General features: G+C 60.2%; 100 protein-coding genes, 1 tRNA gene and 2 pseudogenes (2 of these 103 cut by a window edge). 49 read left to right on the forward strand and 54 right to left on the reverse strand.

The window, feature by feature from the left end; translation table 11 throughout:
• Positions 1-506 carry the 5' portion of a TetR/AcrR family transcriptional regulator gene (locus EJ576_RS20060; protein WP_178083559.1) on the reverse strand. It extends 82 nt beyond the left edge of the window, so the window shows 506 of its 588 coding nt (coding positions 1-506); the start codon lies at positions 504-506; the stop codon falls past the left edge of the window.
• Between the two features lie 149 nt (positions 507-655).
• Between EJ576_RS20060 and EJ576_RS20065 the strand changes: the two genes are divergently transcribed.
• The 4 genes from EJ576_RS20065 to EJ576_RS20080 all read left to right on the forward strand — a co-directional run bounded on the left by EJ576_RS20065 (position 656) and on the right by EJ576_RS20080 (position 4,581).
• Positions 656-1,756, forward strand: coding sequence for an alkene reductase (locus EJ576_RS20065; RefSeq protein ID WP_126570948.1), 1,101 nt, complete (start codon positions 656-658; stop codon positions 1,754-1,756).
• Between the two features lie 39 nt (positions 1,757-1,795).
• Positions 1,796-2,584: an SDR family oxidoreductase gene (locus EJ576_RS20070; RefSeq protein WP_122725937.1), complete on the forward strand. Its 789-nt coding sequence runs from the start codon at positions 1,796-1,798 to the stop codon at positions 2,582-2,584.
• A gap of 82 nt (positions 2,585-2,666) precedes the next feature.
• Positions 2,667-3,536, forward strand: a complete 870-nt coding sequence (locus tag EJ576_RS20075) for an alpha/beta fold hydrolase (RefSeq protein WP_122725935.1) — start codon at positions 2,667-2,669, stop codon at positions 3,534-3,536.
• Positions 3,537-3,582: 46 nt separating this feature from the next.
• A complete protein-coding gene (locus tag EJ576_RS20080; protein ID WP_123474363.1) occupies positions 3,583-4,581 on the forward strand; it encodes an NADP-dependent oxidoreductase in 999 nt (332 codons plus the stop codon).
• Positions 4,582-5,128: 547 nt separating this feature from the next.
• Here the strand turns inward: EJ576_RS20080 and EJ576_RS20090 are convergent.
• Complete coding sequence (locus EJ576_RS20090) at positions 5,129-5,647, reverse strand: GNAT family N-acetyltransferase (RefSeq protein ID WP_126570949.1); 519 nt, start codon at positions 5,645-5,647, stop codon at positions 5,129-5,131.
• Between the two features lie 70 nt (positions 5,648-5,717).
• Entirely contained in the window at positions 5,718-5,960 is a 243-nt protein-coding gene (locus EJ576_RS20095) for a hypothetical protein (protein ID WP_256656627.1), read from the reverse strand.
• 288 nt (positions 5,961-6,248) lie between these two features.
• Here EJ576_RS20095 and EJ576_RS20100 point away from each other — a divergent pair, with 288 nt between their 5' ends.
• On the forward strand, positions 6,249-6,548 hold the full coding sequence (locus EJ576_RS20100; protein ID WP_068932124.1) for a hypothetical protein: 300 nt from the start codon (positions 6,249-6,251) through the stop codon (positions 6,546-6,548).
• Between the two features lie 17 nt (positions 6,549-6,565).
• Here EJ576_RS20100 and EJ576_RS20105 read toward each other — a convergent pair whose 3' ends face one another.
• Positions 6,566-7,174 carry a LysE family translocator gene (locus tag EJ576_RS20105; protein ID WP_122726095.1) on the reverse strand — a complete coding sequence of 203 codons (609 nt, stop codon included), beginning with the start codon at positions 7,172-7,174 and terminating at the stop codon, positions 6,566-6,568.
• A gap of 112 nt (positions 7,175-7,286) precedes the next feature.
• Between EJ576_RS20105 and EJ576_RS20110 the strand changes: the two genes are divergently transcribed.
• From EJ576_RS20110 to EJ576_RS20120, 3 genes are all read left to right on the forward strand, one after another.
• Positions 7,287-8,150 carry a LysR family transcriptional regulator gene (locus EJ576_RS20110; protein ID WP_028617169.1) on the forward strand — a complete coding sequence of 288 codons (864 nt, stop codon included), beginning with the start codon at positions 7,287-7,289 and terminating at the stop codon, positions 8,148-8,150.
• A 47-nt stretch (positions 8,151-8,197) separates the two neighbouring features.
• Complete coding sequence (locus EJ576_RS20115; RefSeq protein ID WP_126570950.1) at positions 8,198-8,560, forward strand: hypothetical protein; 363 nt, start codon at positions 8,198-8,200, stop codon at positions 8,558-8,560.
• 70 nt (positions 8,561-8,630) lie between these two features.
• Positions 8,631-9,878: a hypothetical protein gene (locus EJ576_RS20120; protein ID WP_122725923.1), complete on the forward strand. Its 1,248-nt coding sequence runs from the start codon at positions 8,631-8,633 to the stop codon at positions 9,876-9,878.
• A 38-nt stretch (positions 9,879-9,916) separates the two neighbouring features.
• On the opposite strand, the gene EJ576_RS20125 is transcribed toward EJ576_RS20120, so the two are convergent.
• Entirely contained in the window at positions 9,917-10,639 is a 723-nt protein-coding gene (locus EJ576_RS20125; protein ID WP_122725921.1) for a BPL-N domain-containing protein, read from the reverse strand.
• Positions 10,640-10,769: 130 nt separating this feature from the next.
• On the reverse strand, positions 10,770-11,396 hold the full coding sequence (locus tag EJ576_RS20130) for a glutathione S-transferase family protein (RefSeq protein WP_122725920.1): 627 nt from the start codon (positions 11,394-11,396) through the stop codon (positions 10,770-10,772).
• 130 nt (positions 11,397-11,526) lie between these two features.
• On the opposite strand from EJ576_RS20130, the gene EJ576_RS20135 reads away from it, so the two are divergent.
• Positions 11,527-11,982 (forward strand): VOC family protein, encoded by a 456-nt coding sequence (locus tag EJ576_RS20135; RefSeq protein ID WP_123474369.1) that lies wholly within the window; start codon positions 11,527-11,529, stop codon positions 11,980-11,982.
• On the opposite strand, the gene EJ576_RS20140 is transcribed toward EJ576_RS20135, so the two are convergent.
• Entirely contained in the window at positions 11,960-12,586 is a 627-nt protein-coding gene (locus EJ576_RS20140) for a TetR/AcrR family transcriptional regulator (protein ID WP_126570951.1), read from the reverse strand. The two genes, EJ576_RS20135 and EJ576_RS20140, sit on opposite strands and share 23 nt — an antisense overlap.
• Positions 12,587-12,721: 135 nt before the next feature.
• On the opposite strand from EJ576_RS20140, the gene EJ576_RS20145 reads away from it, so the two are divergent.
• Positions 12,722-13,162, forward strand: a complete 441-nt coding sequence (locus tag EJ576_RS20145; RefSeq protein WP_122725916.1) for a hotdog fold domain-containing protein — start codon at positions 12,722-12,724, stop codon at positions 13,160-13,162.
• A gap of 38 nt (positions 13,163-13,200) precedes the next feature.
• On the opposite strand, the gene EJ576_RS20150 is transcribed toward EJ576_RS20145, so the two are convergent.
• Positions 13,201-14,937 carry an OPT family oligopeptide transporter gene (locus EJ576_RS20150; RefSeq protein ID WP_126570952.1) on the reverse strand — a complete coding sequence of 579 codons (1,737 nt, stop codon included), beginning with the start codon at positions 14,935-14,937 and terminating at the stop codon, positions 13,201-13,203.
• A 319-nt stretch (positions 14,938-15,256) separates the two neighbouring features.
• Positions 15,257-17,314 carry a methyl-accepting chemotaxis protein gene (locus tag EJ576_RS20155; RefSeq protein ID WP_126570953.1) on the reverse strand — a complete coding sequence of 686 codons (2,058 nt, stop codon included), beginning with the start codon at positions 17,312-17,314 and terminating at the stop codon, positions 15,257-15,259.
• Positions 17,315-17,630: 316 nt separating this feature from the next.
• Between EJ576_RS20155 and EJ576_RS20160 the strand changes: the two genes are divergently transcribed.
• Entirely contained in the window at positions 17,631-18,143 is a 513-nt protein-coding gene (locus tag EJ576_RS20160) for a M35 family metallo-endopeptidase (RefSeq protein WP_126570954.1), read from the forward strand.
• Between the two features lie 74 nt (positions 18,144-18,217).
• Positions 18,218-18,682, forward strand: coding sequence for a hypothetical protein (locus EJ576_RS20165; protein ID WP_122725907.1), 465 nt, complete (start codon positions 18,218-18,220; stop codon positions 18,680-18,682).
• A 46-nt stretch (positions 18,683-18,728) separates the two neighbouring features.
• On the opposite strand, the gene EJ576_RS20170 is transcribed toward EJ576_RS20165, so the two are convergent.
• On the reverse strand, positions 18,729-19,268 hold the full coding sequence (locus EJ576_RS20170) for a pesticin C-terminus-like muramidase (protein ID WP_126570955.1): 540 nt from the start codon (positions 19,266-19,268) through the stop codon (positions 18,729-18,731).
• Between the two features lie 164 nt (positions 19,269-19,432).
• On the opposite strand from EJ576_RS20170, the gene EJ576_RS20175 reads away from it, so the two are divergent.
• From EJ576_RS20175 to EJ576_RS20185, 3 genes are all read left to right on the forward strand, one after another.
• A complete protein-coding gene (locus tag EJ576_RS20175) occupies positions 19,433-19,816 on the forward strand; it encodes a Mor transcription activator family protein (protein ID WP_122725903.1) in 384 nt (127 codons plus the stop codon).
• A gap of 82 nt (positions 19,817-19,898) precedes the next feature.
• Entirely contained in the window at positions 19,899-20,549 is a 651-nt protein-coding gene (locus EJ576_RS20180) for a DUF2589 domain-containing protein (RefSeq protein ID WP_122725901.1), read from the forward strand.
• A gap of 59 nt (positions 20,550-20,608) precedes the next feature.
• Positions 20,609-21,184, forward strand: coding sequence for a DUF2589 domain-containing protein (locus EJ576_RS20185; RefSeq protein ID WP_122725899.1), 576 nt, complete (start codon positions 20,609-20,611; stop codon positions 21,182-21,184).
• A 15-nt stretch (positions 21,185-21,199) separates the two neighbouring features.
• Here the strand turns inward: EJ576_RS20185 and EJ576_RS20190 are convergent, their stop codons facing one another.
• Genes EJ576_RS20190 through EJ576_RS20200 form a run of 3 tightly spaced genes read right to left on the reverse strand, consistent with a single transcriptional unit; the run spans position 21,200 to position 22,940 of the window.
• On the reverse strand, positions 21,200-21,490 hold the full coding sequence (locus EJ576_RS20190) for a DUF3144 domain-containing protein (RefSeq protein WP_123474373.1): 291 nt from the start codon (positions 21,488-21,490) through the stop codon (positions 21,200-21,202).
• 38 nt (positions 21,491-21,528) lie between these two features.
• Positions 21,529-22,224, reverse strand: a complete 696-nt coding sequence (locus tag EJ576_RS20195; RefSeq protein ID WP_126570956.1) for a tRNA (adenine(22)-N(1))-methyltransferase TrmK — start codon at positions 22,222-22,224, stop codon at positions 21,529-21,531.
• Positions 22,221-22,940 carry a FadR/GntR family transcriptional regulator gene (locus EJ576_RS20200; protein ID WP_123474375.1) on the reverse strand — a complete coding sequence of 240 codons (720 nt, stop codon included), beginning with the start codon at positions 22,938-22,940 and terminating at the stop codon, positions 22,221-22,223. The genes EJ576_RS20195 and EJ576_RS20200 overlap by 4 nt, the downstream gene beginning before the upstream one ends.
• A 339-nt stretch (positions 22,941-23,279) precedes the next feature.
• On the opposite strand from EJ576_RS20200, the gene EJ576_RS20205 reads away from it, so the two are divergent.
• Positions 23,280-24,641, forward strand: coding sequence for an MFS transporter (locus tag EJ576_RS20205; RefSeq protein ID WP_122725891.1), 1,362 nt, complete (start codon positions 23,280-23,282; stop codon positions 24,639-24,641).
• Positions 24,642-24,660: 19 nt separating this feature from the next.
• The gene (gene gudD / locus EJ576_RS20210) at positions 24,661-25,986 is read left to right on the forward strand and encodes a glucarate dehydratase (RefSeq protein WP_016976454.1); all 1,326 of its coding nucleotides are present in this window, start codon (positions 24,661-24,663) and stop codon (positions 25,984-25,986) included.
• A 112-nt stretch (positions 25,987-26,098) separates the two neighbouring features.
• Here gudD and EJ576_RS20215 read toward each other — a convergent pair whose 3' ends face one another.
• The gene (locus EJ576_RS20215) at positions 26,099-27,022 is read right to left on the reverse strand and encodes an ABC transporter substrate-binding protein (RefSeq protein WP_126570957.1); all 924 of its coding nucleotides are present in this window, start codon (positions 27,020-27,022) and stop codon (positions 26,099-26,101) included.
• Positions 27,023-27,263: 241 nt separating this feature from the next.
• Here EJ576_RS20215 and EJ576_RS20220 point away from each other — a divergent pair, with 241 nt between their 5' ends.
• Entirely contained in the window at positions 27,264-28,505 is a 1,242-nt protein-coding gene (locus tag EJ576_RS20220) for an acyl-CoA dehydrogenase family protein (protein WP_126570958.1), read from the forward strand.
• A gap of 258 nt (positions 28,506-28,763) precedes the next feature.
• Here the strand turns inward: EJ576_RS20220 and EJ576_RS20225 are convergent.
• From EJ576_RS20225 to EJ576_RS20265, 8 genes and pseudogenes are all read right to left on the reverse strand, one after another.
• Positions 28,764-28,871, reverse strand: a pseudogene (locus EJ576_RS20225) (MBL fold metallo-hydrolase); the annotation flags it as partial.
• Positions 28,872-29,067: 196 nt separating this feature from the next.
• The gene (gene argE / locus EJ576_RS20235) at positions 29,068-30,225 is read right to left on the reverse strand and encodes an acetylornithine deacetylase (RefSeq protein WP_126570959.1); all 1,158 of its coding nucleotides are present in this window, start codon (positions 30,223-30,225) and stop codon (positions 29,068-29,070) included.
• Complete coding sequence (locus EJ576_RS20240; RefSeq protein WP_122725882.1) at positions 30,222-30,896, reverse strand: DUF1028 domain-containing protein; 675 nt, start codon at positions 30,894-30,896, stop codon at positions 30,222-30,224. Before EJ576_RS20240 ends, argE begins: the two co-directional genes overlap by 4 nt.
• Positions 30,897-30,905: 9 nt before the next feature.
• Positions 30,906-31,637 (reverse strand): class II aldolase and adducin N-terminal domain-containing protein, encoded by a 732-nt coding sequence (locus EJ576_RS20245; RefSeq protein ID WP_016976447.1) that lies wholly within the window; start codon positions 31,635-31,637, stop codon positions 30,906-30,908.
• Positions 31,638-31,691: 54 nt separating this feature from the next.
• Positions 31,692-32,522, reverse strand: a complete 831-nt coding sequence (locus EJ576_RS20250; protein WP_068932082.1) for an ABC transporter substrate-binding protein — start codon at positions 32,520-32,522, stop codon at positions 31,692-31,694.
• Positions 32,523-32,564: 42 nt separating this feature from the next.
• Positions 32,565-33,437, reverse strand: coding sequence for a phytanoyl-CoA dioxygenase family protein (locus EJ576_RS20255; protein WP_126570960.1), 873 nt, complete (start codon positions 33,435-33,437; stop codon positions 32,565-32,567).
• A gap of 25 nt (positions 33,438-33,462) precedes the next feature.
• Positions 33,463-34,980: an amino acid ABC transporter permease/ATP-binding protein gene (locus EJ576_RS20260; RefSeq protein ID WP_126570961.1), complete on the reverse strand. Its 1,518-nt coding sequence runs from the start codon at positions 34,978-34,980 to the stop codon at positions 33,463-33,465.
• Positions 34,981-35,260: 280 nt separating this feature from the next.
• Complete coding sequence (locus EJ576_RS20265; protein WP_122725874.1) at positions 35,261-36,229, reverse strand: LysR family transcriptional regulator; 969 nt, start codon at positions 36,227-36,229, stop codon at positions 35,261-35,263.
• Positions 36,230-36,411: 182 nt separating this feature from the next.
• Here EJ576_RS20265 and EJ576_RS20270 point away from each other — a divergent pair, with 182 nt between their 5' ends.
• From EJ576_RS20270 to EJ576_RS20285, 4 genes are all read left to right on the forward strand, one after another.
• A complete protein-coding gene (locus tag EJ576_RS20270; protein WP_028617195.1) occupies positions 36,412-36,834 on the forward strand; it encodes a RidA family protein in 423 nt (140 codons plus the stop codon).
• 17 nt (positions 36,835-36,851) lie between these two features.
• Positions 36,852-37,292 (forward strand): type II 3-dehydroquinate dehydratase, encoded by a 441-nt coding sequence (locus EJ576_RS20275; RefSeq protein WP_028617196.1) that lies wholly within the window; start codon positions 36,852-36,854, stop codon positions 37,290-37,292.
• Between the two features lie 184 nt (positions 37,293-37,476).
• A complete protein-coding gene (locus tag EJ576_RS20280; RefSeq protein ID WP_028617197.1) occupies positions 37,477-38,727 on the forward strand; it encodes an NAD(P)/FAD-dependent oxidoreductase in 1,251 nt (416 codons plus the stop codon).
• A 125-nt stretch (positions 38,728-38,852) separates the two neighbouring features.
• On the forward strand, positions 38,853-39,299 hold the full coding sequence (locus EJ576_RS20285; protein ID WP_126570962.1) for a hypothetical protein: 447 nt from the start codon (positions 38,853-38,855) through the stop codon (positions 39,297-39,299).
• Between the two features lie 54 nt (positions 39,300-39,353).
• On the opposite strand, the gene msrA is transcribed toward EJ576_RS20285, so the two are convergent.
• The gene (gene msrA, locus EJ576_RS20290; RefSeq protein WP_028617199.1) at positions 39,354-39,860 is read right to left on the reverse strand and encodes a peptide-methionine (S)-S-oxide reductase MsrA; all 507 of its coding nucleotides are present in this window, start codon (positions 39,858-39,860) and stop codon (positions 39,354-39,356) included.
• A 132-nt stretch (positions 39,861-39,992) separates the two neighbouring features.
• On the opposite strand from msrA, the gene EJ576_RS20295 reads away from it, so the two are divergent.
• The 3 genes from EJ576_RS20295 to EJ576_RS20305 are packed head-to-tail and all read left to right on the forward strand — an operon-like array spanning position 39,993 to position 42,983.
• Complete coding sequence (locus tag EJ576_RS20295; protein ID WP_126570963.1) at positions 39,993-41,036, forward strand: alpha/beta fold hydrolase; 1,044 nt, start codon at positions 39,993-39,995, stop codon at positions 41,034-41,036.
• Between the two features lie 27 nt (positions 41,037-41,063).
• Entirely contained in the window at positions 41,064-41,582 is a 519-nt protein-coding gene (locus EJ576_RS20300) for a DUF2569 domain-containing protein (RefSeq protein WP_122725853.1), read from the forward strand.
• Between the two features lie 6 nt (positions 41,583-41,588).
• Positions 41,589-42,983 (forward strand): PLP-dependent aminotransferase family protein, encoded by a 1,395-nt coding sequence (locus EJ576_RS20305; protein ID WP_123474387.1) that lies wholly within the window; start codon positions 41,589-41,591, stop codon positions 42,981-42,983.
• On the opposite strand, the gene panB is transcribed toward EJ576_RS20305, so the two are convergent.
• Positions 42,971-43,786 carry a 3-methyl-2-oxobutanoate hydroxymethyltransferase gene (gene panB, locus EJ576_RS20310; RefSeq protein ID WP_123474388.1) on the reverse strand — a complete coding sequence of 272 codons (816 nt, stop codon included), beginning with the start codon at positions 43,784-43,786 and terminating at the stop codon, positions 42,971-42,973. The two genes, EJ576_RS20305 and panB, sit on opposite strands and share 13 nt — an antisense overlap.
• A 139-nt stretch (positions 43,787-43,925) precedes the next feature.
• Here panB and EJ576_RS20315 point away from each other — a divergent pair, with 139 nt between their 5' ends.
• Entirely contained in the window at positions 43,926-44,087 is a 162-nt protein-coding gene (locus EJ576_RS20315; RefSeq protein ID WP_095016070.1) for a DUF2986 domain-containing protein, read from the forward strand.
• Position 44,088: 1 nt separating this feature from the next.
• Here EJ576_RS20315 and EJ576_RS20320 read toward each other — a convergent pair whose 3' ends face one another.
• The 6 genes from EJ576_RS20320 to EJ576_RS20345 form a co-directional block, all read right to left on the reverse strand.
• Complete coding sequence (locus EJ576_RS20320; RefSeq protein ID WP_126570964.1) at positions 44,089-45,300, reverse strand: YeeE/YedE family protein; 1,212 nt, start codon at positions 45,298-45,300, stop codon at positions 44,089-44,091.
• A 237-nt stretch (positions 45,301-45,537) separates the two neighbouring features.
• Positions 45,538-46,335 carry a DNA/RNA non-specific endonuclease gene (locus EJ576_RS20325; protein WP_126570965.1) on the reverse strand — a complete coding sequence of 266 codons (798 nt, stop codon included), beginning with the start codon at positions 46,333-46,335 and terminating at the stop codon, positions 45,538-45,540.
• Between the two features lie 133 nt (positions 46,336-46,468).
• Positions 46,469-47,488, reverse strand: coding sequence for a HAMP domain-containing sensor histidine kinase (locus EJ576_RS20330; protein ID WP_126570966.1), 1,020 nt, complete (start codon positions 47,486-47,488; stop codon positions 46,469-46,471).
• An 8-nt stretch (positions 47,489-47,496) separates the two neighbouring features.
• Positions 47,497-48,957, reverse strand: a complete 1,461-nt coding sequence (locus EJ576_RS20335; protein WP_122725838.1) for an ATPase domain-containing protein — start codon at positions 48,955-48,957, stop codon at positions 47,497-47,499.
• Positions 48,954-49,388, reverse strand: a complete 435-nt coding sequence (locus EJ576_RS20340; protein WP_122725836.1) for a hypothetical protein — start codon at positions 49,386-49,388, stop codon at positions 48,954-48,956. The genes EJ576_RS20335 and EJ576_RS20340 overlap by 4 nt, the downstream gene beginning before the upstream one ends.
• A 61-nt stretch (positions 49,389-49,449) precedes the next feature.
• On the reverse strand, positions 49,450-50,661 hold the full coding sequence (locus EJ576_RS20345; RefSeq protein ID WP_122725834.1) for an MFS transporter: 1,212 nt from the start codon (positions 50,659-50,661) through the stop codon (positions 49,450-49,452).
• 121 nt (positions 50,662-50,782) lie between these two features.
• On the opposite strand from EJ576_RS20345, the gene EJ576_RS20350 reads away from it, so the two are divergent.
• Positions 50,783-51,487 carry a TetR/AcrR family transcriptional regulator gene (locus EJ576_RS20350; RefSeq protein ID WP_122725832.1) on the forward strand — a complete coding sequence of 235 codons (705 nt, stop codon included), beginning with the start codon at positions 50,783-50,785 and terminating at the stop codon, positions 51,485-51,487.
• Here EJ576_RS20350 and EJ576_RS20355 read toward each other — a convergent pair.
• The 3 genes from EJ576_RS20355 to EJ576_RS20365 form a co-directional block, all read right to left on the reverse strand.
• Positions 51,390-52,313 (reverse strand): LysR family transcriptional regulator, encoded by a 924-nt coding sequence (locus tag EJ576_RS20355; protein WP_122725830.1) that lies wholly within the window; start codon positions 52,311-52,313, stop codon positions 51,390-51,392. The genes EJ576_RS20350 and EJ576_RS20355 overlap by 98 nt on opposite strands.
• A gap of 66 nt (positions 52,314-52,379) precedes the next feature.
• A complete protein-coding gene (locus tag EJ576_RS20360) occupies positions 52,380-53,705 on the reverse strand; it encodes an MFS transporter (protein ID WP_126570967.1) in 1,326 nt (441 codons plus the stop codon).
• A 187-nt stretch (positions 53,706-53,892) separates the two neighbouring features.
• Positions 53,893-54,546, reverse strand: a complete 654-nt coding sequence (locus tag EJ576_RS20365; protein WP_038844318.1) for a GntR family transcriptional regulator — start codon at positions 54,544-54,546, stop codon at positions 53,893-53,895.
• 172 nt (positions 54,547-54,718) lie between these two features.
• Here EJ576_RS20365 and EJ576_RS20370 point away from each other — a divergent pair, with 172 nt between their 5' ends.
• The 8 genes from EJ576_RS20370 to EJ576_RS20400 all read left to right on the forward strand — a co-directional run bounded on the left by EJ576_RS20370 (position 54,719) and on the right by EJ576_RS20400 (position 61,235).
• Positions 54,719-55,588, forward strand: a complete 870-nt coding sequence (locus EJ576_RS20370; RefSeq protein WP_122725826.1) for an NAD(P)-dependent oxidoreductase — start codon at positions 54,719-54,721, stop codon at positions 55,586-55,588.
• Positions 55,589-55,616: 28 nt separating this feature from the next.
• A complete protein-coding gene (locus EJ576_RS20375) occupies positions 55,617-56,258 on the forward strand; it encodes a 4-carboxy-4-hydroxy-2-oxoadipate aldolase/oxaloacetate decarboxylase (protein ID WP_123474395.1) in 642 nt (213 codons plus the stop codon).
• Between the two features lie 143 nt (positions 56,259-56,401).
• Complete coding sequence (locus tag EJ576_RS30065) at positions 56,402-56,536, forward strand: hypothetical protein (protein ID WP_256656628.1); 135 nt, start codon at positions 56,402-56,404, stop codon at positions 56,534-56,536.
• Positions 56,537-56,665: 129 nt separating this feature from the next.
• On the forward strand, positions 56,666-57,703 hold the full coding sequence (locus tag EJ576_RS20380) for a YafY family protein (protein WP_122725821.1): 1,038 nt from the start codon (positions 56,666-56,668) through the stop codon (positions 57,701-57,703).
• Positions 57,700-59,232, forward strand: a complete 1,533-nt coding sequence (locus EJ576_RS20385) for a hypothetical protein (protein ID WP_126570968.1) — start codon at positions 57,700-57,702, stop codon at positions 59,230-59,232. The genes EJ576_RS20380 and EJ576_RS20385 overlap by 4 nt, the downstream gene beginning before the upstream one ends.
• Positions 59,233-59,267: 35 nt before the next feature.
• Positions 59,268-59,846, forward strand: coding sequence for a hypothetical protein (locus tag EJ576_RS20390; RefSeq protein WP_122725817.1), 579 nt, complete (start codon positions 59,268-59,270; stop codon positions 59,844-59,846).
• A gap of 11 nt (positions 59,847-59,857) precedes the next feature.
• A complete protein-coding gene (locus EJ576_RS20395) occupies positions 59,858-60,886 on the forward strand; it encodes a hypothetical protein (RefSeq protein ID WP_122725814.1) in 1,029 nt (342 codons plus the stop codon).
• A gap of 61 nt (positions 60,887-60,947) precedes the next feature.
• The gene (locus tag EJ576_RS20400; protein WP_178083560.1) at positions 60,948-61,235 is read left to right on the forward strand and encodes a YkgJ family cysteine cluster protein; all 288 of its coding nucleotides are present in this window, start codon (positions 60,948-60,950) and stop codon (positions 61,233-61,235) included.
• Positions 61,236-61,257: 22 nt separating this feature from the next.
• Here the strand turns inward: EJ576_RS20400 and EJ576_RS20405 are convergent, their stop codons facing one another.
• Together EJ576_RS20405 and EJ576_RS20410 are read right to left on the reverse strand one after the other, a co-directional pair.
• The gene (locus EJ576_RS20405) at positions 61,258-62,721 is read right to left on the reverse strand and encodes an amino acid racemase (protein WP_122725811.1); all 1,464 of its coding nucleotides are present in this window, start codon (positions 62,719-62,721) and stop codon (positions 61,258-61,260) included.
• On the reverse strand, positions 62,718-63,980 hold the full coding sequence (locus tag EJ576_RS20410; protein ID WP_122725809.1) for a dicarboxylate/amino acid:cation symporter: 1,263 nt from the start codon (positions 63,978-63,980) through the stop codon (positions 62,718-62,720). The genes EJ576_RS20405 and EJ576_RS20410 overlap by 4 nt, the downstream gene beginning before the upstream one ends.
• A gap of 173 nt (positions 63,981-64,153) precedes the next feature.
• On the opposite strand from EJ576_RS20410, the gene EJ576_RS20415 reads away from it, so the two are divergent.
• From EJ576_RS20415 to EJ576_RS20450, 8 genes and pseudogenes are all read left to right on the forward strand, one after another.
• A complete protein-coding gene (locus tag EJ576_RS20415) occupies positions 64,154-65,065 on the forward strand; it encodes a LysR substrate-binding domain-containing protein (RefSeq protein WP_122725807.1) in 912 nt (303 codons plus the stop codon).
• 65 nt (positions 65,066-65,130) lie between these two features.
• Positions 65,131-65,433: a helix-turn-helix transcriptional regulator gene (locus EJ576_RS20420; protein WP_122725805.1), complete on the forward strand. Its 303-nt coding sequence runs from the start codon at positions 65,131-65,133 to the stop codon at positions 65,431-65,433.
• A gap of 61 nt (positions 65,434-65,494) precedes the next feature.
• Positions 65,495-66,475, forward strand: coding sequence for a zinc-dependent alcohol dehydrogenase family protein (locus EJ576_RS20425; protein WP_122725803.1), 981 nt, complete (start codon positions 65,495-65,497; stop codon positions 66,473-66,475).
• A complete protein-coding gene (locus EJ576_RS20430) occupies positions 66,472-66,768 on the forward strand; it encodes an antibiotic biosynthesis monooxygenase (RefSeq protein ID WP_122725801.1) in 297 nt (98 codons plus the stop codon). The genes EJ576_RS20425 and EJ576_RS20430 overlap by 4 nt, the downstream gene beginning before the upstream one ends.
• A 217-nt stretch (positions 66,769-66,985) precedes the next feature.
• Positions 66,986-67,969 (forward strand): DUF1852 domain-containing protein, encoded by a 984-nt coding sequence (locus tag EJ576_RS20435; RefSeq protein ID WP_126570969.1) that lies wholly within the window; start codon positions 66,986-66,988, stop codon positions 67,967-67,969.
• Between the two features lie 26 nt (positions 67,970-67,995).
• Positions 67,996-69,024, forward strand: coding sequence for a methionine synthase (locus EJ576_RS20440; protein ID WP_178083561.1), 1,029 nt, complete (start codon positions 67,996-67,998; stop codon positions 69,022-69,024).
• Positions 69,025-69,124: 100 nt separating this feature from the next.
• Complete coding sequence (locus EJ576_RS20445) at positions 69,125-69,637, forward strand: flavin reductase family protein (RefSeq protein WP_028617215.1); 513 nt, start codon at positions 69,125-69,127, stop codon at positions 69,635-69,637.
• Positions 69,638-69,789: 152 nt separating this feature from the next.
• Positions 69,790-69,939 (forward strand): annotated as a pseudogene (locus EJ576_RS20450) (IS4 family transposase); the annotation flags it as partial.
• A 128-nt stretch (positions 69,940-70,067) separates the two neighbouring features.
• On the opposite strand, the gene EJ576_RS20455 reads toward EJ576_RS20450, so the two are convergent.
• The 5 genes from EJ576_RS20455 to EJ576_RS20475 form a co-directional block, all read right to left on the reverse strand.
• Positions 70,068-70,700 (reverse strand): hypothetical protein, encoded by a 633-nt coding sequence (locus EJ576_RS20455; RefSeq protein ID WP_122725797.1) that lies wholly within the window; start codon positions 70,698-70,700, stop codon positions 70,068-70,070.
• Complete coding sequence (locus EJ576_RS20460; RefSeq protein WP_126570970.1) at positions 70,700-87,550, reverse strand: hemagglutinin repeat-containing protein; 16,851 nt, start codon at positions 87,548-87,550, stop codon at positions 70,700-70,702. Before EJ576_RS20460 ends, EJ576_RS20455 begins: the two co-directional genes overlap by 1 nt.
• Before the next feature lie 33 nt (positions 87,551-87,583).
• A complete protein-coding gene (locus EJ576_RS20465) occupies positions 87,584-89,305 on the reverse strand; it encodes a ShlB/FhaC/HecB family hemolysin secretion/activation protein (RefSeq protein ID WP_126570971.1) in 1,722 nt (573 codons plus the stop codon).
• A 206-nt stretch (positions 89,306-89,511) separates the two neighbouring features.
• Positions 89,512-89,587 (reverse strand) — tRNA-Asn (locus EJ576_RS20470).
• Between the two features lie 60 nt (positions 89,588-89,647).
• A complete protein-coding gene (locus EJ576_RS20475; RefSeq protein ID WP_126570972.1) occupies positions 89,648-90,544 on the reverse strand; it encodes a LysR family transcriptional regulator in 897 nt (298 codons plus the stop codon).
• 102 nt (positions 90,545-90,646) lie between these two features.
• On the opposite strand from EJ576_RS20475, the gene lldD reads away from it, so the two are divergent.
• The gene (gene lldD, locus EJ576_RS20480) at positions 90,647-91,777 is read left to right on the forward strand and encodes an FMN-dependent L-lactate dehydrogenase LldD (protein WP_010208917.1); all 1,131 of its coding nucleotides are present in this window, start codon (positions 90,647-90,649) and stop codon (positions 91,775-91,777) included.
• On the opposite strand, the gene EJ576_RS20485 is transcribed toward lldD, so the two are convergent.
• Genes EJ576_RS20485 through EJ576_RS20495 form a run of 3 tightly spaced genes read right to left on the reverse strand, consistent with a single transcriptional unit; the run spans position 91,774 to position 95,350 of the window.
• The gene (locus EJ576_RS20485) at positions 91,774-93,006 is read right to left on the reverse strand and encodes a CaiB/BaiF CoA-transferase family protein (RefSeq protein WP_126570973.1); all 1,233 of its coding nucleotides are present in this window, start codon (positions 93,004-93,006) and stop codon (positions 91,774-91,776) included. The two genes, lldD and EJ576_RS20485, sit on opposite strands and share 4 nt — an antisense overlap.
• Before the next feature lie 26 nt (positions 93,007-93,032).
• Positions 93,033-94,562, reverse strand: coding sequence for a 3-hydroxyacyl-CoA dehydrogenase (locus tag EJ576_RS20490; protein WP_126570974.1), 1,530 nt, complete (start codon positions 94,560-94,562; stop codon positions 93,033-93,035).
• A 2-nt stretch (positions 94,563-94,564) separates the two neighbouring features.
• The gene (locus EJ576_RS20495) at positions 94,565-95,350 is read right to left on the reverse strand and encodes an enoyl-CoA hydratase (RefSeq protein ID WP_016976408.1); all 786 of its coding nucleotides are present in this window, start codon (positions 95,348-95,350) and stop codon (positions 94,565-94,567) included.
• Positions 95,351-95,612: 262 nt separating this feature from the next.
• Here EJ576_RS20495 and EJ576_RS20500 point away from each other — a divergent pair, with 262 nt between their 5' ends.
• The 4 genes from EJ576_RS20500 to EJ576_RS20515 all read left to right on the forward strand — a co-directional run bounded on the left by EJ576_RS20500 (position 95,613) and on the right by EJ576_RS20515 (position 100,245).
• On the forward strand, positions 95,613-96,458 hold the full coding sequence (locus tag EJ576_RS20500; RefSeq protein ID WP_122555173.1) for an IclR family transcriptional regulator: 846 nt from the start codon (positions 95,613-95,615) through the stop codon (positions 96,456-96,458).
• A gap of 69 nt (positions 96,459-96,527) precedes the next feature.
• Positions 96,528-97,682 carry an acyl-CoA dehydrogenase family protein gene (locus tag EJ576_RS20505; RefSeq protein WP_028617230.1) on the forward strand — a complete coding sequence of 385 codons (1,155 nt, stop codon included), beginning with the start codon at positions 96,528-96,530 and terminating at the stop codon, positions 97,680-97,682.
• Between the two features lie 54 nt (positions 97,683-97,736).
• The gene (locus tag EJ576_RS20510; RefSeq protein ID WP_028617231.1) at positions 97,737-99,011 is read left to right on the forward strand and encodes an MFS transporter; all 1,275 of its coding nucleotides are present in this window, start codon (positions 97,737-97,739) and stop codon (positions 99,009-99,011) included.
• A 307-nt stretch (positions 99,012-99,318) separates the two neighbouring features.
• Positions 99,319-100,245 (forward strand): GGDEF domain-containing protein, encoded by a 927-nt coding sequence (locus EJ576_RS20515; protein ID WP_028617232.1) that lies wholly within the window; start codon positions 99,319-99,321, stop codon positions 100,243-100,245.
• 21 nt (positions 100,246-100,266) lie between these two features.
• Here the strand turns inward: EJ576_RS20515 and EJ576_RS20520 are convergent, their stop codons facing one another.
• From EJ576_RS20520 to EJ576_RS20550, 7 genes are all read right to left on the reverse strand, one after another.
• The gene (locus EJ576_RS20520) at positions 100,267-101,067 is read right to left on the reverse strand and encodes a TenA family transcriptional regulator (RefSeq protein WP_122725784.1); all 801 of its coding nucleotides are present in this window, start codon (positions 101,065-101,067) and stop codon (positions 100,267-100,269) included.
• Positions 101,068-101,113: 46 nt separating this feature from the next.
• The gene (locus tag EJ576_RS20525; protein WP_126570975.1) at positions 101,114-103,576 is read right to left on the reverse strand and encodes an EAL domain-containing protein; all 2,463 of its coding nucleotides are present in this window, start codon (positions 103,574-103,576) and stop codon (positions 101,114-101,116) included.
• A 71-nt stretch (positions 103,577-103,647) separates the two neighbouring features.
• Complete coding sequence (locus EJ576_RS20530; protein ID WP_123474409.1) at positions 103,648-105,450, reverse strand: ABC transporter ATP-binding protein; 1,803 nt, start codon at positions 105,448-105,450, stop codon at positions 103,648-103,650.
• Positions 105,443-106,045 (reverse strand): DsbA family protein, encoded by a 603-nt coding sequence (locus EJ576_RS20535; protein ID WP_174890965.1) that lies wholly within the window; start codon positions 106,043-106,045, stop codon positions 105,443-105,445. Before EJ576_RS20535 ends, EJ576_RS20530 begins: the two co-directional genes overlap by 8 nt.
• A gap of 36 nt (positions 106,046-106,081) precedes the next feature.
• Complete coding sequence (locus EJ576_RS20540; protein ID WP_122725778.1) at positions 106,082-107,023, reverse strand: rhodanese-related sulfurtransferase; 942 nt, start codon at positions 107,021-107,023, stop codon at positions 106,082-106,084.
• Between the two features lie 118 nt (positions 107,024-107,141).
• A complete protein-coding gene (locus EJ576_RS20545) occupies positions 107,142-107,438 on the reverse strand; it encodes a BolA family transcriptional regulator (protein ID WP_122725775.1) in 297 nt (98 codons plus the stop codon).
• 6 nt (positions 107,439-107,444) lie between these two features.
• The gene (locus EJ576_RS20550) at positions 107,445-107,963 is read right to left on the reverse strand and encodes a DUF2059 domain-containing protein (RefSeq protein ID WP_016976397.1); all 519 of its coding nucleotides are present in this window, start codon (positions 107,961-107,963) and stop codon (positions 107,445-107,447) included.
• A 181-nt stretch (positions 107,964-108,144) separates the two neighbouring features.
• Here EJ576_RS20550 and EJ576_RS20555 point away from each other — a divergent pair, with 181 nt between their 5' ends.
• On the forward strand, positions 108,145-109,527 hold the full coding sequence (locus EJ576_RS20555) for a class II fumarate hydratase (RefSeq protein WP_122725772.1): 1,383 nt from the start codon (positions 108,145-108,147) through the stop codon (positions 109,525-109,527).
• Here the strand turns inward: EJ576_RS20555 and EJ576_RS20560 are convergent.
• From EJ576_RS20560 to EJ576_RS20575, 4 genes are all read right to left on the reverse strand, one after another.
• Complete coding sequence (locus tag EJ576_RS20560; protein WP_126570976.1) at positions 109,524-110,480, reverse strand: DMT family transporter; 957 nt, start codon at positions 110,478-110,480, stop codon at positions 109,524-109,526. The two genes, EJ576_RS20555 and EJ576_RS20560, sit on opposite strands and share 4 nt — an antisense overlap.
• 192 nt (positions 110,481-110,672) lie before the next feature.
• The gene (locus EJ576_RS20565) at positions 110,673-111,857 is read right to left on the reverse strand and encodes a thiolase family protein (protein ID WP_122687124.1); all 1,185 of its coding nucleotides are present in this window, start codon (positions 111,855-111,857) and stop codon (positions 110,673-110,675) included.
• A 91-nt stretch (positions 111,858-111,948) separates the two neighbouring features.
• Positions 111,949-113,466: a polyphosphate:AMP phosphotransferase gene (gene pap / locus EJ576_RS20570; protein ID WP_126570977.1), complete on the reverse strand. Its 1,518-nt coding sequence runs from the start codon at positions 113,464-113,466 to the stop codon at positions 111,949-111,951.
• Positions 113,467-113,566: 100 nt separating this feature from the next.
• Positions 113,567-114,733 carry the final stretch of an NEL-type E3 ubiquitin ligase domain-containing protein gene (locus EJ576_RS20575; protein WP_126570978.1) on the reverse strand. Its footprint extends 3,666 nt past the window's final position, so 1,167 of the gene's 4,833 nt are visible here — the last part of the coding sequence; the start codon falls outside the window, past its right edge; it ends in the stop codon at positions 113,567-113,569.

The following is a 114,733-nucleotide window of genomic DNA, read 5'->3' on the forward strand; positions in this document are numbered from 1 at the left end:
GAGTCATCCGGGCAAGCGCGCGACAAAATAATCGCGCCGACGGCACGTGAAAGCAGGTCGATCATTTTCTTTCTGCCCTCACCCGGCTCAGGATCCGCTCCCGTCGGGTATTTCTCTTCTAGCGTCTGCAGGGTGTGTTCTATGCCTTCGGCAAACGTCGCTTTCACATCGTCCGCCTGACGCGCCGCGTCGCCACACAGCGCGGCCATCGTGCAACCACTGCCGCGTCCGTCGCGATGTTCTCTATTCACGTAAACGTTGATGAAGCCCGGAACATCCAGAGCTTGGGCGGCTGTCAGCGATTTGGCCAGACTGCACGCCGAGGCTTCGGCCATCAGGTCGGCCTTCGACCCGAAATGTTTGTAGAAACCACCATGAGTGAAACCGGCGGCCGCCATGAGATCAGCAATGCCAACGCCGTCAAAGCCCCGCTCACGGAACAGCTCTGAGGCGGTTTCAACGATGCGCTCTCGATTTGCCTGCGCCTGGGCCTTGGTTACTCTCACTTGCAATACCTCGTGTTTCCCGGGAAATCCTAAGTCCGATGATACATAGATGTCACCTATAATCAAAATTGTTGACAGTTTAGATTTCGATCATCATCCTAATTGCAAGCACCACTGATCTTCATCAACGGGCACGGAAGATTCATCAGATGACCAAGCAGACTCTGTTCACTCCTTACATACTAGGCAGCCTCACGCTATCAAACCGCGTCGTTCTCGCGCCGCTGACACGCAACCGCGCCGGTCAAGGCTTCGTCCCTAGCGAATTCGCGGCGACCTATTACAGCCAGCGCGCCAGCGCCGGCTTGCTAATCAGCGAAGCCACGCAGATTTCCCGGCAGGGACAGGGTTATCAAGACACCCCGGGAATCTACACGCCGGCACAGATCGATGGCTGGCGCGCCGTGACTGATGCCGTGCATGCCAAGGGAGGAAAAATCTTTCTGCAACTGTGGCATGTCGGCCGCGTCTCGCACGTCGACCTGCAGGAAAACGGCGCTGCCCCCGTGGCCCCTTCTGCGCTGCGCGCCGCCACCAAAGTGTTCGTCAACAACCGCTTCGAAGACGTCTCCGAGCCTCGCGCACTGGACATCAGCGAACTGCCGGGAGTCGTCAGCGACTTCCGTCAGGCGGCGGCCAATGCGATCGCCGCTGGCTTCGATGGCGTGGAAATTCACGGTGCCAACGGCTACCTGCTCGATCAATTCCTCAAGGACAACGCCAATCTGCGCACCGATGCTTACGGCGGCTCGATTGAAAATCGTGCTCGTCTGTTGCTCGAAGTGACGGAGGCTGTGGTTAGTGAGATCGGTGCCGACCGCACCGGTGTACGCCTGTCACCAGTGTCGCCGGCCAATGGCGTATCCAGCAGCGATCCGCAGGCACAATTCGATTACGTCGTAGAACAACTCGACGCCCTCGGCGTGGTTTACCTACACGTGGTCGAAGGCGCGACCGGCGGCCCGCGTGACGTGGCGCCCTTCGATTTCGCCGCCCTGTGCCAGCGCTTCAAAAACACCTACATCGCCAACAACGGCTATGACCTCGATCTGGCCACCTCGCGGCTCGCTGAAGACCAGGCAGACCTGATCGCCTTCGGTCGCCCCTTCATCGGCAACCCGGACCTGGTGGAACGCCTGAAACGTGGCGCGCCGTTGTCCGCGTTCAATCCCGCCACCCTCTATGGCGGCGGCGCGGCAGGCTACATCGATTACCCGACACTGGCTGAATCGAGCATCAGCGCAAGCTGAGCTCGTTCTGTTTCTCATATCCTGAAAGAGAGATACCCCATGAGCACTCGCCCAACTGTTTTGATCACTGGCGCCTCCACCGGGATTGGCGCCGTCTACGCCGAACGCTTTGCACAACGCGGCCACGATCTGGTGGTAGTTGCCCGCGATCAGGCGCGCCTGGATGTACTGGCCGCGCGCTTGCGCAGCGAACACAACGTCAACGTCGATGTGATCCCGGCGGACCTGACTCAACCCGGCGATCTGAGCAACGTTGAAAACCGTCTGCGCGACGACGCCCACATCGGGATCCTCGTCAATAACGCCGGCGCTGCACTGTCCGGTCATTTCGTCGAGCAAAGCACCGATAAAGTGGCGCAACTGGTCGCCCTCAATACCACGGCGCTGGTTCGGCTCGCCAGCGCCATCGCTCCACGCCTGGCCAAGGCCGGTGAAGGTTCGATCATCAACATCGGTTCGGTTGTAGGCCTCGCACCGGAATTCGGCATGACGGTCTACGGTGCGACCAAGGCCTTTGTGCTTTTCCTGTCCCAAGGTTTGAGCCTGGAACTGTCGCCTCAAGGCGTCTACGTGCAGGCCGTGCTGCCGGCCGCCACGCGTACGGAAATATGGGATCGCTCCGGCGTCGACATCAACACCCTGAGTGAAATCATGGAAGTGGGCGATCTGGTGGATGCCGCTCTCGTCGGCTTCGATCGTCGCGAACCCGTGACCATTCCGCCGCTGCACGAAGCGGAGCGTTGGGATGTCCTGCAGGGCGCACGACTGGGCCTGATCGGGCAAATACGTCAGTCCGCGGTTGCTCAGCGTTACCAGACTCCAGAGTGATCTTCAGGTAGTGAGCATTTGGGGCGGATTCGATGCAAGCGCAAGGCGCTGCATCGAATCCGTCCAGAAATCGGGAGTGGCAATGAATTCAGCCCAGACAAATCCCCCTTCGGGTTCGCCAACGTCGTTCATCAACGCTGCGAACCAATCGATCACGGTCAACGGTATTCCATTCGCCTACCGCGATATCGGCCCCACTACCGGTGTGCCCCTTGTAATGTTCAACCATTGGGGCGCGGTGCTCGATAACTTCGATCCCGCAATCATCGATGGCCTGGCGCAAACCCGACGCGTCATTACCACCGACTATCGTGGCATCGGCGGCTCGGGTGGAACCGCGCCACTGACCGTTGGCGAGATGGCCGACGATGCGATTCAGTTGATCCGTGCGCTGGGGCTGGAAACCGTTGATGTGCTCGGATTCTCCCTCGGCGGCTTCGTCGCTCAGGACATCGCTCTGAAGGCGCCTGATCGGGTGCGGAGGTTGATTCTGACCGGCACCGGGCCGGCCGGCGGCAGCGGTATCGGCAAAGTTGGCGCGGTGTCGTGGCCATTGATTCTCAAAGGCCTGCTGACCCTGCGCGATCCGAAATTCTATCTGTTCTTCACTTCTACGGCCAACGGCCGTCGATCTGCCGCGCAGTATTTGCAGCGCCTGCAAGCCCGCAAGAACAATCGTGACCAAGGCCCGACGCCCCGTGCTTTCCTGCGCCAGTTGAAAGCGATCACTGCGTGGGGCAAACAGCCGCCGCAAGACCTCGAACGCTTGCAGGCACCAGCGCTGGTCGTCAACGGCGACACCGATATCATGGTGCCCAGCATCAATTCGTTTGAACTGGCCAAGCGTATCCCCAACGCAGAGCTGGTGATTTATCAGGATGCCGGTCACGGCGGGATTTTCCAGCACCACGTTGATTTTGTGGCCAAGGCGCAGGCGTTCCTCGATGCCTGACCACGCACCGGCTACCCTCCCTACAACCGACAAGAGCCGCACCTCGATGAAAGCATTTCTTATTGATCGCTACGGCAAGCAACCCGGACGCCTCGGCGAAGCGTCAGCCCCTGAAGTGGGTGCCCACGACGTCTTGATCGAGGTCCATGCCAGCAGTGTCAACGTGCTGGACTCGAAGATCAGCACAGGCGAGTTCAAGCTGATCCTGGCCTACTCGTTTCCGCTGATTCTGGGCAACGACCTGGCGGGGGTAGTGGTGACGGTCGGCTCGCATGTGACACGCTTCAAACCAGGTGACGAAGTGTACGCTCGCCCGCCGCAAAGACGGATCGGCACGTTCGCCGAAAGAATTGCCGTGGACGAGAACGCGATCGCCCTGAAACCAGCCAATACCAGCATGGCGCAAGCCGCGTCCCTGCCCTTGGTGGCACTGACTGCCTGGCAAGTGCTGGTCGACACCGCCCGGCTACAAAAGGGCCAGAAGGTGTTGATTCACGCAGGCTCCGGCGGCGTCGGCACCATTGCCATCCAGCTTGCCAAACACCTGGGTGCCTTTGTCGCCACAACCACCAGCACCGCGAATGTCGAATGGGTCAAGGGGCTGGGGGCTGACGTGGTCATCGACTACAAAAAGCAGAATTTCGAAAATGTCTTACACGGCTACGACGTGGTGTTGAACAGCCTCGGCACCGATGTCTTGGACAAGTCACTCAAGGTCCTCAAACCCGGCGGCCAACTGATTTCCATCTCAGGGCCGCCCACTGCGCTGTTCGCACAGGAGCAAGGGTTATCCTGGCCATTGCAGCAGGTTATGCGGCTGCTGAGCCTCGGCATTCGGCGCAGGGCACGCAAGCAGGACATCAAGTACACGTTCGTGTTCATGCGCGCCAACGGTACCCAACTGCAACAAATCAGCGCACTGGTTGAGGCGGGCATCATCAATCCGGTGATTGATCGAACGTTTTCCTTTGAATCAACGGCAGAGGCTCTGAAATACGTCGAACAGGGACGAGCCAAAGGCAAGGTCGTCGTTACGATCAAATGACTACCCGCCTATCAATGCCGACTGCGCCCGAGCAATTTGAAACACACCAGCACTCGTCATCCGAGCTGAGCGAGTCGGCTGCAAAAAAGTTGCCGAAACAGATAGCGCCGCAAACAGACCTCTTACCTGTTGCACCGACAGTGATCTTATGGCGCAGTTTGGTGCGTCAGCAGTAGAAATCTGGTTGTATGAAAGGCGTGCAAGTATGGCTAGCGCCGAATATCGCTGACGCCAACTCCCTATCCGAGATGGGAAAGTATCGGGTGAATGATTCTGGGCGAAAGCGAGCAGGCGTGAACGGCAGCTTCTGGCCGATAGCGGGCAGTCATTCTCCCCCTCCTCCGGAGTACACAACTATCCCCCTACCTCCCCAACAACTCCCGAACCCTCCCCCCACCACCTCCACCGCAAACGGCTTCAACGCACCTATCCCGCCCAGCAACCCCACATCCATCACTAGCAGATCAATGTGCACATCCGACCTCAACAAACGTCCGGCAGACTCACCTTCCTTTCCTAGAGGCTTGGAGGCCTGACAGTTTTGTAATTACGCCACTGGCCATGCCATGGCACACCGACTGTCCGGAGCGAATCCATGCTTGTATTCCTCACTCAATATCCCCGCCAGCCTCTCATCTAGATCTGCGGTAGCTTTAGCCTGAAAGCCTATGCGGGAGTAAAAGGGTGCATTCCATGGCACGTTTGTGAATGTTGTAAGCGTTACAAAACCAAGTCTGATTGAGCGTGCATAATCCTTCGCGGCCTCAACCAGTCGCCGCCCTGTACCTTGTCCTTGCATCGATTGCATCACTGATAATTCATAGATGTGAAGATCACTGCCATGGCGCTCGGCGCTGAGAAATCCTTGTGGCCGATTCTCGGCATCCACTGCAACCCAACATGTCGATAGCGCAATGAGTTGGATGTGACGTTCGATGGACATCGGAGGCGATTCAGCCAGCCAACTCAACTCATCAATCAAGCGAAATGCTTGAGCAGCGGAGGTTTCAATGGCAGGCAGGCGTTGTGCATCTTCCGGTACAGCAAGGCGGATAGTTACAGGCATATGTTGCCTTTGGTGAGGTGAGTGAGGCAGCGGTCAAACTGGAAAAGCCAGCTTTGGATAGTCGAAGATATCATGCACTCAGACGACCGGACGCGCGCCCTTCGGGGCACAGCAACTGCAGGGTGCCGAACGGCGAGCCGGTGATGGACAAGCCGGCGTCGACAATCTTGCCGGAGAGGGCTTTGAGGTGTTGCTCGCCGATCAGGTCAAGGCTGATACGGTGCAGGAATTCGATGTCCGACAGGGCGGTTTCCGAATCACGGGAAACGCCAAGGGGGAAAGCGGCCGGGAAGGCGGTGCGTAGGGTTTTCATGGGGCTACCAAGGGAACGGCATTGAGCTACTAGCCGCGTATCAGCAAAGCTGTGCCCACGCGCTATGGGTAGACGTTCGGTGGGGGTCGCTGCTTGGGCTTTAGCTAGGCTGGGAAAGCGGCCTGTCAACCGGCTTATTCTTGTCTGACACTTCGCTTTCGCAGGCAAGCCAGCTCCCACAGTTGATCTTTGTTGTTGCTGAAGTTGGGGTCGCAGGTGCAACAGCTAAGACAGCCTGGCATTGTTGTAGACTTCCCGGCCTTCAACCCCCTCCTTGAGAACATGGACGTGAAAAAACTCCTGCTGCTCGGATGCATCTCCTCGGCCTTGACCGGCTGCACCTTTACCGGCGCCAATGAAGTCGCACCGGGCGAATACATGATCACCAGCCATGGCAGCATCTTCAATTCGCGTGAGGGCCTGCTGGAAAACATCAACCAGAAAGCCGCGAAAGTCTGCGACGGCAAACCGTATCACCTGGAAGGCGACAGTGGCGCGAACATGGTGGTGAGCACTACCACGCATATCGGCCAGACGCCCACTACCGTGCTGGGCTTGAAAGCGGTGTGTGAAGGTCGCAAGGACTGACGCCCGTGCCATTGCCATCAGCTGTGAATGGGTAACGCCAAACCAAACAGCACAAAGAACCCGCCGCAGACTTTGTTGAACCGTCGCCCGGTTCGCGCCAGCCAAGGCCGAACGCGGTGCGCGGCGCTGGCCACGGTGTATTCAACGACAAACTCGACGACCGCGTAGGTCAACGCGATGGCAGCCGTCTGCGCGATGAGGCTTCTGTGTGGGTCGAGGAACGGTGGAATAAACGCGGTAAACAGCAACAAGGCCTTGGGGTTTGACAGGGCCGATACCAGCCCCTGACGGAACAACGACCAACCCTGTAGCGTCGGGGTACCGGCCGCCTCCAGGCTGACCGGGGCGGACCGCCACAACCCGAAGCCCAACCAGATCAGGTACAGCCCACCGGCCACTTTCAAGGCGGTGAACCAGGTGGCCGAAGCCTGGATCAGTGCCCCCAGGCCCAACGCGCACAGCGTCAGCACCATGGCAAAGCCGAGCACGCCGCCGCTGATGGTGAACAGGGTTTTGCGGCTGCCGTGGATCGCGCCATGGGTCAGCACCAGCAATGCATTCGGGCCTGGCACCACGGCGATGCCGCAGCAGGTGAAGAAGTAGAGCAACCAAGTCTCGAAGGGCATGATCAGGTCCGGCAACGGTGGATTCAAACCCGCATCCTGCGAGCGAACGGCTATCATGAAAAGCGCATAATTCACGCCACAGCCATTCGATTAACGAATAGAGGTCACCCGCATGCCTTCCAGTGATTTGCAGATCGATTGGCTCAAGTGCTTTGTCGCGGTGGTGGACGCAGGTTCGCTGTCGGGCGCGGCCCATGAGGTCAACCGGTCGCAGTCCGCCGTCAGCATGCAAATGAAGAAACTGGAGGCCGCGCTGGGACGGCCCTTGTTGAACCGTGGCCCGAGGCATCTGCAGTTGACCGATGACGGCCAGACGCTGCTGGGTTATGCGCGCCGTATGCTCGCGCTGCACGCGGAGACCCAGGCGGCGTTTCATGGCGAAACCCTGACCGGGCGCATCCGCCTTGGGGTCGCGGAAGACTATGCAGCAAAGTACCTCACGCCGGTGCTCAAGCGTTTTGCGCCGCGCTACGCCGGTGTGGACATTGAACTGACCTGTGAACAGTCCACCGCCCTGATCCCACGGGTGCGTAGCGGTGATCTTGATCTGGCGCTGGTGTCCAGGGACTCGCCGCACAGTGGCACCTTCCTGTTCAAGGAACCGATGGTGTGGGTAGGCTCGCCTCAGTTCGAACTGTGGCGCCGGGACCCGGTGCCCATCGCCGTCTACGAAAGCGCCAGCCTGGCGCGGCGGTATGCGGTGAATTCACTGGCCCAGCAGGGGCGTCAGTTCAAGGTCGTGTACAACAGCTCCAGCCTCGCCGGCCAAGTGGCTGCGGTCGAGGGCGGGCTCGCGATTGCCGCGATCACTCAGTGCACCGTGCAGCCGTCACTGCAGGTCTTGGGCAGCGAACAAGGGTTGGGGAGTATTGAACCGATGGAGGTGTCGATTCTGCGCAGTCGAGACTCTCGCGGGTCCAAGGCGGTCAACAGTCTGCATGCGTTTATCATCCGTGCGCTTAGGGTTCAGGCGTAGCGCGCGCCCTGTTAATCTGCGGCACCTGCCTTCTTACGGAGCTCTCTGTGAGTTCATCAAAACGCGACAGCACCCGCATCGAACGCCGCCTTGTCGCCGCGCTCACCGACGCCTGCGAAACCGCCAAAGCCGAAATCCCCGGGTTTGAATGGCTGACCCACACGGTCAATTACGCCGACTTCCCCGGCAGCCTGCGTATCACCTGGGTCTTTGACACCCGCGCCAGCCAGGCGCAGGCCGTGGCGACAGGGCTGGACGCGCGTATCCGCGAGTTGACCGCCACTGCGCTGGACGACGCCGAGATCCCGCCCGTACCGTTGGCGCGTTGCGTTCACTTGGATTCTGAAGAAGCCTGCCATGCCCAGCACGGCGGAAACTGGCGTTTGCGCCTGATGCGCTCAGCCAACTAGAGACTGACACCCAACTGCTGGATAATGTCCCCGCCCTGTTCCTCGCTTGTCGATAAGGAAGTCCTGTCCCATGAAGTTGCCGTTTTCCGCTGCCCTGCTCGCGTCAGCCCTGCTGTCGCCTTCCTTTGCCCAGGCCGACGACGCCGCGTTGGTCGACACGCTCAAGGCCTTCACCCGTTGTGACGAGACGTTCTTCAGCCGCCTGAACACGCACCGTGATGCGTGGCAGGCCTATGCCCCACTCAAGCAGGAAAAGAACTTCACCTGGATCGCGGTGCGCGACCGCACCGAACCCAAGGCCTCGGCAGTGCCAGTGACCGCGCCGGCCATCGCGGGGTTGAAGCTGCTGTCCTATAACGATGAGGTCAGCGATCTCGGCCCGTTGGGCCTGTATTACTTCTGGGGCTTCACGGTGGACGGCACGATTGATGAAGTCGCCCCGCGCGTCGCGGCGTTGCTGGACCAACCCGGTGCGCTGCAAAAAGGCGAGGGGCAATACACGCGCAGCGAGTTGAAGGTGGGCAACAGTTGGCAGGCGATCAAGCCCATGCCGGGCAAGGCACCGGGGCTGCGCAATGTGGAGCGGGTGCTGATCGTGGAGCCGGAGGGCAAGCATTCCCGTGTGAGCTGTTCGGTGCAGGGTGGCGTGAATGCCGGGTTGCTGGCGTTGTTGCGGCCGGACATCGCGCCGGTGGATTACCCGCGCACCGTGGCCGACACCCATCTGGCCGATGTGCCGGTGCCGCCCAACGTGCTCCAGGGCCTCGACGCGCCGCTGTTGCAGCCCAAGTTCAAGACGTTGAGCTACAGCTACCTGTCGAAGAACGGCGCGGGCAAGGACGCGCCGATCACCATCCGGTTCAAGGCCGAGGGCGGTTTGCTGGTGAAGAATGAAGCCTACGGCGGCGCCTTCAATGTGGACCGCCTGATGCTGGCGGACCTGATCCAGCTGAAATCGAAAATGAACGGCGTGGGCGAAGGCCAGGTGCTGCAGACCCGCGAGGCCGAGGTGAAACTGCCGACGAGCTGGGTGCCGGGCCAAACCCTGAGTGCGCACCTGAAGATGGCCAACGTGCCGGTCAAGCCTACCGACAAACCGGTCGAAACCACCTTGACCTGCAAGGTGGGCGAGCGCTTCCCGGCACGCCAGGTGTTTGCGTCGTTGACGGGCGATGCCATTCGGTTGACCTGCGAGCAGGACGGTTATTCGTCCAATCGCGCGTTTATCGAAGACCTGGGCGTGGCGTTGACGCTGGAGTCGACGTCGAGCCAGACCCACTATGTGAATGAAATCCAGACGCTGGACGTGGTGCGCTGACACAGGGTGGTCTAACCACTACAAAGGATAGGTGGGTCTCAAAAGCTGCGTATCAGCGAGCCGAAAAGATCCCCCTCAGGCATCTTGCTCAACGGAATGTCGGCATTCTCAAACCACTGCTGGCTGGCCTCAGGGTGCGGGCCGCTCAGGACCACCACGCCCTTCTCATAGGTATACCGCGCTGCCGCTACGTCGCCATTACGATAGGTCGCGATAGTCTTGTATGAGCCTTTGGGAAAGTAGGGGCCGTCCTGGAAGAAGACATGATCAGCCTTGCCCGCCCACGTGACCTGCACCGCGGCGTCGGCGATGCCGGGCACTTCAAAACCGGGGCGTCCTGCCTCGCCGTCGAGGTCCTGGGGGATCAGGCCGAGGTTGTTGTCGTCCGCCAGGTAGGCGCCCATGCACAAGCCCAGGTAGCGGCCGCCGTTGGCGACGTAGCTGCGGATGGCTTCGCTGCGTGCTTCACCCAGGCTACGCAGCGCGCCAGGAATGTCCTGACCGCCGCCCGGCTGCACGTAGAGGTCGTAGCGCGCCAGGGTTTGTGGCGTGATGTCGATCGACTCATCCGCGCCCACAAAATCGATGTGATAGTTGGGGTTGAGTCGTTGCAGGGCCTTCGCCACGTTTTCGGAACAGTCGTCACAACCCGCCGGGCCCCGGTAGATGGCGACGTGGGTGATAGGCGTCGCGGCCTCGGCAGGTGACGGCAGCAACAGGACAAAGGCAAACAACGTGGCAGTGACGGCTCGCAGGTTCATGGCGATGGGCTCCAAGGCGGACACCCCAAAGCCTATAGCGATTGCGCCGTTCAATCCGTTAACAGTTGTAAACACTGCGCGCGGGGTGAACGGCGCCTTGCTACCGCCTTAAGACGTCACGCCAATGGCTTCACTTGGCAAACGCATACGCCCCGCCCTGCTCCACCGCCTTGCGATACGCAGGTCGCGCCTGGAATTTCTCCACCCACGCTGCCAGGTTCGGGTAGGCCTGCAACTTGCCCTGGGCCCTGGCGATTTCACCGATAAAACTCATCTGGATATCCGCACCGCTCAGCTCATCGCCAAGCAGGTAGGCTTTGCCCGCGAGCACGTCGTTCAGGTAACCGAGGTAGTTGGCGACTTCCGATTCGATACGCGGATGCAACGGCGCGCCTGCCTCGCCCAGGCGGCCGACGTAGAGGTTGAGCATCAACGGCAACATGGCCGAGCCTTCGGCAAAATGCAGCCATTGCACGTAGTGGTCGTAGGTGGCGCTGGCGGGGTCCGGTTGCAGGCGGCCCTGGCCGTGGCGGCGGATCAGGTAGTCGATGATGGCGGCGGACTCGATCAGCACCAGGCCGCCGTCTTCGATCACCGGGGATTTGCCCAACGGGTTGATCGCCTTGAGCTCCGGCGGGGCGAGGTTGGTTTTCGGGTCGCGTTGGTAGCGCTTGATCTCGTAGGGCAGGCCGAGTTCTTCGAGCAGCCACAGGATGCGTTGCGAGCGTGAATTGTTGAGGTGGTGGACGATGATCATTGAAGGCTCCGCAGGGCGAGAGGAATGTCTTGGAAACAGACTACGCCAGCCTTCGGGAGTGCCGACAAATAATTTTCTGCGTGACAAACGCCGTGGTTACCATGGGGATCGGTTCGAGAGGAGGCACAACATGGATCTGAAATTCAGCCACGTCGACATACTGGTCGAAAATCTTGAGCAAGCCTGCGCCTATTACGCACGCATTCTCAAGGCACGCATCTCCAAGACGTTCGTGTGGGAACGCGGCGGCCTGCATGTGCGCTATGCCGTGGTGTTGATGGGGCAAGAACGCTTTATGCTGGTCCAGCCGATCGCCGGCAACCTGCGCGAACTGTTGGACGCCCACGGCGAAGGCATGATCTACCGCCATTGCTACACCACGCCAGACATCGAGATCGCTTATGACGAGCTGATCGCCGCCGGTGTGCAGCCTGAGAACGAAAACGGCGTGCCCCTGGCCCGCGAGAACCTGCAATCGCCGTCCGGGGGGCGCATTATCTGGCTGCCCAAGCGCTTCGGACATTTCTCCATGGAGATTCTGGAAGAGGCGACCCTGGAGGCGTTTATTGTGCAGGCGTTTGGCTGATCGAGGCCCACGCCGCCTGCGCCAGCAACGCGGCGTAGTGATTCGGGCTGTGCTTGACCCGGCCGGATAACCACGCACGGGCATAGCTTTCGGCCGAGCCGATGATCAGCGACAGCAGCAGTTCTGCCGGAATATGGCTGAACGCCTCGCGGCGGCCTTCGTCGCTCATCCACTCGGTCAATTGCGCATTGCGCTGCTTGTTGCGGGTGAGCAGTTCGTCCTTGTGCGGGCCGTTGGCCACGGCGAAACGGCTCTGGAACATAAAGCGCGCCCATTCGGGTTGCGCATCCACCCACTCCACATAACTGCGCACCAGCGCTTCCACACCGGCCTGGGCGGTTTGCGCCGGCTTCAGATAGTGGTCTCGCAAGGCGGCCTGATCTTCCAGCGCGGCAAAAAACAGCACGGCGACGATGCCTTCCTTGTTGCCGAAGTGATGGTAGATGGCGCCCACGCTGGTCTCGCACCGCGCGCGGATGGTTTCGATATTCGTCGCTTCAATACCCACGTCGTTAAAGCTGGCCAGGGCCTCGCGCAGGATGCTGCGCTTGAGGTCGCTGCGCCGGCCCGGGAAGGTGCGCTCGATCAGGTCAGGTGCGTGCATGAAGTGGCTCGCCAAATGTACGGAGTCTAAAGGTACAGCCTCCTGCAGAGAAGGCATGGCTTGACACCTGTGGAATTTACAGAATATCGTTCCGTTACAGAATATTATTCTGTTAACCCATTGCGAGGATAATCCATGAGCCAGTTTCTCAGCATGTTCAACAGCGTAGGCCCTGCAGCCTTCAGCCAAATGGCCTGCCAAGTGGCGCCCTACTTCAGCACCATCAACCCGGAAATCGCCGAACTGCGCCCTGGGCATGCCGTGGTCAATGTGCCGTTTCGCAAGGAAATCACCAACCACTTGGCGTCCGTGCATGCCATTGCGTTGTGCAACGCGGCGGAATTGGCGGGTGGGACGATGACGGACGTGTCGATACCGTCAGGTGCCAAATGGATCCCCAAGGGCATGACCGTGGAGTACCTGGCGAAGGCCAAGTCGAACATCCGTGCCGTAGCGGATGGCAGCGGTATTGATTGGTCCACCGCGGGGGACAAGATCGTGCCGGTGGATATTTTTGATGAGGGCGAAGTGAAGGTCTTCACCGCCAGGATCACCATGAATGTGAAGATCGCCTGAGGCCATGGCGGCTGGCTCGGCAACTGCCGAGCCACGCTTCAGTGCACCATCGACCACAGTGAAGCACCTACGCCGGTGATGCTCTCCCCCGCAATCAAGCCAGCGGCGGCGGTAATCGCAAAGCGCTCGGTGAGGCTTGGCCAGCGGCAGCTCAGCAGCCAGGTCAGTATGGCGCCCAGGGCCATCATCAGCGAGACCGAGGCCGGCAGCACAAAGGCCAGGCCCAGGGCGGCGGCACTCGGGAGGAAGCGGGCACGATGGGCAGGCAAGGTGCTGTCCAGCACACCGAGCATTACGCCAACCAGGCCGCCGATGGCAATCGCCCAGCGAATGCTGGTGGACAGTGAATCCAACCCATGGGTGAGGGTTTGCGCCACGGCTTTCCAGGTAGCGACCGCCGGGGCCGGCCACTCTTCGGTGAGCAGCATGGTTTGCGGATCCGGGATCAACGCCAAGTAGGCGAATACGCCAACGATACTGCCGATGAAAATCCCCAGGATCTGCGCGATCACCTGCTTATGCGGCGTGGCACCAATGGCCTTGCCCACCTTGAAATCATTCATCAAGTCGGTGCACTGCCCGGCCGAGCCACCGGCCGTGTTGGCGCTCATCAGGTTGATCGGCACCTGCCCCGGCGCGACGATGCCAAAGCTCAGCTGGGACAGTTGCCCAATGGCGCCGATGGGCGGAATGCCGGTGGCGCCCACCACGCGCGCGGCGACGGCGGCGAGGCAGATCGCCAATGGGATCGTGAGCAACGCCATGCCCAGATTAATGCCGAACAGCAGCGCCTGCAGGCTCACCACCAACACAATCGCCAGCACAAAACCGGCGGCCGGCCCCGGCTTGGGCACCGTCCAGGTCGATTCGCCGCCGGAGTGCGTTGATCGGTACAAGGCCCACAAACGAATCGCCAGCGAGGCCAAGGTGGAACACACCATCAGGCTCACGCCCGGCCACAACAACCACTCCACCAGCGCGGCAAACTGCGGACCGCTGCTGCCCGCAGGCAAGGTCACCAGGTGTTGCGCCAACAACCAGGGGCCCAGGCCACCCCACGCGAGCAAGGCGCCGAGCAGCAGGGTCAGGCCCACGCGAATGCCGATGATACCGCCGAAGCCCACCAGCAACAGCGAAGGGTCGGCGGTGAAGGTCAGGCGCTCCAACTGACCGCTGGGCGACCAGCGCGGGAAGGCCCACATAAAAGTATCGACCCACTTGACCAGCCCGGAGAGCAACGCGGCGCTGAGCAGCACCTTCAAGCGCGTCGCGGCTTCGCGCCCATGGTTATAGATGTGCAGCAAGGTTTCCAGGGTGGCCATGCCCTCGGGGAATTTCAGCGCCTTGTCATTCAGCAACGAGGGCCGTAGATACCAGGCGATCCAGATGCCCAGGAAACTCACCGAGAACACCCAGGCAATCATGGGGATAGCGTCTAGCTGGTTGCCCGTCAGCAAGGTATAGGCCGGGATCGGCGCTACCAGTCCGCCGGAAATGATTGAAGCGGCGGCCGAGGCGACGGTCTGGTTGATGTTGCTTTCATGCAAGGTCCACGGCAGGTGTTCGGTGGAACGCTTGGCCACTCCTTGAAAGATGGCGTAGCCGATCAACAGCGCGATGATCGACATGTTGAACGACCAACCAATCTTCAACCCGGCGTAGACATTGGACGGCGTGAGCAGGATGCCGAGGACACTGCCGGTGATGACGGCGCGCAGGCTGAGTTCGCGGGTGACGGGGCCGTGCGGGAGGGTCGTTGGCGGGGTTGAAGTCATGCGGAGTCCTTTCGGCGACGAAACAGGGCGACCTAGTAAGTGAGCCCTGTAGAAGCCGAAGGTTCCTGTGGTGGGGGAGCTTGTTGTGGTGAGCAGACTTGTTTTGGTGAGCAAGCTTCCTGTGGTGTGAGCGGGCTTCCTGTGGTGAGCGGGCTTGCCCCGCGCTGGGCTGCGAAGCGGCCCCATTCAAAACACCGCGCATCGTCAGTTAAACCGAGTCGCCAGAATTCAGGGCTGCTGCGCAGCCCAGCGCGGGGCAAGCCCGCTCACCACACCAAGCCCGATCACCACTGGAAGCCTGGTCACCACAAAAACCTGTTCAGCCCAGGCGAAACCGCGCGGTGTTGTCGCTCAATGCCTGGCTGCCTTTGCTCAAGGTATCGGCCGCTCGGTTCACAGCCCGCGCGCCGTCGAGCAAACGCCCGGCCGCCTGATCCACTTGCTGGATATTGCCGCTCACTTCATCCGCCGTCGCCGCTTGTTCTTCAACAGCAGTGGCGATCTGCGCCAGGGTGTCGGTGACGTGTTGCACCGCACCCGCAATCTCGCCCAAACGTGTGCCCAGCCCGGTGACGGATTCAGCATCCGTCAGTGCCTGTTCACACGCGGCGCCCATCAACGTGACCGCCTGGCTGACCGTGGCGCGCAGGCTGTCGACCGTGCCGGCAATCTGCGCCGTAGACGCCTGGGTGCGTTGCGACAAGCTGCGCACCTCATCGGCCACCACGGCAAACCCGCGGCCCTGCTCACCGGCACGGGCGGCTTCGATGGCGGCGTTGAGCGCCAGCAGGTTGGTCTGCTCGGCAATGCCACGGATGGTGTCGACCACCGACTGAATCTGCTGGCCCTGCTGGCTGACCTGCTCCAGCGCATCGGCGGTGTCGGTCAGGCGCAGGTTGAGTTGCTGGATGCTGGCCGTGGTGCGCTGGCTGTCGCGGCTGCTGTCTTCGGCGATGCGTCGGGTCTGCTGGGCGCTGCCCGAGGCTTGTTCGCAGCTTTTGGCGACGCCCAGGGACGTCGCGGCCAGTTGGGTGGCAGCAGCGGCAATCTGGCTGATTTGCTGTTGCTGGTCTTCGACTTCGGTGAGGGTGCTACCCGACTGGGAGTTGAGGGTCAGCACCGCCGCCCCCAGTTGCTGCGTCTCGTGATTGACCCCCAACAGGCTGGTGCGCAACTGCACCACCGCCACGTTCAGCGCGGTGCTGATGGCCGCGAGCTCGTCGCGCCCTTCCACCGCCACCTCGACGCACAGGTTGCCGTCGCGCAGGGACTCGGCCAGGGTGGTGATGCCGCTGGCGCTACGGCGGATCGAGGCTTGTAGGCAGATGAACAGGTACAACGCGGCCAGCGCCAACAGGCTGAAGGTCGCCGCTACCGGCACGAACTTCTGCAGCGAGCGATCACGGTAGTGACCCAAGCGCGCATCCAGCGATTTGAGCGATTGGTTACGCAGCGCGCCCAGGCTGCCGAGCATGCCGTCGACACTGGTTTCAAAGGCCGTCGTGTCGAGTTTGATGGTGCCGCCGAACACGCCGTCGTCGAGCACTTTGAGTTCGTTGTCCAGGCGTTGCAGGCTGCTGTCGTACTGCGCCGTCCATGGCTCCAGACCGGCATATTGCTTGGCCTTGAGCGAGGCCGCGGCCTTGACCAATTGGTCCCGCGCATCGCCGATGCGGCTGCGCAGGTCACGCATCTGCAAACGGCTCTGCAAGGTGAACTGCCCCGAGGCAATGGACGACTGGCCGACGCTGGCCATGCGGCCGATGCGCTCGATCAGGTCGGGGGTGTGCTGGGTGGAAATCTGCATCAGCAAGTAGGTTTCCAGCCACGGGTCGAGGATCAACCCGGCGTCGAGGGTGATCTGCTCGCGCAGGGTTTGCATCGCGGTCAGGGCCGATGTGAAACGGTCGTAACCGTCCGGCCACCAGCCCACGGTGCGCAGGGATTGGGAGTCCATGCCCTTGACTGTCGCCTGCAAGGTGTCGAAGCGCGCGAGGATATCAGCGCTGGCGTTCTGGGCTTTGAGTGAATCGCCCAGGGTTTGCAGGCTTTGCAGGATCACAGGGAAATTGGCGTCGACCTTGTCCATCGCCGCCTTCGCCGCCGGGGTGGGCGCGTGCAGTATGTCCGCCGCCTTCCAGCGTGCGGCCAGGTTGCGCTGGGCCGTCAACTGGCCATCCAACGCATCCAGGGCCAACAGTTGCCGGACACCGGACTGCTCGCTGGAAATCACGGTCAATTTGTCGCGATAGTCCGAGCCGATCATCCACAGGCTACCCGCCAGGGGCAGCATGAACAGGAAGAACAGGATCTGGAACTTGCGTGCAAAGCCAAAACGCCCCAACAGGCGAATACCCGGTGATAAAAGGCTGTGCATGTCCGACCACTCCCCAAAAACGACCCACGCGGTGCACCGCGGGGTGAAGCCTTGAAATGACTAACGGCAAAATGCCATGTCATTGATTAGCCTGGCTCAAGCAAGATGCGGGCCGTTGGTAGAAGGGCTGGAGACAGACGGGCGCGCCCACTGAGCGTGCACGTGCCGTGCTCGAAAATGGGGCAAAAGCACTCAGTGGCGAAGGGATAGCTGTAACTAATGGCGCAGTGCGTAGGAACAGCGGAATTACTTCCTGCTGATTAGCACTTTTCCTCCCGCTCACACTGAAATCTCCTAATACCACTGGAGATTCATCATGGCACGTGCACTTAACAGCTCCGAACGCAGAACCTTCCGTGCAGCTCGCTATGCCGCGTTGCGCTCGCTCGAATTCACCATTCATCACCTGAACGGCGGCAATGCCGATGTCGCTCGGGTGTGGATGGGCGTCCAGCAACCTGGAAACCTGCAAGCCTTGGCTCAACGCCTGTACCGGATTTTTCAGGCACTGCAAAACATTCATGAAGGGCAAGTCAACTGCGAACCCAATGCCAATTGGTATGCAGAGGTCCACCCCAGCGACGCGGGACATCACATCACGCTGGGAGGGGCATTCTTCACCGCCCCGACCTATGGCAACGACTCGCGCGCTGGTACGTTGATCCATGAAACCAGCCATTTCAACGATGTGCTGGGCACCGACGACCACGCCTACGGTCAGGAAGCCTGCCTGCGACTGGTGCAACAAGCCGAGCAAGGCGACGGCAACCTGCACACCGTCCTGACCAACGCCGACAACTGGGAATACTTGGTGGAACACACCTACTGAGTTGCGATTGCAGCACTCGAAAAAGCCTGTTTTCGGACAGGCTTTTTTATCCCGCCCACGATCAGGAGTTGAACATGGAACGTCGATTATTGATGAGCGCCTCACTGGCAGCGCTGTACATGTTGGCTGCACCAGCACAGGCGCTCAATACTGCCAATGTTGAACCTCAAGCACTAAAAGAGTTTGCCGTCACACTGAACGCCCATGCGAGTAAGTTTCAATGGCAGCAATTATGGAAAGCCACGCGTGAACACGGTTACTTCAATAAAGAGTCCGCCACGCACTTCACTGCACCGATGGCGCAAGTACCCGATCTTGTGTCTACCGTTTTGAACAAGGCAACGACCGTTACACCCTTCGCTACAACCCGCGCCACCTACCGCTATGACTTTGCAGACAAAGTAGGGTTATTCGAGCACGTGGCCGTCACGGCACTGTGTGTGGATGTGGACTGGCGCACGCTTGCTGATGGAACCGATGTTGAAGATGCCCACGCGATGCGATCGGTGACCCTGTTGCTCGCCAAACCCTGCCCATGATGCAAGCAGCCACCCAGGATTTCCCTGGGTGGCTGTATCTATAGTGTTACAACGCACTCGCCAACAAAGCGGCTTCCTTGCAACGTCGGGTGGAATAGCGATCGCCGAAATTCCTCAAGTTGTTCTCGGCCGCTTTCCAGTCCGCCGCCACAACTTGCGCCCAGAACTTCGGCGTACGGCTGGCAAGGTTGCCATATTGGAAGGCAACTGAGGCGATCACGGTTTGCATCGGCGCCGGTAATGCTTCAAACGGGCGTCCCGCAGCTTTGCCGTAATCACTGACCAGGCGCTCAATGAAAGGCGCCTTGTAGGCCTCGTCAATCCTGCGTGCATCCTGCGCACTGACATTCAGCGGCAGGCGTTCCAGGCATGCCACGGCTTGTGCACCGATCAACCCCAAGTAGGGTAAAAGCCGTTCGCTGAGATCCTTGGGCAGCATGTTCAGGTTCTTTTGCTGGCCCAAGTCAAAGCCGGTGCCGATGGTGACGCCGCTACGGCTGTTTTCCGGATCAGGCACGTAACCACGTGTGGCACTACCGCCTTCGAGCTGAGCGATGAAGGCCATATCTATTAAATTATTGGACATGGTGAGTTTCCTTTTGGTTTTAGGAAACTGCAGTCCATCACTCGCGCCATCCGCTCTTCAGAAGGTAAAGCTTCCTCATCTTCATAGGTAAAGTTTCCTACTGATTGTTCGCACGCATTACTTCCTAAGCTCTGACCAGCTCTCATCACAAGGAGGTTAGGCCGATGGAACCGAAAGACCTGGAACATATCGATGTACGACAACTCCCCCATTCCCTACAGGTGCTGGTTGCCTGTATCGGTCTGGAAAACGCGTTCCGCCTGACCTGCGTATATGGCGGCCGCCCTAAGTACATCCCCAAACACGCACAACGTACTTCGCTGGCGCTGATTTTATCGCCGGAAGCCCTGCAAGCCTTGATCAGTGATTTCGCGGGTATCTCTTTAGAGATTCCAAAGTCCGATCATTTTTTTCGGCAAATTCGTAATCAAAATATTCAAATGGGTATTTCCGATGGCGTATCACGAAGTGCACTAGCCGAGAAGTACGGACTGAGCCTTCGGCAAATCGCCAACATTCGACGCCAGGACACCTTTATTCATCGGTAATTACTTCCTACTGAATCACAAAGTTCCACACGGATAAATTGAAGTTGCGCACTTTCGCGCACTCACGATAAGGAAATTAAAAATGCCAGATATTGATAAAGGTCTCATTGGAGGCGTGATCGCCGCACTTCCACTGGACAAGATGATCACCGGGCCGCTGATGGCAATGATCCAGGCGCAAGTCGCCGCGAGCAAAGCGTATGCGGACTTTCTCATGGGTGTGTGTATCCAGGACGGCAAAGCCGTTTCGGTGCAGTTCGACTATGACGAAACCCTCGTCGACGAGCAGGGAATCTACAAGGGCACGGTCAGCAAGACCATGCGCATTCCGCTGCTGGCTGCTATCAGCCACCCCAATATCACCATTGAAGAAGGCAGCATCGAGTTCGAGCTGACCATCACCCAGATGGCCGAGGACACCAGCTCCAACGATGCTTCCGGCAGCTTCGACGCCAAGATGGGCTGGGGGCCTTTCAGCGTGTCGGTCAAAGGTGCCGCCAGCCACAAGTCGTCCCAGACTCGCAAGACAGACACCCGCGCACGCTACGAAATCAAGACCAAAATCGTTCGTCAAGACCCGCCGGAGGCCTTGATGCGCGTCATCGATTTCCTCACCGATGCCGCCACCAAGCCGGTAACACTGCCGAGCGCCACCCCAACCAGCCCGACAGAGCTGCCAAAAGCAGGGGTACTTCCACTGCCTGACGCCAAGCCTGCGGAAAAAACCAAATAGTCCCAACCCGCCCCGTCCGTCAGGGCGGGGCAACCCACTCGACTTGAAAGGAGTTCACCATGGCATTTTTTTCGCGCCCCAAGGAACCCATGTCGGCCAGCGACTTGAGCCACATCACCCGCGGGTTGCAGCAGGCCGCGGCGGCCACGCATAACCTGATCGCCCATCAATACATTGCACTGTTCGACCAGTTCTTCGATTACAACGCTGAGGACCTGGGTACGCCGATGAAGGCCAAGATGGTTGAGATCTCGCTGACCGAGGGACATACCATCAGCGTGCCGCTGATCGCGCTAGTCGCGCCGAAGGGCTTGGCGCTGCACAAGATGGATGTAGACCTATCGGTAAAGATGCATAGCACTGAAATGCAAAAAGCCAGCCATGACCTCGAGAACGGTGACCTGCACAGCGAGAAGTTTTTCGTGACCTTTGGCGCCACCAAGCGTGAGGGTCAGGAGCGCGATCCAGATGAGGTGCAGATTCGCATCGAGTTCAAGGCGTGCGAGCCACCGGAGGCGATCAATCGAATCATCGAGGAGTACACCAACTTGATCAGCCCTACCGCAATTCCGCCAGGCCCTCCCCCCATGACCGAACAGCCCACCGCACAGGCCCCTTCGGACTTCGCGCCCTAAGGGCTCTTTAAAGGCCTATGGCATCACCCTGTACCGGTCGAAATTATTGATGTGATCATCCAGATTATCCTCAAGCATCATCCGGTACTGGTCGCAGAAGTACTTCAACATCGCCTCCCGCGCCTCGGCCATTTCCGCGCCGGACTTGAAGTTGCGTGCACTGGCCCAGGCATTGAAGCGTGTGGTGCCGAACATCATCGAGGCGCTGACCTGGCCGAGGTTTTCGTGAGCCTGCAGCTGTTCGTTCGACAGTTCGATATGCGCGTCGGCGCGGTCGTAGAAGGTGGAGTCGGTGGCGTCGGCCATGGTGGGTGTCCTAGGTCATCAGTTTGAATGAAGGGGTATCAGGCCAGTAGCGCGGTAATCCATCTGGCCTGCTGCGCGATCTCTTTTCGCTTCTCTTCCGGCACCGCTTGCCGAGCGCGCTCGAAGCTGGCCAGGGTCTTGTGTTTTTGGCGCAGCATACGTTGCCACTTGGCAATGAACACCGGGCTGCGCGCCTGCAGTTGCAGCGGCCCGAAGTACAGCTGCTCAGCGGTGTAAGCCACTGGCCCGGCGCGCTCTGCGACAATGATCTCGTAGTAAAAGCGGTTTTCGCGCAGCAACTCTTCTCGAAGGATCGAGTAACCGTTATCCATCAGCCATTGGCGCAACGGTTGCTCACCGCCGTTGGGTTGCAGGATCAATCGCTCTTGGCCGCTCAGGTGCCGCTTACCGCTTTCGAGAATGTCACGGACAGTCTCGCCGCCCATGCCGCAGACGCTGATCGCGGTGATGCCGTCATCGGGCTTCATGGCCGCCAAGCCATCAGCCAGACGCACGCTGATCTGCAGCTCCAGACCGTTGTCGCGCACGGTACGTTGCGCCGCATGAAAGGGTGTGGTCGCGACCTCCCCCGCCACTGCCATCGTGATCAGGCCACGGCGCATCAATGCCACCGGCAAATAACCGTGATCGGAGCCGATATCGGCCAGGCGCGCGCCCTTCGGTACGTTGGCGGCGACGCGCTCCAGGCGCAGGGATAAGGTGTGTTCGTTCAACGCCCCTGCTCCCCCGAAAAACGATCCCGGCTGTTGGTCAGATGCAACACCATGGCGGCGCGGGCGGCGTCCGGGTCCTGGCGTTTGATCGCGTTGAAGATCGCCTCATGTTCCAGGTTCGCCAACTGGCCCAGTTGGGCAAAGTCGGCGCCGCCACGCTCATCGCCTTTCACCTGGGTGCGCGGGATCATCGCATTGCCCAGGTGCAGCATGATTTCGGTGAAGAAGGTATTGCCGGTGGCCTCGGCGATCAGTTGGTGAAAGCGTTTGTCTTCCTCCACGCAACTGTCGTTGTTGGCCAGGGAGGCCTGGTAGTCGTCGAGTGCCCGGCGCATGTGCGCCAGCTGTTCGTCGGTTCTGCGCAAGGCGGCCAGCGCGACGGCTTGCACTTCCAGGCCCAGGCGCAGCTCGAGCATGTTGCGCACGCTGGCCACCGTGTCCACATGCAGGCGCAGGCCCTGCTGGGCGTGCTGTTCCAGCACGAAGGTGCCGATGCCGTGACGAGTCTCCACCAGACCGGACGCCTGCAACTTGGAAATCGCTTCGCGCACCACGGTTCGGCTCACGCCATGTTCAGCCACGATGCTGGATTCCGAGGGCAGCTTTTCGCCGGGTTTCAACTGGCCGAGCAGGATGCGCTGGGTCAGCGCGTCGACCACGCCCTGGGCCAGGTTGGTGGAGCGTTTACGCAGGGAGATTCCACTTTCAATGGGCATTGCAACAGGTCCACGGGGTTGAGCTGTGCGGAGCTTAACACCCAGTCCGGCGTCAAACCTGGGTTGATTGAAAAAACCATTAACTTGTATGACAACCAAACTTAACGCTCACTGTCACAAATACTCCTCTCACGGTACCCACCGGGAAGAATCCCGTTAAAAAATCAGCATAACCCCCAGCAAACGCTGAGCAAATAACCAAAACCTCTGTTCCACACACCGCATTATAAGAAGAAAAACACTCACCCCTGGATTGCGATCTCAAGAAGTCTACTTGTATGATGTCTATCAACAAGACACGCAAACCCGCATAAAAATAATCAGGGGGAGTTTTGAATTGTGACCAATTCAATCCATGTATCTGCCGTACCCGAAAGTGATCCCGTCCTCGCGCGCGCCGTGAGCAAAGTGAAGCGCCATGTGCTGCCGCTGTTCGTGATCATGTTCATCCTCAACTACATCGACCGGGTCAACATCGGCTTTGTGCGCACGCACATGGAGCACGACCTGGGCATCGGCGCCGCCGCCTATGGCTTCGGCGCAGGACTGTTCTTCATCGGCTACGCCCTCTTCGAAGTGCCCTCCAACATGCTGCTGCAAAAGGTCGGTGCGCGTATCTGGCTGACCCGCATCATGTTCACCTGGGGCATCGTCGCCACGCTGATGGCGTTCATCCAGAACGAAACCCACTTCTACATCCTGCGCTTCCTGCTGGGTGTGGCCGAGGCCGGTTTCTTTCCAGGGGTGATCTACTACTTCACGCGCTGGCTGCCTGGCGTGGAACGCGGTAAAGCCATCGCTATCTTTTTGAGCGGCTCGGCGGTTGCGTCGCTGATTTCCGGCCCGCTGTCAGGCGTGCTGCTGCAGATCGAGGGCTTTGGCTTCCACGGCTGGCAATGGATGTTCGCCATTGAAGGCTTGGCTTCGGTGGTGATTGGCTTCTTTGTGTGGTTCTGGCTGGACTCCAAACCTCACGACGCAAAATGGATGAGCCGCGAAGAGCAGGACGCGCTGGTCAATGCCATCGATCAGGAACAGCGCGACCGTGAGGCCCTCACCACCGTCAAGCCGACCCTCGGCAAGCTGCTCAAGGACCGCCAGATCCTGCTGTTCTGCGCGCTGTATTTCTGCATCCAACTGACGATCTACGCCGCCACCTTCTGGCTGCCGAGCATCATCAAGAAAATGGGTGACCTCAGTGATGTGCAGGTCGGGTTCTTCAACTCGATCCCCTGGCTGATCTCGATCATCGCCATGTACGCCTTCGCCTCGTTGTCGGGCAAGTTCAAGTTCCAGCAGGCCTGGGTGGCGGCAGCGCTGTTGATTGCGGCAGCGGGCATGTTCATGTCCACCACGGGCGGGCCGGTCTTTGCCTTTGTGGCGATCTGCTTTGCGGCTATCGGTTTCAAGTCGGCGTCGTCGCTGTTCTGGCCGATTCCCCAGGGCTACCTGGATGTGCGTATCGCCGCCGCCGTGATCGCGTTGATCAACTCTATCGGCAACCTGGGCGGCTTCGTTGCGCCCACCACTTTCGGCTTCCTGGAACAGACCACCGGTTCGATCCAGGGTGGGCTCTATGGCCTGGCCGGCACGTCGGTGCTGGCCGCGATCCTGGTGTTTTTCGCCAAGACCGCGCCCTCTGCCGCGCTGGCTTCACCGAGCGCCGTGCCCACCCGCGCCGCCCTCAGCAAACCTCTTTAAGACTATTCAGGAACATGCCATGACTACGCCCGTCGTTACTCACTTCCAGGTCATCCCCGTCGCCGGCCACGACAGCATGCTGCTCAACCTCAGCGGCGCCCACGGCCCGTATTTCACACGCAATATCGTCATCCTCAAGGACAGCTCCGGTAATACCGGCGTGGGTGAAGTGCCCGGCGGCGAACGCATCCGCGAAACCCTGGAAGACGCCCGCAGCCTGGTGATCGGCCAACCCATCGGCCAGTACCAGCGCATCCTCAACCAGATGCGCAGCACTTTTGCTTCCCGCGACGCGGCGGGTCGTGGTTTGCAGACCTTTGACCTGCGCATCACCATCCATGCCGTCACCGCCATGGAAGCCGCGCTGCTCGACCTGCTGGGTCAATTTCTCGAGGTCCCGGTGGCCGCCTTGCTCGGTGAAGGGCAGCAGCGCGACGCGGTAAAAATGCTCGGCTATCTGTTTTATGTCGGCGACCGCAGTGCCACCGACCTGGCCTACCGCAACGAAGCCGACAGCGACGATGAGTGGTTCCGCCTGCGCCACGAAACCGCGCTGACGGCCGACGCCGTGGTACGCCTGGCCGAAGCCGCCAAAGCCAAATATGGTTTCAATGACTTCAAGCTCAAAGGCGGCGTGCTGAGCGGCGACGAAGAAATCGAAGCCGTCACCGCCCTGGCAGAACGCTTCCCGGATGCGCGTATCACCCTCGACCCGAACGGCGCCTGGTCATTGAAAGAAGCCATTCGCCTGTGCCGCGACCAGCACCACGTACTGGCCTACGCCGAAGACCCCTGCGGTGCCGAAAACGGCTACTCGGGCCGCGAAGTCATGGCTGAATTCCGCCGCGCCACCGGCCTGAAAACCGCCACCAACATGATCGCCACCGACTGGCGCGAAATGGGCCACGCGATCCAGCTGCAATCGGTGGACATCCCACTCGCCGACCCACACTTCTGGACGATGCAGGGCTCGGTACGCGTTGCGCAGATGTGCCATGAATGGGGCCTGACCTGGGGCTCGCACTCCAACAACCACTTCGACATTTCCCTGGCGATGTTCACCCAGGTCGCCGCCGCAGCACCGGGCGACATCACCGCCATCGACACCCACTGGATCTGGCAGGACGGCCAGCACCTGACCAAGGCGCCGCTGAAAATCGAAGGGGGTTATGTAAAAGTGCCGAGCAAGCCTGGCCTGGGGGTGGAGATCGACATGGACGCGGTCGCCAAGGCCCATGAGGTGTACAAAGGCATGGGCCTCGGCGCGCGCGATGACAGCGTGGCGATGCAGTTTTTGATTCCGGGGTGGCGCTTCAACAACAAGCAGCCGTGCCTGGTGCGGTAATAAGGCAAACACCGTCTATCCAATGTGGGAGCTGGCTTGCCCGCGATCGCGGTGGGTCAGCTGCAGGTATCTAGATTGACACTCCGCCATCGCAGGCAAGCCAGCTCCCACATTAAAGCACCCGATCAAACAACGGCGCCACGTCATACCGCTGCTTCAACATCTGCGCATCCACCAGAAAATCCGCCGTGGCCTGGGCTTCGCTGATAATCGTCGGCGAGATCGGCAGCACCTTGATCGCGTCGCGCTTGAACCACACTTTGGCGATTTCCGGCGCCGACTGGTTGGCCTTCGACCAGGCTTCGGCGTATTCATCAACGTGCGTGTTGCTCCACACCCGAGCGCGCGTCAGGCGGGCAATGAAGTCCTTGATGATCGCGCTTTTCTGCGCCAGCGCCGGCTCGTAGACGACGATGTAGGTGGGTGCGCTCATCAGGCCCTTGGCGTTGCGGATCAGGGTGCTGCCTTCTTTTTCCTGCAGCGACACGTAGGGTTCCCAGGTGCCGAAGGCGTCGATGTCGCCCTGGGTCAGCGCCAGGCTGGCCTCGGCCGGCAGCAGGTATTTGAAGTGGACGCTGCTGCGCGGCACCCCGGCTTCATCCAGCGCTTTATAGGCCAGTTGCTGGCTCCATGAGCCGTTCCAGATGGCGACGGTCTTGCCCTTGAGGTCGGCCACCGACTGAATGCCCTTGCGCGCCACGATGCCCACGCCGTCGAGGCTGGTCTGGGTGCTGGCGACGACTTTGACCGGCGCGCCATTGGCGGCCAGGCTGATCACCGGGGTGTCGCCGACGATGCCTACGTCCAGCGCGCCGCTGGCCACGGCCGAGGCCACCGGCGAGCCGGTGTTGAAGCGCTTGAAGTCGATTTTATAGGGCAAGTCTTTCAGCTCGCCCGACAGCTCCAGCACGATGCGGTTGGAGAAGAACTGGTCACCCACGGTAAGGGTCAGCGGTTCGGCGGCGCCGGCCGATGGCCCATACAAAGCAAGAGAGGCCAGGCCCAGCAAAGACAGCAGTGTTCGACGGTTGATCATGGAAAATCCCACAGGGTTGGAGGGTTGGTTCAACCATCCGTGGGCGTGCAGTCTGGTCGTTTGTCGTAGAAGCTAACGCAATAAAAGCGCGGGGTTTAATACTGTTGGGCACTATCGATAGAACCGTCGTACAGGTCGCTAGCTGCTTTTCGTATTAAAAACTTCGCCGCGCCTGAGTTAGGGTGAGCTCACCAGACCACTGGACCCCAGCATCTGAACCATTTTCTGCAAGGTCCATTGCATGTCGATTCCCGCTTTGAACATCTGGGGCGCACCGCCCACTGCCCGTTACGAACAACTGGCCGCACCGTTTCGCCCGCTCTTTGCGCAGATTCTCGCGCAGGCGGCGGTGGCGGATCAGACACGCGGCAGCCTCGCCACCGTGATCCAGCAACTGAACGCCTTGGGCCTGCCGCGCTGGCGCCTGCCAGCGAGTTATGGTGGCCAGGATGCAACGTTGGTCGAGTTGCTGGCGCTGCTCACAGAGTTGTCCGCCGCCGACTCCAACATCACCCAAGCCCTGCGCGGGCACTTCGGTTTTTGCGAAGACGTGCTCAGCGCCAAGGACTTGGATTGGCGCGACAAGTGGCTGGACCGGCTCGGCAAGGGTGCCCTGCTCTCTCCCGGCAGCACTGAAGTCGGCAACCAGGCCCGTGGCGATTTCGAAACCCGCCTGCGTCGTGACGAAGCCGGCGCCTTGCGCATCAGCGGCAGAAAGTTCTACACCACCGGCGCGCTCTACAGCGACTTGATCAACACCATCGCGACGGGCGAAGACGGCACGATCTACAGCGTAGTCGTCGACCTCAAGGCTACCGGTGTGCAGATCGTCGACGACTGGAATGGCTTCGGCCAACGCCTCACCGCCAGCGGCACCTGCATCTTCGATAACGCGCCCGTGGTGGATGACGACGTACGCCCCACCCAACAGCGCTTTGGCCACGGCCAGTCGTTCTTCCAGCTCTACCACCTCAGCACCCTCGCCGGCATCGCCCGCCGCGCCGCCCTCAGTGGTGCCGAGGAACTCAGCCAACGCGCGCGCACCTTCACCACCGGCAATGCCGACACCGCCGGCCAGGACGTACAACTGCTGCAAGTGATCGGTGAAGTCGCCAGCCAGGCCTACGCCGCGCAAGCCATCGCCCAGCAAGCGGCGCAACGGCTGGAGCACACCGCGCGGTATGTGATCGCCCATGACCAGCCGTTGCACGATGACGATCCGCAGGTTGCGCTGGCTGAATTGGAAGTGTGCCTGGCAGTGAACCCGGTGGTGGATGCGACACTGGCGGCCACCACGGCGCTGTTCGATGCACTGGGCGCCAGTGCCACCGCCAGCAACAAGGCGCTGGACCGGCTGTGGCGAAACGCGCGAACCCTGGCGAACCACAACCCGCGCGTGTACAAATCGCGGATTGTGGGGAATTACCTGGTGAATGGGATTTTGCCGCCCGCGCAGTGGCGAGTAGGCGTGGCGAAGGTATAACGGCCATAACTTGGCCCTATGCTGAGCGGGCCTCTGTATGTTGAGCGGACTTGCTGTGGTGAGCGGGCTTGCCCCGCGCTGAGCTGCGAAGCAGCCCCAAAACGGCTAACGCGTTTTTGCAGGAAAAATGCGCTGGCTTTAGGGGGGGCCGCTGCGCAGCCCAGCGCGGGGCAAGCCCGCTCACCACAAAAGGCTGTTCACCACATAAAAGCCTGCTCACCACCAAAGCCTGCTCCCCCAAAAAAACTCGGCCAACCATCAAAAGCCCCAAAACGCCGCCACCCAGCGAAACGCATCCCCATCCACCACCACCCGCCCCACGGACGGAAACGGCAGGTGGGTAGCCACGAACAACTCACCGCTCGCCGTCACTGATCACCAGCACATCAATTTCGCCGACGCGCACTGCGTAGCGCGACGGCACCAGTTCTTCGGTCGGGGCTTTCAGTAGGGTTGTCATGGTCGCTCTCCTGTTGTTTGAAGGCGAATGTCTCGCCTGCCAAACAGTGTGCGACGGGGCTACAACGCTCGGAATCCTACCTGGGTATGGGCCGTGTATACCTTAGTTTGCAGGCTGGCTCACAAACCCCAGCACCCGCGCCAGCATCCGATCACAGGCCTGCAACTGCGCCACGCTGATGAACTCGTCCGGCTTGTGCCCCTGCTCCATGCTGCCCGGCCCGCAGACCACCGTGGGAATGCCGGCTTGGTCGAACAGCCCACCTTCAGTGCCAAAAGCCACGGTGCCGAATTCACTTGAGCCGCAGAACTGCGCCACCCAGTCGGCGGCCTGACTTTCCAACGACGTGGCCAACCCTGGATAGCTGGACAACTTGCTGAGACTGATCGCCGATTGCCCACTCACCGCCCGCATCGCCGGCAGCAGGGTTTGCTCGGCGTATACCTGTAATTGCCGGGCAACCTGCCAGGGATCCTGAGTCGGCAAGGAGCGCACTTCGAAGTCGAAACTGCAGTCCTGCGGGACGATATTCAGGGCCTTGCCGCCGTTGATAAGGCCGGTCTGCACCGTGGAAAATGCCGGATCAAAACGCTGATCCAGATGCTGCGGCGCCTTGAGCGCTTCACCGAGTCGCACCAGTTCGCTGATCAAGCGCGCGGCGTATTCAATGGCATTCACGCCCGTCGGCGCATAGGCCGAATGGCACGCCGCACCGTGCACGTGGCAACGCATCGCCAGTTTGCCCTTGTGGCCGAGTACAGGCTTGAGTTCGGTGGGTTCGCCGATCACGCACAGCAGCGGTTTGACCGGTTGCCCATGGAATCGCTCGATCAGCGAACGCACACCCAGGCAACCGACTTCTTCGTCATACGACAGCGCAATGTGCACCGGCATGCGCAGTGAAGCCTTCGCCAGGGCCGGCACACACGCCAGCACACAGGCGATATAACCCTTCATGTCCGCCGTGCCACGGCCGTACAACTTGCCGTCTTTCTCGGTGAGGTCAAACGGCGCCACGCTCCAGCGCTGCCCATCCACCGGCACCACGTCGGTGTGCCCGGACAACACAATACCGGGCACTTCTGCCGGGCCGATAGTCGCGAGCAGATTGGCCTTGCTCTTGTGTTCGTTGTACACCAGCTCGCAGGCCACGCCCTGGTCCTGCAAATACGTGCGCACAAAGTCGATCAAGGCCAGGTTGGATTCGCGGCTGGTGGTGTCAAAACGCACCAGTTGCGCCAGCAGGTCGCGGCTGTTCATCGGTCGTCTCCCGGTACGGCGTAGCCGGGTGCGGTCTGTGGGTTGATGGCGCGGTCGATGTAGGCCTGCAACTGCCCGCGATAAGCCTGCCAGAGCTGGTCGAGGGCGCCGATGGGGTCTTCATCCGCCCAGTCCACGCGCAGGTTGACGATGGGCCACAAGAGGTCATCCACCACCACCAGTGCCGCAGAATGCACCGGCCCCGCTTCACCACCGCCTGCCAAACCGGCGTGCATCGCCGCCAGCAGGCGGTCGGCCAGATGTCCGGAGGCCTGTTCGAAAGCCGCCACCATGGCGTCGATCACAGCAGGTTGGGCGAGCATATTCCCCGCCGCCACACACTGCTCGCCACTCACCGCATGGTGGATGCCCAGGGTCTGCGCGCCGCTGAAATGCGCCGTGCGGCCTGCGTTATCAATCACCGTCACCTGGCGATATTCACTGTGATCCTGCCCAGCCAAGGCGGTCAGCGCCTCACTCGGCGCTACCCCCTGCTCCAACAGGTCCAGCACTTGCGGCCCCAGGCTCGGCAAGGTGATGTTCTGCGACGCCACCGCCCCCACGCCGGGCCGCAACCACGGGCAACGCGCGCCCACAGCAATGCTCGATGAGCTGATGGCGATGCCCAACTGGCCCGTCTCGGCGCAGCGGGCGACAACCGAAAAAGTCATGTGGAGTCCTCAGTCGAGCACGGAAGGGTCTGCGTCGATCATCAACTGCTTCATTTCTTCAAAGTGCTGGCGCGAGAAATCGGCAATACCTTCCCAGCCGCGCGCGGTTTTTTCCGCCACTTCATCGGACAACACCCGCAACGGCTGCCCGGTGGACCAGGCGGTGACGAGGATCTGGCAGGCGCGCTCCAGGGTCCAGATATCGTCAAACGCTTCACCGATGGAACCCGCCGTGACCATCACGCCGTGGTTGCCCATCAGCAGCCGACTCTTGCCATCCAGCAGCCCGGCCAGGCGCGCGCCTTCGGCCTCGGTGTCGGCCATGCCGCCGTACAGCTCGTCCACCGCCACGCGGTTGAAATAGCGCGCGGTGTTCTGGTCGATCGGCGGGACATGCGGCTTGGCCAGGCATGCCACGGCGGTGGTGTAGACCGGGTGCAAATGCAGCACCGCGCGGGTTTGCGGCAGCAGCCGATGAATTTGCCCATGGATTGACCAGGCGGTGGCGTCCACATTCGGGTGATCGGCACAGGATGAATCGTCGGCGTTCAGCAGCAACAGATCACTGGCGCGGATACGGGAGAAGTGCTTCCACTTCGGGTTGAGCAAAAACTGTTTGCCATCGGCCGATACGGCGGCGCTGAAGTGGTTGGCCACCGCTTCATGCATGCCCAGGTGCGCGATGATGCGAAAGGTCGCCGCCAGGTCGATGCGCGTCTGGTCTTCGTGGGATAACGCCATGAATCGGTCTCCGCAGGGCGCGGCCGCATGCGAATGCGGCACGCGCTGATAGGTTTACTTCGGCATCAGTGCCGCGATGTCCGCATCGGTAGGCGCTTCGAAGTTGTACTTCTTGAGCAAAGCGGCGTATTCCGGCGTAGCGCGGTATTTTTCCAGGCCTTCAAGCAAGGCTTTTTTCACCGTGTCATTGCCCTTCTTCACGCCGAAGCCGTTCAGCACCGGGTAGATCAGCGTGTCGGAGGAAATCACCACGCGGCTGCCGAGCTTGTCGATCACGCCACGGGCCACGGCAGCGTCGGTGATCTGCGCTTCAACCGCGTGGGCCAGCAGGGCCTGGGTGGTTTGCGGGTCGGTGCTGTATTCGCTGATCTGGATCGGCTTCAGGCCCTTGGCCACGCAGTACTCGGCCGACAGCTTGTTCATCTGCGCCAACCACGACGTGGCGCCCATCGAGCCGATCTTGTGGCCGCAGAACTCTTCCGGGGTCTTGGGCTGGAAGCTGCTGTCCTTGAGGGTGAGGATCGACTCGCCGCTCTTGAGGTAAGGGATCATGTCGATGACCTTGACCCGCTCCGCCGTGATGTACATCGACGAGTTGGTCACATCGAAACGCCCGGCTTGCAAGCCGGTGATCAGGTTGGGGAAGCGCGTGTCGAGGGTCTCGACCTTGCGGCCCATGACCTTGCCCAGGCCGTCCATGAACTCGATGTCAAAGCCCGCGGGCTTGTTGTTATCCATGTACTCATAGGGGAAGAACGTTACGTCGGAACCGGCGATGATCTTGCCGTCCTGCTGGAACGCCGAAGCCGCCAACGAAGTCATCGCAACCGCAGCGCCCAGCAGGCACACGGCAAGGGGACGAACACTTTTACGAAACGCTGTCATGGTGATTACCTGCAAGGTTTTAGTAAGTAGCAAGGAATGTGGCTAGGCAGTGGCTGAGTCTTGTCCGGCCTGTTGCACGAAGAACGAAGCGCCACGGGGCTTTTGCGGCAAGCGCATGTGGTTGTCCGTGGAACGCACCAAGCCACTTTCTTCACCGGCCACCAGCAGGCCGGCATGTGCGCTGGGCAGAGGGTTTTCGCCGAATGGCAGCGCGTCTTCAGCGGCGTACACGCTGATGAAGAGGGTGCGCGGCAGTTCGGTCTCGTTAGGGCTGGAAGCATGCAAAAGGCGGGTGTGCATGAAGCACACGGAGCCCGCGGGACCGTAGCAGGCCACCGCTTGCTGGCAGTGTTCTTCGACGACAGCGTCGTCCACCGAACCGGTAAAACGCTGGTGCTGCCAGTGTGACCACAGCGGGCCTTTGTGGCTGCCGGGGATCACGTTCAGCGGGCCGTTTTCCGGGGTCACTTCGCTGACCATCAGCAAGGCGGTGACGATATCGTCGTTGCTGTGGGGCGTGAACAGGAAGTCCTGGTGCCACTTCACCTGGGTCGCCGTATGGGGCAGTTTCGAGTTGATCTTGCTGTGGTGAAAGCGCGTGCCGTGGGCGCCGATCAACTGCGCGGAAATCGCCGCCATGCGTGAGTGCAACGCCACACGCTCATAGGCCGCTGAAATCTCGGTGGGCGAACTGACCCGGCGCAGCGACGGGTGATCGGCGCGGTGATCGCCCTCCAGATCAAAACGCTCGCGGCCATCGACGGTGGCGCCCCAGCCCTGCGCGTGGCTGCGGCTTTCTTCGACCCACTGGTCGAAATCGTGCTGCAACGCGGCCACTTCTTCCGGCGACAACACGCATTCGACCACCAAGAAACCGTCACGCTGGAATTGTTCGATTTGCGCTTGCTCGATCATTGTGTTTTTCCTGAACGTTGAAAGGTCACGCCAGCGAGACGTCCTTGAGGAACGCCTCTACGCGTGGGTTGTGGCCGCTGCGCAAGGCGCCCGGCGTGTCGTCGCAGACCACGCGGCCCTTCTCCATGAACACGATGCGGTCGGAGACCTTGAAGGCGAAGTTCATCTCGTGGGTGACAATCACCATGGTGATGCCCTCCTCGGCCAGGGCTTCGATGACTTGCAGCACTTCGTTGACTTTCTCCGGGTCGAGGGCCGAGGTGGGCTCGTCGAACAGCATGATCTGCGGGCGCATCATCAAGGCGCGGGCGATGGCCACGCGTTGTTGTTGGCCGCCGGACAGCTGGTGCGGGTATTTCCAGGCATGGTCGAGCATGCCGACCTTGTGCAGCAGTGCGTAGGCCTGTTGCTTGAGCTCGGACGTCGCGCCCAGCCGATGGTATTTCGGCGCCATCAGCAGGTTGTCGAGCACGCTCAAATGCGGGAACAGGTTGAAGCTCTGGAACACCATGCCGATGTTCAGGCGATGTTCGGCGTGCTCGATGTACTGGGGTTTCTGCGCGCCGACTTTGTTCAGGTGAATAAAGGGCTGGCCGTTGATCCTGATCTCGCCGTTATCCAGTTGTTCAAGGCCGTTGAGCAGGCGGATCAGCGTGGTTTTGCCAGAGCCGGACGGGCCGATCACCGACACCACTTCGCCGGGTTGGATCTGCAGGTTGACCGAGCCCAGCACCTCGATATCGTTGTAGGCTTTGTGCAGCCGTGCGGCTTGCAACGCGGGTTCGCCGTTGCTGGCCGGGCGCGCCAAGGCGATGCGCTGTTGGGTGGACAGAGCCAGCACCGCTGCATCGGGAACGCGGGAGACGTTGCGCTGGTTGACGTCGAGAAAGCGCTCCAGGCGTTTAAGCAGGAAGTCGAACACCGTGACGATAAACACGTAGAAGAAAGCCACCGCCGCCATGGTCTCGATCACCAGGAAGTTCTGCGAATACAGACGCTGGCCGACCATCAGGATCTCGGTCAGCGAGATCACCGACACCAACGAGGTGAGCTTGACGATGGAGATGTATTCGTTGGCCAGCGATGGCAACGCCACCCGCAATGCCTGGGGAATCACTACGCGCCATTGGGTGCCGAAGAACTTCAGGCCCAGCGCCCGCGCCGCTTCGCCCTGCCCTTTGGGGATCGAGAGCAGGCCACCGCGATGGATCTCGGCCACGTAGGCAGTCTCGCAGATCACCAGCGCCAGCAGGCCGGACCAGAACGGGTCGGCCAGGATCGCCGAGGTGCCGGGCAACGCTTGCGGCAGGTTGTAGATAAAGATCAGCAGCACCAGCAGCGGCAGGCTGCGGAACAGCCAGATATAACCACGCGCCGGCACGCTGAGCAGGCCGTGCCTGGATTGCTTGGCCAGCGCCAGCAGAAAGCCCAGGCCGATGCTCAAGACCCAGGTCAGGGTACTGAGCTTGATCACCGTCCACGTCGCGCGCCAGAACTCGGCATCGCCCAGCAAACCAAACATGTAATTCCAGTCGAATGTCATCGTCGCTGTGCCCTGAGAAGTTGATCTACATCGATGGGTTCAGAGTCGTGGGGGAGGCGGTTGGGGTCAATTCGTAAAAGCCGGGGCACTGGGTAGGCAGAACCTATGCAGCCTGAGAGCAACCAAAATCCAATGTGGGAGGGGGCTTGCCCCCGATGGCGATGGGTCAGCCAACTGATAGGTAGCTGACACACCGCTTTCGGGGGCAAGCCCCCTCCCACCTTTGGTGCAGGCTTGAATTGGCCGTATTGCGCACGCCACTTACTGGTGCAATCTCAGCTCACACCGCCATCGCCCGTACTGCATGCGGATCAAAAAAGCTCGGCGGCGCCATGCCGGGGATGTACTGGTCGGACACAAACATGCGGCAGCGCTCGGCAAACGCCGACACCACGCGCGACAGCTGAGTGTTGCTGGCCGTGGCGTAGCCCAGGCGCATCGGCCGGTGGGCGCCGGCCAGGCGCAGGCGGATCACGCGCTTGCCGTCCTGGGACAGGTTCGATTTCGGCCGCGCATTCGCGAAGGAATAACCGATGCCGTTGCCCACCATGGCACGCACCGTTTCGAGGTTGGTGGAACGCATGATGATGTTCGGCGTGGTGCCGGCCTGGATAAACAGGCTAAGGAAATAGTCGCGGCTCCACGGTGTGTCGAGCAGCACCACCGGGTAGGCCTCAAGGTCTTGCATGCTCACAGCCGGCGAGTTCGCCAGCGGGTGATACTCGCCGACCATCACATAGGGCGGCAGCTGCGCCAGGGGCTGGAAGTCGATGTCCGGGCTGGTCACTAGGTCGTAGGTCAGGGCGATATCAAGCTCACCACTGCGCAGTTTTTCCAGCAACTCTTCGTGGTTGCCTTCGGCTTGCGTCAGCCGCACGCCGGGAAACGCACGGCCGAAACCAAACACCAATTCCGGCGTGATCATCGGCGCCAGCGACGCCAGGCAGCCGACCCGCAACGGCCCGCGCACGGTGTTCAAGGACTCCGACGCGATGGTGTAAAGGTTGGTCATCTGCTCCAGGATCAGCTTGGCTTCCTGCATCACCAGGCGCCCCACCGCCGTGAGGGAAATGCCCTGGGCGTGGTGGCGGATAAACAGCTGGATGCCCAGCTCGGCCTCCATATGGGTGATCGCCGCCGAGATCGACGGCGACGACACGTGGATGCGTTCAGCGGCAGCACTGATGCTGCCCGCCTCTCCCGACGCAACGAAATACTCCAGTTGACGCTGAGTAATACGACTGAGCATCACGCCTGCCCCTCAACAATGACTGTACCGGAAGCGTTGCAGGGTTCGTGCCGGGTCAGGCGCCAGGCGATGAGTTGCACGGGCTTCGGTTTTTCCTAAGCACTACCCCGCACAAATGCTGGTTTCGTCGTAACCGGGCCAGTGTGAAGCTGGCGGCATCCCGCTTCCCATGAGTTGCCGTTATGCCGACCCACACCCGCATCCGCATGTTCAACACCCAACAGACCTACCCCAACCAGACGCTGGACAACGACCTGTGCCAAGCCGTGCGCGCCGGCAACACCATTTATGTGCGCGGCCAGATCGGCACTGATTTCGACGGCAACTTGGTTGGTCTCGGCGATCCACGCGCCCAGGCCGAACAGGCGATGAAGAACGTCAAGCAACTGCTGGAAGAGGCGGGTTCTGATCTGTCGCACATCGTGAAGACCACCACCTACCTGATCGACCCGCGCTACCGCGAGCCGGTGTACCAGGAAGTCGGCAAGTGGCTCAAAGGCGTATTCCCGATCTCGACCGGGCTGGTGATCTCGGGCTTGGGCCAGCCGGAGTGGTTGATGGAAATCGACGTGATTGCGGTTGTGCCGGATGACTGGCAGCCCTGAATAACCTGGAGTACGCCATGACCCACCCTGTGTTTTTCCTCAACGGGCCCAACGCCAACCTCTACGGCCTGGACAAAGCCGGCACCTACGGCAGCGAAAGCTTCGCCAGCATCCAAGCCCGCTGCCAAGACCTCGCCGCGACCCTGGGCCTGACCTTGGATTTTCGCCAAAGCAACCATGAAGGCGTGCTGGTGGACTGGATTCAAGAGGCACGACTGAACGCCGACGCCATCGTGATCAACGCCGCCGGGCTCAGCTACAGCTCGGTGCCGATCCTTGATGCGCTGCTGGCCTTCGACGGTCCGATCATCGAAGCGCACATGAGCAATATCTGGAAGCGCGAACGCTTCCGGCACCACTCCTACGTGTCCAAGGCCGCCACCGGTGTGATCGCCGGGTTGGGGGCGCTGGGTTACCAACTGGCACTCACGGCCGTGGCCGAGCTTTTAGAAACATAAGCTTCAGAGACAGCCGAGCTGTTGTGGTGAGCGGGCTTGCCCCGCGCTGGGGTGCGAAGCGGCCCCACACCTGACAGCGAGGTTTGCCTGAAAGAACGCCATGACTTGATCAGGGCCGCTACGCGCCCCAGCACGGGGCAAGCCCGCTCACCACAAATAGTTAACCTATCCTCGGGAACCGACCATGTCAGTAGAAACCATCAACACCCTGGTCGTCGGCGCAGGCCAGGCCGGCGTCGCCATGAGTGAACACCTGTCGCTGATGGGCGTGCCGCATATCGTGCTGGAACGCCACCGCATCGCCGAACGCTGGCGTTCAGAGCGCTGGGACTCCCTGGTCGCTAACGGGCCGGCCTGGCATGACCGGTTTCCCGGCCTCACATTCGAAGGCATTTCGCCGGAAGCCTTCCCCCCCAAAGAGCGTATGGCCGACTACTTCGAAGCCTACGTGGACAAATTGCAGGCCCCCGTGCGTACTGGCGTCGAGGTGCAGCAGGTAGAGCGTCATGTGGGACGACCGGGCTTCAAGGTGACCACATCGACCGGCGTGATCGAAGCCGCCAATGTGGTCGCCGCCACCGGCCCGTTCCAGCGCCCTTCCATCCCGAACATCGTCCCGAGCACCGCGCCGCTGCATCAACTGCACTCTTGCACCTACAAGAACCCCGGCCAACTCCCCGAGGGCGCCGTGCTGGTCGTCGGCGCTGGCGCCTCCGGCTCGCAAATCGCCGAAGAACTGCAAAAGGCCGGCAAGACCGTGTACCTCTCGGTGGGCGAACACTACCGCCCTCCCCGCGCCTATCGCGGCCGTGACTACTGCTGGTGGCTGGGTGCATTGGGCCTGTGGGATGAAGTCAAAATCCAGCCGAAGAAGAAGCACGTCGCCTTTGCGGTCAGCGGTTACGAAGGCGGCAAGACCGTCGACTTCCGCCGCCTGGCGCACCAAGGGATTCATCTGGTGGGCGTCACCGAGGATTGGAAAGACGGCGTCATGACCTTCCAACCCGGCTTGGCCGAGAACGTGGCTCAAGGGGATCGCGCCTACTTTGATGTGCTGCGCGATGCAGATGCCTATATCGAAGCGAACGGGTTGCCGTTTCCCCCGGAACCGCAGGCCTGGGAGTTGTTGCCAGATCCTGAGTGTTTGGTGAACCCAGTGTTGAGCCTGGACCTGGCAGAAGCGGGCGTGACCACAATCCTCTGGGCCACTGGCTTCACGTTCGATTTCAGCTGGTTGAAGGTCGATGCATTCGATGAGAAAGGCGAGCCGTTCCACAAGCGCGGGATCTCGGCGCAAAGCGGGATTTACTTTTTAGGCCTGCCGAATCTGGTCAACCGCGCGTCATCGTTTATCTACGGGGTGTGGCACGACGCGAAGTATGTAGCGGACCACATCGTGTTGCAGAATGAGTACATGGCGTACGGCAAATCCTGACGCCCTGACGATGGTTTGGTGTTTTCTCGATTCATCGGTGTTGTGTCAACATGGGCTCTATTACCCCATGGATTTAGCCAGGGAACAGCCGATAGTGCTGCCCTGGGACACAAGGAAACGATGACGTGGCAACAGAAAAAACCAAGAAGGTGTTTTGGTATTCGGCGTGGGGATTGCTGTTCGCAGGTTTGGCCGGCGTGCTGATAAAACAGGCCTTCGAAGAGACACCCGAGCCCAGCAAACCCAGCTACCTCAGCGACCTGATCATCCTGACCGCGCGAACGACGGCTCGTAATCGAATGGTCAACGAGGACATAAGGTTCGACCGGGCGGAAGCGGCCAACAGCCACGCGATAAGGTTCTATTACACGCTGGTCAATTACGATACCCAGCCTGATAGCTTTGACTTGGACGCGACATTCTCAGACATCACCCAGGCTATTTGCGCCGCGCAGATGCCAAAAGACTCGTCAATTCTCACACTGGGCGGCACCTTCATTTACATTTTTGGCAGTAAAAACGTAAAAGAGGTTGGGCGATTCGAAATCGACAAGCAGAGTTGTGCTGGCTGACCGTAAAGGGGACGGATTGACTCGCCCCCTTTAGTGTTATGCCGTTGCCCTGTCTTAACCGCGCTTCGGCAACTTCCAGTTCGGCCGAATAAAGTGGCAGGTATACCCGTTGGGAATCCGCTCCAGGTAATCCTGATGCTCCGGCTCTGCCTCCCAAAACGGCCCCGCCGGCTCAATCTCCGTCACCACCCGCCCTGGCCATAACTTCGATGCATCCACATCCGCAGCCGTGTCTTCGGCAATGTCACGCTGCTGCTCACTCAGGTAATAAATCGCCGACCGATAGCTCGGCCCCAAATCATTCCCCTGCCGGTTAGGCGTGCTCGGGTCATGGATCTGGAAGAAGAACTCCAGAATCTGCCGATAACTGATTACCGCCGGGTCAAACACGATCTCGATCGCCTCCGCATGGTTGCCATGGTTGCGGTAGGTGGCATTCGGCACATCGCCGCCGGTGTAGCCGACGCGGGTGTGCAGCACGCCGGGGTAGCGACGCAACAGGTCTTGCATGCCCCAGAAGCAGCCGCCGGCGAGGATGGCGGTTTCGGTTGGGTTGGTCATGGTCGGTTCTTCCGCGCAATGGATACAGGCAAGTTATGGGGTTGGGTTGGCAAATACCAAGGGTAAAGGGGGGTACCCAGACGATCGGTTTCAGGTAATGATGCGCGACCAAAATCAAGGAAGATAACAACAATGAAAACCGCCTTGCGCGCCCTGCTTGTGTTTTGCCTGACCACGCCCGCCCTCGCGGCCGAAAGCCCTGTCGGCTTCAAGACCACCACCCTGCCCGACGCGCAGACCAGCCGCCCGCTGGAAATGGTGGTCTGGTATCCCGCTGCTGCAACCACCGCAAAACCCCAGCTGATCGCCGACAACGGGGTGTTCATCGGCGCCCTCGCTGTGATAGATGCACCACCGGCTGCCGGTGAGCATCCTTTGGTCGTGCTCTCCCACGGCTACGGCGGTAATTGGGGCAAACAGGTGTGGTTGGCCAGTGCCTTGGCGCACAAAGGTTACATCGTGGCGGCAGTCAACCACCCTGGCACCACCACCAAAGATCGCAGCCCGCAGGCCGCCGCTCAACTATGGAAACGCCCGGCCGACCTGAGCCGTGCCATTGATGCGGTCCTGGCCCAGCCCAAGCAATTTGGCGCGGTGGCAAAAAATCGCATTGCCGCCGTCGGCCACTCCCTCGGCGGTTGGACCGTGCTTGAGATTGCCGGCGCGCGTTTCGATCCCGATCTGTTCACCCAAGCCTGCGACGCACACCCGAAGCTCGGCGGCTGCATGGGTTACCACGAGATGAACCCCGCCGGCACACCCGAAGGCAAAGTCCAGTTGGCCGCTGACTTGAGCGACAAACGCGTCACCGCCATTGTGTCCCTGGACCTGGGCCTCGCGCCCGGCTTCACCGACGCCAGTCTGGCCACACTTTCCGTACCGGCGCTGGTGATCGCGGGTGGCGTGCCCACGGAAGATATGGACCCTAACCTGGAGTCCGCCGCGCTGGTCAAGCGCCTGCCCAAAGCCTCGACCCAGTACGTGGAGATCGGCGACGCCACTCACTTCACGTTCATGTCGATCTGCAAGCCGGGCGGCATGGAGCTGATTGAAGAAAGTTCGCCGGGCGATGGCATGATTTGCCGGGATGGAGAAGGGGCTCGGCCAAGGGCAGAGATCCAACAACAGGTGGTAGGACTGATGACTGCGTTTCTGCAGCAATCGTTCAGCCATTGATCAACTGAGTCACCCATGGAGCGCAACATGCAAGAAAGCGAAGAGTTGAGAGGGTTACGAGGCTGGCTCGTGCTCATTGTAATAGGCCTGGTCATCTCGATTTCCCGCACGGCCTATAGCCTGCTTGCGGTGCATTACCCTGTTTTTGCGGATGGCACCTTTACCCTGCTGTCGACGCCTGGGACTGAGTTGTACAACCCGTTGTGGGCGCCGATTCTGGTGTCGGAAGCGCTGATTAATGTGTTGTTTGTCGCCACCTACGCGTACCTCATTTACCTCTTCATCACCGAGCACTATCTATTTCCCAAGGTTTATATCGCGACGGTGATTGCGTCGGCGGTGTTCATTCCGCTCGATGCCTGGGTGTGCTCATTAGTGTTCGTAGATGAACCCATCTTCGACGCCAACACGACAAAAGAGCTGGCACGGACATTGATCGCCTTGTTCATATGGGTGCCTTACATGCTGGTCTCCAGACGGGTAAAGGCAACGTTTGTCATGCATAAGCCGCAGAGCGCTGACGCGCACACGACCGTCGGCTCTTGAGTACGCATGGCTAACCCCAAGGACACCGCTTTCGCCTATCAAGCGGTGTACCGCTACCTCGTCGAGCTGATCGAGGCTGGCCCCGCGCAAAGCGAGCAAAAACTGCCGTCCCTGCGCCAATTGGCGCAGCGCCTCGGCGTGTCGGTGTCGACCACCAAATACGCCTATTCGTTGCTGGAGGATGAGGGACGGATCTACGCACGGCCCAAGCTCGGTTATTTCACGCGGTGGATACCCGCGCCTTTGTCGACTGAACGCTCATCCAACCTGCTCGACCAGGTCTTCGCCAACTCCCGCCAACCGGGCATGCTGGCCTTGAGCGCCGACGTCCCGGCCATCCTGCTGTCGCTGGAAAACCCGCTGCTGATGATCGAGCGCGAACTGGCCCGCCACTACCCGCGTGCCCTGACACCGCAGTACTTGCCCTTCGGCGAGCCCGAGTTGCGCGCGGCATTGGCTGAACGCTACACCTGTTCCACGGGCAACTACTGGCAGGCCGATCAGGTGTACATCGGTGCGGACCTGCACAGTGTGTTGGAGCTGGCGCTCAACGCCCTGGACCTGGCAGGCAGCGTGGCGCTGGTAGAGTCGCCGTGTTCGTGGGCGATCCTGCGCCAGTTGCAGGCGGCGAACATCCGTGTGATCGAACTGCACCTGGACCACAACGGTCGTTTCGACCTGCTGGCCCTGAATGAACTGCTCGAACATACGCCCGTCCGCCTGGCAGTGCTGTCATCCACCGTGAACATTCCCCACGGCAGCCGCATGCCCGCCGAGGATAAGCAGCAGGTCTGCCGGTGGCTGGCGGAGCGGGCTATCTGGTTGTTCGAAAACGACACGTACGGCGACTTGTATTTCGCGCCCCAACCGGCGCGCTATCGCGACTTTGCCGACCCACAGAAGCTGCTGGTTTTCTCGACCTTCGACAAGGTGATCGGCTCGGAAGCCCCCTATGGTTATGTGCTGTGCCGTGCGTGTGAGCCGCAGTTGCAGCGTTTGTTCCTGGAACGGGCGTTTCGCCTCTCACCGATCCGTCAGAAAGCGATCGCCAAGCTGTACACCTCCAAACGCATCGACGCGCACCTGCACAAGCTGCGGGCCTTGCTGCACGAGTGCATGATCCGCATGAAAAACCTGCTGGACGAATACGCCCAGGGCGCCTTTGAGGTCATGACTCCGCAAGGCGGCGCGTGCTTCTGGCTTGCGGCGACGCACCCGGTCGACATGCGCCAGGTGCTCGAACGCTTGCTGGCCGAGCGCATCGTCATCGCCCCCGGTGAACTGTTCAGCCAGCAAGGCAGCTGGAAACAGCACCTGCGCCTGAGCTTCACCCTCGATTGGAGCAAGGATATCGCCCAGGCCGTGGAGCAGTTGTCGCACGCGGTTCGTCAGAGCCCGTAGCAGTGCCGCGCCTCTGGGAAGCGGCCGTGGCGAACGTCTTCGGCAAACCGCTCGCAGGCGTCGCGGATCACTGCCCCCACATCCGCGTACTGTTTGACGAAGCGCGGCAGGTGTTCACCGCCCAGGCCCAGCACATCTTCGGTGACCAGCACTTGGCCGTCGCAGGCCGGTGATGCGCCGATGCCGATAGTCGGCATTTTCGAGTCGAGGGTGATCTGACGGGCCACGCCTTCAGCCACGCCTTCGAGCACCAGGCTGAACGCCCCCGCCTGCAGATTGGCCCGTGCGTCCTCGGCAATCCGTGCGCCGGCTTCAGCGGTGAGGCCCTGGGCCTTGAAGCCGCCCATCACGTTGATGAATTGCGGCATCAGTCCTATATGGGCCATCACCGGAATACCCCGCGCCACCAGGAATTCGACAGTGCCGGCCAAGGCCTGGTTGGCCTCCAGCTTCACGGCATCGCAGCCCGTGCGCGCCAGCACCTGGGCGCAATTGCGAAAGGCCTGCTCGTTGGATTCCTGATAACTGCCAAACGGCATGTCGGCAATGACACACGCCAGGCGCGTGCTGTCGACCACGGCGCGGGTGTGGCCGATGATTTCTTCAAGCTGCATGCTCAAGGTCGAAGGCCGGCCATAACCGACCATGGCCGTGGAATCGCCGATCAGGATGAAATCGACCAACGGATCGATCAGCTTGGCGATGGCACTGGAGTAGGCCGTCAGAGAGACGATTTTCTGCTGCCCTTTCATGGCAACCAATTGTGGGACGGTCAGGCGTTTAGTGCGGATGTGGAGGCTCATCTGGTGACTTCCGTTGTGCGGTGGAGCACCCGATTATTGGCGAAAGGACAGGCGATTCAATGCACAGATCGGCGCTAAAAAGCGACCCAGTGAGCGAAGCTGGTATCATCCCGAGCCTGAACAACCCGGGTAGAACGACATGAACCGCCAGAAAAAACTCCAGCAGCTCTTCAAGGAAAAAGCCAGGAAGGCCAACGCGAAATTGGCGCCGAAGAAAAAGGATAAATACATCAGCAAGGCGGATCGGGAAAAGCTGGCGGCTGAAGCGGCTCAGGCGCCAGACAGTTCCCCGGAAAGCTGATTCAGCAACCGCTCAATGCCACCTGCGGCCGCTCACCCGCAAAGAAATACGGTCGCAGACGCACACCCACGCTGTTGCCAATGAACGCCGCCACCAGCCATACCCAGCCATGCAGGCTGCCCGAGGCGATGCCGCTGAAGTACGCGCCGATGTTGCAGCCGTACGCCAAGCGCGAACCGTAGCCGAGCAGCAGGCCGCCGATCACCGCAGCCACCAGTGAGCGCGCCGGAATCTTCAGGCTGGGGGCGAAACGCCCGGCCAGGCCGGCGGCCAACAACGCGCCGAGGACGATACCGATATCCATCACGCTGGTGATGTCTTCCCACACCGGCGCAGCCAGCGCCTTGGCGTTGCCCTGCATCTGCCAGAACGCCCAGCTGGCTACGTCCACACCCAAGCCACTGGCGACTTTGGCCCCCCACAGCGCAAACGCCGAGGTAATGCCCCAAGGCCGCCCTGCCAATGCCAGGGTGGCGTAGTTGAGCAAAGCCAGGCCGATGGCGCCCCACACCAATGGCCACGGTCCGCGCAGAAAGCGGCGCAGGCCTTGGTGCTCGCTTTTCACGCTCTCCTCCAATTGACCATGACGGCGCTTCTCCAGGCGCACGGTCACCAGCGCAATGATCGCGAACACCGCCAGGCTCAGGCCCATCGCCGGCACCACGCCGAAGCTCTTGACGATGGACACCGCCGGGAAGGCCGGCAGCGCAAACCACCAGTCCACGTGGTGCGTGGCGATCAGCGAACCACAGATAAAGAAGAACAACGTCACCAGCATGCGCGCATTGCCGCCGCCCACGGTGAACAGCGTCCCCGACGCACACCCGCCGCCCAACTGCATGCCGATGCCAAAGATGAACGCCCCAAACACCACCGACACCCCGGCCGGCGCCACCAGCCCGACCACCGGCTGCCCGAACAAACTGCCCGCCCCCAACGCCGGGAAGAACAACAGCACCGCGATCGCCAGCATCACCATCTGCGCACGCAAACCGGCGCCACGGCGATCATTGATGAACACGCGCCAGGCCGAGGTAAACCCAAAGGCGGCGTGGTAGAGGGTCAAACCCAGTGCCGCGCCAACCACCAGCAACAGCACCTGGTGCGAGCCGACGCTGTTTTGCAGGAACAGGGCGCCCAGCACCAGGATGATAAAGGCCACCAACGGCGCAACGGGCTTGCGCACGGGAGCGAGAGGAACAGAGGTGTTCATGGGGTATCTCGGTAGGTTTGAATGGGCGCGAGTATAAACCCCAACCCAAGACATTGTGGTGAGCGGGCTTGTCCCGCGCTGGGCTGCGAAGCGGCCCCATTAAAAACACCGAGCATCGTCAGTTAAACCGAGTCGCCAGAATTTAGGGCCGCTTCGCAGCCCAGCGCGGGCGGTGCGACGATTCGACAAGCCCGCTCACCACAAAAAATTTATGTGCCATTGGAAAAAGAGGCTTGGTCAACCCCGCCCCACCGACCCCGACACCGGAAGATCCCCCAACAACCTGAGCCCGGTGCTCTTCACAAACGTCTCGTAATCCATCGGCCTTTGAATGCGCGTCTCCGCATTGGGCAGCACATACGCCCAGGCACGTTTGCTGGAGGCGTCGTACACCAGCTTGAACAGGCGCGTCGGCACCCAGACCTTGTTGTCGCCGATGGTGCCGTAGCCAGCATCGAACAACGGGCCGGTGAACACATACACATCGCCGCCAGCACGCTTGGCGAACTTGCGCACGTCGGCCTCGACCTTGCTCCAGATCTTGCGGTTGTTGGTCGGGTCTTGCGGCACCATGTTCGACAGCGCGAACGACTGGGCCATGGCGTGGGCGTCAGGCGCATCAGCGGCCGGAGCCTGGTGGCCGCGGTCCACCGCCGGATGCTGGCTGCGGTAGTCACTCAGCTCCGCGCGCCCCGCCTTGGGGATGCGTGGGTCGGGGTAGAACTGGTTGGTGCGTTCCTCGCCTTTGGCGTCTTTCAACTGCGCGGCGTTCAGACGTTCGACCACCACCAGCGGCGTCTTGCTGGTTTGCGAGTACAGCACCGCAAAGGTGTCGGAGCACAGCGCCAGAGGCTTCATCGATGCCGGGACGGTGGCGGTTTTGATCGGCGTGGTGGCGGGGAAAAGTTGCGCGCAACCTTCAAACGAACTGCGTTGCTGCGCGGGGGAATAGGGATTGGCCAGGCTGCGAGCGTCGACAGCGGCGCAAAGCAAAACAAGGGCCGACAGCCCGACTGCAATGTTGCGTAGGTACATGCGTTAGATCTTATGGTGAGGGTGAAACGGACGACAGGCTCCGAGGCGCTGAGCCGACAGACGCGCGACCTCAGGCGATCGGGCGGAGCTTATGGACCCTCATAAGCCAATTTGGTGCCGCGCGCTCGCCCCGTTATGCCAATAGCGGCAGCATCACCACAAACTCGCTGCCCTTGCCGTGGCCCTCACTCACGCCCGTCACCGTGCCGCCGTGGGCTTCCACCAGTTCGCGCACGACGGTCAAGCCAATACCCAGGCCTGCACTGTTGAAACCGATAGCGTGCGCGTCTTGCACGTAAGGATCAAAAATGAACGGCAAAGCCTTGGCGGTCACACCGATGCCGTTGTCACAAATGCTGATCCTCACCTGCTCGGCCTCGACGGTGACAACCATCGAGATTTTGCCACCCACTTGGGTGTACTTGGCTGCGTTACCCAGCAAGTTGTGCAGTATCTGCGCAAGCCTCACCGGGTCGCCGTTCATCAGCAGACTAGCGTCGGGAAGCGCCACATCAAATTGCTGGTTACGCGCGACCATCACTGGACTACAGGTATCGACAGCAGCATTGAGGATGCGCAGCATGTCCACCTCACGGCAGTGGATGCGCAGCTTGCCGGTGCTGGCGCGCGACACATCCAGCAGGTCGTCGACCAACTGGGATATATGCTGAACCTGGCCTTCGATCAACTCGCGCATGCGCGGCAGTTGGTCGCTGGGCAACCTGACCATGCGCTCGGCGATCATGCTGATGGGTGTCAGCGGGTTGCGCAGTTCATGGGCCACCATCGCCAGGATACTTTTCTGCTGGCCCAGCGCACGTTCGGCGGTGCCCTGAAGGTCCTGAGCGCTGAGCGCGGCGATTACCAACTGCGCATTCGCTTCGCGCAGTTCCTGGAACAGCTGCTGCTCCTCGACCTGAGGCGCCGCAGTCGCATCGGATTGCGCAAGGAGTATTGCCAGCACCAACTGCTGATTGGCTTCGATCAATTGTTCGACGTGCTGAGCGTCCTCCAGACGATTGTTCGCGTCATTCAACTGGTCCTGCAGCGCAGCCAACACGGCGCGGGCTTTAACGGTTTTGCGACCGAGCAGGAAGAGTTCGTGGGCCGCGTTGGCGACCCTGCGCTCGTCTTCTCCGGCGCCGTTATTCATACGTCAGCTCAAACATTGTCACTCCCTGTGCGCCGGGTAGTCGGGCGACCACCCAGCAGCCCCTCCTGATCAGGCAGCATCTCGCCGATCTGCAGGCCGTCGTCATTGATGTGGTATTGGCGCAACTCATCGCAGTGAGCACTGGCGCGCACCTTGACCACGGCCATGATGCGCAACAACCGGCTGCGTACTTCGATGTAGCGCTGCACGATGATCGCATCGGTCAGGAACGCCGTGCCGTAGGGACTGAAGCGCAGGTCGGTGTAGCGGTCTTCCAGTTCCGAGGTCATCAACACGCTGACGCCGGCGCGGGTCAACGCGGTGACCATGCGTGACAACGACTCACGGAAGTCCGCGCGGAACGTCGGCGCGAGAGCCAGCTCAAAGCCCGACAACGAATCGATGACCACCCGCGTGGCACTCAAGCGGGTGATTTCGCTGAGGAGCAAGTGAACAATTTCGTCAATCGACAGGTCAGGCGCCCGACTGTCCACCAAACCGACCTTCCCGCTTGCGATCAAATCGGCCAGCACCGCGTTTTGCGAGTGGTTGGGGCGTTGCTCAAACACCGCGATAACCCCGGTTTCGCCACTGCGCGCGCCCTCGGCCAGGAAGGTCGCCGCCAAAACGCTTTTACCCGACCCCGAAGGCCCTGCAACCAGCAGCGAATAACCCCGTGGCAATCCGCCGCCGAGCATCTCGTCAAGGCGTGGTACGCCCATTTTCAGGCGCTGCACAGGCAGTGTCATCGGTTTATCGACCGGGTTCAGCGCGGCCGGTGCAAAAACCTTGATGCCCGAACTGGCGATACGGAAGGTGTGCAGCCCCGGCAAAGTCGGTTGGCCGCGCATTTTCATGATTTCCAGCTTGCGCACCATCGAATTGCGTTCGACGCTCTGGCGCATCCAGATCAGCCCATCGGCCACGGTGAAAATCGGGTTGGTGTCGGTCTCGGTGAAATACTCGCCAATCAGGAAAGTGGTCGCCTGCCAGGTGGTCATTAACATGCCCAGCTGTTGAACGAACTGCGGCAGGTTGTTATTGGGGTTGTGCTGAGTCTGGCTGGCCATCACCACCGAGCGGAAGGAGTCGACAAACACCAGCGACGGCGAGTGCGCCTCCACTTCGCTGACAATGCGCCGCAGCACTTCATCCAGGTCTCCGGCCAGGGTGTCGTCGGCCAAGTTGATGTAGCGGATCGACTGGCTGATCGCTTCGTCGTCGAAAAAGTCGAACTGCTGCTGATAACGCAGCATCTTCAGCGGCGGCTCGCCCAGCACCGTGAAAAACAGCGCGGGACGTTCGGGTGTCGCCAGGGCAAACATCATCTGATGCGCCAGGGTGGTCTTGCCACAGCCGGGCGGGCCGGCGATCAGGTTGAACGAAAACTCCGGCAAACCTCCGCCCAGCACCTCGTCCAGACCTGGCACACCGGTAGCCAGGCGGTTGATAGTTACTTTGGTGCTCATGGCGAATTTTCCTGCGAAGGGGTGTCGCTCAAAGAAGGTGCCCACACGTCGCGCAATAAACGGGCGGTCAGCGAGGGTCCGATCAGCGAGGTGAGCAAGGTGTAGAAGGTGGTCAGCAGCACCTCACCGAAAAACAGCGCATCGGCTTCACTCTGCTCGAGCAATACGGCCTTGAGGCCGTCACGGTCGGGCGTTGCCTGCAAATGCTCGTAAGTACCGGCCAAGCGGGCATGGGACGAGGCACTGAGGTGCAGGCTGCGGCGCAACAGTGCGACACAGCCTTGCTGCCCGATGATGGGCGTGAGTGCTGCGTCCATGTCCTGCAATATCGAAATGATCGCGTCGGCGATGCCTGCAATATCAGCGGTGGGACCAACACGGTGCGCCAGAGAAGCTACGATCTGGCGGCTCTCTTCGCTTAGCGTGGACATGAAAGGCTAATATCCGATGAATTGAGACCCAGCCTACACCTTATGGCGCCCGACCGAGGGTTTAATGCGCCACGACTGCCGCACCCGCCCGTTGCCCGGGCTTGAAACCATGCTCGCGCGCCGCCCACGCGATCACCAGCGCCACCCCGATCAACACCAGCATTGCCCACGGAAACGACGCCACGCCCCAGGTGTCCAGCAACACCCCGCCGACCACACCGCTGCCAGCAATCGCGCTGTTCCACGCCACCACATTCAGCGACAGCGCCACGTCCGCGCCGTCCCCCGCCGCATCGGCCAAGGCGGTTTGCAGCAAGGTCGCGGCGCCGCCGAAACTCAGGCCCCACACCGCTACGCCGACGTAGATCACCTCAGGTACATTCCCCAGGAAGCCGAACACCAGGCTTATCGCCGCAAAGGTCACCAAACTCACCAGCACGGTTTTACGCAGCAGCGGCTCGACCAATTTGGCCGTAAGCCAGATCCCTGCCAACGCGGCGACCCCGAACACCAACAGCACCAAGTCGACTCGGTCCGTCAAACCTGCAGGCACCACGAACGGCGCAATGTAGGTGTAGAGCATGTTGTGCGCCAGCATCCAGCTGATCACCACCGCCAGCACCGGCCGTACGCCCGGTGTGGTCAACACCTTGCCCAAGGACAGGCGTTGATGCGCGGGTTGAGGCGCGTAGTCCGGGACTTTCACCAACACCCACGCAATCAACACCAGGCTCACCGCCGACATCAAGCCAAAGGTCGTGCGCCAGCCCACCAGCCCACCCAGCCACGTACCCAACGGCACACCCAACGACAAAGCAATCGGCGTACCGACCATCGCCAGTGCCAGTGCCCTGCCCTGTTGGTGCGGCGCAACCATGCGCCGGGCGTAACCGGCCAGCAGGCTCCAGGCCAGGCCCGCCGCCACACCGGCAAAGAACCGCGCCACCAGGGTCACGCCGTAGTGAGACGACAACGCGGTGATGGAGTTAAACAGCAAAAAGCCGACGATGGTCAGCAACAACACATTGCGCCGCCGCCAGCCACGGGTGGCGATGGTCATGGGAATCACCGCCAGCACCGAGCCCAAGGCATAGGCCGTGACCATCTGCCCAGCCATCGACGGCGAAATCGCCAGCCCCTCGCTGATCAACGGCAACAGGCCCGCCGGTAGCGTTTCGGTGACGATGCAGATGAAGCCGGTCATGGCCAGGGCAAGCAAAGCACCGATGGGCAAACGGTCGGATGACGCCGGTAACGTAAGTGAGGGGGTCACGGGAAACTCCTTGAGCGGGACTTAGATACTGATCGATATAAATGTTGCAGGCGAGCGCAGTGCGTTGTCAACGACTTATGTATCGACTAGTATTTATCTCGCTATCCACCGGAGACCAGACATGGCACAGATGGGCCGCCCCCGCACTTTCGACCGCGAACACGCCGTAGACCAGGCGTTACACCTGTTCTGGCAGCACGGCTACGACGCCACCTCCCTCGCCCAGCTCAAGGCCGGCTTGGGTGGCGGTATTTCCGCGCCGAGTTTTTACGCGGCGTTCGGTTCCAAAGAGGCGTTGTTCGATGAATGCGTGCAGCGTTACCTGGCAACCTACGCCCAGGTCACTGAGTGCCTGTGGGACGAAAGCCTATTACCGCGCAAGGCGGTTGAAACAGCACTGCGCCAGTCGGCGCGCATGCAGTGCGAAGACGGCCACCCCAAGGGCTGCATGGTAGCGCTGGGGGTGATGAGTGCACCGAGCCCGGAGAATGCGCGGGTGGCGGGCGGGTTGACGCAGTCGCGACGACGCACCAGTGCGGGGATTGTGGCGTGTGTGGAGCGGGCGATGCGCCTGGGCCAGTTGCCGAAAACGCTCAACCCAGACGTGATGGCGACGGTGTTTGACAGCTTCCTGCAGGGCATTTCGATCCTGGCGCGGGACAATGTGCCCCATGCAACCATCGACGCAGCGATCAGCCAACTGCTGTTGACCTGGGATATCGCCGCCTCTACGGCGCCGCCCATTCGTCCCGACACTGCATCAGGAAATCCACAAACGCCCGCACCCGATGCGGCACATAGCGCCCATGGGGATACAACAAGGTAAACGGCCGCGAGCGCCCGCCAAACGGTTGCAACACCTCAACCAGGCTGCCAGTGGCCAACTCCTGCTCGACAATGAACTTGTAGGTCTGGAACAACCCCGCGCCATGCTTGGCCAGGGTCACGCCGCCAAGTACATCGTCGGAGCAACTGTACCCCGCCTCCCCCGCATATTCCTGAGGCTTGCCATCCACCTGAAATAACCATGAGATGCGCCGGCCACTGCTCGGCAGTTCGTACTGGATGCATTCATGGGCGGGCAAATCTTCCAACGTCTGTGGGATGCCGGCGCGCTTCAGGTAGGACGGTGACGCCACTATCACCAATTCGCCGTCTTCCAACAGGCGTGCAATCAGCGACGAGTCCGGCTGGGCGCGCACGCGGATGGCCAGGTCATACCCTTCGGCGACAAAGTCGATATTGCGGTTGCTGATGTGGATATCCACCGTGACTTGTGGGTACAGCGCACGAAACTTCGGCAGTAGCGGCAACAAGCGGTGATGGGCGTAGGTGGTAGGAATGCTAATGCGCAGCAAGCCCGACGGCACGGCCTGTGCGCCCATCACTTCCTGCTGGGCTTCCACCAGCTGGGTCAGGGCCTGGCGGCATTGCTCGAAGAACGTCCGGCCGCTGTCGGTGAGACGGATGCTGCGGGTGGTGCGCACAAACAGGCGTGAACCCAGGCGTTCTTCCAGGCGCGAAATGCTGCGGCTCACGGCAGCCGGGGTGACACCCGCCACCTGCGCGGCGGCGGTGAAGCTGCTGGCTTCGGCGGCGAGGCAGAAGAGTTCGATACTGCCGAGCTGCAAATCTTCGAAATGGCGCTTCATAGGGGGGCACCGGGGATTTCTCTCAGGGCTGCCACGCTAGCCTCAGCGGCCCTGAACACGCAAGCGCTAGCGTAAAACCGGCACCGGCTCAGCAATGGTCAGCAGCACGACGAAACTGGCAAAGGAGCCGATCGCCATGAACAGGAATACCTGGGACCAGCCGTAACTGTCGAGCAGCAACCCCACTAGAAACGGCGCCGCCGCGCCACCCAATTGCCCGCCCATGTTCACGATGGAACTGGCAATCGGAAAGGTCTTCTTGGTGGCCAGGCCCATCGGGTAAACCATGTAGGACGAGTAACCGATGCTGATCAAGGTGCCGGTGAGGAACAGCAACGCAGCGTACAACGTCGGGTCATTCGGTGAGTTGATCAGCGCGTACATGGTGCCGACCGTGGCCAGCGCCGAGAGCATCATGCCGGGCTTGCGCCGCTTGCCCAACACGCGGTCGGACAGGATACCGCCGAGCAGGTTACCGCAGATCGCCCCCACCCACGGCGCCGCCGAAACAAAGCCCATGTTCATGATCGAGAACTGTTTGACCGTCATCAGGTAGGTGGGAATCCACGACAACAACACCATGGTGATGCCCACCTGGAAGCTGTAGCTCAGCGCACAGCCGACCACGTTCCAGGACCGAAACAACCCGCGACTGGTCGCGATAGGTTCCACCGGTTTGACGCGGATAAAGGCGTCCAGGCGCTTGAAGTGCGGTTGCGCGCCTTCGGTTTTCCGGGTGATGACGTTGTTGGTTTCATCGGTGATGTGCGCCAGCTCGCCGGCATTCACAAAGCGGCTTTGCGCCGGCTGGTTGGCCACCAGGAAGTACCACGCGATGGACAGCACAATGCCCGGCACGGCAAAGATGTAGAAGATCTCACGCCAGCCCCACATCGCCACGATCGCCACGCACAAGGGTGGCACGATCACCGGGCCGAACTTCACCGCGGCCAGGAAAATACCCGTCGCCGTGCCCTTCTCCTTAGCCGGGAACCACTGGTTGATGGTCGACGCGATGCCAATCGGCAGCGGGCCTTCGGCAATCCCCAGGGCAAAACGATAAATCTTCAAGGCCAGCACCGAATTGACCGTGCCCATCAAGGCCGTGAACACCGAGGTGGCAATCATCGAAAACGAGAAGATCTTGCGCACCCCGAAACGGCTTGAGGCAAAACCCGAGGGGATCTGCGCCAGTGCGTAGGCCAGCAGGAAGACACTGAGCAACGCACCGGCTTCGGCGTTAGTCATCGGGTATTCCTCGCGGATAAACGGCAAGGCCACGCCCACGTTGGCGCGGTCGGCCGAGGCCACGGTGTACACGAGAAAAAACAGCCCTGCGACGATCCAGCGGAAACGCGACGGTTTTTCAGCGGTGGAGACCTGAATACTCATACGGGATACCTGGTTTTATTATTGGAATGTGCCGTGTGTGTCGAATCCGGGGTGCAGGCTCCCGCTGAGGCAGGTTCAGCCACCTCAGGTCTGGCGTTTCTTCGGGTCCCTGTGAATGTCAGGCAGGAGTCATTGCCCGGTCTCGTGGCGCCGACTCTAACGCATATTGTTTTAGTTTTGTATTTTTTTATCGACGAACGGGCGACTCACTGCGCCGCGCCATGAAGCGCAGGTAGGCCATGCGGATATGGGTTTGCATGGCGCGCTGGGCCAACTCGCCATCGTTCTGCTCGATGGCATAGGTGATGTCCAGGTGCTGTTGCAGGCTGCGTTCCAGGTCGGCCGGGCGGTAGAGAAAAAACGAACGGGTGATCACCGGCATGTCGATCAAGGTCGCAAGCATCGACTTGAGCCGCTGCGAACGGGCGATCTCCAGTACCTGCGCGTGGAAGGCACGGTTGGCCTCCTGCACGCGCAGGGTCACATCGGGCCCCTTGCTGGCGATGGCATCTGCCATCAGCGCGTTGATACGGTGCAGTTCAGCCACGTCCTGCGGCGTCGCGCGCTGGGCGGCGAGCAGAGCGGCATGGGGTTCGAGCAACTCGCGCAAGCTGAACATTTCTTCCAGGTCCCACTGGGTCCAGCCGGCGACAAACACCCCACGGTTAGCCTCGATCACCGCCAGGCCGTCGTCCACCAGCTTCTTCAGCGACGCGCGCACCGGCGTGCGGCTCAGGCCGAATTCCTTGCCCAGCGGTTCTTCTTTGAGTTGCGTACCAGGCTCGTATTGGCCGGCAATGATGCGGTTTCTCAAGGTCTCGTAGATGAGATCGTTGGCCATGTTTACCTTCTGTATCGAGGTGGGTCAGGGCTCTGCCCCGGGGTGCCAGCAGCGGATTCTGAGGCTTGTCGCACACCAATGACAGTGTACCGTCCGCGGACTTTGTACAAAAATCGTTTGCAATCACCTAAATTGTATTTTAATTGTATTGTCACCTGAATCCGGAGGCGACATGAAAATAACAATCGTAGGGCTCGGCGAAGTCGGCCGTTGCTATGCCCAGGCCTTGGCGTCCAATACCACCGTGGAGCTGCTGTTCTGCGAGCAACGCATCGCACCGGCTGCACAACGGTTGGCGGACCAATTGGGTGTACAGATCCACCCTGGCATCGGCGACTGGCTGGCCGAGTCGGACTGCGTACTGTCTTGCGTGGTGGGGACGCAGTCCCTGGAAGTGATCCGTGAATGCCTGGCGCACCTCAAGCCCGGCGCGCTGTTCGCCGACCTCACCACCGCCGCCCCCGAGCGCAAGCGCCTGGCCGGTGCAGAGGCCGCGCAGCAACGGGTCGACTACGTAGACGTCGCGATCATGGGCGCCATCGCTTACCTGCGGGAAAAGACCCCGCTGCTGTGCTCCGGCGCCAAGGCGGATGCATTTGTCGAACTGTTGCTCGCCGCCGGGGCCACCGCGCGCGCCCTGCCCGCCAGCCAACCCGGCGATGCCATCACCCTGAAGATCCTGCGCAGCGTTTTCACCAAAGGCATGGAGGCACTGGCAGTGGAAGTATTGCTGGCGGCCGAACGCCAACAACTGCGCCCCGCCCTCTATGAAGTGCTCAAGGACATCGACCAGGCACCTCTGCCCGCCTTCCTGGAAATGCTCGTGTCCACCCACGTGGTGCACGCCACGCGACGCCTGCATGAAGTCGAAGAAGCCGAGCGCCAACTGGCCTCGCTCGGCATTGCCAGCAGCGTACTCGGCGGCGTGCGCCAGCGCTTCAGCCACAGCAGCGAAGGCCTGGCACTGGAACCGATCACCGAAGAAAAACCGAGCCTAGCCCAAGCATTGGATTGGCTCGGCCGTCATACCCCAGCCGCTTGAACAGCCCTTATAAAAACGGAACGCCACCATGCCTGTTACCCAAGACCAACTCGACACCCTCAAACAACTGGGCACCGCCACCATCCACGAAGCCCAGGGCCAGAAAGGCGCCCTGGACAGCGGCCTGCGCCCGGTCGACCCGAGCCTGCGCCTGGCCGGCCCGGCCCTGACCGTAGACTGCCGTCCCGACGATAACCTGGCCATCCACTACGCACTGACCAAAGCCAAACCCGGCGATGTGCTGGTGGTGGACGCCAAGGGCTTCATGGAAGCCGGCCCCTGGGGCGACCTACTGACCCTGGCCTCACAAAAGCTCGGGATTGTCGGCCTGGTCATGAACGGCGCGGTGCGCGACGCCAACGCCATCATCGAGATGGGCTTCCCGACCTTTTCCCGCGGCCTGAGCATCAAGGGCACCAACAAATGCCAACCGGGCAAAGTCAACGTGCCCATTGTGATCGGCGGCGTGAACATCAATCCGGGCGACATCATCGTCGGCGACCGCGATGGACTGGTGGTGGTGGAGCAGGATCGCGTTGAAGACGTGATCCGATTGAGCCGTAGTCGGGAAGATAAGGAAGATGGGATTCGGGCGGGGCTGGAGGCTGGGAAAAGTACGGTTGACCTGCTGGGGTTGGCGCCGACGCTGGAGAAATTTGGGATGCGCTGAACCCTCAGCACTGATGGAAGCCGCCCCCTGTGGCGGCTTCTTTCGCTTTATTCGAGCCAACTTTTTTCCACCCCCGCCACCAGACGACACTGCCTGTCGCCACCTCGATGGAGGATGCCCTCAACGAACCCAGAGGTGCCTCCATGAAAGCTCTAGCCTGTTTCGCCATCGGCGTCGTAGTCGGTGTGGTTCTGATGAAAAACAACCAGGCCTTCGACGAACTACAGAAAGAACTCGACCGTGAAAAACGCCGGAACACACCCCCCAATGCGGCGTAGCCCCACACAATGATGGCATTTTTCGCCTTGGCTAGTCCGGCGGTTAATGTTAAAAAGCCATCAATGGAATTGCTCGCAGGCTCAGTACGACCTGCAGCTCATCAAGGTCGATTCGAGCACTGTTGCCCCATGTCAGATCCCAAAGACCGTCTATTCAGGCACCTGGCCCTGCTACGCCTGATCCCTCGCGAACCGCGCAGTATTTCCACCGCCGAGCTGCTGCAAAGGCTCAGGGCCGAACAGTTCGACCTCGACTTGCGCACCCTGCAACGCGACCTTACCGGACGTCTCGGCCTGGATTTCCCATTGCTCTGCGATGAAAGCCAACGCCCTTATCGCTGGAGTTTCCCCAAGGACACGCCGCAGTTCGACTTGCCCGCCCTCGACACGCCCACGGCGTTGGCGTTTGCCTTGGCCGAGAGCCATTTGGCCAAGCTGCTACCGCCCAGCGTGTTGAACCTGCTGGCGCCACACTTCGAGTTGGCACAGCGCCAACTCCAAGGTTTGCAACACAACACGCTGGCGTATTGGGCAAAGCACGTGCGCGCGGTGCCCAATGGCAAGGCTCTACAACCGGCACCGATTGAAGATGCCGTGTGGTCCGACGTCGCCGCTGCGCTCCTCGAGGCACGGCAACTGGACATCGTGTACCAAAGCCGCAGCAAGGGCGACCAAAAGACCCTGCGTATACACCCGGCGGGAATAGTGTCGCGGCACTCGGTGAGCTACCTGCTGGGCACGGTTGCGGGTTACAACGACGTGCGCCAGTTTGCCCTGCACCGCATCCACCAGGCGACATGCCTGGAAGAAGCCGCCCATGTGCAAGCCGACTTCGAGATCGATCACTACCTGCAGGGCGGTGGTTTCAACAGCGCCGGCCCGGTCGCACACCACACGTTGATCGCCGACGTCGCCCCCTCGATTGCCTGGCTGCTCAAGGAAACACCGCTCAGCGCCGAGCAAACCCTTACTCCACTGCCTGGCAGCGATTGGCAACGCCTGCACGCCCAGGTGCCAGACGACCAGGAAACCTTCTGGTGGGTGTTCGGCCTTGGCGAAAGTATTCACCTGCATCAACCCGTCAGTTGGACCCAGGCCATCGCCGAAAAGCTGAGCAAGATGACCGCGCTGTACACCCCTGACTACGCCCGACAGGAGGCTCAATGAAGCCCTACGACCCAAACGCTCGCCAGGACCAGACCCAGGCGGACATCGCCCAGACCGCCACCGCGCTGTCCACCAGTGAAGTGGTCAACCGCTTTGGCAGCGCCAATGCCGAGTACATCAAGGGTTTCACAGGTATCGACAATGAAGTCGGCGTCACCTTGAGCAAAGGTCTCAAGGGCATCAGCACCGAAGGCACGGGAATCAAACAGCGTGCGGGCTGGGCCGGTGAGGTGGCCAGCACCAGCCGCGACAATGCAGAGGCGATCATCAGCAAGTCGACCGAACGCACGATTCGCAGTGATGACCTGAAGCACTACGGCATCCAGACCGACAGCAAGTACCGCGAAGCCGTCGACCGTGTGAAAGTGAATGCCAACGGCGACATCGTCTACGAAGCCCAGACCAAACTGGAGGCCAACGGCAACCGCGTCGCCAACCAGGTCAGCCACGAAGACCACAAGTACAAAAAGTATTTCGGCAAAAAGCTCGAGCTGCCCAGCGAACAAGTGGATGACGCCCGCGCCTACTGTCGCAATCGAGCAGCCGGCCTGCGCGAGCGTGCCGACAAACTTGAACTGAATGACCAGAAGGACCTGGCAGAAAAATTCCGCGAACGCGCCGACAAGTTCGACCAGTTGGAACGCGAAGACATCGTTGACTTGGGCATCACCACCGAGCAGGCCATCGATTACGTCAAGAATCCCAAAGGTGAAACCCTCAAGGACATTGGCAGAACCAGCCATCGTGCCGGCATCGAAGGCGCAAAAATCGGCGCCGTCGTCGGGGGCTCGATTTCGCTGATGACCAACCTGTTCAGCGTCGCCCTGGAGCAAAAACAACTGGGAACAGCGGTACAGGATTTGGCCATCGACACAGCCCAGGCCGCGGCACTTGGCTACGGTACGGCGTTCGTCGGTGCCGCCATCAAAGGTGGCCTGCAGCAATCGGGCAACCAGACACTGTGCACCCTATCAAACACCAATGCGCCGGCGATGATCGTCGATATCTGCCTGTCGCTCGGTGGCTCGATCAAGCGCTACGTCAACGACGAAATCAGCGAGGCGCAATTGCTGCATGAAGTCGGCGAAAAAGGCGCCGGCATGCTGTCCAGCGGCATGATGGCTGCACTGGGGCAAGTGGCGATCCCGATCCCGTTCGTGGGTGCCGCAATTGGCGGAATGATCGGCTACACCTTGTCCTCCATGTTCTACAAAGTTGCTCTGGAAGCCGCCGAAGGCGTAGAGCACTCCCGCATTCACTTGGCGCGTGCGCAGGCCATTGAGGCTGCTGCACGCCAGAGCATTGCCGACGAACAAACGCGGCTGGACGCGTTCGTGCGACGCGAATTGCCGCAACTGGAACAGGCGACGCAGCAGTTGTTTTCCACTGCCGGTATTGCCAGCAACCACATCGACACGATGGCCGCCGCCATCAACCAATACGCCGGTTTATTGGGCCAACAACTGCAGTTCCAAAGCATCGCCGAATTCGATGACTTCATGGACTCCGACAGCCCGCTGACCCTGTAATCCGCTCTTCGCTTGAATAAAAGGATGCCCCACTGATGCTGATCAAACTGCTGTCCGATGCGGACAAACATCACCTACTGGACCTGGCCAAGTTACTGGCGATTGCCGACAAACCTTTGCTGTGGGACGGCAAGCGCGCCGACGAGCTGACCTCCGGCACCAACCTTGACGCGCTGACAATTGAGGAAGGTGAACAGGAGCGCGAGGTGATTGCCGACCTGGAACACTCCATCGGCAAACGCCCGGGCCTGGCGGAGTTCATGGAGTACTTCGGCGACGACATCAACGTGAAGGCGCGCCTGATCGAAGCACTCAAGAAATACCCGGTGCCCAAGGCCGGCAACCCCGAAACCCGCGTACTGGCTGCGACCTCGGTGCTTAAGGAAATCATCAAGGGCAAGTCATTCGAGCTGCCGTCGGCGCCCAAAGTGATCCTGTTCGAACTGCTGCTGGTATCACTGCGCGATGGCCATATTTCCAGCATCGAGTGGGCGCTGCTCAAAGAATTCCAACAACACCATCGCTTGGAAGACTTCATTTTTGACGACCTGCTAGAGCGTGCAGAAACGCTGAACCGAGAAGTCAGTAAAACCATTTCGATCATCCTCGAGTAAGGAAACAGAGCATGCCAATTCCCCTGATCATTGGTGCCGTCGCAGCTGCTGCCGGCCTGTACGGTGCGGCCAAGGGCGTCAGCGGCGCGATTGACCACAGCAACGCCAAAGACCTCAACAACGACGCTCGAAACCTGGTGAATACCGCCAACTTGAAGGTTGAAGAGCAGCGCAAGAAAACCAACACCACCCTGGAAGATTACGGTCAACGCAAACTGCGCGCGTTCAACGGCGTGGTAGCTGAGTTTATTGAAACCTTCGAACGCCTGAAAAACGTCGAGCTGTCGCAAAGCCCCGAGTTGGACAAACTCAACGCTGGCGATTTCACGAGCAAGACCCTGACCGGTCTACGTCAGGATTATCAAGCACTCAAGGATGCTGGCCTGGGCCTTGGCGCTGGCATGGGCGGAGGTGCCGCGCTGGCCTTCGGCGCCTATAACGGCACCATGCTGCTGGCAACTGCCAGCACCGGCACCGCCATTTCATCCTTGGGTGGCGTGGCGGCAACCAACGCCACCCTCGCCTGGCTGGGCGGCGGCTCATTGGCAGCAGGCGGCTACGGCATGGCCGGCGGCATGATGGTGCTGGGAGGTATCGTCGCAGGTCCGGCATTGGCGATCTTCGGGCACGTACTGGGTAACAAGGGTGAAGAAGCCCTGAATAACGCACGCAGCAACATGGAACAAGCGCGCACCCTGCGTGACCAAGCAGACCTGCTGACCGCAAAGCTCACCGCCATTGATAAAGTCACGGCGCTGGCCAACAGCACGTTCTCCAAGATCAGCTCGCAACTACGCCGCAGCGTCAGCGAACTGAAGAAAGTGATCGAGCAGGAAGGCGTGGACTACCGCACCTTCTCCAAAGAGAGCAAGGAGGTGGTGTTTGCCTCGGTGAAATTCGCCCAGTTGATCAAGGCAATGATCGACACCGCCATCCTCGACAAGGATGGCAATCTGGTCCTTGCTACCAAGAAGCGCATCGACGATGTCGCGGCGGTGGCTAGCGGCCAAAAGGCCAGCCTGGACGCTCCCGTGGCCTGAGTAATCTGGCGCCCGCGCACCCCGCGCGGGCGCTTTGCTTTCTGCACAAGGTCTGATACCCGTGGACGCTTTTCCCTGTACCCAGTGCGGTTTGTGCTGCCAGCACGTCAACCTGGCGCCTGAAACGCAATTTCTTGATCGTGGTGACGGCACCTGCCGGCACTACGCTGCCGCGAGCAAGGGTTGCGCCATTTACCACGAACGCCCGGCCATCTGCCGCGTGGATCAGCAATTTACCGAACGTTATGCCGAGCACTTCAACTGGGCGGAGTACGTGCGTTTGAACCTTGAGGTATGCGCTATTCTTCAGGCCAACGCGCAGCTTATTCCGACTCGCACTGTGCAGTGAGTGACTTTTTAAAGAAGTCAAATCATCGTGCCGACGAAGTAAGGCACTGGCTCACGCCTGCCAGGCCGATGCACCGTCGCGCAAGAAGGGTGGTGGGGTCCACCAATACGACACGGTGCTGGTTGATCTGAAACAACTCACTGTGCGCCAACACCAACGGCAACTCCGTACACCCCAGGATCAACACCCTCGCCCCCTGCTCACACAAATGCTCTGCCGCCAGCAGCAATTGCTCGCGGCAGACGCCCTCGGTAAACCCGGCCTTGATACCCCGCTCGCCATAAATCGCTTCCATCACCAGCGCCTGGTAATCGAAACCGGGTGTGATCAGTTGCAACCCCGAACGCCGCGCCGCCTGGTGGTAGACCTGGCTTTGCAGGGTGCCGGAAGTCGCCAGCAGGCCAACCGCCTGGTCGCTGCCGTAGGTGCTCACGATCCACTCCACTGTTTCGCTGAGCATATTGACGATGGGCACGCGCAAATGCGCCTGGATGCGTTCGACAAACGCATGGGCGGTGTTGCACGGGATCGCGATGGCTTGGGCGCCAGCGTTTTCCAGGCGTTTGCAGGTGGCGTACAGCGCCAGAGTGGGGTCGGTTTCGTCGCGCAACAGGTTGGCGGTGCGGTCGGGGATCTGTGGGTTCTGCTCCACCACCATCTTGATATGGTCCTGGTCCTTGCCCGCCGGAGTGTGGGCGACCACCTTGCTCAAGAAGTCCACGGTGGCCGCAGGGCCGACGCCACCGACGATGCCCAGTTTGAATGGCGGCTGGCGCGTCGGGCCGTCGACCTGGGTGGCGAACTCGGCGTAGATCTGATTGATGTCGAGCACGCCGATGCCGCGCCGTTGCAGGTCGCTGCATACCAGCGACAGCTCGGTCATGCCCGGCACGATCACCGTGGCGCCCTGCCCTTGCAGTGACAGGCACGCCTGGTACACCGACTCCAGCGGCACGCCGTCGAGGTGGCCGTCCTTGATGCCGTTGACGCCATACATCGCCTCCATCAGCGCGGCCTGGGCGTGATCCTCCGGATATACCAGGTTGAAGTGCTGGCCGAGGTGCTTTTCGAACAAACCACAGTGACGCACGAAGTCTGACGCGATTACGCCCAAAGTGGCGCCGGGTGCGACATTGCGCAGGATGTACCGGACGAGTGCCTGCATCATGTCCAGCACGGGAATGCCAAGTTCCTGCTGAATTTCCTCGCGAAAGGTCTGGCTGGCGAAACACGGCAGCAGTACCGCATCCACGCCGCTGTCTTCGAAGGTCTTGCACACCTGGAACACATAGAACTTGCGCGCGGTCATGCTTGCGTGGCGGTCCAGGGGTAACAGCACATCCTTGAACGGGCGCTGCTCGAACAGGAAGTGATAACGGCCCTGGTCCTCACGCACAGCCTTGGACTTGACCAACTTGTAGAACAGATCGCCGCCCGCCAGCGAGCCGAGCCCGCCGACGATGCCCAATCGAGAAGTGGTGGTCATGTGCGCACCATTTGCGGTAGCTCGGCAGGCTCTTCCTCTGTCTCGGATTTCGCGACCACCGCCGTGGCGATACTGTTGCCCACCACGTTGGTGGCAGTGCGCGCCATGTCGAGGAACTGGTCGATACCGATGATCAGCAGCAACCCGGCTTCGGGCAGGTTGAACATCGGCAATGTCGCCGCTACCACCACTACCGAGGCCCGCGCCACGCCGGCCATGCCTTTGCTGGTGATCATCAGCGTCAGCAGAATCAGCAGTTGCTGGGTGAAACTCAGGTCGATGTTGTAGGCCTGGGCGATAAACATGATCGCGAACGCCTGGTACATCATCGAGCCGTCAAGATTGAAGGAATAGCCCAGCGGCAGCACGAAACTGGAGACGCGCTTGGGTGCGCCGAATTTCTCCAGGGCCTCCATGGTTTTCGGGTAGGCCGACTCGCTGCTGGCCGTGGAGAACGCCAGCAGGATCGGCTCGCGAATCAGCTTGCCAAGGGTGAACACCGAACGCCCGAGAAACAGGTAACCGGCGGCAAACAGCAACACCCAGAGCAAGGCGATGCCCACGTAGAACTCGGCGATCAGCTTGGCGTAATCCGCCAGCAGGCCCAGGCCGTTGGTGGTGATCGCCGAGGCGATCGCGGCAAACACGCCGATCGGTGCGAAGGCCATCACGTAGTCGGTAATCTTGAACATCACCTTGGCCAGTTCGTCGACGGTGTCGGTGATACGCGTGTAACCGGCACGCTTGACGCCGGCCAGCGCGAAGCCGAAGAACAGCGAAAACACCACGATCTGCAGGATCTCGTTGTTGGCCATCGCCTCGGCAATGCTGCGCGGGAACACGTGACTGATAAAGGTCTTGAGACTGAAGTCCCCGGTGTTGACCGGCACCGCCGCCGTGGCGTGCTGCACCACCTGCATGTTCAACCCGGCGCCCGGCTGGAACAGGTTGACCAGCGCCATGCCGAGCATCAGCGAGACCAGCGACGCCGTGACAAACCACAGCATCGCCCGCATCCCGATACGCCCCACCGAACGCGAACTGCCCATGCTCGCGATGCCGCCCACCAAGGTGGCGAACACCAGCGGTGCAATGATCATCTTGATCATGCGCAGGAAGATGTCGGTGACCATCGAAAAGTACCCGGCCAGCTCCTTGACGGCCTGCTCGCTGCCGGCATAGTGGTGACACGCCCAACCCACCAGCACGCCCAGGGCGATGCCGACTGCAATGCGACGGGGGAGTTTGTTCTTGTTCACAGGTGCGGCCCTCGGATGGCTTTTGTTGTATGCCGAAGATTCTAGGGACGGCCCCCAACCACCATGATGAGTAATCCGGCTAACCCCATGCGTTTTTGGAATAGTTTGCAAAAAGCCAAGCCCTGCCTGGGCGCGGCCGCTTACACTCAAGGCTCATAGCCTGGAGAACCGGCATGCAGATCAAATGGTTGGATGACCTCTTGGCCATCGCTGAGTGGAAGAACTTTTCCCGCGCCGCCGAAGTGCGCTGCGTGACTCAATCAGCCTTGTCGCGGCGCATTCGCTCACTGGAAGAATGGGTGGGTGTCGAGCTGGTCGACCGTGGCACCTACCCGGTGCAACTCACCGCCGCAGGCGTCGCCTTCTGCAGCGAAAGCCGCGACGCCCTGGCCGGTCTGATGCGCCTGCGCGCCAGTCTGCGTGAAGTGGAACGCATGCCGGGCCGCTCGATCCAGGTGACTGCCGGCCACAGCCTGTCGATGACCTTCCTGCCCAAGTGGCTGGCGCAGTTCCAGCGACAAACCGAGCAGTTCAATGCGCGCGTAGTGGCGGCGAATATTCATGATGCGGTGATTGCGCTGGAAGAAGGCAGCTGTGACCTGATGATCGTCTACCACCACCCGCTGGCGCCGATCCTGCTGGATGCGGAGCGCTTCGGCAGCCTGGCGTTGGGACATGACGCATTCATCCCGCTGTGCGCCCCGGACAAACGCGGTCGACCGCTGTATCGCCTACCGGGGAATGCAGGGAAACCCGTCCCGCACCTGGCGTACACCGCCACTACGTTCCTGGGCCGAGTTGCGGAAATAGTGATCAAGAACGGCCCTGCTCCCACTGTGCTGGAACGCTGCTACGAAGCCGACATGGCCATGCTGCTGATGCGCATGGCTATCGAAGGTTATGGCGTAGCGTGGCTGCCGCAGAGCGCGGTGGTGGATGAGTTGGAACGTGGGCTGCTGGTGCGTGCCGGGGGAGAGGAATGGAGTACGCGGTTGGAGATTCGCTCGTATTGCGCAGTTGAAAACCAGAACCCGACGATGAGGAAGTTGTGGCGCACGCTGGAAGGCTGGCGTGCAGACGTTTGATCCAGCGATCAACACCGGAGCTTTTTTCGCATTGACATATCGGTAAATCTCGATATCCTCGCACCATGGACCTACTCGAAATATTCAAAGCCCTCTCAAACCGCACTCGACTTGAAATCCTGAAAGGTTTGAAGGACCCCGAAAAGCACTTCCCAGCCCAGGATGAAGGGGACGTTCATACCGTGGGCGTTTGCGTCAGCAGCATCCAGGAAGGCGTCGGGCTGTCGCAGTCGACCGTGTCTGATTACCTGGCAACGCTGCACCGAGCCGGCCTGATCGAAACCCGGCGCATCGGCCAATGGACCTACTACAAGCGAAACGAAGCAACCATCAGTGCGCTTGCCGAGATCATTGGCAAGGATCTGTAATTTTTTACCCTAGAATATCGAGAATTCCCGATATCCCTTTTTACCGAAACGAGGTAATGCAATGAAAGCGATGAGGCTTAAATCATTTGGCGGCCCGGATTCGTTCGAACTCTGCGAGGTGCCCAAGCCGGTGCCGCACACGGGGCACGTCCTGGTGCGGGTACACGCCACCTCCATCAACCCGCTGGATTATCAGGTGCGACGCGGGGATTATGCCGACCTGGTGCCCCTACCCGCCATTACCGGTCATGACGTCTCCGGTGTTGTCGAAGCCGTCGGGCCGGGCGTGACGAATTTCGTGCCAGGCGACGAAGTCTGGTACACCCCGCAGATATTCGAAGGCCATGGCAGTTATGCCGAATACCACGTGGCGGCCGAAAGCATTATCGGGAAAAAGCCTCCCACACTGAGCCACCTCGAAGCGGCCAGCCTGAGCCTGGTGGGTGGGACGGCATGGGAAGCGCTGAGCGTACGCGCAGCGCTACGCGTCGGAGAAAGCATCCTGATCCACGGCGGCGCGGGCGGCGTCGGCCACATCGCGATCCAACTGGCAAAAGCCATCGGCGCCAGGGTGTTCACGACCGTGCGTGAAGCCAACGCAGAATTCGCACGACGCATGGGCGCCGACGTGATCATCGACTACGAAAAAGAAGACTACGTTGACGCGATTATGCGGGAAACCGATGGGCGCGGCGTCGATGTGATATTCGATACCCTCGGCGGCAACACGCTATCGCGCAGCCCTGATGCGCTGGCGCAACTGGGCCGAGTGGTCTCGATCGTCGACATTGCCCAACCACAGAACCTGGTTCAGGCCTGGGGCAAGAATGCGAGTTATCACTTCGTGTTCACTCGGCAAAACCGCGGCAAGCAGGATGAGTTGAGCACATTGGTCACCCAGGGTCTGTTGCGCCCACATGTGGGCGCCGTCTATGCGCTTGCCGATATCGCCCTCGCCCATGCCCGGCTGGAGAGCCCCAACAATGGCCTCCAAGGCAAAATCGCGATCGCCGTCGAGCCCAACACAGGAGCCAAGCCATGATCTACGAGATCGCCATGATCCCCGTCCATAAAGAACACATCGAAACGTTCAGACGGGCATTTGCCGAGGTCGCTCCACTGCTCACTCGTGCAAAAGGCTACCTGGGCCACATGCTCGCACAGGGGATCGAAACACCAGAACACTTCAATCTGATCGTGCGTTGGGAGTCGCTCGAAGACCACTCGCCAGGATTCGAAGCCAGTAACGACCACCAAGTTTTCATGCTGGGTCTGGAGGAATACTTTTCTGCGCAACCGCAGGTCTATCACATTGAGGGCACGACCTTCTTCTGAAAAAAACCAAATAAAGAAGCCCGCATCACTGCAGGCTTTTCTTTGTCCGCTGACCCGTCATGAGAAGGGCTAACGATTCAGTGAAATCAATTCATTTTCACTCAAGCAATCGCCCAGCCTAGAATGTTTGTTAATTAAAGACACTGTAAAGACCTCTGAGTGAAAACCAGATGAGACGTTCTTTCAGGTTTATCTCAGACATCAGGGTGCCAGGGTAATGAGCAAAAAATTCACGTTCAGCATTAAGCGAATTCGTTTCGACGAAAACTATCAACCGTCTGAAAATACGCGCATCACGACCAACTTCGCCAATTTGGCGAGAGGCAAAAGTCGTCAAGAGAACCTGCGCAATACGTTGAGGATGATTGACAACCGCTTTAATACCCTGGCGCATTGGGACAACCCCAAAGGTGATCGTTACACCGTCGAACTTGAAATCATTTCTGTGGAGATGGCTATCGATGCGGGCAGCAGTACCAACGCCATTCCCCTGATTGAAATATTGAAATCGAACATTATTGATCACACGACCAACGAGCGTATTGAAGGCATTGTAGGCAATAACTTCTCCTCTTACGTGCGTGATTATGACTTTAGCGTGGTGTTGTTGGGGCACAACAAGGATCAGCCACAATTCAGCACGCCGGAGAACTTTGGCGAGCTGCACGGAAAGCTATTCAAGTGCTTCGTCAACTCAGACGCCTACAAAGAAAATTTTAATAAACCACCGGTTATCTGCCTGAGCGTTTCGAACACCAAAACCTACCACCGGACCGAGAACCAGCACCCGGTCTTGGGCATTGAATACCAGCAGGATGAATACTCGTTAACCGATGAATATTTCAAGAAGATGGGGTTGAAGGTTCGCTACTTCATGCCGTCCAACAGCGTTGCGCCATTGGCATTTTATTTTTCTGGCGATTTGCTCAGTGATTACACCCCTCTTGAGCTGATCAGCACCATCAGCACCATGGACACGTTCCAAAAGATCTACCGGCCTGAGATTTACAACGCTAACTCGGCAGCCGGACAATCCTACCAACCCAGTTTGAAGCATCAGGACTATTCGTTAACCCTGATTGTTTATGACCGCGAAGAACGTAGCCGGCTGGCTATCGAGCAAGGAAAGTTTGTCGAAGAGAACTTCATCAAACCGTACCAAGCTGTTCTTGAGCAGTGGTCCGCTCATTGCGCGCTTTGACTCATCAGAATACAAGGTCACCCATCGTGAAAAAATTACTACCCACTTCAACTGCTGGCAGCTTGCCTAAACCTGTTTGGCTTGCACAACCTGAAACGCTTTGGTCACCCTGGAAACTGCAAGACGAGGCACTGGTTGAAGGCAAACACGATGCTTTGCGTTTGTCGTTGCAAGAACAACAACACGCCGGCATTGACATCGTCAGCGATGGCGAACAAACACGCCAACACTTCGTCACGACTTTCATTGAACACCTGGACGGCGTTGACTTTGAGAAACGTGAAACCGTCCGGATTCGTGATCGCTATGATGCAAGCGTCCCCACGGTCGTGGGCGCAGTGTCTCGCCAAAAGCCTGTGTTTGTTGAGGACGCCAAGTTCTTGCGCCAACAAACCAGGCAGCCGATAAAGTGGGCGCTGCCAGGCCCCATGACGATGATCGACACGCTGTATGACAACCACTATAAAAGTCGCGAAAAGCTGGCGTGGGAATTTGCCAAGATTCTCAATCAGGAAGCCAGGGAACTGGAGGCGGCGGGTGTCGACATTATCCAGTTTGACGAGCCGGCCTTTAATGTTTTCTTTGACGAGGTGAATGATTGGGGCGTGGCCACCCTGGAAAGGGCCATTGAAGGCCTCAAATGTGAAACGGCTGTGCATATTTGCTATGGCTATGGCATCAAGGCCAATACCGATTGGAAGAAGACGCTGGGTTCAGAGTGGCGACAGTACGAAGAAGCCTTTCCAAAGCTGCAAAAATCCAGCGTCGATATCATCTCGCTGGAATGCCACAACTCTCATGTCCCCATGGATTTGATCGAACTCATTCGCGGCAAAAAAGTCATGGTAGGGGCCATTGATGTGGCCAACCACGCCATTGAAACGCCCGAGGAAGTCGCCAACACCCTCCGCAAAGCGCTGCAATTTGTGGACGCCGACAAGCTCTACCCTTGCACCAACTGTGGCATGGCCCCGCTGCCTCGCCAGGTAGCCAGAGGCAAGCTGAATGCACTGAGTGCAGGTGCAGAAATCGTTCGAAGAGAGCTCTCGAACTAGTGCCGGGCGAAGGCCAGAAAGAGCGCATGGCAGATTTTAAAATGCCACGCCACTTCGGGCCTTCGCGCTTTCATACAGCACCCACTATTCAGGATTCACTATGTCACTCTCCAATACCGCTATCGAGCCATTGTGCTTTCGCGAAGCGCTCGGGCACTACGCATCCGGTATCACAGTGATTACATCCCATGTGGATGATGAGCCGATTGGCTTTACTTGCCAGTCATTCTATAGCGTGTCGATGAGCCCGCCGCTGGTGTCATTCAGCGTCATGTCCAACTCGGCCAGCTATCCCAAGATTCGCCAGGCAGGTCGATTCGCGGTGAATATCCTGTCAGTTGAGCAGGTCAGGATTTCCAACCAGTTCGCCCGTCGAGGCACGGATAAATGGCACGGCATCGAATGGCAGGAATCGCCGCTGGGTAATCCGGTCATTGCCGGCAGCCTGCATTGGCTGGATTGTGAAATCCACGCCGAGCACGTCGCGGGTGATCACCTGATCGTGATTGGTGAAGTGAAAGCGCTGGATTTATCCAAAGAAGCTGTTGCGACGCGGCCATTGCTGTATTTCAAAGGGCAATATTGCAACATAGGTGTGCATGGCATCGTTTGAGGGTTTATTTGTACGGCTCTTTTTTATGTCGCTATCTGCCTCCACGACCTGGACTCGAATCGACCCAATGATTAACAGTCATTTGCAAGCTGTTAGGTGCACTGGGGCTGTCCAGTCCTGAAATAGGTGTAAACCTATTTCAGGACTGGACACTGTGCGAACTGCAACGACGAGGCGTGGACGGGGTGTTCGAGCAATACGGTGCTCGACGGTGCAGCACCGACTTTCAACTGGGGAAATTTTTGGGAGAGGAAGATCATTTGGTTGAGTTGAAAAAGCCCAAGAAACGGCCGTCCTGGATGAGGCAGGATCGAGCCACGCGCCATAAAACGAAGACCCAAACCTTACCCCATGCCGATGAAAACACGCCACTCAGCAAGGGACGAAGTCAGGAAAAACGGGCACCCAAAGAAGGTTAAGTAAGTGCCATTCAAATCTGCCCCCTTTTTTCGTTTGTCCAACTAGAAAACATTTGATAAAAATGACGTTCTACCTCATCGTTCCTGAGCAACTGATCGTTTGCAAAATCAAAACTATCAGACTTCACTAGCACACAATGCAAAGCTTCTGGAATATCATTGACATTAGCAAATTTAGTAGGCACTAGATACCTGAAATAATCCCCCATCCCAGACTTCCCACTATAGCCAACTGGATAGTCCGCGCCTTCGTTATCGCCTTCAACACCATGATATACAAAAAAGCCTTTATTGACGGACAGATTAGCCTCAGCGTAAGACGCTGACTCTGCCAAATCAAACTCAAGGTGCTCAACCACACTGTCTTTTGATTGGAGGTGCCCATACCGCCAAGCAGAATACAAGTCGACCTTGAGTTCTCCCTGTTTATTCGGCGTATCGCTCAAAAACTCAGAAGACTCGTCCCACATAAACTCAGACATTTTATCAAGTAAAGCTTCCACATTTTCTGTGCTCAACAATATCCTTGGCAATTCTCCGTAGCAGTTATTTACCATCACTGCGATCTTACCCGCCTTATCTATTGCGAACCACGTGACTATCGTTCCAAACCCAGGCCGCCACTCTGCATTCAATAAACTCATTAGAGATCTCCTCGTGGCCAGGTTACGCTGCAGTTTGTACAGGTCGGAATTATCGCTGCGTCAGGAATACGGTCCTTTCCCCACACATCACGTGGACGGACCGCGTCAGTAAACTTTATCCCCGAGGGATCAACTCCTTGCCTGACAAGAGAATCCGCAGCCGATACTTCTGCACAGGCACCCGCCTTGTTTTTGCAAAAGTCGGTAAACTCTCCGATCTTCACACCCAACTTATCCTCAATATATTTTACTGTGTTCGGATGCAACATATCGGCCGCTATGGCGCCATTGCTACTTCCTATCGCCGTCTTGCCCGTGACAGGGTCATATGCACCCACCATCGTTGCTTGTTTACTTGCCTGTGTTTTTGAAGATATCTTGTTAATTTCATCTAATAAATCTTGTCGAGCTTGAGTGGCCGCCTTTTCAATTTGACTGGCATTAGGTAAGCCCAATGGTGCCGTACTAACCTTAGAATAAGAAGCAAGCTCACTCGTTCCATCAGCGTACACAACCTTCATCGTATCGTCACTGACCGTGACAATACTGCCCTTGGGGATCACTTTCCCACTCTTCAGCGTTACGCTCTCACTGAGCTCGACTGTAGTATTGGCCTGAATCGTGGCGCTTTTAACGTATTGGGGGCCACCCACCGGCACGTGATTGGGCACATCAATCGGATGTGGCACATCAGGATTTGGCCCAACACGTTCAAACTTGGCCAGCTTACCCTCAACACCTCCCGCAGCCTTGGTGGCGGCAGCAATCTCTTTAAAGCCATTGATAGAGACCTCGACGCCAGCTTTAGAAAGTGTTGACGCACCCTGAGCAGCTCCCACTGTTCCGCCGGTAGCAATGACTTGGGCATACAACGCCACCGCCTCGCCCATTTGCTTACCAAGCTTCTCGGCGTTTTCATCACCACCGACAACCAGCGCATCGCGAAGCTGACTGATTTGCGACTTGAAGCCAGCGGCAGCCTTACCGAAGAGCTTCTCCCCCTCGACTGACAATATGAACGCGTTCATAGCGTCAATGCTTGCAACTGGATCGCGCAACACTCCCACTGCACCGTTCAGAGTATCTATGCCTGCGCCGGCCATACTGTCTTTGAAACTATTGAAGAGCGCGCTGGCTGAAGTCATATCTTGACTACCAGAAATGGATAACCACTTGCCCGTCACCTTCATTTTTTCAGCGAACGTTTCCGCCTCTGCGACCTCCTTGACCATTTGAACTATTTGCTGGGTCGCCAGCCAATTGTTGTCGACGTTCGCAACCGCGGCGTTAGTAGCCGTCGCCGCACCGTTCGGGTTGCTCATTGCAGCAATGCCGGTCACCATCGACGCGATGATGTTGCGCTTGGCCTCTCGCTCCTCGCTCGTTTCATTAGGGCTGGTTTCGTTAAAAAGGCCTGCGAGCAAACTACTGGCCGAACCACCCAGCGCACCCGCTGAGCAACTCTGGCTGCTGGCAGCAGCACCGGCACAGCCGAGAATGGCATGCAAGCTGGCGTGCTCAGGGCTGCCTTCTTTCATCCCCTTGATGACCAGTTTGCCGATGTAGTCCGAGCCCTGCTGCTGGACGTAGTTAACGACCATATTCTGCGCAAACTGCGCACCACCACCGGTTACGTTACCGCTTGCACCCGCGACCAATGCGGTGGCGATTTGTCGGTAGGTGCCGCCTGCTCCCCAATCAGCAGCAACGGCATTGGCTTGTTTATTCAGGTCCAAGTATTTCTGTCGATGAACCGCTTGTACGTTAGGGTCGACTTCAGGGTCGCGGGATTTGGCGTATTCCTTTTCAGCGTCGCTACGCAGCGTATCCGCCTCGCGGGCGCGGGTCTCCAGATACGCAGCTACGTTCTGAACGAACTTGCCGGTAATCTCGAAACCGACCTGAATCTCCTTCGCGTCGAAAATTGGCTTTAGCTTGTTGCTGCCATCTCGATCACTGGACACATCAGTATTGATTGCAGCCACAGCTTGGTCGGCCGTCTGGCCGGTCAACGCCTGCTGCTTGGCGCTGTCAGTCACCGTCACTGCTGCGCCGCTGATACCGCTTAAGGTTTTACTGCTGGAGCTGTCACCGGCATACAGCGCAACAGGCGCGTTGACGCCAAATCCGCCTTTATCAGCCACTGGCGTACCGGTCTTGGTGGCATCAACGTTGCCGTTTGCATCCCTGCCAACCTTCCCGCCAGCACTGTAGCCACCGCTCAGATTGATACTGGTAGCGTCGTAATCGGCTTTATTCTTGATGTCCGAAGTGGTTAACGTGCCCGTTGTGAGCGTGTTCTTACCATCAGCGACTGCCTTATCAGTGCTGGCGATAATTGCGCCCTTGAGGTCGGTATTACCCTTAACCTCAATCTGGAAGCCACCGTCGCGCGCCTTGATGCCCGATTGGTCACTGACACTGGCATAGTCGCTGTGCATTTTTTGCTGGCCAATGCCACCACTGACACTGCTCATGCCCATGCAGAACGGCGGTATGCAAATGCTGACCCCGACGTTTGCACTCAGCTGTTCCGAGCGATAGGTGCTGGTGTCTTGCAGGCTCTCGATATTGAGATCGCCGCCCACTTTGGCCTGAACCTGCTGACCGGTAACGACCGCACCCTTGAGGTTGGTATCCCCAGCGCTGTCAAGGCGCACCGTCTGTCCAGCCTTAACGGTCGTGTTGGTCTGAGTGACGTCATCACCATCGGACATACCCCGGCCTTTATTGGCCGCCAGGTCCAATGTGAACCCGTTTTGCTGCCCACCAAAGCTGAAACCAATTCCAGCACTCCAACCGCTGTTGTTATTGGTGCTCTCCTGATGTGCCGTATTTTGTGCAGCGAGCAGATTGATTTTGCCGTCAGCCTTAAGGTTGGCGTCGCCTCCTGCGTCAATCCGACTGCCCACCACATTTAGATTGCTATCAGCGCCAGCTCCCTTGGCAGTGATGTTGACGTCCCCCCCTGCAACCACGCTGCTGCCGACCACATTGCGACCACTTTGCTCACTCGCACTGTGGCTGCGGCTGTCGCTCAAGTTGACGCTGATCTTCACCCCAGTGAGGTTTTGGTTCATCAACGCCTGGCCACCTTCGATGGCCGCATTGGCACTCATGGCGGCATTCACGGCAGACAGCGCAAGCATGCGGCCGTCGCTGGTTTGTTGGGCCGACTCAGCTGTTCCTTGGAGGCTTCGCAACGCGTCAACCATTGGAACGCTGACCGTCCCGCCAATTGCTGTGCGGCTGGTACTCGCCGTATTGCTGGCTTTGAGGGTGTCGAAGCCGGCCACGATGTCCACGTGCTTGGCTTTGATATCGATATCGCCTTTAGGCGCAACAACCTGGCTGGCAATTTGGGTGTATTGCTCGCCCGCTGACAGGCCGACGTCACCCCCCAGCGAGGCGATCTGGCTACCCGTTTGACGCGTGGTGTCGCTCTGCTCGGTTTTCTTGGTCTTGACGACACCCGTCGCACTTTGCCACCAGGAACCTACCTCTCCGACCTTTTTGCTATTGGCCTTGGAGCTGGCGCTTTCACTGTTTTCAGCACTGACCACTTCAAGATTGCGCCCCGTGTCGATCCGCAGATCGCGGTCCGTGACCAACGTACTTCCGCGCACGGTGGTATCGCGACCGCTGGTGATCTGCAAGCTATCAGCGCTGATGTCACTGCCGATACTTTGCGAGGCACTTTGCTGGGCCTGCTGGCCTTTCTGAGTCGCCGACATACCAACAGTCAGCGACAGCCCGACTTTGCTGGACTGCTTTGATTGGCTAGAGGTTTGCTGCACCTGCGCCGTGCCGATTTCAACGTCATTGCCAGCGTTGAGCTTTATGGCGCCCTCTGCCCGCAAAGCCGCTGCCTCTAGGGAAATATCGTGATCCGCTTGTAGTTTGATTGACTCGGCAACCAGCTCAGTACTGTTGAGCGTTGTTTGACTACTCGACTGGCTACGAGACTTACTCGAAAACATCCCTTTCTTGGAGGAAGCGCTGGCTTGGCTGGAATAGTTTTGCGCAGCCTCAAGATTGATGTCGTGCCCAGCGGAAGCCAGCAGCTCGCCACCACTGTTGATTTTCGCCCCCTCAAGATTGATATCCTGAGCTGCCGAAACAACAACCTTCTTGCCCGCATCAATGGATGAGCTGATAGCAACATCGCTTTCACTCTCACTCATTTTTGTACTCTTTTTACCCCACGATCCTTTTTTGGTTTTGGAGTAATAGGAGTAATCGCTGTCCTCGGCGGTGTTGAGACTCAAGTCATTACCGGCAAACAGATACGCTTCGTCCCCCGCAGAAACCCGACTAGCCGTAACGGCCAAGTCCTGCCCAGCACTCAACGACACATCCCTTCCGGCTTTTACCGTCGTCGACACCTGACTGACATGGTCTTCCCGAGTCTTGAGCTTCTTCGAGTTGTACGCTGAGTGTTGCTCATCCGCCGCAGAAATCAGGCTTAGATCCCCAGTAGCCGACATAGCCACATCACGCTTGGCCTCAATCTGGCTGGCAATGGCCGTCAAATCCCGACCAGCCACCGCCTTAAGGTCGCGACCCACGGTCACAGAAGAACCGTGCTGGGTCACCGTACTGTTGCTGATGCGACCTCCGGTGTAGCCGGTGACCTGCTCGGCCGATCCAAAGCTTAGGTCGCGCCCGGCCTGGATAGTGGTGTCGCGCCCGCTCTGCAACACTGCGCCCTGGTTTGAGACGTCTCGCCCCGCCTTGATACTCAGATCATTCGCCGCCTCAACCCGCGCAGCGCTATCCACATAATCGCGATGCTGCGAATACCTTGCCCCTTTGTCATCCCAACCGGTCACGCTGCGCTCGTTGATCACATCGCCATTAATGGCGGTCAGCGTCACATCGCGCCCTTTGATGATGCCTCCGGCTTTGTTGACGATGTTGTTGCCCGCCAGCAGGTCCAGGCGGTTGCCTGCTTCGATCAGCCCGCTGTTGGTCACATCATTGGCGGCTTTGGCCGACAGGTTGTTGGTGGCGCGCAAAATGCCGGAGTTGACCAGGTTTTCACCGGCGATCAGGTTCAGGTCGTTACCGGCGATCAAGGCTCCGGTGGGGGCAAGACGGTTATTGGCCTGGGCCAGGTACAGCACCGGCACCAGGACTTTTTCACCGTTCACTTCGTGCTCTTCCAGCCACACGATGTCATGCGTCAGGGCCGCGACCTGTTGCGAGGTGAGGCTGACGCCCATCGACAGGTTCAGTTGCTGCTTGCTGCTGATGGCGTTGTCCATCAAGTACTTGAACAGTTTTTCGTCGGTGGTCTGGCCGTCGATAAAACGTTGGCCGGTGCGCGCTTGCACCGCCTGCTGAACCAAACGTTGTTCGTACAGGCCATCGCCCAGGCGCTTCCAGCTTTCGTCTGGGTTGTAGCCCAGGCCTTGCAGCAGGTAGTCCGAGCTCATGAATTGCTTGAGGTCGGTGAGTACCGGGTTGGTTTCGATCAGGTACTTGTGCGGCTGCGAGACGGCACGACTGTCCGGCAGGCCCTGGACGCGGCTGATGGTTTGGCCGGCCAATGCCGTGGGCTGGCTGACGGCTGGTGGTTGTACGTGACCGCCAGCGAGTACGTCCTGGGCAGCCGGGGTAAGGCCCGGCAGTTGGGTCTCCGGCGCAGCGATCGCCGTAACGTCGGTACTGCGCGCAATGGTCGACAGGCCCGGCACACTCAGATCAGGGAGCGTCCCGTCTGGCGACGTATGCACAACCCTATCGCCTGGCGTGACGGCAGGCAGGTCGATGCCCGGCCGCGAACCATCGACCGCAGGCTGGGAAACACCCGCGGGATCGCGCGCGTCAATGCCGTCAACGCGGGTGATGTCGGCACCGTTGGTGCGTCCCGGTAGCCGGGTTTGCACATCGGCGCTTCCTACACCGCCGGTATCGATGGCACTGGCGACCGCATTAAGCAAACCCGCTTCACGGGCAGCCACGGCGACCTGCCGCGTGCTGGTGGCGACTTGCGCCGCCTCGCCGACTTGAATCACGCGTCCATGGGTGGATGGCAGCGCTTGCTGGCGCTGGCTCGGATCAAGACTGGCGCTGCCCAGCGTCCAATTCTGATTAACAGTGCCCGTCTGCCCCGTGGTGCCGCTTTGGCCACTTAAACGAAACAACCCGTTCTGCCCGCTGGGCAAACCGAAGCCTGGCAGGGTCAGGGGGTTGACCTGCTGTTGGGCAAGGTCGGGTGGCAACTGTGCATTGAGCACCACCACCTGGGTTTTATTGGCGCCTACGCCGGTGTCCAGCGAACGCCCACCCACCGCCAGCGCGGTCTTGATCACGTTGATGTTGTTGATGCTTTTACTGGCGGTGAGCGCAGCGTTGCCACCGGCCTGAATAATCGCCGGGGCCACCACTTGGGTGCCGCCTTGTACGGCGATGGGTTGGTTGATGCCGGGAAACAGCGACGGACTAAAGCGCGCCATCAAGGCCGCAAACGCCGCCTCATCTACTGGCGAGCCCTGCGGGTGCGCGCGGTTATAGGCCTGCACCGCGGCGACCATCTGGTTGTACTGGCCTTTGGAGATTTTGGTAATGCCGCTGTATTCCTGGCTCTGGGAACCGGAACCACCGGTAGCTGCCTGGTTGAGGATGTTTTCGCCAGTAATCGATAGGTCATTGGCGGCCGACACCACGCTGTAGCGGTTGGTGAAGTTCTGCCCGGTTACCACCATGTTGCGCCCGGCGCTGAGGGTGGCCGAAGGCGAGTCGAGTTCAAGCACACTCGACACGGTACGGCTCAAGGTCACCGCAGGGCGTCGGTCACTCCAACCGCCGCTGCAATGCTGGGTGCACCGAATGCCCACGCCCACGGACGTCAGTTGCTGGTTGAGCTTGAATTTCTCGCGCTCGTTGACCACGTCATTGGCCGCGATTCTGAGGTCGCCCATGCTCTCGATGCTGGCCGAAACGTTACGCACGCTCTGCGCCTGGGTTCCACCGGCTACTCCCGCTACCGTGAGGTTGCCCAGGCTGTAGATGTCCGAATAGTTGTTGGTCAGGCTGCCCAGGTTGAAGGTCGAGTCCTGGCCGCTGAACAGGAATCCGCGTGCGCCGATACCGCTTGCAGCATGATCGTTGAGCAGGCTCTGGGCCGTCAGCACCAGGTTCTGTGAAGCCCCCAACGTGCCGGTGTTAACAATACTGCCGGCGTTGATGCGCAGATCGCCGCTGGAGGTCAAACGCCCACGGTTGAGCAGTTGGCTCCCGGTGGTCAGTTGGGAAGCGCCACCGCCTGCCACGCTGGCAGTTTCATTCACGGTTATCTGCGCGGCGCTCAGGCCCAGGTTGCCCAGGCTGCTATAGCGCCCGTTACCGCCGTAGCTGCCGGCCAGCGTCAGATTGGCCGTGCCGTCACTGGCGATCAGGCCATCGTTGTTCCAGTTGCCGCCGTTGCCCGTCAGGCTGTCGGAAGCGAGTAACTGGCCGCTGGCGGTCTGGTTCAGGGTATTGACGTTGACCGTCAGGCGCCCGGCCTGGATCACGCTGCTGTTGGTCCAGCTGTCTGCTGCCAGGGTCAGGCCGCCACGGGTCACCAGGTTGCCGCCTGCATTGATCAGGTTGGCGGTGGCGATATCAAAAGTGCCGGTGCCGCCGTGCAGCAGGCTACCGCCCTGGTTCAGGAAGCCACCGGCATTCAGGGTCAGGTCAGCGTTGGAGGTTTCCAGTCGACCATTACGGTTATCGAATGCACCGCCGAGCTGGAAGTTGGTTTTGCCGCTGCGGCCTAGCGCGCGCAGTTGCCCGCCTTGGTTGTCGACGCTGCCGCCCGTCACGCTTAGGGTATTGTCGCTTTCAATCACGCCGCTGCGGTTGATCAGCGCACCACTGGCGCTCAGCTCAACCGCACGACCTGCAATTTGCCCGGTGCTGTTGTCCAGTTGCACACCACTGACTCGCATCAAGCCGGTGGCATACACCCCGCCATTGGCATTGGCGAAGTAGTTGGCGTTGACCACTGCATCGCCGGTCTGCGCAGCGATGAAGCCACTCTGGTTGTCGAGGCGGTTGGCATTCAGGTTAAGGCTATGGGCCTGGAGCGTGCCGCCTTGGTTATTGAGGTCGCCGCTGATGTTCAGGCCCAGGCCGGTCTGGCCCTGCACCTTGCCTTTGGCGTTGTTCAATGCCACCGCGGTCAACTGCACATCGGCGTCCTGACTGTAGATCAGACCGTCGCTGTTGTTCTGCACGATACCGGTGCTGGTGATCGCTACGCGGTCTTTACCAGCGAGGGTGCCGCTGCCACTGTTGTTCAGGCCACCGCTGAACAGCGTCAACAGACTTTGGCTGATGATTTTGCCCTTGGCGTCGTTGTTGACCTGCATCGCCCGTTGCAGCAGCAATGGGCCGGAACTGGCAATGCTGCCGCCGCTGTTGTTGAGGGTGCCGAGCAGGTTGAGGGTCAGGCGGCCGTTGGTGGCCAATGTGCCGCCGTTGTTGTTCAGGTCGGTGCCGGTGACGGTCATCGCTTGCTGGGCGTTGATCGTGCTTTGGTTGGTCAGCGTTGCCGCCTGCAGATCCAGCGTGGTGCCGCTTTCGATCAAACCGCCATCGACGTTGGTCAACGCACCGGCCACGGTGAGCGTTTGCCCGTCGCCACTGGACAGTACGCCTTTGCCACTGTTATCCAGGCTGGCGGCACTGACGCCCAAACGGCCTTGGCTAACCAGCGCGCCTTCGTTGTTGTTCTGCAACGCGCCGCTCAGGCGCACATCAATTGCACCGCTACGGCTGGAGAGCGTGCCGTTGTCACGGTTGTCGAGGTTGTCACCCCTGACGTTCAGACCTTGCCAGCCGGACAGCAGGCCTCTTGCGGTGTTGTTCATCGTGGACGCGTTGACGGTCAGCACTTGGCTGCTGATCAGCTTGCCGGCGCTGTTGTCCAGGTTGCGCGCCGTCAGGGCGAAGCTTTGCTGGCTGGAGATTTCGCCGCCTTGGTTATTCAGGTCACGCAGGTTTTTCAGGGTCAGCGGGCCGTTAGTCAGCAGCAGGCCGTTGCGGTTGTCCAAGTCGCTGTTGTTGAGGTCCAGAGTCATCCCCTGCTCGCCCACGACACGACCGCCCGCCAGCGCCAAAGCGTTGAGGTTTGCGGTCAACACGCCTTTGGCCGAGACTTCACCGCCGTTGCCCGTGTGGAGGCTGGCAGCGTTGAGGTTCAGGGATTGCTTGGCACTGATCAAGCCTTGGTCCTGGTTGTTCAGCAGGCCATCGCTGGTCAGTTGCAAGTCGCTGCGGCTATTGAGCGTGCCGCCACGGTTGTCGACGGAGCCTGCGTGAGCGTCGAGGCTGGCGGCGCCGATCAGGCCTTTCAAGTTCGCCAGGGCTTGATTGACGCGCAGGGTCAGGGCCTGGTTACTCAGCAGCTTGCCGTTGCTGTTATCCAGACTTTGCGCGGCCAAGGTGAAGGCTTGGGCGCTGGAGATTTCACCGTCCTGATTATTGACACTGTTGAGGTTGTTGAGCGCCAGCGGGCCAATAGCGTTGATCAATCCGCCTCTGTTGTTCAGTTGGCCGTTGTTCAAGTCCAGACTCAAACCCGCGTTGCTGAACAGCTTGCCGCCCTGCTGATCCAAACCCGTGACGCTGGCGGTCAGCGCCTTCGCGCTGCCGATGCTGCCGCCATTGTTCAACTGTGCGGTGGTCAGGGCCAGGGTGTCGCCGCTGTTGAGACGGCCGGTTTGGTTGTTCAGCTCGCCCGTGGTGATGGCGACAGGGCCTTTGCCGCTGATGATGCCTTGCCTGTTGCCAAGATTGGCGCTTTGCAGTGTCAGGCCGCCGTCGGTGACCAATTTGCCTTCGCTGTTGTTAAGGCTGTCGGTGACGGCGACGCTCAAACCATTGGCGCTGGACAGGCTGCCCTTGCTGTTGTTCAGGCTGCGGGCTTTGACGGCCAATGCATCTTCGCTGCCAAGCACGCCCTGGCTGTTATCGAAGTCGCCTGCGAGGTCCAGCTTCAGCGACTCTTGGCTGAGCAGCTTGCCGCCGTTGTTATCCAGCGATGTGCCGGTCAGGATCAAGCGTTGGCCGTTGAGTTCGCCGAGGGTGCGGTTGATGAGTTGATCAACGGCGAGGTTCAACGTACCGCCTGCGAACACCATGCCCTTGTCGCTGTTGTTGAGTTGTTGGCCGATGACGCTGACGTCGGCGTTGCTGGTCAGTTCACCGGTGCGGTTGTCGACAGTCGCCACGTCGAGTTTCAGCGCTTTTGTGGCGCCTACCAGACCGTTGCGGTTATCGAGATTTGCGCCGCTCAGGTTGAGGGCGTCGGTGCTGATCAGTTTGCCGTTCTGGTTGTCGAGTTTGCTGGCGTTGATCGTCGCAAGCGCCTTGCCCGCGATCTCGCCATTGCGGTTGTCTAGCGCTGCGCTGGTCAGCAACAAGGCACCGTCGGCGATCACGCTGCCGCGTTGGTTATCGATCAATTCGCTGGCGCTGAGGGTGACATCGCCACGCCCACTGAGCAGGCCTTCGGTGTTGTCCAGGCGAGTGCTGCGGGCATCGAGGCTGGCGGCGTTGATATGGCCTTTGAGGTTGGCCAGCAGTTGGTCGACGCGCAGGGTCAGTGCCTGGTTGCTGATCAGTTTGCCGTTGCTGTTATCCAGGTTTTTTGCGACCAAGGTGAAGGCGTTTTGGCTGGAGATTTCGCCGTGCTGGTTGTTGATAGTGGCGAGGTTGTCGAGTGTCAGCAGTGGTGCGTTGATCACCCCTGCGTTGACCAGTTCACCGTTGTGCAGGTCAAGGTTGAGTTGCGTGGTGCTGACCAGTTCGGCGCCGCCCCATTGCGTCAGGCCGGTGAGGCTGGCATTCATGGCGCCGACGCTGCCGATATGCCCGCTGTTGTTGAGCTGGGTGGCGCTGAGGTCGAGCTTGTCGGCGCTGATCACGCGGCCGTCGATGCCGTTGGTGAACAGTCCGGTGTTGACCGTTGCCAGACCTTGGCTTTTGAGCAGGCCGTTAGTGTTCTCCAGGCTGGTACTGGTCACTGTGAGGTTTTGGCCGCTTTCGACGGTGCCACCTTGGTTGATTAGCGCCGCTGCGCTCGCAAGGGTCAGCGGTCCTGCGCTGGAAATCTTGCCGCGGGTGTTGTCGATGCGCTGGCCTGCCAGCTCCATCGAGCCTTCGCTGGTGAGCTTGCCGCCTGTGTTGTCCAGGCCTGCCTTCAGTTGAAGTGCCAAAGCACGCTGAGCACCAACAGTGCCATCGGTGTTATCTACAGCAGTGCCGGTAAGCCGAGCGTCCTGGGCAAAGATCAAACCTTTGGCCTGATTGATCACCTCGGCCATCGCCAATTCCAGCCCAGTACCGGCCAACAACTTGCCGCCGCTGTTATTCAGACGCGTGCCGCTGAACTCGATGTTCTGCTGGCTGGAGATTTCCCCGCTGCGGTTGTCGGTGCTGCCGACCTTGAGTTTCAGCACTTTTGTCGCGGCGAGCAGGCCGCCGTTTTGGTTATCCAACGTGTCAGCGTTGAGGCTCAGATTGCCCTGGGCGACCCACTGACCGCCCTGCTGATTCAGCACACCAACCGTGGCGTCCAGATCATCCTGGCTGGCGATGCGCCCCTTGGCGTTTTCGACGGTATCGAGGGTCAGGCGTACCGGGCCAATCGCGCTGGTCAGGCCGTTCTGGTTGTTCAAAGACTGGCCGGCAAGTGCCAGCGCCTGCTTGCTGTTAAGCACGCCTTCGCGGTTGTCGAGTTGGCCGACGCGCAGGTTCAGGCCCTGATTGGCGCGCACCGCGCCGCCACGGTTGTCCAAGCTATTGCTGCGTAGCGTCAGCAGGTTCTGTCCGGACAGGCGACCGGTGCGGTTGTCCACACTCCCAGCCTGGATGTCCATCACGCCTTTGGCGAGCACAGCGCCTTTGGCTTGGTTATCAAGCAGGCCGTCGACCTTCACCGTCAGGCTGCCATCGGTCGCCAGGCTGCCGGACTGGCTGTTATCCAGGCTGGCCGCGGTCACGTTCAAACGCTGGCCGGCGCCCAAGGTGCCGCCTTGGTTGGACAGCGCGCCGGTGGTGGTCAGGTCGAGGCTGATGTCGCCCATCACATGACCGTCGTTGCGGTTGTTCAGGGTCATCGCGTTGACCACTGTGGCGCCGCTGCTGGAAACTTCGCCGTTGTCGTTAAGCAGGTCGGCCCCCAACGTTAACGCGAGGTCTTTGGAACTGCTGAATACGCCGCTGGTGTTATCCAGCCGTTCTGCTCGAGCAGTCAGGCCTGCCGCAGCAATGACGCCCTTGAGGTTGATCAGCGCTTGGTCGACTTTGAGGGTCAGCGCCTGATCGCTGAGCACATGGCCGTCGCTGTTATCCAGACGTTGCGCGGCCAGGACGAAGCTACGCTCGCTGGAAATCTCGCCGTGCTGGTTGGCGACGGAGGCGAGGTTTTTCAACAGCAATTGCCCCGGCGCGTGGATCAGGCCACCGGCGTTATTGAGAGCGCCGAGGTTCATGTCCAGGCTTAAATCGCTGGTGCTGTAGAGCTGGCCACCGTTGCGCTGATCCAGGCCGGTGAGGCTGGCGGTCAGTGCCTTGTTACTGGCGATATGGCCGTCAAAACGGTTATCCACCTGCCCTGCCGTCAGCTCCAGGAGATCGGCACTGGTCAGGCGCCCGCCGCTTTGGTTATTCAATGCACCGGTCGTGATGCGCACAGCGCCGTCGCCGATCATTTTGCCGCCGCCGTTGTCGATACTGGCGCTGCTCACGGTCAACGCCATCGCGCTAAGCAGTTCGCCGTTGCGGTTGCTCAGAACGCCGTTGGCGGTCAGATTCAACGCCGCGCCGCTGCTGAGGCGGCCGCCATCGTTGTTCAGTGTGGCGGTTTGCAGGGTCAGGCGCTTGTCACTGCGCACGGTGCCTTGCTGGTTGTTCAGTTGGTCGAGTTCCAGACTCAGTGCGCCGTTCGCCAGAAGGCGTCCTTTGAGGCTGTTGTCGAACTGCTTGCCGTTGAACGACAGGTCGGAGAGGCTGGAAACTTCGCCGCCTTGGTTGTTCAGGCGATCAACCTTCATCACCAGCGACTGGCGTGCATTGAGCAAGCCACCCTCGCGGTTATCCAGTTGCGTGCCGCTTACCCGCATCGGCCCGGCTGCCGTTACGCTGCCGCCACGGTTATCGAATTGACCCATCGCCAGGTCCGCCTGCTGACCGCTGACAAAACGGCCGCCACGGTTGATCGCGATACCACGGGTGGTGACGTCAAGTAACCGGTCCCCTTGCAACAGCCCCTGGCTGTTATCCAGGCTCATACTGCTCAAGGTGGTGGTAGCACCGATGATTTCACCGTGGCGATTGTCCAGGGCCGTGTCGACGGACAGCGTCAGATCATCGCGGACTTTGAGCTTGCCTTCGGCGTTAACCAGGCTGTTTGCGTGCAGGTCCAACCCCGTGGCGGCGACCAAGCCTTTGGTGTTGTCCAGCGCGTTGGCAACGCGCACCACAAGCCCCTGCTCGCTGAGCAACTTGCCGCCCCGGTTGTCGAGGCTGCCGGCGGTAAACGCCAGGGCCTGGGCACTGGAAATTTCCCCGCCCTGGTTATCGACACTGCTTAAATTGCTCAGTAGCAGTACACCCGGCGCATGAATCAAACCGCCTTGGTTATTCAGGTGACCGTGGTTCAGGTCCAGATCTACACCCGCCTGACTGTGGATATTGCCTTTGGCGCTGTTGTCCAGGCTTGCCGTGCTCACCCGCAATGGGCCGGTTGCACTGAACAGACCGGCCTGGTTCAGCAAGTGCGCGCTGATCAACGCGGTAAGGCGACCGTCGCTGGTCAGCTTCCCGCCACTGTTGTCCAAGCGCGTCGCGGTGATGTCCATCGCCTGCCCGGCGAACAGCGTGCCCTGGCGGTTGTCGATCAGGCCCACGCTGTTGAGCGAGAGCATCGCGTCGCCTTGCAGCAGGCCCTCGCGGTTATCCAGCGACGTACTGTTGACCGATACCGTGCGCGCCAACAGCTTGCCAGTGCGGTTATCCAATGCTCCGTCGATCTGCGCGATCAAGCCATCGCCGGCGCTGAGCGTGCCGCCTTGGTTAGCCAGGCTGGCGGCGCGCACATCCAGGGTTTTAGCCGAGATCAAGCCTTGCGTGTTATCGAGTGCGTGGGCGATGCGCACGGTCAAACCCTGCTCGCTGAGGAGCTTGGCGTGGTGGTTATTCAGGGTGTCCGCGGCCAGGGTGAACGCCTGGGTGCTGGAAATTTCGCCGCCCTGGTTATCGACGCTGGCGAGGTTGCTCAGCAGTAATTGGCCAGGGGCGTTGATCGTGCCACCCTGGTTATTCAAATGACCGTTATTAAGATTGAGGCGCACATCCCCCTGGCCGAAGAAACGACCATCGTTGTGCTGATCAAGACCACTGACGCCAGCATTCAGCATTTGGCCCGCGCTGATGCGGCCGCCCTCACTGTTATCCACTTGGCCGGCGTTCAAGTTGAATGCGCCATCACCGCGCAAGGTGCCACGCTGGTTATTCAGCGGGCCACTCGATTGCACAGTGAGGTTATGGGCGACAAGCGTGCCTTGTTGGTTATCAAGGCGACCCAGGTTGAGGCGTGCATCACCTTTGGCGGCAAACAGACCGGTCTGGTTGAGCAATTGCCCGGCGATCGCCGCGACCAACGCGCCGTCGCTGGTGAGCGTGCCTGCGCTGTTGTCCAGTCGGGATGCATTGAGGGTAGCGGTTGCACCTGCCGCCAATGTCCCACGCTGGTTGGACACCACACCGCTGTTGAGCACCAGGGCGCGATCACCTTGCAGGCGGCCGCGGTCGTTGTTCAGTTCACCCGTGGTGGACGCAAGGTCGGTAGCCAGAAGCTCGCCGCTGCGATTGTCCAGCAGGCCTGCGGTGTTCGCCGTCAGACGATTACGTGCGCTGAGCTTGCCGCCCTGGTTGTTCAGGTTGGCGGCGTTGATGTCGAGGTTTGACGCCGAAACCAGGCCCAACGCATTGTTCATCGCGCCGGCGATACGCAGGGTCAGATCTTGGTCGCTGAGCACTTTACCCGCGCCGTTGTCGAGGCGGTTGGCGGCCAAGAGGAATGACCGCGTGCTGGAGATTTCCCCTTGGCGGTTATCGACCGTATTGAGGTTATCAAGGGTCAATTGACCGCTGGCGTTGATCTGGCCGTTGCGGTTATCCCAGTGCCCTTGGTTGAGGTTCAGCGTCAGTGAGTCTTGGCTGGTGAGCGAGCCTTTTTGGCTGTTGTCCAGGGCGCCACTATTGATCTGTACTGTCTGACGCGCAGCAATTCGGCCGCCCTGGTTATTGATCAAACCTGATGCGTTGAGGCTCAACGACTGCCCGGCCGACACCAGGCCTGCCACGTTATCCAACGCTACCAATTGCAGCGTGACCTGCGCCTGGCTCGACAGCTCGCCGCTGCGGTTGATCAATTGCCCGATACCCGCCGTCAGGTTGCCGGTGCTGGTGACCAATCCGCGTTGGCTGTTAAGCAGTTGATCCGCGTTGATTCTGAGGTTGCCTGCGCTGAGAATGCGGCCTTGGTTTTGGTTATCGAGTTGGGTGGCGCTCAGTTGGGCTGCCCGTTGGGCACTCAGGGTGCCGCCCTGATTGGCCAGCTCGCCCGTGTTGATGGTCAAGTCACGGCTGGCGATCACCGTCTTGCCAGTGTTGTCGATGCTTTGAGCTTTTAAGCGCACATCGCCTTGGGCATTGCGGCTGTTATCGGCATTGACACCGGCTTCGATAATTCCGTTGTTGATCAACCGCCCAGCGGCGTCCAGTGTGATGCTGTCCTTGGCCGCCAGGGTTTGCTGATTGGTCAGCGCACCTTGGGTGTTCACCGACAAGTCAGTACCGGCATACACCGCGCCTTTGGTCTCTACGCTGGCCGCTTTGACCGCCACTGCCGTACCGGCGGAGGTTTGGCCCATGACCACGTTACCCGCAGCGTCAATCTGGATATCGCCACCGGCAACCATGTCCCCGGACAGCTTTACGCCGACGCCTGCTTCGGTCCCGACCAGCTTCACCGCCCCCACGTACATGCCGCCCAACGCCGACGAGTCAATCGCCAGGTCCGGCGCCTTGCTGCCGTCCGCTGCACGCGCCGTGGCGTTCAAAGTGCGCGCATCCACATCGTTGCGCCCCGCGACGATGGTGAGTTTTTTCGCCTGGATTTGTGCATTGATGGTGGTGGCGCGGGTGATGATTTCGAACTGGTCGACGTTGCTGGCATTCAGGCCGGTGCCTTCGATGGACACATTTCCCTTGTCCACTTGATAACGGCTGATCTGGCCGTTTTCGATGACCGCCTTGCCCGTGGTGAGTGTGGCTTGTGGAGTGTTGATAAAACCGCAGCCGTTGCAGCTGATGCCGTAAGGGTTGGCCACGATCACATGGGCCGACTGCCCCGCCACTTCGGTGTAGCCACGCAGTTGGCTGGGGCTACCGCCATTCACCTCATTGAGAATGACGCTGGCGGCGCTGCCATGGAAATTTGGGTTGCCGACGATAATTCCGCCGAGCTGGGTGGACTGGGTGCGGTCGGTGGTATTGTTGAGGATGACCCCGTTGGCACCGACGTTGTAGTCGTGGAATTGGTTATGCGACAGCCCATTCGCGTTCGGCGCGGCAATATTCACGATCGGTACGCCGTTGCCCGCTTGTCCGAGCGTGGTACCCGGCCCGCTCACTGCAATCCCGTCCGCCTGAGCCAGTAGCGGCTGCCAGAACATGGCGTTCGCCAATACCAACGCCAACCCGCGCTTGGGCAAGCCCAGGAAGGTGGACCGGTTTTTTACGGCTGCAGAAGGCTGGCGCGCAAGGTAGGCGAACTGGCGAACATCCATGTCATGTCTCGATGCCCAAAGGGCGGTAAAAATTTAAAGGAAGAAATCCATGCGGAAATAGATCGGCGCTTCACGTTCCGTGATCGGGTCCGGTCGTTCCAAAGAGTGTGCAAAGGTCACCGTGGCCGCGACGTTCTTGCCGCGTGCAAACAGTTCCAGGGAATTGCTGCTCATGCGCCCATGCTGCTCGGCGTTGTAGCGACCATGGCGGACCACGCCCTGGTCGTAGCCGAGGCTGGTGCCGTATTCGGTCAGCACGGGTTGCAGCCAGGCCCAGGTCACCGGGCGGCTCCAACGCAGGTCGTTGCGCCAATAGCCGCCGCTGTCGCCGGAGAGCATCTGATCCTTATAACCACGAATCGATGACTGCCCGCCCAGGCTTATGCGCTGGGGGCTGAACAGCACGTCCTCACTGCGCTGGCCGGTCATCAGGCTGCTGAAGCTCAACGACTCGCCCCACAGTTTGAACGGGTACAGGTAGCTCACGGTTGCGGTGTATTTGCGGTAGCGCGCATCAGCCTGACCCGGCCGTGGGTTGTGATTAGCCTGGGCGTCGAAGGCGCCAATGCCGTCCTGCATGCCCAGGTCGATGTTAAGGAATGACTCGCCAATGCGCCGACCGTGGTTGATGCCGAACTGCGCTTCGCTGAGACGGTTGCTGCTCAGGGCCAGCTTGCTGTCTTCGATGAAATTATTGGTACGCAGGTAAGCCACGCCAGTGCTGAGGGAGGTTTTGCTCAGCGCGTCACGGTGAATGACTCGCTCCAGGCGCAACTGGTGGCTCTGGCTGTCGCCCGACTGCTTGAAGTTGAAGTTGTTGGCCTGGGCCAGGGAGCGGTATTCGGACTCGCTGTAGCTGTAATTGAGGTTCCACCAGCCAAACGGCAGGTTGTAATTGAGCATCGAGTTACGCGAGGTTTTCTGGTGGTCGCTGACGGCATCATGACCGCCACGCAGGGAAAGCTGGTCGGCAAGGCCAAGCGGGTTATCCCAATCGAGACTGGCGCCCCATTGCTGCTCACCGGTGCTGCGCTGACCGCCGTTATGGCGTGACAGCCCAACGCGCCAGGGCTTTTGTGGGGTGTTTTTGACCAGTACATCGCTGCCGCCCACTTCTTTACCCGGCGCCAGTTCCATCTGCGCCTGATTCGACGGCAGGCGGTTCAACTGGTCGACCATCTGCTCAATTTCGCGCAGGTTAAGCAATTCACCCTGTTTACCTGGAAAGCTCATCCCGAGTTGGCGGTCGGTGATGCCGCTGCCCTGCGCGCCCTTCAACCCTTCCAGTCGGCCTTCGACTACTTGGATCTTGAGCACGCCACTGGAGAGGTCCTGCTGAAGCAAGTAGGCACGGCTGGTAACCAGCCCTTTGGCCAAGTAGCGGTCAGTGATGACCTTGAGCACCTCATTGAGTTGCGGCACGCCCAGGCACTGGCCAATGTAGGGCTGGATCAGCGCTTGGCGTTCGCGTTCAGAGAGCGCGTCGGCACCGGAAACTTCGAGGGTCTTGATGGGAAAGCAACGAGTGTCGACGGGGGCCGTTGGCGCAGTGGGCGCGACGGTTTTCCCTGGCAGGTCCTTGAGCTCTTCGAGGCGACGCTGCTGCTCTTCGAGCAAACGGTCCTGACGGTCACGAATCAGATCGGTGATGCCCGGCGTGTTCTGCGGGGCGGCGGCTTGAGCCAATCCGGCTGCGCTCAGGCAAAAAAAAGCGGACAGCAGGCCGAGCCCGGTCCGGCGTAACAAACGCCACATTAATAGATCCCTCTATATGGCACAGAGCCATCAATGAGCGGCGATCATAGGGTGGCGATATAGTGGCGTCAATTAAATGTATGAATTTGTTTCAACATCGATACAGAGACGGCTGAATGCTGGCCGCGTTGTACGTCTGATCACGCTGGAGAAATCCAGGGCAAAAAAAAGCCTGCATCTCTGCAGGCTTTTTTTATGTCGCTATCTGGCTCCACGACCTGGACTCGAACCAGGGACCCAATGATTAACAGTCATTTGCTCTACCAACTGAGCTATCGCGGAATGCGCCGTATGTTACTGATTAAAAAGGATAAGTCAAGCGCTCCCTTACATTCGGTGTGATTAAACCGGATGACCGGTTGAATCGGCGTGTTCCCTTGCCAACTCCAGCCAGGCCAAAGCCGCCGGTGGCAGATGGGCGCTCGAGCGCCAAGCCAGGGCGATGTGCCAGTCGGTGTGGGGTTCATCCAACGGGATCAGGGCGATGCCAGCGTGTTGATGTTTGTGCGCCAGCATGCGAGGCACGAAGGCCACACCCAGTCCCGCGGCGACCAGGTCGATGATGAAGTCGATCTGCCCGCTGCGTGCGGTCACCTTGGGGGTGACGCCTTTGCGCTCGCAGGCAGCGAGGATCTTGGCGTTGAGGGCAAAGCCGGCTTCGAAGAGGATGAACGGTGAATCGGCCAGGTCAGTGAAGTCGATGCGCTTGCGCTGGGCCAAAGGGTGGCTGATGGGCAGCACGGCCATCAGCGGCTCATTGCGCACAGGTTGGTAGTCGAAGTCTTCATCCACCGGCAGCAGCAGCGCCGCCAGGTCGACCTCCCCCGCTTCCAGGCATTCGCGCAGCTTTTTGCTGCCGTACTCGGTGAGTTCGATGTCGATGTCCGGGTAGCGGCTGCGGTAGGTCGCAAACATCGTCGCAAACAGCACACCGCAGCCCACCGGCGGCAGGCCGATACGCAGCACGCCACGCTTTAGACAGCGCAGGTCGTTGATCTCGGCCACCAAGTCGTTGCGCTCGGCAAGCAGCACCAAGGCTCGGCGGTAGGCGATTTCGCCGGCAGCGGTGAGTTCGTTACGGTGACCCAGGCGGTTGAGCAACGGTGTGCCCAGTTCATCTTCCAACGTCTTGACCGCCTTGCTCACGGTGGATTGGGTCAGGCACACCACCTCGGCGGCCTGGGAGAAACCACCCTGGCGCACCACTTCGACAAAGGCACGCAATGTTCTCAGGTTCATCGGTATTCCTTCGGCGACTGACCACCAGCGATAAAAGTTGTTTTTATCATGCCAGAGAATTGCCTATCCTGACTCCACCTTGCCTTGTGGAGCCCTCCAATAATGATCATCTCGTCCGCCTCCGACTACCGCGCAGCCGCCAAGCGCAAGTTGCCGCGCTTCCTGTTCGACTACATCGACGGCGGCGCCTACGCCGAACACACGCTGCGTGCGAACAGTTCGGACCTGGCCGAGATCAGCCTGCGCCAACGCATCCTGCGCAATGTGGACAACCTGAGCCTGAAGACCACGCTGTTCGGCCAGGAGCTGGACATGCCGGTGATACTCAGCCCGGTGGGCCTCACCGGCATGTACGCGCGACGTGGCGAAGTGCAGGCGGCCAAGGCGGCGGCGAACAAGGGCATTCCGTTCTGCCTGTCGACGGTGTCGGTGTGCCCGATTGAAGAGGTGGCATCGCAGAGCGCGCAGGCGATCTGGTTCCAGCTGTATGTGCTCAAGGACCGTGGTTTCATGCGCAACGCGCTGGAGCGCGCGCAAGCCGCGGGCGTCACTACATTGGTGTTTACCGTGGATATGCCCACGCCCGGCGCGCGTTATCGCGATGCCCACTCGGGCATGTCCGGACCGTTCGCAGCACAGCGGCGCATGCTGCAAGCCGTCACCAAGCCGCAATGGGCCTTCGATGTAGGACTGATGGGCCGGCCCCATGACCTGGGCAACATCTCCAAATACCTGGGCAAACCCACACACCTGGAAGACTACATCGGCTGGCTGGCGAACAATTTCGACGCCTCCATCAGTTGGAAAGACCTGGAATGGATCCGCGAATTCTGGAAAGGCCCGATGATCATCAAAGGTATTCTCGACCCTCAGGACGCCAAGGACGCAGTGAGTTTCGGTGCCGATGGCATCGTGGTCTCCAACCATGGCGGTCGCCAGTTGGATGGCGTGCTGTCCACTGCCAAGGCCCTGCCTCCGATTGCCGATGCGGTGGGCGACGATCTCACGGTTTTGGTGGACTCCGGCATCCGCTCCGGGCTGGACGTGGTGCGCATGCTGGCCTTGGGTGCCAAGGCCTGCCTGCTGGGGCGTGCCACCGCCTACGCGCTGGCCGCCGACGGCCAGCACGGCGTGGAAAACCTGCTGGACATCTTCGCCAAGGAAATGCGCGTGGCCATGACCCTCACCGGCGTCACCTCCATCGCGCAGATCGACCGCTCTACCTTGGTCTAACCCTGCTGCTCGACGATCCCTCGCGCCTTGAGTTGGGCCAGTTGCTGCGCCGACAAGCCCAACCGTTCACCGAGGATATCGTCGGTGTGCTGCCCCAACCTCGGCGCCGGCCGCACGTATTCCACGGGCGTGCCGGACATTTTGATCGGGCTGCCGACCATGGCAAAGTCCGGGTTCTGCGGGTGTGGGATGTTCACCATCAGGTTGCGCGCGATCACCTGGGGTTCTTCCAGGGATTGTGCAATCGAGTTGATCGCCCCCACCGGCACCTTCGACGCATGGATGCATGCCACCCACTCATCGGCGCTGCGCCCCAGGAAGTGCGCCGAGAGCAACGCGACGATGTCTTCGCGATGGGCCACGCGGTCGGCATTGCGACGGAAGCGCGGGTCCTCCGGCAAGTGCGGCAGGCCGATGCTCTGGCACAGGGCGATGAACTGGCTGTCATTACCGCAGGCGATGATGAAGTCACGGTCGGCGGCGCGGAACACCTGGTAAGGCACGATGTTGGCGTGGGCATTGCCATAACGCTGCGGCACCTTGCCCGACGCGAGGTAGTTCATGCTCTGGTTGGCCAACGTGGCGACTTGCACGTCCAACAACGCCATATCGATGTATTGACCAACGCCGGTGCGCTCACGGCTGAGCAATGCAGCCTGGATCGCCACGGTGGAATACAGGCCGGTCATCAAGTCGGAAAACGCCACGCCAACTTTTTGCGGACCGCCGCCCGGCAAATCATCACGCTCGCCAGTAATGCTCATCAAGCCGCCGATGCCCTGGATGATGAAGTCGTAGCCCGGCTCTTCGGCACGCGGCCCGGTCTGGCCGAAACCGGTGATGGAGCAATACACCAGGCGCGGATTGATCTCGGCCAGGGTCGCGTAATCCAGGCCATAACGGGCCAGGGAACCGGCCTTATAGTTCTCGATCAGTACATCCGAGCTGGCCGCCAAAGCGCGTACCAATTCCTGACCTTCGGGAGTGGCCATGTCGATGGCCACGGATAACTTGCCGCGATTGGTCGACTGATAATAAGAAGCTTCGCCGGACGATTCGCCGGTGTCGGTCTTCATCCAGGGCGGCCCCCAGGCACGGGTGTCGTCGCCGCTTTTCGGGCGTTCGATCTTGACCACTTCCGCGCCAAGGTCAGCCAACACTTGCCCACACCAGGGGCCGGCCAACACACGGCTTAAATCCAGTACCCGCAAACCTGTCAATGCACCCATTGTTCTTATCCTGTGAGGTTGGGAAATCAGCCGGCTGTCGGCTCTTCATGGCGCAGGGAAACACCCAGCATCGCCCGCCGCCGTAACCAGGGGCTGGGGCGGTAACGTGGGTCGTGGGTGAGTTCGCTCATGCGCTGCAAAATCGTAAGGATCCGCCGAGGCCCAAGGGCATCGCCCCAAGCCAGCGGCCCCTTGGGATAACCGAGTCCCAGTTGCACGGCCTGGTCGATATCCTCGACGCTGGCGATGCGCTGCTGGGCAATATCACAGGCCAGGTTGACCACCATCGCCAAGGTGCGCTGGACCACGAAGCCAACGCTGTCGCCAATCACCGTGACGCCCACACCGTCTGCTGCGAGCAAAGCGTGAGCCGCATCGCGCATGGCGGGCGAAGTCAGTGGGTTCTGCATCAAGGTGCGATGACGCGACAGGTCCGTCAGCAGGTCGATGCACAGGGTGCGCGCGGGGTCGGTGTCGAAGCGCACGCAGGCGCTGGTGGCGTCGCGGCCATACGGGGCCAGCAGGCACAACGCCTCAGGCGAAGGTTGCGCGGCGTGTTCCAGATGGGCGCCCAGGTTGATCACCAGGGCGCTCAAGCGCTCGTAGTCTTCACTGTTTTCCGTGGCGATCCAAACCGGCGGTCGCGGGTTTACAGTCGGTACGGGTTGAGGCTGAGGGGCATTGATGAGCTGGCCGTTTTCATACTGATAGAACCCATGCCCGGTCTTGCGCCCAAGACGTCCAGCCACCAACATCTGCCGGGTCAGGGGCGACGGTTTGTAGCGGGGCTCCTGATAGAACTGGTTGTAGATCGACTCCATCACCGGGTGCGACACGTCCAGGCCGGTGAGGTCCAGCAACTCCAGCGGCCCCATCCGGAACCCGGCGCCGTCGCGCAGGATGCGGTCGATATCACCGCGCTCGGCGATGCCCTCATCAAGCATCTTCAACGCTTCAGTACCAAAGGCACGACCGGCGTGGTTGACGATGAAACCCGGCGTGTCCTTGGCGCGCACGCCGCGATGGCCGATGCGTGCAGCCAGGGCCAACAGCGCGTCGCCAACCTTTGGCGCGGTGGCCAGGCCGTCGATCACCTCCACCACACGCATCAGCGGCACCGGGTTGAAGAAGTGCAGCCCGGCCACGCGCTCAGGGTGCTGGCAACCGGTGGCGATAGCCGTGACAGACAGCGAAGAGGTGTTGGTGGCGAGGATGCAGGTCGGGCTGACGATGCCTTCCAGCTGTTGCAGCAGACCCCGTTTGGCATCGAGGTTTTCCACGATGGCTTCGACGACCAGGTCGCAATCGCTCAGGTCATCAATCGCCTCGGCAACCCGCAGGTTGGCCAGCGCCGCCTCCATCGCGGCCTGGCTGATCTTGCCCTTGCCCACCAACTTGGCAAAGGTGCCGCTGAGATTATCCCGAGCCGATTGCGCAGCGCCTTCACGGACATCGAACAGATGCACCACCACACCGGCCTGGGCCGCGATTTGTGCGATACCGGCGCCCATGACGCCAGTGCCCACCAATCCCATCGTATTCAGGGTGTCGGTCATGCTTATTCCCCCCGGTAGTGCGGTGTGCGTTTCTCGAAGAACGCGGCGGCGCCCTCCTTCTGGTCCTTGGAATCAAACAGCAATTGGAACGCCTTGCGCTCCAGCACCAAGGCGCTTTCCAGCGGCAGGTCGGCGCCGGCCAGCATCACTTCCTTGATCTGCTCCACCGCCAACGGCGGCAATGCGGCAATCTGCGCAGCCAGTTCCAGGGCGCGGGGCAGTGTCTGGTCGTCGCTGACCATTTCGCTGAGCATGCCCATCGCCAGCGCTTCTTTCGCGCTGACCATGCAGCCCGTGAGCGCAATGCGCATGGCCTGGAATTTACCCACCGCGCGGATCAGGCGTTGAGTGCCGCCCGCACCGGGCATCAAGCCGAGCTTCACTTCCGGCTGGGCAAATCGCGCCGACTCGCCCGCTACGATCAGGTCGCAATGCATCGCCAGCTCGCAGCCACCGCCCAGGGCAAAACCGTTGACGGCGGCAATCACCGGCTTGGGGCAACGGCTGATGGCTTCCCACAGGTATTCAGTGTGGCGGCGGTACATATCGATCGCGCCCGCACTGGCGAACTCCTTGATATCCGCGCCGGCCACGAAGAACTGCTCGCCACCGGTCAGTACGATGGCGCGCACATCCTGGCGTCGGGACAGTGCGCGGAAGTGCTCGGCGAGGGCTTCACGCACCTGGGCGTTGAGGGCGTTTTTCACTTCAGGGCGGTGGATACGCACCACGGCCACGCCATTGTCATGGATGTCGAGGGTCACCACGGGTGAGTTGGCGCTGGTCACATTCACTCCTGCTGCACTGTTCTTGTTAGTTGGATTGGCGCATGTTTCGCTGTGCGAAATAACATTCCGTATTTGACAATTAGCATAAGTACCGACCCCGCTGGTGTAAACGGAAAAACGCGGACAATGCTCAAACCATCGACTAACTCGCTGTTTTAAAGGGTTTTATCTCATCTTAAAATCAAGGCGCAAAAGATTGCTTAGTTTCGCAGTGCGGAATACTATTTTGTTTTGTTGATTTTATAAAAAAATGAGGATTACCATGCGCCGTCGAAACCCCGAGCCGGACAGCACAGAAGTTTCCGCTTTCGAGCATGTGTTGATCGACCCGATGAACAACGATGAGGAGGAAGACAAGGATCGCCAATTCGTCACCGCCCTGGCCCGTGGCCTGGAACTGCTGCGCTGTTTCACGCCGAGCGAAAGCGTGCTGGGCAACCAGGAACTGGCGCGCAAGACCGGCCTGCCGAAACCGACGATCACCCGCATGACCCACACCCTGACCCGCTTGGGTTACCTCAAGCACCTGCCGCAGTCAGGCCGGTATCAGTTGGATGTGGGCGTGATGGCCTTCGGTTACGCGATGTTGTCGAACCTGTCGATCCGCGCCGTGGCTCATCCGTTGATGGAGACCATGGCCAAGTACGCCCAGGCGGCCGTTGCGATGGCCACTCGGGACCGCCTGGACGCGGTGTACCTGGACGTGGTCCAGGGCGAAGCGAACATGACCATGCGCCGCCAGGTCGGCACACGGTTGCCGTTGCACTTGAGTTCAGCAGGCCGCGCCTGCCTGGCAGCAATGCCGGAAAACGAGCGGGAGTTCATTCTCGACCATATCCGCCAGCGCCATCTGGAGGACTGGCCGAGCATCCGCAAGGGGCTGGAACGCGCCTTCCGGGACTACACCGATTTCGGCTATTGCATGTCGATCGGTGAGTGGCACCGCGATGTCAACGCCATCGCCGTGCCGCTGCGACACGCACAACACGGCTTGCTGGCGTTCAACTGTGGCGGACCGAGTTTCCACCTCTCCCGGGAGAAACTCGAAGACGACATCGGCCCACGCCTCAAGCACATGGTGAACAACATCGAGGCCGCCACCCGCTAGCTGGACCGGTGCATGGCCTCGGCAGATTGACGATAACAGGCCCGCCGAACGGGCCGCTGAGGAATGCACATGATCCGAGACGCACAAACGCTTCATATCCTGGTGGACGCCATTGCGCAGTTCGTCGACGAAGCGCTGATCCCACGGGAAAACGAAGTCGCCGAGACCGATGAAATCCCGGCGGACATCGTCAGCCAGTTCCAGGACATGGGCCTGTTCGGCCTGACCATCCCCGAAGCCTACGGCGGCCTCGGGCTGACCATGGAAGAAGAGGTGACCATCGCCTTTGAACTGGGGCGCACCTCACCGGCCTTCCGTTCCTACTTCGGCACCAACAATGGCATCGGCTCCATCGGCATCCTACTGGATGGCACCGACGCACAGAAAGAGCACTACCTGCCGCTGTTGGCCAGCGGCGAGCTGCTCAGCTCATTCTGCCTCACCGAGCCAGACTCGGGCTCCGACGCCGCCTCACTGAAAACCACCGCCGTGCGCGATGGCGACCACTATGTGATCAACGGCACCAAGCGCTTTATCACCAACGCGCCCCACGCCGGGATTTTCACCGTGATGGCGCGCACCGACCCGGCGATCCGTGGTTCGGCCGGTATCAGTGCATTCATCGTCGAACGTGACACACCCGGCCTGTCCCTGGGCAAACGCGACCACAAGATGGGCCAGCAAGGCGCCCACACCAGCGACGTGATTTTCGACAACGTACGCGTGCCGGCCAGCCAGTTGATCGGTGGCGTGGAAGGCGTGGGCTTCAAGACCGCGATGAAGGTCCTCGACAAAGGCCGCCTGCACATCGCCGCCGTCAGCGTGGGGGCTGCCGAGCGCATGTTGAACGACGCGCTGAACTACGCGATCGAGCGCAAGCAATTCGGCCAGCCGATTGCCGAGTTCCAGCTGATCCAGGCCATGCTCGCCGACAGCAAGGCCGAGATCTACGCCGCACGTTGCATGGTGCTCGACGCCGCCCGCAAGCGCGACGAAGGCCAGGACATCGGCACCGAGGCGTCGTGTTCGAAGATGTTCGCCACCGAGATGTGCGGCCGCGTCGCTGACCGTTGCGTGCAGATCCACGGCGGTGCCGGCTATATCAGCGAGTACGCCATCGAACGTTTCTACCGGGATGTGCGTCTGTTCCGCCTGTATGAAGGCACCACGCAGATCCAGCAACTGGTGATTGCCCGCAACATGATTCGCGCGGCGCAACGCTAGGACTCACCGCACCACCATACCCAATGCCCTAACAACTACAAGCAAGGTATCGCTATGGAAGTCGCCGCATCGGCGGGCGCGTTGTCGCCTGCAAAAAGCAAACTGTGGATCGTCGTTTTCATCTTCTGCTTCCTCGGCCTGTTGATCGATGGCGCGGACCTGATGTTGCTGTCCTACAGCCTCAGCAGCCTCAAGGCCGAGTTCGGCCTGACCAGCGTCGAAGCCGGCAGCCTGGGCAGCTTCACCCTGGCCGGCATGGCCATCGGTGGTATCTACGGGGGCTGGGCCTGTGACCGTTTCGGCCGGGTGAAAACCGTGGTGTGGAGCATCGTGCTGTTTTCCGTGGGCACGGCGATCCTGGGCATGACCCACAGCTATTGGCAGTTTGCAGCCACCCGGTTTTTCGCCTCCCTCGGCCTGGGCGCGCTGTATGTGGCGTGCAACACGTTGATGGCCGAATACGTGCCGACCCGCTACCGCACCACCGTGCTCGGCACCCTGCAGGCAGGTTGGTCGGTGGGCTACATCGTTGCCACCCTACTGGCCGGTTGGATTCTCCCGGAGCACGGCTGGCGCTGGCTGTTCTACGTGGCCATCATCCCGGTGATCCTCGCCGTGCTGATGCAACGCTTGGTGCCGGAGCCTCAGGCCTGGTTGACCGCGCGCGCCGAACGGGCGAAAGACAAAGCCAACGGTAGCCAGGACGTCCTGAAGAAAAAGCCCGATGGCATGTTCAAGCTGATCTTCAGCGACCCCAAGGCCAGCCGTATGTTCCTGCTCTGGGCCCTGACCGCAGGCTTCCTGCAATTCGGTTACTACGGCGTGAACAACTGGATGCCGTCGTACCTGGAAAGCGAGCTGGGGATGAACTTCAAGTCGATGACCAGCTACATGGTCGGCACTTATGCGGCGATGATCTTCGGCAAGATCCTCGCGGGCCTGGCGGCGGACCGTCTCGGTCGACGCGTGGTGTTCGCGTTCGGCGCTCTGGGCACGGCGATCTTCCTGCCGGTGATCGTGCTGTTCCAGAGCCCCGAGAATATCCTGTGGATGCTGGTGGTGTTCGGCTTCCTGTACGGCATTCCCTATGGCGTGAACGCGACCTACATGACCGAAAGCTTCGAAGCCAAGTTTCGCGGTTCGGCGGTGGGTGGTGCGTACAACATCGGCCGTATCGGCGCGGCGGTGGCGCCGGCAGCCATCGGCTTCCTGGCGTCCCATGGCTCCATCGGCATGGGCTTTTTGGTGATGGGCGGCGCGTACTTTATCTGCGGTGTCATACCGGCGTTGTTTATTCGCGATAAACAGTTCGATCCGCAGAAACAGTAAGGCCACCGCTTAGTTGCCAATTAACTGGCGTCATCACCCAGCGACTGCTTTTAGCGATAAAAGCAGTCGATTGATTTATATGACTTTTTATTAGTTTGAAGCGATTTGGCATGAATCTCGCTCTAACCTTATTCAAGCAGGTTAAGCGATGACAAGACGTGCGGCAGCGCCCAGGGGTTATAACCCTGTGCAAAGCGGTCTAAACTGTTACTCATGTTTTACGGAACTGAAGGAACAGTAAGACGCTTGGCATTCGCCACTCTCATCGAGCCTGTAAGACAGCCCAGTGCTTAGAGGCCGATCGCTTATGAAAACACCCACCCAGACCAACGCAATTGACTTTGACAGTGCCAAATTGCAACGCCTGGGGTTTGGTCAGCCATCCCTCCTCCCACGCCGCCCCACGACGCTGGAGCAACTTCGCCAGCAACTGGGCCTGCAATTACAAACCAGCCTGGAGCCGGAGCGCATCCTCGGTGTGTTCTTCCGTGAGATCCAACGCCTGGTGCCCCTGGACGCCTTGCAGTACCGCCATCAAGCCAGCGACCTGCGCCTGGAGTTCGGCCATCGCGGCCATCACTCAGTGAGCTATAGCCTGAGCCATGAAGGCGAGCACCTGGGCGAGCTGATCTTTCGTCGCAACCAGCGCCTGGCGGAAGAAGAGCTCGGCCAGCTCGAATCCCTGCTGGCCACCTTACTCTACCCAATCCGCAACGCCCTGCTCTACCGCGCCGCCACCCGCAGTGCCTTGCGCGACCCGCTGACCGAGACCGGCAACCGTATAGCCATGGACCAGACCCTGCAACGGGAAGTCGACATGGCGCGCCGGCACCTCAATCCGCTGTCCTTGCTGATGCTCGACATCGATCACTTCAAGATCATCAACGACACTTACGGCCATACCGCTGGCGATAAGGTGCTGCGCGCCGTCGCCGGGGCGATCAAGCGCCAGTTGCGTAACGTGGATATGGTGTTCCGGTTTGGCGGGGAAGAGTTTCTGATCCTGCTGTCCAACACGGGCCGGGATGCCGCTGCGATGGTCGGTGAGCGCCTACGCCAAGCGGCGCAGGCCCAGGATTATTGGGCGGATGACACGCGGATCGAATTGACGGTGAGCCTGGGCTGCTCGACTTTGCTGGCCGCAGAGTCTACCGAAAGCCTGCTGCGTCGGGCCGACAGCGCCTTGTATGTGGCCAAGCGAGAGGGTCGCAACCGCCTGGCAATGGCGGGGTAAGCCCCCGCCACTCTCATTTCATCAAGCTTCGCTGGCGACCCGCACCTGGCGCTCGCGCACCACGGCTGGGGTCTTTTCTTTCTCCAGGCGCATGCAGCTTTCCAAGAACAGGTACATGTAGTCGTAGCTCTTGCATACGGCCTGGCGCAGCTCGGTCTGCAGTTCCTTGGTCGGGTTCATCCCGGCCAGGGTGCAGATGATTTCCAGGGCTTCCCATGGGTGGGCATCATCGTACTGCGCGTGCATCTTCAGCCACTTCATCGCACGCTTGCGCTCTTCCTCTGGGAAAGCCGCCGCATAGACGCCGGTAGAACACACCACGGCGGACCATTCACCCGTGGCGCCCTCGATCGCATAGTTGGTCGCGGCAATGGCCACGATCAGCGAGTCGGCAGAACTGGTGTGCCAGCACCAATGGCTCAGCGCGTGCAGTTCCGGTGGTACGTTCTGGGCCTGCAATTCCTCCAGGCTCACGCCGTGGGCACGGGCCCAATGCACCCAATAGTCGGCGTGGTTGAGTTCCACGCGAATATTGCGCATCAGCCAGCGGCGCGCCATGTCCTCCCCAGGATGGCGGGCAAATTTGGTCTTGGTGAGGTTCTGTGCCATGTACAAGGCAAACTGTTCCACCACGGGCCATCCACCGATCAGGTAGTGGCGCATAGTCTTGGCGCTGAGCGTGTTGTCGCGCATACGCTGGTACAGTTCGTGTTCGACAACGCGGCGCTTGCTCTCGCTACAGTCCAGGATCAGTTTCTGAGCCCAGGCAGGGTAACTGGAGGCTTCCATAAGCGGGCCGGTTCTGATGAATGTGTCGATCACTGTTAAGGTTCCTTTTTAAGTGTGATTGTACAGACCAGCGAATGTTTCAGCGGAATGTGCCGGGCGCCTTGAATAACAGAGGCTGCGGCCGCACAGGTCGACACTGCAAGCTATCAAAGGTAAACAATTGCGGTCGTTCAATCAGGTAGCCCTGAGCGTAATCCACACCAATTTCGAGCAATGCCTGTTCGATTTGCGGTGTCTCGACAAATTCAGCAATTGTGCGCTTACCCATGACATGGCCGATGTGGTTTATCACTTCGACCATCGCGCGGTTAATCGGGTCGTCCAGCATATCCTTTACGAAACTTCCATCGATCTTCAGGAAGTCTACAGGTAAATGTTTGAGATAGGCGAATGAGGACATTCCGGCACAAAAGTCATCCAGCGAAAACTGACAACCTAAAGCTTTGAGTTCATTAATAAAACGGATCGCACTGCCCAAGTTTGCAATTGCACTGGTTTCGGTTATCTCAAAACAGATCATGCCCGGCGGAATATTGTATGTATGAAACTTCTCACGTAAAAACCCAAGGAAGTCTTCATCACCAATAGTGATGCCTGACAGATTGATCGCACACATGGCCATCGGGCGTCCCGGCCGCTCCTGTATGCACCGGCTGATGAGCTTGAACACATTCTCCACCACCCAGCGGTCCAGAGACGTCATCAAACCGTAACGTTCGGCCGCCGGGATAAAGCTGTCGGGCAGGATGATACGGCCGGCCTCGTCATGCAGGCGCAACAGGATCTCGATATGCCCATCGCCGCCGTCGGTAGGCCCCAGCGGTGAAATTTCCTGGGCGTACAGGCAGAACCGGTTCTCTTCCAACGCCATGTGCAGGCGCTGCACCCAGGCCATTTCGCCAAAACGCAGCGACAGTTCTGAATCGTCGGCGTGGTACACCTGCACGCGGTTGCGGCCTTTTTCCTTGGCCATGTAGCACGCCATGTCGGCGGCGCGCAGTGAGGTTTCCAGCGTGGTCGGAGTGTGGCCCAGGTGCACCAGGCCGATGCTGACGGTGGTCATGAACGGCCGGCCCTTCCACACAAAGTGCAGGCTTTGCACGGTGTGGCGCAGGCTCTCGGCGATCTTCTCTGCGACTGCCGCCGGGCAGTTTTCCAGCAGGATGCCGAACTCATCGCCCCCCAGGCGCGCCAGGGTGTCGCCCTCGCGCAGGTCCGACTGCAGCAGCGCGCAGATATGCCGCAGCAGTTCGTCGCCGGCCGCGTGGCCACAAGTGTCGTTGACCAGCTTGAACTGGTCCAAGTCGAGGAACATCAACGCATGACGCTCGCCCAGCCGCTGCGCGGTGGGATGCAGCACCTGTTCCAGGCGGAATTCGAATTCGCGACGATTGGCCAGGCCAGTCAGGGCGTCGTGGGTCGCCTGCCAGGACAGGTTGGCGATGTATTGACGCTCCTGGGTCATGTCATGCAACACCAGCACCGCACCCGTGACCTTGCCGGCACTGCGGATCGGCGCGCCCACCAGCGTCACCGAGACCGTGCTGCCGTCTAGGCGCTGGATGGTTTTGGAATGCTCGCTGCCGCCACTGAGCTGGCCCTTGACGATGTGTTCAATGAGCGTAAAGCCGTCGGGCTGGGCATTGTCGTCCAGCAGGTTGAACAGCGCGGCCAAGGGCAGGCCTTGGGCCTGGGCCGAATTCCAGTGGGTCAGCGCCTCAGCCGCCGGGTTCATGTAGGTGATGGCGCCGTCGACGTCGGTGGTGATCACCCCGTCGCCAATCGACTCCAACGTGATCTGCGCACGCTCCTTCTCTTGCTGCAAGGCAGTGGCAAACGCGTGGCGCTGGGTCAGCAGCTTATGGGTACGCAGCAGTGCCAGGACGATCAGGCCGAGGGCCGTGGCCAGGTTGGTGATCAGCAGCAACCGCAGGATCATCCGCGAGCCTTCGCCCAAGGCATCACTGAACGCTTTGGCCGCCGGTGTCACACCTTCATTGATGGCGATAATGTGTGCTTTCCACTGGCGTACGTCGTTGGCGCTGACGTGGTCGCGGGTGATTGCGCCGTGCATCTCGCGGGCCAACTCATCCAGTTGCATCAGGTAACCATCGCCCACTGTCCATAGCTCGATGGCTTTTTCCAGGTAGCTGAAATGGCGAAAGTTGAGGTACAGCCAGATCAGACTGGAGACATCGTCCGGATGGTTGCCCCCCTTGAGGATACCCAAGCGGGCAGCGCTGAGGTCTGGTGTGGATTGGTCCAGCGCAACCCGCAATTCATGCCCGCCCTGGGGCACGGCGATAGCCTGCTGGTATTTGAGGTAAGTGGCTTCGTCGCGGTTGTCGGCGTAGAGCGTCAGGTAATAGATGGCATCTTTCTGGCCCTTGGACCACAGACTTTCACCTGCCACGTAGCCGCGCACTGCCGAGAGCACGTAAAGACTGACGCAGCCTAACAATGCCTGGAACAGCACAACGGCGATGAAGGGCCAGACAATGCCCAACAGCCGTGGCGTTCCGAGAGTCCGCTTTTGCTTCATGAAGCCCCTTGCACATGCACCGCTGGATACGCACGCGAAACACCGCTTCCGATAGCTCAGCCTAGGCTAAATCAACGAACTTGCTGCAAGTGTCCGTAGAGTTTGGCGTACAACCCACCGTCAGCAATCAGCTGTTGATGGTCGCCGTCCTCTGCAATGTGACCGCCGTCGAACACTAACACTCGGTCGGCTTGCTTAACCGCCGACAGGCGGTGGGCGATAATCAGTGTAGTACGGCCGCTGAGGAACCGCGCCAGCGCCTGGTGCAGGTTGTATTCGGTGGCGGCGTCCAGGGCAGAAGTCGCCTCGTCGAGGATCACCACTTTTGGCTCGGCCAGCACCATGCGCGCAATCGCCAGGCGCTGACGCTGCCCACCGGAAAACCGCACCCCGGAACGCCCCACCACACTGTCCAGGCCCATGGGCAATGCCTTGACGGTAGCATCCAGCTGGGCGATTTCCAGTGCCTGCCAGCAGGCTTGATCACTGCGTTCGCGGCCCATGGTCAGGTTGGCGCGCACCGTGTCGTTGAACAGCGCCGGGTGTTGCAGCACCACGGCGACGTTTTCGCGAATGGTTTCCAAGCCGATTTCCTGCTGGGTAGCACCACCAAAGCGGATAGTTCCAGCCTGTGGTGTATAAAGTCCGAGCAACAGTTGCACCAAGGTACTTTTACCGCCGCCACTGGCACCGACGATTGCCACCTTCTCACCGGGTGCGATGGCCAGGTTCAACTGGTCGAGCACCAAGTCTTCGCCATAACCGAAATTGAGGCCGCGCACTTCGATGCCGACCGTCTCGCGCCCAACGAAAGGATCTTCGCCGCCGACGTATTGCGGCTCATCGGCACGCGCCAGCAGTTCGTTGATCCGCGTCAGCGCGCCGCCTGCCGCGTAATAGGCGTATTGCAGGTTCAGCAATTGCTCCACCGGGCCGATCATGAACCACAGGTAGCTGAACACCGCGAGCATCTGGCCGATCGACAGGTCAGAGAACAAAACGGTAAGCATCGCCGCTGCGCGGAAGATGTCGATACCGAACTGAAACAGCAAACCGCTGGCGCGGCTGGAGGCGTCGGTTTTCCACTGCGAATGGATCGCGTAGTCGCGCACTTCCTGGGCACGCTGGCCCAGACGCCCGAGGAAGAAGCCCTGGCGATTGCCGGCGCGGACTTCCTGGATCGCGTCCAGGGTTTCAGTCAGCGCTTGGGTAAAACGCGAAGTGCTGTCGTTTTCCAACTTCTTCAGGTGTTTGACGCGCTTGCCCAACTGCACCGTGGCGTAGATCACCAGCGGGTTGAACAACAGGATCAGCAACGCCAGCTGCCAATGCATCCACACCAGGATCGCCGAGGTACCCACCAGGGTGAGCATGGCCACCAGGAAGCGGCTGAGGGTTTCGCCGACAAATTTGTCCAGCGTGTCGAGGTCGGTGACCAGGTGAGTCGTTACCGTGCCGCTGCCCAGGCTTTCGTACTCACCCAGGGAGATACGCTTGAGCCGCTCGATCAGGCGTACACGGATGCGGTACACAATGTCCTTGGCCAGCCGCGCAAACAGCCGCGCCTGCACCACGTTGAACACCAGGGCACCACAACGCAGGAACAGGGTCACCAGCAACATCAGGCCGATATAGCCGGCCGCCTTCTGCCAGCCCAGCGGCAGCGCGTGATTCATCACCTTGAGGGCAGCGTCGCCGTGGCCCAGCAGGACCTCGTCCACCAGCAGCGGCAACAGCAAGGGAATCGGTACGCTGCACAGGGTCGCCAGCACGGCGACGCCATTGGCGATCCACAGGGATTTCTTGTGACGCAGGGCCAGGCGGCGAATTTCCGCCCAGGTCAGGCGATCGGTGCGCTGGGCGGGTTCATGCACAGGTGGCTCGCTCCAGCCATCGGCCCAGCAGAGGCGACAGCTCGGACAGCGGCTGGTAACCGTTGGTCAGCAACGCCAACTGACCATTACGCTCGGCCAGCAGCGTCGGGAAACCGGCGATGCCCAGGTCTTGCACCCAGGTGAAATCGGCCGCCGTGGCGGCATGCTGCTCAGCGCGGTCAAACTCGCCGGCAAACTCGATGCGCGGGATGCCCGCCTGCTCGGCCAATTCCACCAACACGCTGGCGAGGGTCACGTCGCGGCCTTCCACATAGAAAGCACGCTGGATCAGCCCCAGCAGTTTCCAGGCGCAGTCCGGCGCCAGGCTGCGTGCGGTGACGATGGCGCGGCACGCCGGCTCCGTGTCGTAGACAAAACCGTCGGGCAACGCGCCTTCTCGCTTGAACGGCTGGCCGGTGGCGTCAGTGACCGCCTGCCAGTGTTCCAGGATATAGCGCCGAGTGGTCGGCTCCAGCGCTGCGCCGCTGCCGGTACGCAAGCCGCCCACCACCAGATGCAGCTCGACGCCGGCCGCCTGGGCCTGCTCCACCAACGCCTCGGCCACCGGGGCAAAACCCCAGCACCAGGAACACATCGGGTCCATTACATAGAGCAGGCGCGCGGACATGGGTCAGGCCTCGGAAGGGGTTTGCTTGTAGTTGAAGCCAATCGGGTGCGGCATGTTGCGGGCCTTGGCCAGCTCGATCTGCTTCTGCCGGTCGATCGCGCTGCGGCGGGTCTTCTCCGGCAGTTTATCCCAGCAATGCGGGCAACTGATGCCAGCCACATAATGCTCGGAGGCGCGGTCTTCGACACTGACCGGTGTACGACAGGCATGACATTGATCGTAGTCGCCTTCGCTCAGGTCGTGGCGCACGGTCACGCGATTATCGAAAACAAAGCAGTCGCCCTGCCATTTGGTTTCTGCCTGCGGCACCTCTTCAAGGTACTTCAGGATGCCGCCCTTGAGGTGATAGACCTCGTCAAAGCCTTCGCTGAGCATGTAGCTCGACGCCTTCTCACAGCGAATGCCACCGGTGCAGAACATCGCGACTTTCTTGTGCTTGGCCGGGTCGAAGTTGGCTTTGATGTAGTCGGGAAATTCGCGAAAACTGGTGGTTTTCGGGTCGATCGCGCCTTCAAAGGTGCCGATGGACACTTCGTAGTCGTTACGGGTGTCGATCAACAGCACTTCCGGGTCGCTGATCAGCGCGTTCCAGTCCTGCGGGTCGACGTAGGTACCGACTTTCTTGTTCGGGTCGACGCCTTCGACGCCCAAGGTCACGATCTCTTTCTTGAGCTTGACCTTGGTGCGGTAGAACGGCTGGTCGTCGCAGTAGGATTCTTTGTGGTCAATGTCGACCATGCGCGGATCTTGCTTCAGCCAGGCCATCAGGCCATCAATGCCTTCGCGGCTACCGGAAACCGTGCCGTTGATGCCTTCTTCGGCGATCAGCAAGGTGCCTTTGATGCCGTTGTCGACCATCGCCTGCAACAGGGGCTCGCGCAGGGCGACGTAGTCTTCGAGGGTGACGAACTTATACAGTGCCGCCACGACAATCGGTTGAGTCATGGGTGTTCTCTCCAGGTGGCTACCCTCGCAAAGGGTGAACCGGATGCAAAAAAAACGCGCCGGCTGAGCGGCGCGTTGCAGATTCTAACAAATGCCCGGTGTCAGAGACACCCGATCATCAATCATGTCCGCCAGCGCAGGTCGGCGAGGCCGGGGCTGCGTCGATTTTCGCCCATTCTTCAGGCGTGTAGGTATGCAGCGCCAGCGCATGAAACTCGTTCATCAGGTCACCCAGGGTGGCGTAGACCTTCTGGTGGCGCTTGACGCGGTTGAGCCCCTCGAACTGCGGGCTGACCAGCACGGCCTTGAAGTGGGTCTGCAACCCACGGCTGTGCATATGGCTTTCGTCCAGCACGCTCAAGTGGTTGGTGCCCAAGGCGGCAAGCGCCGTTTCGATACGCTGTTGCATGGTCATTCCTGCTTACTTCTTCTTGGCCGGAGCGGCGGCTTTAGGCGACAGCTCGTTGGTCATGTCTTCCAGCAGCTTGTTGACTACCGGCACGGCGCTTTCCAGCTTGGCCTGGGTCATCTGGGCCGATTGCTGGGTCAGCTGCGGCATTTTTTCCAGGACTTTCTTGCCCAGCGGCGACTGGTAGAAGGCAACCAGGTCCTTGAGTTCGGATTCGCTGAAGTTGGTGGTGTAGAGCTTGACCATGTCAGGTTTCAGCTTTGGCCAGCCGATGGCCTGGTCCAGGGCGGCGTTGGCCTTGGCCTGGTAGCTGTCCAGTACGGACTGCTTGGCGGCAGGCGCCTTGGTCTGTTCAAAACGCTGGGCGAACATTTGCTGCACTTGCATGTACACCGGGGTACCCAGCTTGTCGGCATGGGCCAGGGTAAGGAAGGCTTCGGCACTGGCGTTGTGGCTGGCGGTATCGGCAAGAACCTGGCCGCTGGCGCAAACCAGAGCAACCGCGGTACAGATGGCACGAAGACGAGTCATCGAGTTTCCTTTTCTAGCAGGCGAGGTCAGACCCCAAGGGCGCCCATTCTGCGCCTAAAAAACCTTATGGCTCAACCCCGAGCCTTGCTGGATAAGGATTGACCGATGAAAAGCCTTTTAGGGAACCCCCCTGGCCGAACACGGCCTAAACTGCGCAAACGAACCTGAAGGAGTGTGCCCGATGAGCCGTATCGAAACCGACAGCCTGGGAGAAGTTCACGTCCCGGATGACGCTTACTGGGGCGCCCAGACCCAACGTTCGCTGGTTAACTTCGCCATTGGCGAACAGCGTATGCCGCTGGCGGTATTGCACGCCCTGGCCCTGGTCAAGAAGGCCGCAGCACGGGTCAATGACCGTAATGGCGACTTGCCCGCCGACATCGCCCGCTTGATCGAACAGGCCGCCGACGAAGTGCTCGATGGTCAACACGACGACCAATTCCCCCTGGTGGTCTGGCAGACCGGCAGCGGCACCCAGAGCAACATGAACGCCAACGAAGTGATCGCCGGCCGCGCCAACGAACTGGCGGGCAACAAACGTGGCGGCAAGAGCCCGGTGCACCCCAACGATCACGTTAACCGTTCCCAGAGTTCCAATGACTGCTTCCCCACCGCCATGAGCATCGCAGCGGTCCAGGCTGTGCATCAGCGCTTGCTACCGGCAATTGCGACGCTTTCCGGCGGCCTGGCTGAACAAGCAGCCAAACATATGAAGCTGGTGAAGACCGGCCGCACTCATATGATGGATGCCACGCCAATCACCTTCGGCCAGGAGCTTTCGGCGTTCATCGCCCAGCTTGACTACGCCGAACGCGCCGTTCGCGCCGCACTGCCCGCCGTGTGCGAGTTGGCTCAGGGCGGCACCGCCGTCGGCACCGGGCTGAATGCGCCCCACGGTTTTGGCGAGGCGATTGCCTCCGAGCTGGCGGCGTTGTCGGGCTTGCCGTTCGTCACCGCGCCGAACAAATTCGCCGCCCTTTCCGGCCATGAGCCGTTGGTGACGCTACACGGCGCCCTGAAAACCCTGGCCGTGGCCCTGATGAAAATCGCCAATGACCTGCGCCTGCTGGGCTCCGGCCCGCGCACCGGGTTGGCCGAGGTGAAGTTGCCGGCCAACGAGCCCGGCAGTTCGATCATGCCGGGCAAGGTCAACCCGACGCAGTGCGAAGCGCTGTCGATGCTGGCCTGCCAGGTGCTGGGCAATGACGTGACCATAGGCATCGCTGCCAGCCAAGGTCACTTGCAGTTGAATGTGTACAAGCCGGTGATCATCCACAACCTGCTGGAATCCATCCGCCTGCTGGCCGACGGCTGCAACAACTTCCAGGAACACTGTGTGGCCGGGCTTGAGCCAGACCCCGTGCAGATGGCCGAGCACTTGGAGCGCGGGCTGATGCTGGTGACCGCGCTCAACCCGCACATCGGCTACGACAAGTCGGCGGAAATCGCCAAGAAGGCTTACGCCGAAGGGTTGACGCTAAGGGAGGCCGCGCTGGACCTGGGCTACCTCACCGACGCGGAGTTCGACCAGTGGGTTCGCCCGCAAGACATGCTCGGCGCCTAGGACGCCATGCGCAATCGCCGGGCCTTGAGCCCGGCGAGCAACGACGGCGCCAGCGCCACGGTCGCAGAACCCAGCACCACCACCAACGCCCCGGCATAGCCCAGGGCGTTGATCTCTTCGGCCTGCACATACTCAGGCCACAGCCACGCCGACAGGGCGACCGCCACGAAAGTCACCAGTGGTGTAAGTGCCAGGGTCGCACTGACCCGCGAAGCTTCCCAATGGGCAAGCGCTTCGGCAAAGGCGCCGTAGGCCACCAGGGTATTCATGCAGCACGCCAGCAACAGCCAGCCCTGCAGCGGGCTCAGGTCCAACGCCTCCATAGGATGCGCCCAGGGCGTGAGCAACAAAGCGCAGGTGAGGTAGATCACCATCATCACTTGCAGCGAGTTCCACACCGTCAGCAACTGCTTCTGGCCCAGGGCGTAAAACACCCAGATTGAAGTGGCAAGCAGGATGGTCAGCACGCCAGCGGTATAGGCGCCAAGGGACGTCAGCAACTCCTCCAGACGCTGGTTGAAGAACAGGCCAAAGCCTGTAATCAACACGAATAACCCGAGCACCTGCCCGCGACTGAAACGCTCCTTGAACACAAACACACTGGCGATCATCAAGAAGATCGGCCCCATCTGCACCACCAGTTGCGCCGTGCCAGGGCTGAGCATTTTCAGGCCCACCAGGTACAACACGTAGTTGCCCACCAGGCCGCACACCGCCATCCCTACCAGCCAGCCACCCTTGGGGCCCAGCACCTTACGGCTGGGCAAGCGCTTGGTCAGCGCCAGGTAGACGAACAGGCAACTGCCAGCCACGATCAGGCGAAACCAGGTAACGGTGATCGGGTCCATCACCTGCAGCACCTGCTTGAGTTTGATCGGCAGGATGCCCCACAGAAACGCGGTCAGCAGGGTCAGGAGAAAACCGTAGACCCAGCGGCCGGAAGAGATGTGCATGAGTGCCCCAGAAGCCAGAGGAAGTGGAGCCGCATTCTAGGGGCAAGCGAAAGGATTGGGCTATGCCGCAATTCAAATGTGGGAGCGGGCTTGCTCGCGAATGCGGTGGTTCAGTCAGAGATTAATTGCCTGACACACCGCACTCGCGAGCAAGCCCGCTCCCACGTTTTGATTCAGTTTCTTCAATGAGCTCTATCGCACGGCCTCAAAAAGCCCGGTGGCGCCCATGCCACCGCCCACGCACATGGTGACGATGCCATAACGCAGATTGCGCCGCTGCAACTCACGTACCAGATGCCCCACCTGCCGTGAGCCGGTCATGCCGAATGGGTGGCCTATGGAGATCGATCCGCCGTTGACGTTGTACTTGGCATTGTCGATTTCCAGGCGATTACGCGCATACAAGCACTGGGACGCGAAGGCTTCGTTGAGTTCCCACAGGTCGATATCCGCCACTTGCAAGCCCTTGGCCTTGAGCAGCTTGGGCACCGAGAACACCGGGCCGATGCCCATCTCGTCCGGTTCGCAACCCGCCACCGTGAACCCACGGAAAAACGCCTTCGGCTTGAGGCCCAGTTCAAGGGCTTTTTCCAGGCTCATCACCAGCGTCATCGAGGCGCCGTCGGAGAGCTGCGACGAGTTACCCGCCGTCACCGAGCCGTCCTCGGCAAATACCGGCTTCAAGCCTTGCAGGCTGGCCAACGTGGTGTCCGGGCGATTGCAGTCGTCACGATCGACCACGCCCTCGAGCACCTGCACTTCACCGGTGTTCTTGTCTTCGACTTTGTACTTGACCGCCATCGGCACGATTTCATCGTTGAACAAACCGTCTGCCTGAGCCTGGGCGGTGCGTTGCTGGCTTTGCAGGGCGTACAAGTCCTGCTCTTCGCGACTGACGTTGTAGCGACGAGCGACGATCTCGGCAGTCTGGCCCATGGGGAAATAGATACCCGGCACCTGCTCTTTCAGCAGCGGGTTGATCAGGTTGTCGGTGTTGACGCTTTTCATCGTCAGGCTGATGGACTCGACGCCACCGGCAACGATGATATCGCTGCAGCCCGACGCGATCTGGTTGGCCGCGATGGCAATCGCCTGCAAGCCCGACGAGCAGAACCGGTTGAGGGTCATCCCCGCCGTACCGGTGCCCAGTTGTGACAACACCGCCACATTGCGCCCGATGTTGTAGCCCTGGGCACCTTCGTTGGAGCCGGCGCCGACGATGCAGTCCTCCACGGTGGCCGGGTCGATTCCATTGCGGGTGAGCAGCGCGTTGACGCAATGGGCCGCCATGTCATCCGGGCGGGTCTGGTTGAACTTGCCACGAAACGATTTGGCCAGGCCAGTTCGTACGCTGTCGACGATCACTACTTCACGCATGGGCTACCTCGATCTTGTGGTTGTCGGGAGATGGATCGAGGATAGATCCAGCTCCCGCCAACCGCGACGATCATTCACCCTATGGATAGGCCTACTTCTTCTTGCCTTTCTTGTCGTGCTTGTCGGATTTGTCGAACGCCTCTTCCAGCGCCCGGTTGATCGTGCGCAGCACCTTGACCCGCGCCCAGCGCTTGTCGTTGGCCTCCACCAGTGTCCAGGGCGCGATTTCAGTGCTGGTGCGGTCAACCATATCGCCCACGGCGGCACGGTAGTCGTCCCACTTGTCGCGGTTGCGCCAGTCGTCTTCAGTGATCTTGAAGCGCTTGAACGGGATTTCCTCACGGGCCTGGAAACGCTCCAGTTGGGTCTGCTTGTCGATGGCCAACCAGAACTTGACCAAGATCACACCCGCGTCGCGCAGTTGCTCTTCAAAGTCATTGATTTCGCCATACGCGCGCATCCAGTCCGCTGGGGTGCAAAAGCCCTCGATGCGTTCCACCAGTACACGGCCATACCACGAACGGTCGAAGACAGTGAACATGCCCCGCGCCGGGATCTTCTGCCAGAAACGCCACAGATAAGGCTGGGCACGCTCGTCCTCGCTCGGTGCGGCAATCGGCACGATGTGGTACTGGCGCGGGTCCAGCGCCGCCGCCACCCGACGGATCGCCCCGCCCTTGCCCGCCGCGTCGTTGCCTTCGAACACCGTGATCAACGCGTGCTTACGCATGCGTTTGTCGCGCATCAGGCCGGAGAAGCGTGCCTGCTCGGTGATCAACTGTTCTTCGTAATCGTCCTTTTCCAAGCGCTGCGTCAGGTCGAGGCTGTCCAGCAGGCTCTTCTTGTCCACGGAGGCGATCAACGGTGCCGGGTTCATGCCGCTGGCCTTGCCCTTGACCAGCTTCAACGCATTTTGCAGGCCTTCCAGCAGCAGCTTGCCCACGGTGAGGCTGCGATAGTTGCTGTCCACCCCTTCGATCACATGCCACGGTGCATAGTCGCGGCTGGTGCGGCGCAACACGCGCTCGCCGAAATGCACGAATTTGTCGTAGGTCTCAGACTGCTGCCAATCCAGCGGGCTGATGCGCCAGCTGTGCAGCGGGTCATCGGCCAGGGCCTTGAGCCGCGCTTTCATTTGCTTCTTGGACAGGTGAAACCAGAATTTGAAGATCAGTGCGCCTTCATCACAGAGCATCTTTTCCAGACGCTCCGCACCGGCGATAGCCTGGTCCAGGCGCGCGTCCTTGATCTGCCCATGCACGCGGGCCTGCAGCATCTGGCTGTACCAATTACCGAAGAAGATCCCCATGCGGCCTTTGGCGGGCAGTTGCCGCCAGTAGCGCCACGCCGGCGGCCGCGCCAGCTCTTCGTCGGTCTGCTGGTCGAAGGTGCGCACCTCGATCAGACGCGGGTCCATCCATTCGTTCAATAGCTTGACCGTCTCACCCTTACCGGCACCCTCGATACCGTTGATCAGGATGATCACCGGGAAGCGCTTCTGCTGCTGCAGCTCGTATTGCACCTCCAGAAGTGCCTCACGCAGCGCAGGGACTTCGGCGTCGTACGTGTCTTTGTCGATGGCGTGACCGATTTCGGCGGATTCGAACATGGGCAGCTCCGTTTCAAGATGGCTCAAGACTAGCGGATTGGGCAGCAACACGCGGGAGGAAATTCCATCGGTGCTTGCCCTGAGTCAATCCCACGGCCCTTTATCGCAGTTCCGGCACATGACAAATGCCCAGGTCCTGATTCCTCATCAGTTGCAGGGTCAGACGCTCAACCACTGCGTTGACCGCCCGACGCCGGGGTGCGCACAACGCTTCCATTTGCTGGAGGTAGTCGCCATCGGTGAGGTTCTGACTGTTTTCAAACAATGCCTGCTGTCGTACCTCAAACGGCTGGGTCGCCGCGCTGAATGAGTGGGGAAATTGCTGCTTGAGATGAGCCCTCCAAAAAGACAGTTGTGCGAGGAAACGCAAGAATGCCGGAGACATTTCGGCGCTGAGCACTTGTTGGTGAGCGGTGTCCAACACGCCTTGGGCAATCAATGCTCCGTAGCGCAGGTACTTCGGCTGCCCTGGTAGCGCCAATACGTCAGCCAGCCCACTGCGATAGGCCAGGCTGACCTCCAGGGGTTCCAGATCCGGATGCTCAGCGGCGTACATAGCAGCGAGTTTCTCCAGCTCGCTCAGGCGAAACAAGCCGCGCCCCAAGCGCAGCAACACGGCTGGGCTCGCCTGCGTCCGACCAGCTAGGCGTGTCGCCTTTTCGATCTCCATCAACACCTCCAACTGGCTAAAAATGTGCGCAGCCCCATCCCCGCAGTTCACCGGATGGGCAGAGAGCTGGAAGACCTGCTCACGTAGCGCGACGCTCTCATGGGTCGACTGCAAAACTTCCCACACCCGCCGGGTCAAATCTTCACGTACATGACGGCTGTCGGCTGTGCCCGCCAACTCAGCCAGCAGCACGAACAAGGGTTCCGACTCGGGATCATCGCGCAAACTGGACCAAATGCTGCGTTTATTCTCATCCCTGTCGGCCACCTCATCCGGTAGCCATAACGCTCTGGCTTTGAGTTCGGTCAAGCGCGGTGGATCATCTCCCAGGTACCCCATGCCAATACCGACCGCCTCGCGGTAGCGGGTCAACGCAGCGACCGTCGCAGGCGACAACGAATTACCGCCGAGGTTGAGCGCCTGGCTGTAATTGCGGCTCGCGGTGTACAGCCAGTCGGGCAACACGGTGATCCAGTTGTCGCGCAGGTCAACCTGGTCGAGAAAGGCCAGACGTTCCAGGCCAACAGGGACGTCGACGGTTCGGGTGTCTTGCAGCAACAGTGTGTGCAAACCCTGCATTCGGGTCACATCCAGGCC

Source organism: Pseudomonas sp. C 49-2 (assembly GCF_003970195.1).
Lineage (GTDB): Bacteria > Pseudomonadota > Gammaproteobacteria > Pseudomonadales > Pseudomonadaceae > Aquipseudomonas > Aquipseudomonas canadensis.

What these genes read in the sequence shown, in the direction of transcription:
- EJ576_RS20065 (WP_126570948.1), top strand. Translation starts at nt 656, where the DNA reads ATGACCAAGCAGACTCTGTTCACTCCTTACATACTAGGCAGCCTCACG.
- EJ576_RS20070 (WP_122725937.1), top strand. Translation starts at nt 1,796, where the DNA reads ATGAGCACTCGCCCAACTGTTTTGATCACTGGCGCCTCCACCGGGATT.
- EJ576_RS20075 (WP_122725935.1), top strand. Translation starts at nt 2,667, where the DNA reads ATGAATTCAGCCCAGACAAATCCCCCTTCGGGTTCGCCAACGTCGTTC.
- EJ576_RS20080 (WP_123474363.1), top strand. Translation starts at nt 3,583, where the DNA reads ATGAAAGCATTTCTTATTGATCGCTACGGCAAGCAACCCGGACGCCTC.
- EJ576_RS20090 (WP_126570949.1), bottom strand. Translation starts at nt 5,647, where the DNA reads ATGCCTGTAACTATCCGCCTTGCTGTACCGGAAGATGCACAACGCCTG.
- EJ576_RS20095 (WP_256656627.1), bottom strand. Translation starts at nt 5,960, where the DNA reads ATGAAAACCCTACGCACCGCCTTCCCGGCCGCTTTCCCCCTTGGCGTT.
- EJ576_RS20105 (WP_122726095.1), bottom strand. Translation starts at nt 7,174, where the DNA reads ATGCCCTTCGAGACTTGGTTGCTCTACTTCTTCACCTGCTGCGGCATC.
- EJ576_RS20110 (WP_028617169.1), top strand. Translation starts at nt 7,287, where the DNA reads ATGCCTTCCAGTGATTTGCAGATCGATTGGCTCAAGTGCTTTGTCGCG.
- EJ576_RS20120 (WP_122725923.1), top strand. Translation starts at nt 8,631, where the DNA reads ATGAAGTTGCCGTTTTCCGCTGCCCTGCTCGCGTCAGCCCTGCTGTCG.
- EJ576_RS20125 (WP_122725921.1), bottom strand. Translation starts at nt 10,639, where the DNA reads ATGAACCTGCGAGCCGTCACTGCCACGTTGTTTGCCTTTGTCCTGTTG.
- EJ576_RS20130 (WP_122725920.1), bottom strand. Translation starts at nt 11,396, where the DNA reads ATGATCATCGTCCACCACCTCAACAATTCACGCTCGCAACGCATCCTG.
- EJ576_RS20135 (WP_123474369.1), top strand. Translation starts at nt 11,527, where the DNA reads ATGGATCTGAAATTCAGCCACGTCGACATACTGGTCGAAAATCTTGAG.
- EJ576_RS20140 (WP_126570951.1), bottom strand. Translation starts at nt 12,586, where the DNA reads ATGCACGCACCTGACCTGATCGAGCGCACCTTCCCGGGCCGGCGCAGC.
- EJ576_RS20145 (WP_122725916.1), top strand. Translation starts at nt 12,722, where the DNA reads ATGAGCCAGTTTCTCAGCATGTTCAACAGCGTAGGCCCTGCAGCCTTC.
- EJ576_RS20150 (WP_126570952.1), bottom strand. Translation starts at nt 14,937, where the DNA reads ATGACTTCAACCCCGCCAACGACCCTCCCGCACGGCCCCGTCACCCGC.
- EJ576_RS20155 (WP_126570953.1), bottom strand. Translation starts at nt 17,314, where the DNA reads ATGCACAGCCTTTTATCACCGGGTATTCGCCTGTTGGGGCGTTTTGGC.
- EJ576_RS20160 (WP_126570954.1), top strand. Translation starts at nt 17,631, where the DNA reads ATGGCACGTGCACTTAACAGCTCCGAACGCAGAACCTTCCGTGCAGCT.
- EJ576_RS20165 (WP_122725907.1), top strand. Translation starts at nt 18,218, where the DNA reads ATGGAACGTCGATTATTGATGAGCGCCTCACTGGCAGCGCTGTACATG.
- EJ576_RS20170 (WP_126570955.1), bottom strand. Translation starts at nt 19,268, where the DNA reads ATGTCCAATAATTTAATAGATATGGCCTTCATCGCTCAGCTCGAAGGC.
- EJ576_RS20175 (WP_122725903.1), top strand. Translation starts at nt 19,433, where the DNA reads ATGGAACCGAAAGACCTGGAACATATCGATGTACGACAACTCCCCCAT.
- EJ576_RS20180 (WP_122725901.1), top strand. Translation starts at nt 19,899, where the DNA reads ATGCCAGATATTGATAAAGGTCTCATTGGAGGCGTGATCGCCGCACTT.
- EJ576_RS20185 (WP_122725899.1), top strand. Translation starts at nt 20,609, where the DNA reads ATGGCATTTTTTTCGCGCCCCAAGGAACCCATGTCGGCCAGCGACTTG.
- EJ576_RS20190 (WP_123474373.1), bottom strand. Translation starts at nt 21,490, where the DNA reads ATGGCCGACGCCACCGACTCCACCTTCTACGACCGCGCCGACGCGCAT.
- EJ576_RS20200 (WP_123474375.1), bottom strand. Translation starts at nt 22,940, where the DNA reads ATGCCCATTGAAAGTGGAATCTCCCTGCGTAAACGCTCCACCAACCTG.
- gudD (WP_016976454.1), top strand. Translation starts at nt 24,661, where the DNA reads ATGACTACGCCCGTCGTTACTCACTTCCAGGTCATCCCCGTCGCCGGC.
- EJ576_RS20215 (WP_126570957.1), bottom strand. Translation starts at nt 27,022, where the DNA reads ATGATCAACCGTCGAACACTGCTGTCTTTGCTGGGCCTGGCCTCTCTT.
- EJ576_RS20220 (WP_126570958.1), top strand. Translation starts at nt 27,264, where the DNA reads ATGTCGATTCCCGCTTTGAACATCTGGGGCGCACCGCCCACTGCCCGT.
- argE (WP_126570959.1), bottom strand. Translation starts at nt 30,225, where the DNA reads ATGAACAGCCGCGACCTGCTGGCGCAACTGGTGCGTTTTGACACCACC.
- EJ576_RS20240 (WP_122725882.1), bottom strand. Translation starts at nt 30,896, where the DNA reads ATGACTTTTTCGGTTGTCGCCCGCTGCGCCGAGACGGGCCAGTTGGGC.
- EJ576_RS20245 (WP_016976447.1), bottom strand. Translation starts at nt 31,637, where the DNA reads ATGGCGTTATCCCACGAAGACCAGACGCGCATCGACCTGGCGGCGACC.
- EJ576_RS20250 (WP_068932082.1), bottom strand. Translation starts at nt 32,522, where the DNA reads ATGACAGCGTTTCGTAAAAGTGTTCGTCCCCTTGCCGTGTGCCTGCTG.
- EJ576_RS20255 (WP_126570960.1), bottom strand. Translation starts at nt 33,437, where the DNA reads ATGATCGAGCAAGCGCAAATCGAACAATTCCAGCGTGACGGTTTCTTG.
- EJ576_RS20260 (WP_126570961.1), bottom strand. Translation starts at nt 34,980, where the DNA reads ATGACATTCGACTGGAATTACATGTTTGGTTTGCTGGGCGATGCCGAG.
- EJ576_RS20265 (WP_122725874.1), bottom strand. Translation starts at nt 36,229, where the DNA reads ATGCTCAGTCGTATTACTCAGCGTCAACTGGAGTATTTCGTTGCGTCG.
- EJ576_RS20270 (WP_028617195.1), top strand. Translation starts at nt 36,412, where the DNA reads ATGCCGACCCACACCCGCATCCGCATGTTCAACACCCAACAGACCTAC.
- EJ576_RS20275 (WP_028617196.1), top strand. Translation starts at nt 36,852, where the DNA reads ATGACCCACCCTGTGTTTTTCCTCAACGGGCCCAACGCCAACCTCTAC.
- EJ576_RS20280 (WP_028617197.1), top strand. Translation starts at nt 37,477, where the DNA reads ATGTCAGTAGAAACCATCAACACCCTGGTCGTCGGCGCAGGCCAGGCC.
- msrA (WP_028617199.1), bottom strand. Translation starts at nt 39,860, where the DNA reads ATGACCAACCCAACCGAAACCGCCATCCTCGCCGGCGGCTGCTTCTGG.
- EJ576_RS20295 (WP_126570963.1), top strand. Translation starts at nt 39,993, where the DNA reads ATGAAAACCGCCTTGCGCGCCCTGCTTGTGTTTTGCCTGACCACGCCC.
- EJ576_RS20300 (WP_122725853.1), top strand. Translation starts at nt 41,064, where the DNA reads ATGCAAGAAAGCGAAGAGTTGAGAGGGTTACGAGGCTGGCTCGTGCTC.
- EJ576_RS20305 (WP_123474387.1), top strand. Translation starts at nt 41,589, where the DNA reads ATGGCTAACCCCAAGGACACCGCTTTCGCCTATCAAGCGGTGTACCGC.
- panB (WP_123474388.1), bottom strand. Translation starts at nt 43,786, where the DNA reads ATGAGCCTCCACATCCGCACTAAACGCCTGACCGTCCCACAATTGGTT.
- EJ576_RS20315 (WP_095016070.1), top strand. Translation starts at nt 43,926, where the DNA reads ATGAACCGCCAGAAAAAACTCCAGCAGCTCTTCAAGGAAAAAGCCAGG.
- EJ576_RS20320 (WP_126570964.1), bottom strand. Translation starts at nt 45,300, where the DNA reads ATGAACACCTCTGTTCCTCTCGCTCCCGTGCGCAAGCCCGTTGCGCCG.
- EJ576_RS20325 (WP_126570965.1), bottom strand. Translation starts at nt 46,335, where the DNA reads ATGTACCTACGCAACATTGCAGTCGGGCTGTCGGCCCTTGTTTTGCTT.
- EJ576_RS20330 (WP_126570966.1), bottom strand. Translation starts at nt 47,488, where the DNA reads ATGAATAACGGCGCCGGAGAAGACGAGCGCAGGGTCGCCAACGCGGCC.
- EJ576_RS20335 (WP_122725838.1), bottom strand. Translation starts at nt 48,957, where the DNA reads ATGAGCACCAAAGTAACTATCAACCGCCTGGCTACCGGTGTGCCAGGT.
- EJ576_RS20340 (WP_122725836.1), bottom strand. Translation starts at nt 49,388, where the DNA reads ATGTCCACGCTAAGCGAAGAGAGCCGCCAGATCGTAGCTTCTCTGGCG.
- EJ576_RS20350 (WP_122725832.1), top strand. Translation starts at nt 50,783, where the DNA reads ATGGCACAGATGGGCCGCCCCCGCACTTTCGACCGCGAACACGCCGTA.
- EJ576_RS20355 (WP_122725830.1), bottom strand. Translation starts at nt 52,313, where the DNA reads ATGAAGCGCCATTTCGAAGATTTGCAGCTCGGCAGTATCGAACTCTTC.
- EJ576_RS20360 (WP_126570967.1), bottom strand. Translation starts at nt 53,705, where the DNA reads ATGAGTATTCAGGTCTCCACCGCTGAAAAACCGTCGCGTTTCCGCTGG.
- EJ576_RS20365 (WP_038844318.1), bottom strand. Translation starts at nt 54,546, where the DNA reads ATGGCCAACGATCTCATCTACGAGACCTTGAGAAACCGCATCATTGCC.
- EJ576_RS20370 (WP_122725826.1), top strand. Translation starts at nt 54,719, where the DNA reads ATGAAAATAACAATCGTAGGGCTCGGCGAAGTCGGCCGTTGCTATGCC.
- EJ576_RS20375 (WP_123474395.1), top strand. Translation starts at nt 55,617, where the DNA reads ATGCCTGTTACCCAAGACCAACTCGACACCCTCAAACAACTGGGCACC.
- EJ576_RS30065 (WP_256656628.1), top strand. Translation starts at nt 56,402, where the DNA reads ATGAAAGCTCTAGCCTGTTTCGCCATCGGCGTCGTAGTCGGTGTGGTT.
- EJ576_RS20380 (WP_122725821.1), top strand. Translation starts at nt 56,666, where the DNA reads ATGTCAGATCCCAAAGACCGTCTATTCAGGCACCTGGCCCTGCTACGC.
- EJ576_RS20385 (WP_126570968.1), top strand. Translation starts at nt 57,700, where the DNA reads ATGAAGCCCTACGACCCAAACGCTCGCCAGGACCAGACCCAGGCGGAC.
- EJ576_RS20390 (WP_122725817.1), top strand. Translation starts at nt 59,268, where the DNA reads ATGCTGATCAAACTGCTGTCCGATGCGGACAAACATCACCTACTGGAC.
- EJ576_RS20395 (WP_122725814.1), top strand. Translation starts at nt 59,858, where the DNA reads ATGCCAATTCCCCTGATCATTGGTGCCGTCGCAGCTGCTGCCGGCCTG.
- EJ576_RS20405 (WP_122725811.1), bottom strand. Translation starts at nt 62,721, where the DNA reads ATGACCACCACTTCTCGATTGGGCATCGTCGGCGGGCTCGGCTCGCTG.
- EJ576_RS20415 (WP_122725807.1), top strand. Translation starts at nt 64,154, where the DNA reads ATGCAGATCAAATGGTTGGATGACCTCTTGGCCATCGCTGAGTGGAAG.
- EJ576_RS20420 (WP_122725805.1), top strand. Translation starts at nt 65,131, where the DNA reads ATGGACCTACTCGAAATATTCAAAGCCCTCTCAAACCGCACTCGACTT.
- EJ576_RS20425 (WP_122725803.1), top strand. Translation starts at nt 65,495, where the DNA reads ATGAAAGCGATGAGGCTTAAATCATTTGGCGGCCCGGATTCGTTCGAA.
- EJ576_RS20430 (WP_122725801.1), top strand. Translation starts at nt 66,472, where the DNA reads ATGATCTACGAGATCGCCATGATCCCCGTCCATAAAGAACACATCGAA.
- EJ576_RS20435 (WP_126570969.1), top strand. Translation starts at nt 66,986, where the DNA reads ATGAGCAAAAAATTCACGTTCAGCATTAAGCGAATTCGTTTCGACGAA.
- EJ576_RS20445 (WP_028617215.1), top strand. Translation starts at nt 69,125, where the DNA reads ATGTCACTCTCCAATACCGCTATCGAGCCATTGTGCTTTCGCGAAGCG.
- EJ576_RS20455 (WP_122725797.1), bottom strand. Translation starts at nt 70,700, where the DNA reads ATGAGTTTATTGAATGCAGAGTGGCGGCCTGGGTTTGGAACGATAGTC.
- EJ576_RS20460 (WP_126570970.1), bottom strand. Translation starts at nt 87,550, where the DNA reads ATGGATGTTCGCCAGTTCGCCTACCTTGCGCGCCAGCCTTCTGCAGCC.
- EJ576_RS20465 (WP_126570971.1), bottom strand. Translation starts at nt 89,305, where the DNA reads ATGTGGCGTTTGTTACGCCGGACCGGGCTCGGCCTGCTGTCCGCTTTT.
- EJ576_RS20475 (WP_126570972.1), bottom strand. Translation starts at nt 90,544, where the DNA reads ATGAACCTGAGAACATTGCGTGCCTTTGTCGAAGTGGTGCGCCAGGGT.
- lldD (WP_010208917.1), top strand. Translation starts at nt 90,647, where the DNA reads ATGATCATCTCGTCCGCCTCCGACTACCGCGCAGCCGCCAAGCGCAAG.
- EJ576_RS20485 (WP_126570973.1), bottom strand. Translation starts at nt 93,006, where the DNA reads ATGGGTGCATTGACAGGTTTGCGGGTACTGGATTTAAGCCGTGTGTTG.
- EJ576_RS20490 (WP_126570974.1), bottom strand. Translation starts at nt 94,562, where the DNA reads ATGACCGACACCCTGAATACGATGGGATTGGTGGGCACTGGCGTCATG.
- EJ576_RS20500 (WP_122555173.1), top strand. Translation starts at nt 95,613, where the DNA reads ATGCGCCGTCGAAACCCCGAGCCGGACAGCACAGAAGTTTCCGCTTTC.
- EJ576_RS20505 (WP_028617230.1), top strand. Translation starts at nt 96,528, where the DNA reads ATGATCCGAGACGCACAAACGCTTCATATCCTGGTGGACGCCATTGCG.
- EJ576_RS20510 (WP_028617231.1), top strand. Translation starts at nt 97,737, where the DNA reads ATGGAAGTCGCCGCATCGGCGGGCGCGTTGTCGCCTGCAAAAAGCAAA.
- EJ576_RS20515 (WP_028617232.1), top strand. Translation starts at nt 99,319, where the DNA reads ATGAAAACACCCACCCAGACCAACGCAATTGACTTTGACAGTGCCAAA.
- EJ576_RS20525 (WP_126570975.1), bottom strand. Translation starts at nt 103,576, where the DNA reads ATGAAGCAAAAGCGGACTCTCGGAACGCCACGGCTGTTGGGCATTGTC.
- EJ576_RS20535 (WP_174890965.1), bottom strand. Translation starts at nt 106,045, where the DNA reads ATGTGTTCCTGGTGCTGGGGTTTTGCCCCGGTGGCCGAGGCGTTGGTG.
- EJ576_RS20540 (WP_122725778.1), bottom strand. Translation starts at nt 107,023, where the DNA reads ATGACTCAACCGATTGTCGTGGCGGCACTGTATAAGTTCGTCACCCTC.
- EJ576_RS20545 (WP_122725775.1), bottom strand. Translation starts at nt 107,438, where the DNA reads ATGACCATGCAACAGCGTATCGAAACGGCGCTTGCCGCCTTGGGCACC.
- EJ576_RS20550 (WP_016976397.1), bottom strand. Translation starts at nt 107,963, where the DNA reads ATGACTCGTCTTCGTGCCATCTGTACCGCGGTTGCTCTGGTTTGCGCC.
- EJ576_RS20555 (WP_122725772.1), top strand. Translation starts at nt 108,145, where the DNA reads ATGAGCCGTATCGAAACCGACAGCCTGGGAGAAGTTCACGTCCCGGAT.
- EJ576_RS20560 (WP_126570976.1), bottom strand. Translation starts at nt 110,480, where the DNA reads ATGCACATCTCTTCCGGCCGCTGGGTCTACGGTTTTCTCCTGACCCTG.
- EJ576_RS20565 (WP_122687124.1), bottom strand. Translation starts at nt 111,857, where the DNA reads ATGCGTGAAGTAGTGATCGTCGACAGCGTACGAACTGGCCTGGCCAAA.
- pap (WP_126570977.1), bottom strand. Translation starts at nt 113,466, where the DNA reads ATGTTCGAATCCGCCGAAATCGGTCACGCCATCGACAAAGACACGTAC.